This window comes from Frondihabitans sp. PAMC 28766 (genome assembly GCF_001577365.1).
Lineage (GTDB): Bacteria > Actinomycetota > Actinomycetes > Actinomycetales > Microbacteriaceae > Frondihabitans.
Genome location: NZ_CP014513.1, coordinates 3,908,028 through 4,021,759, shown reverse-complemented (window position 1 = coordinate 4,021,759; position 113,732 = coordinate 3,908,028). Strand labels below are relative to the sequence as shown.

Sequence of the window (113,732 nt, the reverse complement as noted above, 5' to 3'; positions counted from 1 at the left end):
CGGGCTGGCCGTAGTCGTGCGTGCGCCGTCGGAGCGCTGGGGAGAGGTGCCGGTGGTGGTCGTCGCACGCGACGGGCGCACCCAGGGCGGGATGCACGGTCCTGACGCCCTCGACCGCGTGCGGGTCGCCGTCGCCGAGACGGCCGGCCGCGCAGCCCGTCCCGACCGCCTGGTCGAGGTCGACGTCATCCCGCTCCTCCCGAGCGGCAAGCCCGACCGGGTCGCACTCACGCGACTCGTGCAGGGAGACCGGCTCTCGCCTTCTGGGTCAGGCCCGTAAGATTCCAGGGTGGCATCGAGCAGAACCAAGAGCAGGCAGAAGAGCAGCGGGCGCCCGGGCGGTCGACCTGGCGGTCGCCCCGGAGGTCGCCCTGGCGGTGCCCCCGCGCGCAAGGCGACCGCGGCCGACTGGATCAGCGGCGCCCGCCCCGCACCCTGACCCTCGCCATCGCCCCGGTGGTGCTCGGCAGCTCGGCGGCATCGACGATCAACCGGTTCGACTGGCCTCTCGCCGTGTTGTGCTTCGTCGTCGCCCTGTTCTTGCAGGTCGGGGTCAACTACGCGAACGACTACTCCGACGGAATCCGCGGCACCGACAAGTATCGCCTCGGGCCGCCCCGTCTCACCGGCGGCGGCGTCGCCAACCCCAAGCGTGTGCGCAACGTGGCCTTCGCATCGTTCGCGGTGGCCGCCGCCGCCGGCATCGCCGTGATCGTCATCACGCAGTTCTGGTGGATGTTCGCCATCGGCGCCGCGTGCGTCGTCGCCGCATGGTTCTACACCGGCGGCAAGCGCCCCTACGGCTACAACGCCATGGGCGAGATCTTCGTGTTCGTCTTCTTCGGGCTCGTCGCCACGGTCGGCACCTACTTCGTGCAGGCCCACCAGATCCGCGAGGTCGCGGTCGTCATGGCAATCATGATCGGGCTCTTCTCGTGCGCCGTGCTCATGGTCAACAACATCCGCGACATCGACCAGGATCGCCTCGCGGGCAAGCGGACACTCGCCGTCGTGCTCGGCCAGCGGGGCGCCCGCATCGTCTACGCGCTGTTCCTTGCGCTGCCCTATCTCCTGCTGGTCTACTTCGCCTGGCTGTACTTCGGCGCCGGATACGTCTACTTCACCGCGATCCTGACGGTGCCCGCGCTCATCATCGGTGTGACCGGCAAGACGCCGAAAGAGCTGATCCTCGCCCTCAAGCTGTCATCGTTCTCGGCGCTGCTCTTCTCGCTGGCGCTCGCCGCGGTGCTGTTCTTCCTCCTGTAGGTGAGCGCCGCTGCTGTGCCGCAGTCCCATGCAGAGGAGACGCGCGGCGCGTCGGCCGTTGGAAGGCTCTCAGCCGCCGGTTTCTCCTCCGGAGGGCACGCCTCGGAGCGGCACGGGAGCCGCTCGGAGGGCACGCCCTCGGAGCGGTACGGGAGCCGCGTGGGGCTAGTCGTCCTCGGCCGGGGGAGCGGCGCGGCGGGCAGTCGGGCGCGGAGCCTGCGCGGGCGTGCCGCCGTTCAGCACCGGGCCGCCGCTCGGCACCGGGCCGCCGCTCGGCACGGTGCCGACTGACGGTGCGGCGAGGCCGGTGCCGGCGATCGCTGGGCCGGCGATCGCTGGGCCGTCGAGCACGGAGTCCTCGAGGTCGGCGTCTTCGTCGCGCTCGGGGGCGGCGCGGCGACGCACGATGGATTCGGCGACCCCGCGACGAAGCCGTCCGAAGAAAATGTACGAGACGAGCAGGGCCAGCACGGCTGCGATCGCGGCCGAGAGGTAGACCGAGAGATGGGTGAGGCTCACGACCAGGAAGAGGACGACGAAGACGCCGAGCCGGGCGAGGGTGTACAGAATCGTGGCTTTCACAGCCGCAGTCTAAGCGAGCGGTCTCGGCACGGGATGGGTGCGCGGGGCGCACAGGATCCGCGCCTACGATGACTCCCATGGTCAAGGGCCTGTTCGTCGCCGTCGTCGCCGCAGTAGCGTTCTACATCTACTCGCTGGTCGACTGCCTCTTCGCCGACCGCAGTCGCTTCCGCGTGTTCGGCAAGGCCCTCTGGGTGACCGTGATCGTCGTGCTTCCGTTGATCGGCAGCGTGCTGTGGTTCACGCTCGGCCGCCGATACGGCTCCGGCGTGACGCGGGCCGGTCGCGGCGTGCGCGGGCCCGACGACGACCCCGACTTCCTGGGCACGACAAGCCGGCCCGTCTCGGCCGCCGACCGCGAGACCCTGGAGGAGCGCCTCCGAAAGCTCGAGCAGGAGTTCGCCGAGCACGACGACGACGGCCCCGCTGGCAAGATGAAGTAGTGCCTTCGACCGAACTTCCTCTTCCTTCCGGCAGCCCCGCCACCGACTTCGCCGTGGTCCTACTCGCCGAGCTCGAGCGGGCCGGTGTGCGCGACATCGTGCTGAGCCCCGGGTCGCGCTCGCAGGCTCTCGCGTTGGCGGCAGCCGAGTTCGAGCGGGCGGGGCGTCTGCGCCTGCATGTCCGGCTCGACGAGCGCTCGAGCGGGTTCCTCGCCCTCGGGCTGGCGGTCGAGCAGGGCCTGCCGGCCGCCGTCGTCACGACGTCGGGCACGGCAGTCGCGAACCTTCATCCGGCGGTGCTCGAGGCGCACCACTCGGGTGTGCCCATGATCCTGCTGACGGCCGATCGGCCGCCCGAGCTGCGTGGCATCGGCGCCAACCAGACCACCCATCAGTCGGCGCTCTTCGGCGAGTCGCTGCGGCTGCTGCGCGACGTCGACGCACCCGGCGACAGCAGGGTCGACGGCGCCGTCGTCCGCGAGCTCGTCCGCGAGGCCATGTCGGCGGCGCTCGGTCGCTCGTCGAGCCCCGACGAGCCCGCCACGCCCGGGCCCGTGCAGCTGAACATCGCCTTCCGCGAGCCCCTCTCGGCGAAGGCCACGAGCCTCCCGGCCCGTGCCGACGAGACCGAGGGCGCAGGATCCGGCGGCCCGGCCCCGTGGCATCCTGCCGCTTCGATGACGCCCCCGCTAGCCCTCGAGGTCGATGTCGACCCGGCCACCGTCGTGGTGGCGGGCCACGGCGCCGGGCCCGACGCCGAAGAGACTGCGCACCTGCTCGGGGCGCCCCTCGTCGCCGAGGTCTCGAGCGGTGCGAGGTTCGGCCGCAACCTCGCCCCCGCCTACCGCGAGCTGCTCGACGCGCCGGAGTTCGGCGGCCGGGTGCGGCGCGCGATCGTCTTCGGGCACCCGACGCTGACCCGGCAGGTGCCGGCGCTGCTGAAGCGGGCTGACGTCGAGGTGATCGTGGTGCGCGGCCCCGTGCCGGAGGCGTACGACCCGTCGCACGGCGCGACGGTGGTGGAGGCGGTGCAGGTCGAGGCGTCCGAGCGGTCGAGCGACCTTGCGCACCGCGAGTGGGTCGGCACGTGGGTGCAGACCGGCCGCGAACTGGTCGGCGACGACGACGAGGCCGCGCCCGATCTCGATGCGGCGACCAGCGATGATCCTGCCGTCCGGGCTGCGTTCTTGCGGGGCGAGGTCGACGTGATCCGCCGACCCGTCACTCGGCGCAGCCTCGTCGAGGCGCTCTGGCGCGCCACCTGGCCGCACGACCGGCTCGTGCTCGGGGCGTCGCGGCTGATCCGCGAGGCCGACGTGTTCGTGCCCGGCAAGAAGATCGCCGTGCACGCCAATCGCGGTCTGGCCGGCATCGACGGCACGATCGCGACGGCGACGGGCATCGGGCTGGCCAGCCAAGCGGGGGGCGTCGGCGGCGGCCGCCTCGGCTGGGCCGACGGGGCGCGCGGCGTGACTCGCGTGCTCGTGGGCGACCTGACCCTGCTGCACGACGCCGGCTCGCTGCTCTTCGGCGAGGGTGAGGCGAAACCCCGCATCCAGGTGATCGTGGGCAACGACGGCGGCGGCACCATCTTCGACGGCCTCGAGGTGGCTCAGGTCGCGCCGGCCGACGCCATGCGCCGCGTGCAGTCGACGCCGCAGCCGATCTCGTTCGAGCACCTGGCGGCGGCCTACGGCTGGGAGTACGTGCGGGCGGCGACTCGGGGCGAACTCGAGCAGGCGCTGGTCGGCTCGCCCGGACCGGTGCTCGTCGAGGTGCCGCTCGGCTGAGCGCTGCTGGCGTCGACGATTCAGGACTGGCGCCCGATCGGATGCCCTCAACGGCTCGAATCCGGCAATCCGCCTGAATAACCAACAGGTCTAGGGTCGAAGCCATGGCCAAGACGTGGAAGACCGAGCCCACCGAGCAGCTCCGAGTCGGCGAGGGGTTCCGGCTCGCCGACGTCGACCCGGCGTCGACCCCCGGATTCACGGGCGGCAAGCAGTACGGCGTGCAGTCGCTCGAGTCAGGCGCCGAGCAGCTGTCCGAGCTGCAGGAGAAGCTGTTCGCCGACTCCCGCGCGGGGGGCGGCACGAAGCGGGTGCTGCTGGTGTTGCAGGCGATGGACACCGCCGGCAAGGGCGGCATCGTGCGCCACGTCGTGGGCGCCGTCGACCCGCAGGGCATCGACCACTACGCGTTCAAGAAGCCGACCGAAGAGGAGCTCGCCCACGACTTTCTCTGGCGCATCCGCCGCGAGTTGCCGGGCGTCGGCATGATCGGCGTCTTCGACCGGTCGCACTACGAAGACGTGCTGGTCGCGAAGGTGCGCTCGCTGGTCTCGCCCGACGTGATCGAGCAGCGCTATGGCGAGATCGTCGCCTTCGAGGAGGAGCTGGCGGCGAGCGGCACCACCCTGGTCAAGGTGATGCTGCACATCTCGTTCGACGAGCAGAAGGCGCGCCTCGCCGACCGCCTGGCCCGCCCCGACAAGTTCTGGAAGTACAACCCCGGCGACATCGACGAGCGGAACCTCTGGGCCGACTACCAGGATGCCTACGAGGTCGCCTTGCAGCGCACCTCGACCGAGAGCGCGCCCTGGTTCGTGGTGCCGGCAGATCGCAAGTGGTATGCGCGGGTAGCCGTGCAGCGCCTCCTCACGAACGCTCTCCGCGGGCTCGATCTGGGCTGGCCCCCGGCCGACTTCGACGTCGCCGTCGAGAAGACACGCCTCGCCGCGAGCTAAACCCTCGCGAGCGGCGTCGGCGCAATGCCTAGGCATTGCGCCGACGCCGGCCACGAGGGTTTCAGCCCTGGTGTGCGTCAGCCGGCGGGCGACGCCCACGCCGGCCGCGACGGCAGCGGTCGCCCCGGCTCGTCGGGGATTCCGCGGCCGAGCGCGTCGACGATCGGCCTGAACTTCATCGTCGTCTCGGCGACTTCGGCCTCGGGCACCGACTCGCGCACGATTCCAGCCCCGGCGAAGGCGGTGACCGTCGCCGGGCCGCCGCCTTCGGGGTAGCTGACCTGGGCACACCGCAGTGCGATCGCCCACTCGCCGTCGCCGTCGGCTCCGACCCAGCCGACCGGGCCCGCATAGCGCCCGCGGTCGAACGGCTCCAGGCGCGCGATCGCGGCCAGGGCCTCGGTCGTCGGCGTGCCGGCCACGGCGGCGGTCGGGTGCAGCGTGTCGATGAGGTCGAGGGACGAGGCGCCGTCGGCCAACCGCCCCCGCACGTCGGTCGCCAGGTGCCAGACGTTCGGCAGCTTGAGGGTGAACGGCGTCTCGGCCGTCACGACGTGCGTCGCGTGCCGAGCGAAGGTCTGCAGCAGGCTCTGCAGCGCGAAGGCGTGCTCGTCGAGGTCTTTCGGCGAGGTGGCCAGCTCGGCGGCCGCGGCCGAGTCGCTCAGCGCATCGGTGCCTCGAGCCTTGCTGCCGGCCAGGACCCGGGCAGTCAGCTCACCTTTCTCGCTGCGGATCAGCGTCTCCGGGCTGGAGCCGATCAGGCCCTCGACGGCGAACGTGTAGGTGTCGGGGTAGCCGCTCGCCAGGTCGGCCGCCAGCACGCGCACGTCGGCCCCGAGAGGCAGCGTGCCCTCGAGAGTGCGGGCGAGCACGACCTTGCTCACCTCGCCGCGCTCGATCGCCTCGACCGCACCCGCCACGGCTGCCGCGTACTCGGCCGGCCCGAAGGCCCCGGGCGCCATCGGCACGTGGTACTCCGCCCCCAGCAGCACCGGGTCGACGCTCTCGGCGGCGACGTCGTCGACCGTGCCGATACGAGTGATCCAGTGCACCCCGTCCCGGTGGCCCAGCACGAGGCGGGGAACGATCAGCACGCTGGCCTCCTGCGACTCGGCGGCGAAGGCGAACGAGCCGAACGCGACCAATCCGGATCCTGCGACCGTGACCTCGTCGTCGACCTGCGCGGCCGCGGCGATCTCTCGCCAGGCGCGTGCTGCGTCGCTCATTCGCGTCTCGCCGCGGAACTCCAGTCGCAGGGCCGTCCCGACACCGGCGATGCCGTCGTTGCGTCGGACGAACGCCAGAGGCTGGCGCGGGTCGACGAGTGTCAGCAGTGGTGTGATGTCGTCGATACGGGTGGTCTTGACGGTCAGGCCGACGGGGCTCTCACCGGTTGCGAGGTCGTTCACCGCCTCATCGTAACGACGCAGGATGCGAGGTCGGCCTGCCGTTCCGTCCTCTCTCCCTGGGTGTTCGTCGTGCATCGCCCGAGCGGCCACTCCACTCGGGTGGGGTGCAGACCGAGCCGGTAGGATCACGGGGTGACCAAGGCCGATATGAACAAGCAGCCCCACGAGGTTGCCTCCATGTTCGATGGGGTGGCCGCGCACTACGACGTGACCAACGACATCCTGTCGGCCGGCAACGCCGTGCTCTGGCGCATCGCCACCGTCAAGGCGATCGGCGCCAAGCCCGGCGAGAAGGTGCTCGACATCGCCGCGGGCACGGGGACGTCGTCGGCCGCGATCGCGAAGAGCGGCGCCACGGTCACCGCCCTCGACTTCTCAGCCGGCATGGTCGAGGTCGGTCGTAAGCGCCAGCCCCACCTCGAATTCATCGTCGGCGACGCCGAAGACCTGCCGTTCGGCGCCGACGAGTTCGACGCCGTCACCATCTCGTTCGGCCTCCGCAACGTCAACAAGCCGAAGACGGCGCTCGCCGAGATGTACCGGGTGCTGAAGCCCGGCGGCCGTCTCGTCATCTGCGAGTTCTCGACGCCGCCGCTCGCGGGCCTCCGCATCGGCTACCAGGCCTACCTCAAGCACATCCTGCCCGGCATCGCGAAGGTCACCTCGAGCAACGGCCCGGCTTACTCCTACCTCGCCGAGTCGATCGAGAAGTGGCCCGAGCAGGAGATCCTCAGCCAGTGGATCCGAGGCGCCGGCTTCACGCGCGTCGCGCACCGCAACCTCACCGCGGGCATCGTCGCCCTGCACCGCGGCCACAAGCCCGCCACCTCGACCCGGCGCCCCTCGTCGGCTCCCGCCTGACCTTCGCCACCCGACCTGAGGTGATCCTGTGACCCCGAGCGCACCGACCGCACGTCGCGCGTCCTCCCTGACCTCGTCGCTGGGGCTTGCCGAGAAGCTGTTCTCGTCAGCCTCCGAGCGTCGATTCCTCCGTGACATCGACGCAGGGCTCGAGCGCGTCGAAGAGGGGCTCGTGCGCGAGATGGCCTTCGGCGACGACCTCGCCGACGTCACCAGCCGTTACCTCCTCGTCGCCGGAGGCAAGCGCACCCGGCCGACGCTCGCCCTGCTCGTCGCGCAACTCGGCGAGGGGTCGACCGACGCCGTCGTCTCGGCGGCGCAGGCCGTCGAGATCACCCACCTCGCCTCGCTCTACCATGACGACGTGATGGACGACGCCGTCGTTCGCCGCGGAGTGCCGAGCGCCCAGACCAAATGGGGCAACAACGTCGCGATCCTGACCGGCGATCTGCTCTTCGCTCGCGCCTCGACCATCGTCGCCGACCTCGGTGAAGAGGCCATACGGCTTCAGGCTCAGACGTTCGAGCGCCTCTGCCTCGGCCAGCTGCACGAGACCATCGGCCCCCGAGAGGGCGACGACCCGATCGACCACTATCTCGACGTGCTCTCCGACAAGACCGGCTCGCTCATCTCGATGGCGGCCAAGGTCGGCGTCATGTTCTCGGGTGCTCCTCGTGAGTACCTGGGCCCGGTCGCCTCGTTCGGCGAGAAGATCGGCGTGGCCTTCCAGCTCGTCGACGACGTCATCGACCTGTCACCGACGACCTCCGACACGGGCAAACGCGCCGGCACCGACCTGCTGGCCGGTGTCGAGACCCTGCCGCTCATGTACCTCCGCCAGGAGGCGCAGACCGACATCGACTCGGCGGCGCTGCTCAGCGAGATCGAGGCCACGGTCAAGGCAGCGCTCGCGGGTTCGCAGATGAGCGAGGCCGACCTGCAAGACACCGTCACGCAGCTGCGCGAGCACGACGTCACCCGCCGCACGCACGACGAGGCACGCCGCTGGGCGATGTCGGCCGTCGACGCGCTCGCGCCGCTGCCGGCCGGCCCGGTCAAGAAAGCGCTCACGCGCTTCGCCGACCGCGTCGTCGAACGCAAGGGCTGACGCCCGCTGCCTCACATCAGCCCGGCCTGCCGCGTGTCCGGCCGGCTCCGAACAACCCCCGGTCGCTTCGCGGCCACGATTCTGATCACACGAGTCCGATCACCACTCGGACCCCCGCACCGCAGGAGAGTGAATACCCCGTGACCACGTTGCGCCTGGCCATCGTCGGAGCCGGCCCCGCCGGCATCTACGCCGCCGACATCATCCTGAAGGCCGAACGCCAGTTCGGCGTCCAGATCGACCTGTTCGAGCAGCTGCCGGCGCCCTACGGCCTCGTACGCTACGGCGTCGCGCCCGACCACCCGCGCATCAAGGGCATCATCACCGCCCTCCGCGACGTGCTCGACCGCGGCGACATCCGCATCTTCGGCAACGTGCGCTATGGCGTCGACATCGGTCTCGACGACCTCAAGCAGCACTACAACGCCGTCATCTTCTCGACCGGCGCCATCCGCGACGCCGACCTCGACGTGCCCGGCATCGACCTGCCCGGCTCGTACGGCGCCGCCGACTTCGTCAGCTGGTTCGACGGGCACCCCGACGTGCCGCGCGACTGGCCTCTCGACGCGCAGTCGGTGGCCGTGGTCGGCGTCGGCAACGTGGCCCTCGACGTGTCCCGCATCCTCGCGAAACACGCCGACGACCTCCTGCCGACCGAGATCCCGGCGAACGTCTACGACGTGCTCAAGTCGTCGCCCGTCACCGACGTGCACGTCTTCGGGCGCCGCGGGCCCGCGCAGGTGAAGTTCTCGCCGCTCGAGCTGCGCGAGCTCGGCGAGCTGCGCGACGTCGACATGGTCGTCTACGACGAGGACTTCGACTACGACGAGGCGTCGCTCACCGCGATCAAGACCAACAAGCAGGTCTTCGTCATCGACAAGGTGCTGAACCAGTGGCGGGCCCGCTCTGTCGGCGAAGCCTCCCGTCGACTGCACCTGCACTTCTACGCGAAGCCCCTCGAGGTCGTCGCAGGAGCCGACGGCCGAGTGGCCGGGTTCCGGTACGAGCGCACCCGACCCGACGGTGCCGGCGGCGTCGAGGGCACCGGCGAGATCCGCACCGTCGACATCCAGGCGATGTACCGCGCCGTGGGCTACTTCGGATCGCCGCTCGACGGCATCCCGTTCGACGAGAAGCGCGGCGTCATCCCCAACCACGAGGGCCAGGTGCTCGACGACGACGATCAGATCGTGCCCGGCGTCTACGCCACCGGCTGGATCAAGCGCGGCCCCGTCGGCCTCATCGGCCACACCAAGAGCGACGCGATGGAGACCGTGCAGCACGTGCTGACCGACCAGGCGTCGTGGTGGGCCCCGGCGTCGTCCGACCCGGCCGACATCGTGTCGCTGCTCGAGTCGCGCGGTGTCGAGTACACCGATCTCGAGGGCTGGCACCGCCTCGACGAGCACGAGATCGCCCTCGGTGCGGACGCGCCGACCGAACGTGTCCGCGTCAAAGTCGTGCCGCGCGACGAGATGGTCGCCATCTCGCGGGCTGCCGAGAGCATCGCCGCAGACTGAGCTCGACTCGAAGCGAACGGATCCCGGCGTCTCTGGTGAGGCGCCGGGATCCTACTGTTTCTGATGGTTTTGACTAGCGGAAGTTGACGAACTGCAGCGACACGTCGAGGTCGGCGCCCTTGAGCAGAGCCATCGTGGCCTGGAGGTCGTCGCGGCTCTTCGACTGCACCCGCAGCTCGTCGCCCTGGATCTGGCTCTTGACACCCTTGGGGGCCTCGTCGCGAATCAGCTTGTTGATCTTCTTGGCGTGCTCTTGGTCGATGCCGTCTTTCATGGACACCTCGATGCGGTACTCCTTGCCGCTCGCGTACGGCTCGCCCGCGTCGATCGACTTGAGCGAGATGCCGCGCTTGATCAGCTTCGACTCGTACACGTCGAGCACGGCCTTCGCCCGCTCTTCGGTGTTCGCCTTGATCAGGATCGTGTCGCCGCTGGGGTCGATCGCGGCGCCGACGTTCTTGAAGTCGTAGCGCTGCTCGACCTCTTTGCGCGCCTGGTTGAGCGCGTTGTCGGCCTCCATCGTGTCGACCTTGCTGACCACGTCGAAAGAGCTGTCTGCCATGCCGCCAGCCTACCTGCCGCTCTGGCCCTCCGCCCTTCCTCTCAATTGCGAGGAGATCCTGCCCGAGTGCGTCCGCCTGCCCCGGAGAGTGGGGCCACTTCGACCTTTCTCCTCGATTTCAGACGTCAGATCATCCGCGACTGAGCGCGCACAGAAGTGTCTCGCGAACCTGCGCCCAGCCCGAGAAGACCTGGTGGTACGTGAATTCGAGCACCACGTAGCCGAGACGCACGATCTCGGCGATCCTGCGGCGGTCTTTCTCGTAGTCGTGTGGGGACGCGTGGTACTCGAAACTCACGCACTCGACGACGAGCCGGCCGGATACGAGGAAATCCACTCTGATCTCGTCGGTCAGCCATCTCTGGGCTTCGAACCGCAACCCGAGGTCGAGGAGACCCAGACGCATCGCCGACTCCGTTCCTGATTCGGCGGAGCCTTCGGCCACGTCGAGGAGTCGCGAGAGACGCGAGGGCACCTCGGCTCTCATGGCTTCCAGCTCGGTTTCATTCAGACCGTATTTTCGGATCGCCGAATCGAGGACGGCCAGGGCCGCGGGCTCGTCGACTCGACGGATGGTCTGCAGGATGCACGTTCGTGGCAGGACGACGTTGCGCTCACGAGCCGCATCGAGGCGATGTCCGTCATGGAGGAGGGCCACGTTCGTTCGATCCCGGTCGAGCCGGATCCCGGCATCGTCAGGATCGCGGAGTCCGTTGGCGTTGGGGCGGATGCTGACGTGCAACTTGCCCCCGGGCGGAACCCAGAGCCCATGATGCGCGGCGGCCGAACCCGCGGCTAAAACGCCGCCCACGCGGACGGCGCGCAGGATCTCGGGGTGCACCGTGGGGAGGGCATAGACGCCGTTGCGGACACGCAGGATGGACGCCGCCGCCCAATCAAGACGGATGTCGCGGTCGGTCGCACCCGCGGTGATGAATTCGCTGCGGCGTGCGATGCCGCCGTGGGCGCGAAGAGTCGAGAGGATCACCGTGTTCATCGGTCGAGACTCCCGCGTCGGCGGTTGTCGGGGCGACGTTTCGAGCGCAGCTGTGGACAGCTCAGGCGCGGTGTCCGGCTGTGGAGGACAGGAGGTCTGCGCCTCCAGGGTGAAAATCGAGGAGAAAGTACGGCGGAACACCGTTCAGGCCCGTGGTTGGCGAGCGCAGGCGAGGTTCTCCTCGCAATTGGGAGGAGGGGAGGGGAGGTGCGCGGGGCGGGGGAGGGGAGCGGAGACGCCGGGGCGCGCGTGGTCGAGCGAACCGCTGGGAGGCTGTATTGTTGACTGGCGCCTTCGGTTGGTGGAAACATCGGCAGAGCGCATCGGGCAAGTTACCCAAGCGGCCAAAGGGATCTGACTGTAAATCAGCCGGCGTAGCCTCCGGGGGTTCGAATCCCTCACTTGCCACCCGATCAGAAGAGCCCGCGACGAAGCGTCGCGGGGCTCTTCCGTCTGAGGAGCACGCATGCCGACACCCGCCGAACTGCTCGAGATCGCCCGCGAGATCGCCCAGGAGGCCGGGGCGCTCGCAGCCCGGCGCCGAGCCGAGGGCGTGGAGGTGGCGGCCAGCAAGTCGAGCCCCGTCGACATCGTCACGTTCGCCGATCGAGAGGTAGAGGCGCTGATCCGCGCGAGGCTGGCCGAGCGCCGGCCGGGCGACGGCTTCTACGGCGAGGAGAGCGGGGCGTCGGCGAGTACGAGCGGCCTGACGTGGGTCGTCGACCCGATCGATGGGACGGTCAATTTTCTGTACGGCCACCCGACGTACACGGTGAGCATCGCGGTGGTCGAGGGCGAGCCGGAGCCGCTGACCTGGCGGGCACTGGCATCCTGCGTCGTCAACCCGTCGACCGGGGAGGAGTTCACGGCGGCCCGCGGTCTCGGCGCCCAGCTGGACGGCCGCCCGATCGCGCCCTCGACGCCGGTCGACCTCTCGCAGAGCCTCCTGGCGACGGGCTTCTCGTACGACCCGGTCAGGCGTGCCGAGCAGGGAGCGCTGCTCGGGCCGCTGGTGTCGCAGGTGCGCGACATCCGGCGCATCGGAGCCGCCTCGCTCGACCTCTGCTACGTCGCGTGCGGGCGACTCGACGCCTACGTCGAGCGCGGCCTGCAGCCGTGGGATCACGCGGGCGGCGCCCTGATCGCCGAAGAGGCCGGCGCCGTCGTCCTCACCCCGGAAGGCGCCCCGCCCAGCCGCGCCCTGACCTTCGTCGCAGCCCCCTCGATCGCCGCCGAGCTCGGCGCCGCGATCACGGCGATCGGGTGGTGAGCGCAGGATCGTGAGCACCCCGGTTTTCCTGGCAATTGACAGAATATTTATATCACCTGGCGACGTCGCGCCTGATGTTCGGTAGAATCGACCTGTCGCCGAGCCCTTCGAGGACGATCTCAGGGTGGTGACCGACCGTGACCATCCGGCCCCTGACCCCCGAGGAATCCTCCCTGTGCTGTTGCGTGCTGAGTCGTTGACTGCTGCGACGCCGAGCGCTACGTGTGCGCCCGAGTGGCGTGTGTCGGGCGACCGTGCGGCCGTCGCTGCCGCAGCGGGCGCCGGTGTGCCTCGGTCGCGACGCGAAGCGTTGGCGCTGGAGCGCGCCGCGAGGGAGAGCGTCGCGAGGGAGAGCGCCGCGAGGGAGCGCGCCGCAGCGGCCCCGCCGGTCGAGACGCCTCTCACGCGCGACCGCCAGGCGCTGCGCGCCGCTCACCCTCGACCCCGCGGCAGTGCCGCCGCACGCGGCAGCGCCGCCGCACCTGGTAGCGCCGCCGCACCTGGCAGCGCCTTCCGCCGCCGCACGCGCGCAGGAACCCGCCTCGGCGTGCTCGGCGCGATGCTCTTCGTCGGCGCCACGGTCGTCGCGACGTCCACCCCGGCCAGCGCGTACTACGTCGACACCCCGGCGCACTCGGCGGCGAAGTTCGCGGCGGCCTCCGGTGCCGGTGTCACGGTCAGCCCGGCGCAGGGCTGGCGGGCGACTGCGGGCAGTGCGAGCGCCGCGACCGAGGTTCAGCTCCAGGCCGTCGGCCGCGACGGCTACAGCGTGAGTGTCGCACCCGCGCTGGGCGTCGCCGGTGCCGGCGGCACGTCGGGCGTCACCGCCTCGAGCGCGGCCGTGCAGTGGCCCTTCCCGGCTCCGGTGCCGATCTCGAGCGGCTTCGGGTCACGCTACGTCGCCAACTGCGGCTTCTGCTCGACCAACCACCAGGGCCTCGACTTCACTCCCGCCGCCGGCACACCCATCCACGTGGTGGCGGCGGGGGTCGTCTCGCGAGTCGACCAGGGCTCAGGCGCCCTCGGCTACAACGTGTGGGTCGACCACGTCATCGACGGTGCGCCGGTCACGACCGTCTACGCCCACATGACGGCAGGATCGATCGCGGTGCACCAGGGCCAACGCCTGAACCCCGGCGAAGTGCTGGGTGCCGTCGGCAGCACGGGCAACAGCACCGGGCCGCACATGCACTTCGAGGTGCACGTGGCGGGCGCTGCCGTCGACCCGCTGCCGTGGCTGAAAACCCACGCCGGCGCGGCCTGACCGGCGCCGCGCTGCCGAACCCGCGCCGCCTGACCGGCGACGCCTGCTTGGCGACGCCGCGCTGCGGCAAGCCGTCCGGCGGGAGACCCGCCGACGGCCAGTCGCCCGGCGCTCCTTGCCCGGCAGTTCTGCCCGCGCCCGCGCGAACGCGTGGTCGGACGCCGATCTAACGGCCTCGACGGTCGCCGTGCCCCGCAGTTCTCGACTTGCGCGCGCGAGCACGCGGTCACCGAGCGACCCGGCGTCCAGAGGCGCGTGCTCGGCTCAGCAGCGGCTGAGAGCAGCCGCCGACCGGCGACCCCAACCGGCACCGCCCGCCGCCGCCGACCAGAGCTGCTACACCCGCAGCCACACCGTCGCGTCGCCCGGCAGGGCCGGCCCGTCGAGGGGCACGGTCGAGAGCAGCTCGTCGGCGACCGGCAGCTCGACCGGCACACTGCCGGTGTTCGCGATGACGGTGACCTCGCCGTTGCGGAAGGCCACGACGTCGGCCCCGTAGCCGGGCAGCCATTCGACCGCCCCCGACCCAAGCGAGAACTCCGCCCGCGTCTGCAGCGCGAGCCGGTAGAGCTCGAGCGTCGACCCGGGCACGCCGACCTGCGCGTCGCGGGCGTACGTCACCCACGAGGACGGCTGCGGCAGCCACGACTCGCCCGTGGTGTTGAAACCGTACGCGGGCGAAGCGGCCTCCCACGGGATCGGAACCCGGCAGCCGTCGCGGCCGTAGCGCTCGCCGTCGGTGCGGAACCACGTCGGATCCTGCCGTGACTCGTCGGGGAGGTCGATGACCTCGGGCAGACCCAGCTCTTCGCCCTGGTAGAGGTAGGCCGAGCCGGGCAAAGCCATCATGACCGCGGTCGCGGCGCGGGCTCGAGCCAGGCCCACGAGACGGTCGGGCAGGCCGGGGCTCTTCGGCCCGATGCCGGCACCCTGCGGGTTCTCGGCGGTCAAGGCCAGGCGGGAGGCGTGGCGCACCACGTCGTGGTTCGACAGCACCCAGGTCGAGGGAGCGCCGACGCTCGAGAACACCTCGACGGAGGCGTCGACGATGCGCTTGATCGAGGTGGCCGACCAGCCGCTCTCGAGGTACGAGAAGTTGAAGGCCTGCTGCATCTCGTCGGGTCGCACCCAGTCGGCCAGCTTCGACAGCGGGTCGACCCACGCCTCGGCGACCAGGATGCGATCGCCCGGGTACGACGCGAGCACCTCGTGCCACGCGCGGTAGATCTCGTGCACGCCGTCCTGCGCCCAGAACGGCGGCGCCTCGGCGAGACCTCCGCCCATGCTGCCGGCGTGGGCGGGCGGCGTGTAGTCGGGCAGCCCCTCCTTCTTGATCAGGCCGTGCGCGACGTCGATGCGGAACCCGTCGACGCCGCGGTCGAGCCAGAAGCGCAGGATGTCGAGGAACTGCGCGCGCACCCACTCGTCGTCCCAGTTCAGGTCGGGCTGCGACGAGTCGAAGAGGTGCAGATACCACTGCCCCGGGGTGCCGTCGGCCTCGGTCACCCGCGTCCACGCGTCGCCGCCGAAGACCGACGGCCAGTTGTTCGGCGGCAGCTCGCCGTCGTCGCCGCGCCCGTCGCGGAACATGTAGTGGCCGCGCTCGACCGAGCCCGGGCCGGCCTCGAGGGCCGCCTGGAACCACGGGTGCACCGTCGACGTGTGGTTCGGCACGAGGTCGACGATGAGGCGGAGGCCGAGGTCGGTCGCCTCGCGCCGCAGGGCGTCGAAGTCGTCGAGGGTGCCGAAGAGCGGGTCGACATCGCAGTAGTCGGAGACGTCGTAGCCGGCGTCCTTCTGCGGCGACTTCGAGAACGGCGAAAGCCAGACGGCGTCCACTCCGAGGTCGGCGAGGGCGCCGAGACGCGAGGCGATGCCGGGCAGGTCGCCGATCCCGTCGCCGTCCGCATCGGCGAACGAGCGCGGGTAGACCTGGTAGATCACGGCGGTGCGCCACCACTCGTGGCCGAGACCGGTGGCGAGCGCCTCGGGTGAGACCTCGGTCGGTGCATCGGGCGAAAGGACGTCGGACGGCTCAGCGGTCTCGTCGAGGGACATGCCAGCCACGATACGACACGACGTCATGACAAGCGGCGACGCCGACGGAGGCGGCTCGGCCGATCCGTTAGGTTATGAGCAACCGATCCGATTGGCGGAGCCCTGAACCTTCTCGACGACCTCCTTCCCGGGGACGACGCACCGTTTCCGCTCGCCCTCGGCACGAACGTGTTCGGGTGGACGGTCGGTGCACCCACGGCCCTCGAGATCCTCGACGTCTTCGCGTCCTACGGCGGTCGGGTCATCGACACCGCCGACGTGTACTCGGCGTGGCTGCCGGGCAACTCCGGCGGCGAGTCGGAGGCCATCATCGGGCGGTGGCTGGTCAAGCCCGGCAACCGCGACCGCGTCGTCGTCAGCACGAAAGTGGGCCAGCACCCCGACGCGCCGGGGCTCACCGCCGAGAGCGTCCGCCGCGCGGTCGAGGCGTCTTTGAAGCGCCTCCGCACCGATCGCATCGACCTGCTCTTCGCCCACTACGACGACGACGAGACCCCGCTCGACGAGACGGTCGGCGTCTTCAGCGACCTCGTCGACGAGGGCAAGATCCGCTATCCCGCGGCCTCCAACTACACCGGCGCCCGCATGCGGCAGGCGCGCGCCATCGCCGACCGCGACGGCAAGCACCCGTTCGCCGCCGTCCAGCCGGCCTACAACCTCGTGCGCCGGCCGAGTACGAGAGCGACCTGGCCCCGATCGTCGACCACTACGACCTGGCCGTCCTGCCCCACTCGTCGCTCGCCAGCGGCTTCCTCACCGGCAAGTACCGCGACCTCGAGAACCAGCCCGATTCGCCGCGCGGCGGCCGGGCCCGCAGCTACTTGACACCGCAGAACATCGCGACCCTCGACGTGCTCGTCGAGATCGCCGAGCAGCACGGGGTCTCGCCGGGCGCTGTCGCGATCGCGTGGGTCGCGGGGCGGCCCGGCGTGATCGGGGCCCTCGCGAGCGCCCGATCGACGATCCAACTCGAGAGTCTGCTGTCGGCGATGGACGTGACCCTCTCGGCCGACGAGACCGGCCGGCTGACGGCGGCGTCGGATCCTGCGCCCGACGAGTCGCCCCGAGACGGCGACCGCGGCGTCGAGCGCGACTTCAGCGCCTGAGCCCGGCACCAGCGTCTCGGTCGTCTCCGTCGCGTCCGCCGCCGAGCAGCGTGACCCGGCGCGTCGTCGAGTCCCAGCGCCGCAGGGTCGTGAACTCACCGTCGTGCGGATCGGCGGCCGCCACGTCGACGGCGCGCCCGATCTCGTCGAGCGTCAGCCGGGAGGCCAGCGTCACGTGCGGCGTCCACTGCGCCGGCAGAGTGTTCGTCGATTCCGAGCCGTCGGGGTCGGGTGCGATCTCGTGCACCTGTTCATGAAGGCGCAGGATGCCACGGCTCGGCACGACGAGACGAGCCAGCACCAGCCCGCGGGGCCCGCGCCCGAAGACGACGAGCGATCCCAGCCAAACCGGCTCGGGCAGCGTCGCGGCCAGGCTCGCGAGTTCGTCGTCGGTGTCGGCTTCGATCACCGGACGCGCGGCGAGAGTGACGTGCGGCGCGTTCGTCTCTCCGGTGTGCCGCGCCTGGCTCGGCAGGCCCGCGTCGGCGAGCTCCTGCCAGGCCCGGCGGACGGCCGCGTCGGTCGCGGTGTCGAGGAGGAGCTCGATGCTGTGCACCTCTCGATCCTGCCCCGGCAGTGCAGTCTGCACTCGGAATAGTCGAAGGCCCGCGGTGTTGTCTCGAGAACGACCACTCGATCGCACTCCCGCGCGAACAACTCTGAGGAGCACTCCCATGGCAGACGCACCCCGCATCCCCCTCGGCACGACCGGCATCCAGGTCTTCCCCATCAACCTCGGCGGCAACGTCTTCGGCTGGACGGCCGACGAGCAGACCTCGTTTGACGTGCTCGACGCCTACTACGAGGCCGGCGGCAACTTCATCGACACGGCCGACTCCTACTCGGCCTGGGTGCCCGGCAACTCGGGCGGCGAGTCCGAGACGATCATCGGCAAGTGGATGAAGGCGCGCGGCAACCGCGACGACATGGTCATCGCCACGAAGGTCGGCTCGATGCCCGGGTTCGAGGGCACTTCGCGCGACAATGTCCGCGTCGCCGTCGACAACGCCCTCACGCGCCTCGACACCGACCACATCGACCTCTATTACGCACACAAGGACTTCACCGACCGCCCCGTCGAAGAGGCCGTCGAAGCCCTCAACGAGCAGGTCGAGTTAGGCAAGGTCAGGCAGATCGGCGCCTCGAACTTCTCGGGCCAGCGCCTCGAGCAGGCCCTGCGGTTCTCCGAATCCGAGAACCTCGCCAAGTACGCCGCCATCCAGAACCTCTACAGCCTCGTCGAGCGAGACGCCGTCGAGGGCAGTGAGGGCGGCCCGACGGTCGCCGAGGTCTCGCTCGCCGAGGGCGTCGCCGTGCTGCCGTACTACTCGCTCGCCAGCGGTTTCCTCACCGGCAAGTACCGCGACGGCGGCGCGGCGGTCGACAGCCAGCGCGCCGCGGGTGCGTCGGCCTACCTCAACGAGAAGGGCCGCAGGATCCTGGCCGAGCTCGACCGCATCGCCGCCGCGCACTCGACGTCGGTGACGGCCGTCTCGCTCGCGTGGCTGCTCGCGCAGCCCTCCGTCGCCACGCCGATCGCCAGTGCGCGCACCACGTCGCAGCTGCCCGACCTCCTGGCTGCGGCCACCCTGTCGCTCGAACCTTCCGAGGTCGAGGCGCTGAGCGCCGCGTCCTCGTCCGCCGTGGCCGCGTAGGACGCCGCGAGATCGCACTCGGGCCGCCTTCGGCGCGGTCCGGGCGGCCCGAGCGCGATCTCGCAACCCCGAGCCGGGCGGCGCGGCGACAGGTGTCCGAGGTGGCCCCGAAGTCCTGCTATTCTCGTCTGGTGCCATTCGCCGGGCGGAAAGTTCGCCCGGCTTCTCGGTGTCACGCCCCCTTAGCTCATTGGTAGAGCACTTCCTTGGTAAGGAAGAGGTAGTGGGTCCGATTCCCACAGGGGGCTCGTATTCAGTCACGTCACTGAAGAGAGCCCCTCTTCGATGTCGTGGTAGAAACGGATACGCGCGGCGGGGTAGCTCAGTTGGTTAGAGCACACGGCTCATAATCGTGGTGTCGCGGGTTCGAGTCCCGCCCTCGCTACAGACGGCAAGAGGCTCCACCTCCGGGTGGAGCCTCTTGCCGTTTGTGGTGCCGGCGGATCGGGAAGCCGCTGATGAGCGTCTCGGCGAACTGCTTGATGCTGAGGTCTCCCGCCACGAAGGTGAGTGCTGAGGTCGTCGGTCGTTCCGATCACTCGAACGGTGGCGACCATGTGCCGGGTCTACGAGTGAGGAAATTCTCCGTGTGCTTCGGGCTTCTTCAGTCTGATCACTCGTTGCTCGAGCATCATGGGAACCGACTCCTGTGTTCCGCGCCGTTGTGCCACAACTTTCTGCGCTTTCCACCTCGGCCCGATAGGGTGATCGAGAGCTATGGTCCAATCATTAATTCAGCAGACCGTAAGTGGCCACGTTTTACGATGTCAGTCTTTGTGCCGTTATCCATTCATGTGGAGAAATCGGCGTGAATTCCCGGAGGAACTTTCATGACGAGTGCAGTGGTAATCGACGCCATCCGGACACCTTCGGGTCGAGGCAAGCCCGGCGGTTCCCTCAGTGGAGTGCACCCCATCGACCTGCTGGCAGGAACCCTGTCCGCACTGGTTGAGCGAACGGGAATCGACCCGTCGCTGATAGATGACGTGATTGGGGGCTGCGTCTCCCAGGTCGGACAGCAGACCTACAACATCACGCGCACGGCCGTGCTCGGCGCGGGGTTTCCGGAGACGGTGCCGGCTACGACCGTCGACCGCCAATGCGGCTCCAGCCAACAGGCAGCAGCCTTTGCAGCGCAAGGGGTCATCTCCGGCGCCTACGACGTCGTGATCGCCTGCGGCGTGGAGTCCATGAGCCGGTTTCCTATCGGCTCCTCGACGTTGGGCGATGACATCTACGGGGATCGAGTCCGCGAACGCTATCCCGAGGGGCTTGTCGCTCAGGGGATCTCAGCGGAGCTCATCGCCAATCGTTGGAATCTGTCACGGACTCAAGTCGACGACTTCTCCGCGCTGTCTCATCAGCGTGCGGCGGCGGCGCAGGCGTCGGGTGCGTTCGACAACGAGATCGTCTCGGTGAACACACCGACGGCGCGGTCGTCGCCGTCGACCAGACAGTGCGGTCCACTACGACCACTGAGGGTCTGGCCGATCTTCCGTCAGCTTTCTGGACTGAGAAGCTGGCGGCGCGTTTCCCTGAGCTCCGGTGGCTTATCACGCCGGGTAACTCCTCGCCCCTGACGGACGGCGCCTCGGCGACTCTGATCATGAGCGAAGAGAAGGCCGCCGAACTGGGCCTGACGCCCCGTGCCCGATTCCACAGCTTCTCCGTCGTCGGCAGCGATCCGATGCTGATGCTGACCGGTGTCATCCCCGCGACGGCCAAAGTGCTCGCCCGATCAGGTCTCACTCTCGACGACATCGATCTCTTCGAGGTCAACGAGGCCTTCGCGCCGGTCCCCCTCGCGTGGCTGCACGAGACGGGGGCCGACAGTGCCAAGCTCAACCCTTCTGGCGGCGCCATCGCCCTCGGCCACCCTCTTGGCGCATCGGGCACAAAGCTCCTTGCCACAATGCTGAATCAGTTGGAGGCGTCGGGTGGTCGCTACGGGCTTCAGACGATGTGCGAGGGTGGCGGGCAGGCGAATGCCATGATCATCGAGCGGCTCTGAATGCCTTCTTCCATCGATATCGCGCTTCGTCGAGCCCCCTGCCGTTCGAGTTGCACGAGGGAGTGCCGACATGCTCGATCCAACCGGTGACGGGGCGCCCACTGTGCGCAGCTATCACGACTCGGGTGTGGTGATAGCCGGCGGCAGCGGAGGAGTGGGGCTGGCGGCCGCCCTCGGATTCATCGATGCCGGTGTGCGCAAGATCGTCCTGCTCGGGCGGAACGTCGAACGCGGCACCGCCGCACGCGACCTCGTCGGTGCGCGAGCCGAACGTGTCGAGGCGACGTTCGTCCCCGTCGAAGCGGATGACGTCGACGAGGTGTTCGCTGCGGTCGACAGTGCTCGTGACATTCTCGGCAGCATCGATGTTCTGGTGAGTTCGTTGACCGCGGCCTACACACCCGATCTGCTGCACAGGATCCCGCCGAAGGACATGGCTCGTATCCTCACGGCTCAGGCGCTGCCTCCGATGTACTTCACCCGAGCCGTGCTGCCCATCATGCGTGAACAGGGTGGCGGCAGCATCGTGAACATCGCTTCCGATGCTGCCAAGGTGCCCACACCGGGCGAATCCGTGCTGGGCGCGGCGATGTCGGCCATCGTGATGTTCTCGCGAACGGCGGCCATCGAGGGCAAGCGGGATGGAATCCGAGTGAACGTGCTCACGCCCTCCTTGATCGCCGGGACGGCCACGGCCGAGCGGGTCCTCTCGGATGGCTTCAGCAGGTCGCTGTTCGAGAAGGCCGCGAGGCAGGCGCACCTCGGAGTCGCCGAACCTATCGACATCGCCGAACTCGTCGTCTATCTCGGGGGGCCTGCCGCGGCCCGTCTGACCGGGCAGACCATCAGCGTCAACGGCGGCATATCGATCGCCTGACTCATGCGGCGCTGATACCGCCGTTGATGCTGATGGCCTGACCCGTGAGGCGTCGAGCAGCCGGGCTCGCGAGGAATACCGCGAGGTCACCGAGCTCGGAGGCGTGCGGCACGCCGAGCTTCGCCTGCTGGGCCGCGCTCGCGAAGAGCTTGGCGCTGAAGCCGTCATTCGTAATGCGTTCCGTCGATGCGGTGCCAAGGACGAGCGAGGGAGTCAGGATGTTCGCGCGGATCCCGTCGCGTTTCGCTTCGACTGCGACTGTGCGCGTGAACATGATGATCGCGGCCTTGCAGGCGCCGATGATCGTCTCGCCCGGCGTCGCCGTCTTGCCCGCGTCGGAGGCAACTGTGATGATGACGCCGTTCTGGCGCTTCGACATGTGCGGAAGGACCTCGCTCACCATCTGCATCGTCGGCAGCAGCATCTGGTGCAGGATCGGGCCGATGTCGGCGACGGGAATGTCGTGGAAGAGCTCGGGCCGGTTGTCGGCGACCGTCGAGACGACGAGCACGTCGATCCCGCCGAGGAGTCTCTCGGACTCGGCGGTGATACGTGCCACGTCATTGAGGTCTCGTGCGTCGCCGGCGATGAAGTGCACGGTCGCGCCCGTCTGCTCCAGGCGACTGCGCGCCGCTTCGCCGCGCTCGGGGTCGCGGGCGTTGATGACGAGCCGGCGCACACCCGCCTCTGCGAGCTTCTGGGCGCAGGCGAAGCCGATACCGGCCGACCCGCCGACGACGAGGACGCCGCTGTCGGCCAGCGTCTTGGGCTCGGGAAGAGAGGTGGCCTGCGTCATTGCGGGTTGCTCTTTCGAGGAGACCTTTGGGAGTGGAGTCTGGCGGGCCGGTCCCACACGGCGACCAGCGTGCGGATCGCGGTCACCAGCGCCAGGGGCTCATCGAGCATGAGGTGATGACCCGCGGCCGGGATCTCGACGACGGGGACGTCGCTGCCGAGACCGTCGCGGATGAGACGCTCGGCCGGCCCGGCGATCAGCCCGAATTCGCCGCGGAGGACGGCCGCGGGATAGACGAGAGGAGCGAGCGGAGGCGAATCGGTCAGCGAGCCGTCGAACACATGGGGGTCGAACTTCCAGGTCCAGCCGTCGGGTCGCTCGCGGATCGAGTGAGCTGCGATGTGGGCCATCACGTACGGAAGGGTCGGCTGCGCGGGCACGGGACGGAACCGCGACTCGGCGATCTCGCGAGTCGGGTACGCGCGGACCGCCGCGCTGCCCATGCGGCTGGCCACATGGCGATCCTGGTCTCCGAACTCGACGATCGAGGCGTCGACGATGATGACCCCGCCGAGGGGAGCAGACTTGCGACCGGCACCCCGCAGCGTGACGATCCCGCCGAGACTGTGGCCCGCGATGATCGGATCGGCGCCGACCTCGTCGAGGGCCGCGACGGCGAGGACCTCGTCGGCCCACGACTCGACGCCGTATTGCTCCCGACGCCCGCTGTCGCCGTGCCCGGAGAGGTCGAGGGCGACGACGCGGCGCCCGCGCGCGAGAAGGGGAGCGACGTGGTCCCACCATCGAGAGTTGGCGCCGCCCCCGTGGACGAGGACGATGGTGCGGCCAGGGCCCTCGCCCCACGACCGGCAGGCGATCGGAATGCCGTCGACCAGTGTCTCGAAGGTGCGCGGCTCGTGCGCGAGCGCCTCGCGGAACCACTCCGGTGTGTCGACGTCGGACTCCTGGGTCGTCACGAGCGGTCCTTCTCTCGGATGTGTTGATGAACGCTGACCTTTGACAGTCTGAGAAACAATGTTCCTCTTCTTGACAACTGTTCGTGGCTTCATAGTCTAGTGACACCGGCTTCCTCCGGCGAGAGACCCCGCCCAGCGACGACGATGGGAACGGCACGATGTCCGATTTGAACCCCGAGGCGTACGCCCTGCTGGCGTCCGCTGCGGCCGATCCGGTGACCTACGCCCAGGGCTGGAAGGCGCGCACGGGGCATCCGGTCGTGGGCAGCTTCCCGATGAACTTCCCCTCCGAGCTCACTCATGCGACCGGGGCGCTGCCCGTCGTGATTCAGGAGAGCCGCACTCCGATCACTGAGGGCCGCAGCCTTCTTCCGGAGTTCTATTGCGGCTACACGCGGAGCCTCGCCGACCAGGCGGCAGTCGGCGAACTCGACGTGTTCGACGCGTTCGTCCTCGCCGATCATTGCGTTCAGCTCCTCGGTGCCGTCGACGTGATCCGCTGGTCGATCCCTTCGAAGCCCGTGCACTTCGCCCAGTTCATCAGCTCGATGGACGACCCGTGGAGCGGGGCCCAGGTGCGCGACAAGATCGGCTCGCTCCGGGTCGAGGTCGAAGAGATCGTCGGCACGGTCGTGACGGCTGAGCGTCTTGCGAACAGCATCCGCCTCTTCAACGAGAACCGCAGGATCCTGCGCGAGTTCTACGACCTCCGCCGCCAGGGCGTCCTCCGGATCACCGCCTCCGAGATGCAGACCCTCGTCAAGTCGAGCATGGTCATGGACATCGAGGAGCACACCGCGATCCTGCTCCGGCTTCGAGACGGTCTCACGCCCGACGCTGCTGCACCCGACTCGCTCGTCCGGATCCATCTTTCGGGCCACTTCTGCGCTCCTCCCCGGCCCGAGCTGCTCGACGTCATCGAGGAGTGCGGCGTGCTCGTCGTGAACGACGACCTGTACCACGGGTTCCGCTACATCTCGACGGATGTGCCCGAAGACGTCGACCCCTTCGACGCGCTGGCCCTCTGGTACCTCGATCGCAACGTCAACGCTCCCTGCGGCACGCGGGTGCAGCGGAACGTCGACTGGGACAGCTACCTGGTGTCGAGCCTCGACGACAGCGCCGCCGACGGCGTCATCACGCTGATGTCGAAGTTCTGCGAACCGCTGATGCTCTACTACCCCGAACTGAAGAAGGCTCTCGACGGCCACGACATCCCCGTGCTGCTGATCGAGACCGAACACGAGGGGCTCGCCGAAGAGTCCGTCCGGACCCGCGTCGAGACCTTCGTCGAACGCATCCGCCGCAGCAAATCCACTGTCCCGAGCCTGGCCTAGGAAGGCACACCATGTCGTTGGACCTCGAACCCCCCACGCGTCAGCCGCTCGAGCTGCTCTCGACCCGCGACCGTACGCTCGCCGTGCCCGACAAGTCGAACCGACTCGCAACCACGAAGTCCGGCGGCAAGATGGTCGCCCAGTATTGGGAGAACATCTTCACTGCCAAGGAGCGCGGCAAGCACGTCGTCTGGTACAACGGCACGGCGCTGAATCCGATCTTCCAGGCCGCCGGCCTCGAGTGGTGCCACGGTGAGGCGTTTTCGGCCCGCCTCGCTGCGATGCACCTCGAGGGTCCGGCGCAGGCGGCAGGTGAGGAGTACGGCTACATCGGCGAGCTCTGCTCGTACGCGCGCACCCACCTCGGCTGCGCCGTCATGACGCAGAAGGGCATCACCGAGAAGCAGTCCGGCATCGTCGGCATGGTCGATCAGGACGAGCTTGCCGCCAAGCTCCCGTCACCGGACTTCTTCGTCAACGCCTACGCCGGATGCAGCACCGGCCAGCAGTGGGATGCCATGACCTATCGGGTCTTCGGCAAGGAGTTCCCGATTTTCAACGTGTCGCTGCCGATGATCTGGGGCAACAAGCCCGACGCGGGCTACCTGCGCGGCAAGGAGTGGGAGACCACCCCGAAATACGTCGAGGAGCAGCTGAAGAAGCTGATCGAGTTCATCGAGTACCAGACGAAGAAGCCGTTCGACTGGGACGCCCTGAGCGAGAACATGTACTACATCAAGCGCGCCTCCGAGCTGCGTCTCGAGGCGATGGCCCTGTGCGCCGCGGCACCGACGCCGGCGACCTACTGGGACTGGGTGGCGAGCATCGCGCCGATCAACTTCCTGCCGGCCAACCAGATGCTGGTCGACTACTTCCAGGCCGTGAAAGACGAGATCCAGCAGCGGATCATCGACAACGTCTCGGCCGTTGCGAACGAGCGCTACCGGGTCTACTTCGACGGGATCATGAACTGGAACAAGCTGGGCTGGCTCACCCGCAAGTTCGCCGAGTTCGACGTCGCCGTCGTCGCGGGCCGCTACACGCACGACTCGTTCTGGCAGGAACCCGACCTCATCGACGTCGACAACCCGCTGCTCGGCATGGCGCAGCACTACCTGATCTGCCCGATCAACCACGGCCTGAAGATCATGGAAGAGCTGCTGATCAAGCGCTGCGACGAATACGGCATCGACGGGATCGCGTTCCACTCGACCCGCACCTGCCGCGCCATGACCAACCCGCAGCACATCCTGGCCAAGACGGCCGAGCGCGACCGCGGCATCAAGTCGTTCTTCTTCGAGGGCGACGTCGCCGACGCCTCCTTCTATAAGGACGACCAGCTCGAGAGCGGCCTCGTCGCCATGCTCGAGACGATCGACATGCAGCGCGCCCGGGCGCTCGTCTGACGGCAGGCGCTCGGGTCGTAGGGTGAGCAGACGAAGGGAACCGCGATGAACTGGTACGTGATGGGCGTCGACCTCGGATCGACGACGGCGAAGGTCTCGATTGTCGACGCCTCGGGCACGATGGTCGGATCCAAGATCGTCCAGATGGGTGCCGTCAGCAAGGAGGCGGTCACCGTCGCGATGGCCGCCGCGCTCGACGAAGCCGGAATCACGCAGGACGACATCGTCCGGACCATCAGCACGGGCTACGGGCGCAAGCTCGTTCCGACCTCCGACAAGACATTCACCGAGATCACCTGCCATGCACGCGGCGCCGCGGCTCTGTTCCCCGGCGTCCGGCTAGTCATCGACATCGGCGGGCAGGACAGCAAGGCGATCGCCGTCGACGACGACGGCCTGGTCGACCGGTTCGCCATGAACGACCGCTGCGCCAGCGGTACCGGTCGATTCTTCGACGTGCTCGCCCGCGCCCTCGAGGTGCCGGTGAACGAGGTCGGCGCGCTCGCGCTGACCGGCGACAGCGACTTGGAGGTCAGCAGCATGTGCGCGACCTTCGCCGAGACCGAGGTCATCTCGCTCCTGGCTCAGGGCGCCGAGAGGACCGATATCGCCGCCTCGGTGCACAAGGCCGTGGCCTCCCGGACCCTGGGGCTCGTGGCCCAGGTCGGCAAGGCGTCTCCGGTGGTGATGACCGGCGGGGTCGCCAAGAATGAGGCGCTCGTCGCGTTCCTCTCCGACGCCCTGCGCCTGCCGATCGAGATGCTCGACGAGCCGCAGATAGCCGGCGCTTATGGCGCCGCGATCATCGCCCGCGAGGAGCACCTCGGCAACCTCAAGGCGGCCGAGTCCGACGTCGCTACCGAGCGCGACCTGGTCGCGGGGCTCGCGGTCGCCGCGCCGCACTGCCAGGACTGCGACGGCAACCTCGCCGGTCACTCGCACGGACCCGTCTCGCTGACGCTTCAGACCAAGCGACTCGTCGGGTGACGACGTCGGCACGGGTGACCGCGCCCGCACCGGCAGCGTCGCCCCCTCGGCGCGAGCGACAGGGGGGGCACGCCGATCTGGCGCGGGGGAGTGCGCGATCCGTGCTGCTGACGATCCTGGGCGAGCTGGTGTGGCCGACGGGTCGGTCGGCGAAGACGTCGTCGCTCCTCTACGTCATGAACGGACTCGGCATCGAGGAGAGCGCCGCTCGGCAGGCCATCGTGCGAGCCGCCGACTCCGGCTGGATCGAAGCGCACCGTCACGGGCGCGAGGTCAGCTGGTCGGTGACCCCTCATCTCTCCGCGATCTTCGAGGAGGGATCGCGGCGGCTCCTCTCGCTGAGCGACCCGTTCGTCGACTGGGACGGCAGCTGGCTGATCCTGTTCGTGACTGTGCCGCAGGCCCTCCGAACGAGCCGGAAGCGCCTCTATCGCGCCCTCGAGTGGGCCGGCTTCGGCAACCCCGCCGCTGCGGTCTGGATCACCCCGCACCGGGAACGCCGCGCGCAGGCGAGCGCTCTGATCGACAAGCTCGGGCTGGCGGAGTCCACCCTCGCCTTCACCGGGTCCACCGAGCCGCTCGGACTCTCCGAAGCCGACCTGGTAGCGAAGGGCTGGGACCTCGAAACTCTCGCGGACGACTACGCCGAGGTTGAGTCGCACTTTTCCCGGCCGCGATCCGGCGAGGTCGACGGCGTCCTGTTCGCCCATGTCCGGGCGCTCGACGAGATCCAGCGCTTCCCGTTCTCCGACCCTCAGTTGCCCGAGGCCCTTCTGCCCGGCTGGATCGGGCGCCGGGTGTCGCATCGATTGCAGTCCCTGCGTGAAGGCTGGGCCGAGGAGGTCGCCGACCGCTGGTCGGCGATCGACGAGCTCGCCGACTGAGGCCCGCGGTCGGCCGCGGGCCTCGGCCGATCACATTGGCGACGCCGACTTGTGAACCGCGACGGCGACGAGCTCTCCGGCGGCGATGAGATCGCGCAGGACGAACTTCTGGATCTTGCCAGACGGCGTCATCGGGAAGTCGTCGACAAAGTACCAGTGACTCGGCACCTTGTGCGCGGAGATTCTCTCCTTGCACCAGAGGCGGACGAGCTCGGGGTCCGGCGCGGGGCGCCCGTCACGGAGGCGGACTACCGCGCCCACGTGCTCGCCCCACTTGGGATCCGGGATCCCGATGATCGCGACCTCGGCGATGTCGGGGTGGTCGAACAGAAGGTCTTCGATCTCGCGCGGGTAGACGTTGATCCCGCCGCGGATGATCATGTCTTTGACGCGACTCGTGACCCGAAGGAACCCGCGCTGGTCCATGGTGCCGATGTCGCCCATGTGCAGCCAGCCGTCGCTGTCGATCGTCTCGGCGGTCGCCGCGGGCATCTCGTAGTACCCGAGCATGTTCTGGTAACCGCGGCAGCAGATCTCGCCCTGCTCGCCTATTCCCACGATCTCGCCGGTGTCGGGATGGACAAGCTTCACTTCGAGCTCGGGGAGCGGCTGACCTACTGTGCCGGCCTGGTCGGCCGCGCTGTCGGTGACCCGGGTCTGGCTGACGACTCCGTGCATCTCGGTCTGACCGAAGAGGATGCTGAACTGGCAGCCGAACTGTTCCATCACGCGGTGCACGAGCTGTTCGGCGACTGCCGCAGCCCCGGACATGAGCGTCTTGATCGACGACTTGTCGCGGCTCGCGAAGTCGGGGTGGTCGAGCGTCGCGATGAGCATTGTGGGCACCATGAGGGCGTGGGTGCCGTGGTACGTCTCGAAGAGTTCCAGGGTCAGGCCGGGGTCGAAGTTCGGCATCACGACGTAGGTGCCGTGCCAGGCGATCGTCGAGAGCTCCGTGACCGCTCCGCCACCGATGTGGTACATCGGCATGGCGTTGATGCAGATGTCGCCGTCGGTCATTCCGGCGCGTTCTCCGACGAACGCCGCTTCGTTCGCGATTCCCTTGTGGTGCAGGAGAGCACCCTTCGGGAACCCGGTCGTGCCGGAGGTGTACTGGATCTGGACGGGGTCGGTCGGCTTGACCGAGGGCATTGCCGTGGCCGGGTCGCCCGAAGCGACGAAGGCGTCCCACTCCGAGAATCGGATCAGCTCACGCAGGTGCGGCGCCTTCTGGCGCACTTCCGTGATGGTCGAGGTGAGATCGGCCCCCCGGTACGACTCGATGTGGAACATGCCGACTGCGCCCGACTGCGTCAGGACGTACTCCAATTCATGAGCGCGGTAGGCGGGGTTGATGGCGACGACGATCATCCCGGCCATGGCGATCGCCTGCTGCAGAATCACCCACTCCGCGCTGTTCGGAGCCCAGATCGCTATCCGGTCGCCCTGCTCGAAGCGGCTCAGGAGGGCCCTCGCCGCGTTCTCGGTCTCGGCGAGGAACTCCGCGTACGTCCAGTGACGACGGAGGGCAGGATCCGCCACGGCGTCCACGAGGGCGAGCCGTTCGGGGGCGGCCTCCGCAGCCTCGCGAAGAAGCTCGCCCAGGGTGATGTCGCGGACTCCGGAGCTGCCTTCAGCCGGCCAGAAAGACTGTCTTAGGGCATGAACGGACGTGGTCATCGACGCTCCTTCTTCGCAGGTCGAACGGAGTCGGGAACTCCTGACAGGAGAGTAGGCTGCATGGTCGAATAATTCAACCAATTAATCGCCCAACCCCCGAGAATCGGGGCGTCGGGATCTTCACCAACCTGTCATTCCCGCCGGATACACTCGGATCTGTCCAGCCAATCATTGGACCATTTACCGGGAGAGCGCCGATGCTTGACTTCTCACTCAGCGAAGAGCACGAGGATTTCCGCAAGGTCTTGAAGGAGTTCAGCGACAGAGAGCTCCTCCCGAACTACCTCGCGAACTCCGCGACCACCGAGTTCCCGTTCGCCACTCTCAAGAAGATGGGCGACCTCGGGGTCCTGGGCATCGGCTTCCCCGAGCGGTTCGGCGGCACCGGTGAAGACGACCCGGTGCTGCTCGGCCTCGCCACTGAGACGCTCGCCTATGGCGACGTCAACCTGGCGTCGGCGCCCATCCAGGTGGGCCTCGTCGGCGCCCAGCTGCTGCACGGATCGGACGAGGTCCAACAGGCCTACCTGCCCCGGGTGATCGCCGGCGAGATCAACCTCGCCATCGCGCTGACCGAACCCGGTTCAGGATCCGACGCGAGCGCGCTTCGCACGACGGCCACGAGGGTTCCCGGCGGCTGGCGCCTCAGCGGTGAGAAGACCGCGATCAGCTGGGCCCTGAGTGCGACCGCGGCGCTCGTCTACGCCCGAGAGCCCGGCTCGTCGCGCTCGAAGGGGGTCAGTTGCTTCCTCGTCGACCTGGCGTCGGAGGGCGTGTCGGTGCGGCACATGCGCGGCATGGGCTGCCTCGTGCTCGGATGGGGATCGATCAACCTCGACAGCGTGTTCGTGCCCGACTCGCACCTCGTCGGCGAAGAGGGGCGCGGCTTCCAGGTGGCGATGAACAAGTTCGACTTCAGTCGGGCCGCTCTCGGCCTCATGTGCCTCGGCGCTGCCCAGCAGAGCCTCGAGGAGGCCGCCGTCTACGCGACCCAGCGCGAGACCTTCGGCAAGCCGCTCTCGGAGTACCAGGGCGTGACGTTCCCGCTCGCCGAGCACGCGACCTACGTCGAGGGTGCTCGCTGGGTCTGCTACCGGGCGCTGTGGCTGCGAGGCGAGGGCAAGTCGCACACGTCTCTGGCATCGATGGGCAAGTGGTGGGGGCCGCTGGTCGCCAAAGAGGCCATCGAGGCGTCCATGAAGATCTTCGGAAACCTCGGGTACTCGGCCGAATTTCCGCTGCAGCAGCGATTCCGCGACGTCATGGCTTACCTCACCGCTGACGGAACGGCCGAGATCCAGAAGACGATCATCTCGAGAGAGATCATCGCGCGCGGCACCGTCTCGCTCTGACACCGGGTCGCTCCCGGGGTGCTCAGCCAGCGGTAGCGCGATCCGGACGACCCAGACGGGCTTCGACCGGGCGTCCCTCGGAGTCGGTCAGCGTGGAGAAGTAGCCCGCCTTCTTCTCGGGCCGCGGTTCGACGAAAAGGGCGCTCGCCTCCGCGAACCGGGTCTCGGGTTCCGCGGCCGTCGAGATCCAGCCCGTCACTGTCGTCTTGCGGCCGTCGATCTCGGTGACCCGGGCGTGCAGCACGAGTTCGACGTCGAGCGGCAGAGCGCGCCGGTAGGTCGAGTTGAGGTAGGCCGTCATGCCCCAGCCGCCACCGGTCATATTGGCCTGGCCCAGGATCTCATCGAACACGAGGGCGATGATGCCGCCGTGGAGGTGCCCGGGCGGGCCTTCGAAGCGACGGTCGAAAGTGGCCCTGGCCAGGATCCCGTCGCCCTCGGTTTCGAAGACCAGTGGAAGGGCCATGGGGTTCGCTGCGCCCGATACCGGGTTGAAGTACCGGATCCCGTGCTCGAGGTCGTCGATGGACGGGACGGTGTCGAGGGGGCGCAGGTCCGAGGCGAGCAGGCCCTCGATCCTCCGCGCCAGGGTGGTCGCCTCGACCAGTCGAGCGCTGTCGGCTTCCGTGGCGGAGGTCGCCACGAGGACTGCCCGGACGGCCGCGCTCAGGTCGAGGGCAGCATCCAGGCGGGAACCCTCGGTGCCATGGTCGGACGAAGTGGTCATGAGATCTCGTTCCTCTCTTTTCTCACAGTACAATGATTAGACCAATCAAGGTCCGTGGTCGCGTTCGAAGGAGAGCCGGGTGCACGCCGCCGTCCTCACGCGCTTCGGGTCGTCCGAGGTGCTCGAGAGCCGTGAGTTTCCGGATCCTGCACCACGTAGCGGCTGGACGACCGTGAGCCTCGAAGCGAGTGCCCTGAACTGGCACGACGTCTTGGTCAGGCAGGGGCGGTACGACTCGCCATTGCCGCACGTCATCGGTGCGGACGGCTGCGGAACGACGGTCGACGGGGGTGACGACGTGCTCATCCTGCCATCGCTCGGCTGGGGAGGGCGCGAGAGCGCTCCCGCCGAGGGGTGGGAGATCCTGGGGATCGCCGGCCGGGAACCTACGCCGAGTACGTCTCGGTACCGACCGAGTGCCTGTTCGCGCCGCCGGCCGGCTACAGCGCCGTCGAGACGGCGGCCCTGCCGCTCGTCGGCGTGACGACCTATCGCGGGCTCTTCGCGCGCGGGCGGCTGCAGGCCGGCGAGAACCTTCTCGTGCTCGGGGCCGGAGGAGGCGTGGCCACGATGGCCACCGCCCTGGCCACGGCGGCCGGTGCCAATGTATTCGTCACTTCGTCGGCGCCCGGAAAAGTGTCGCGCGCTCGCGAGAACGGCGCAGTCGACGGCGTCCTCCATACGGATGCCGACTGGCCGGAACAGGCCCGGCGGCTGACCCCGCGCGGTGAGGGCTTCGACGTCGTTCTCGACTCGGTCGGCGACTGGTCGAACTCGCTGAAGGCTCTTCGCCCGGGCGGCCGTCTCGTGGTCCTGGGAGCGTCGAAGGGGGCGAGTGCGACCATCGACGTCCGGCCGTTCTACTTCGGACAGTACGAACTCATCGGCACGACGATGGGCAGCCCTCGCGACCTTCGCGACCTCCTCGAGCTCATCGACTTCTTCGACGTCCCGCCGCCCGTCATCGACAGCGTCTTTCCGCTCGACTCGGCACGCGAGGCCCACGACCGCCTGGCTTCCGGCAGCGCCTACGGCAAGATCGTGCTCGCGAACCGATGATCGACACCTCGAGGAGTATCTGATGCCCAACACGCTCGTCCGCGCGAGTCGGCCGGAAGCCGGCGTCGCCTATGTGACCCTCGACAGTCCCGAGACCAGGAACGCCCTGAGCGACGAACTCCTCGATCAGCTTCTCGAGGCTCTCGAAGGCGTCCGCCGCGACGAGGGGATCCGCGTCGTCGTCCTGGCCTCGTCGCACGAGCGGATCTTCTCGGCGGGCGGCGACCTCAAGGCGTTCGGCGACGACCGGAGCGTCGTCGAGAAATACGCGGGTCTCGACCGCTTCCCCCGCCTCTTCACGCTGCTCGGCGATCTCGGCAAGCCCGTGATCTGCGCGGCCAACGGCGCCGTGCTCGCCGGTGCCTTCGGCATAGCCCTCGCCTGCGACCTCGTGATCGCGAAAGAGTCGGCCCGTTTCGGCTGCCCCGAGATCAACGTCGGGGTCTTCCCGTTCATGATCTCGGCTCTCATCTACCGGAACCTTCCACGGATGAAGGCGAACGAACTCATGATGATCGGACAGCCGGTCACCGCGTCCGAGGGGCGAGACCTCGGATTCGTCAACCGCGTCGTCGCCGACGACGACTTCGATCGGACGGTGCTCGAGTGGGCGGTCGCGATCGCGTCGAAGTCGCCGCTGCTCATGCGCCTCGGGAAGGATTCGCTGGCCGCGACGCGCGACCTGCCCCTGGGCGAGTCTCTGTCGACCCTGCAGGCGCAGCTCGCGCTGGCCTTCTCGACCGACGACATGCGCGAGGGCGCGCTGGCGTTCCGCGAGAAGCGCGAGCCCCTCTGGAAGGGGCGCTAGGCCGTTCGCACGCGAGCGCTCGCCGTCGCGACGGCTCGGCCATCGACGCTCGCCGTGACGTCGACCACGGCCTCGGCGCCTTCGATCCTCGTCACCTCGGCTTCGAGTCGGATGACGTCGCCCACGCCGACCGGACTCCGGAACCGCACCGAGAACTCTGCGACGTGCTCGACCCCGACCCAGTCGCTGAGGAGGCCGGCCGCGAGCGCGGCCTGGAGCTGGCCCATGGCGATCACGTCGGGGAAGCCCGACTCTCGGGCGACGGCGGCATCGTGGTGCAGTGAGTTGAAGTCGCCAGAGGCGCCGGCGAACCGAACGATGTCGGTGAGTGTCACGGGGCCGACTTCGCGCGCTGGCGGCGAGTCGCCGATGGCAAGGCGCGGCGCCGCTCTCACGATGCCCTCTCGATCAGGACCTCGCGGAACGTGACCGGGACCTCGCCGTCCTGGTCGGTGAATTCGGTTTCGAGGGTGACGAGGCGCATGGTGCCGCTGGCACCCTCCCGGGTTTCGTCGGAAAGCACCCGGCGCGTCGCCGTCAGCCTGTCGCCGGCCGCCAGCGGACGGCGGTAGGACCACGAGCAGGATCCGACGACGATGCGATGGATGTCCAGGCCGAGAGCCGCGACGAAGCCGCGCTGATCGCGGAGATGAGCGGTGACGGCGGTGTGGGTGAGGGTCGCGAGTGCGTCGGATCCCGGCCCCGTGTGGACCGTGTCTTCGGTGAAGGAGGCCCGTGCGAATTCGCGGATCTTGCCGCGCTCGACGTCGAACTCGACCTCGTCGACCGCGTCGCCGACTGAGAGATTCATCACGGTTGCCTCCTTTATGGTTGGACCAATAGTATTCTCAGACCCTAACTTGATCGGGGATTCACCATGGAACTCTCGGACTCGCCCGAAGAAGCGCGGTTCCGCGCCGACGCGCGCGCCTTTCTCGATGCAACGCTGCCGACGCTCGACTGGCCCGAGCCGGCCGACCTCGTCGACAAGGTCCCGTTCTGGAAAGCCTGGCAGAGGCTCCTGTTCGACGGCGGCTACGCGGGTCTCTCGTGGCCTTCCGAATTCGGCGGCCAGGGCACCGGAGCGAACATCCGAGCCATCTTCACCGAAGAGCTCGACCGCGCCGGCGCCCCCGAGCGTCTCAATACCATCGGCGAAGACTTCGGCGGCCCGACCATCATCGAGTACGGCACCGAGGCTCAGAAGGAGCGCTACCTCCGGCCGATTCTTACGGGCGACGAGATCTGGTGCCAGCTCTTCTCCGAACCAGAGGCAGGATCCGACCTCGCGTCGCTCCGCACCTCAGCGACCAAGGTCGATGGTGGCTGGCTCGTCAACGGCCAGAAGGTGTGGACCTCGCGCGCGCACATCGCCCAGAACGCGATCCTGCTGGCGCGCACCGGCACCGAGCCGCGGCACCGGGGCATCACGTTCTTCGTCCTGCCGATGGACACCGACGGCGTGACGGTGCGTCCGTTGGCTCACATGCTCGGCGAATCCGAGTTCAACGAGGTGTTCCTCGACGACGTGTTCATCCCCGAGGAGGGCGTCATCGGCGAGGTCGACGGCGGCTGGAAGGTGGCTATGTCGACGCTCGGCTTCGAACGGGTCGCAATCGCGACCGGTCGCGTCAACACGCGCAAGGCCGTCCGCGACATCATCGGGGTCGTCCGCGATTCGGCCGGGCCCGACGGAGCGCCCCTGGGTGCGGATCCAGTCGTCCGCCAGAAGGTCGCCGACCTCTACGGACGCTCGCTGGTCCACTACCTCATCGGCCAGCGGGTGGTCGCGCTCGCCACCGACGACGGCCCTCCCGGCGCCGTGACGTCGATCGGCAAGCTCTACTTCTGTCCGCTGGTCGAAGACCTAGCCGATTTCAGCCTGTCACTCGAGCCTCTCGGGGGCCAGCTCGCCCTGGATCCTGCCCTTCCCGAGCGGTCACGGTGGCTCCGCCTCGCCTACCAGGCCCGCGGGACTGCCATCGCCGGAGGGTCGACCTTCATCCAACGCAACATCATCGCCGAACGCATCCTCCAGATGCCGAGGAGTGCCAAATGACCGACTACGTCTGGAATCCGACCGACGAGTACATCGAGAACGCCAACGTCACGCGGCTCGGTCGCGCTCACGGGCATGCGACGCTCCCCGAGCTCCGGCAGCACTCGGTCGAAGACGTCGCGTGGTATTGGGACGTCGTCGTGAAAGACCTCGGAATCCCCTTCCGCACCCCGTACGACGCCGTTCTCGACCTCGGGGCCGGGATCGAGCACCCCGACTGGTTCGTCGGATCGACGTTCAACCTCGTCGACGCCTGCGTCGGCCGCTGGCTCGCCGATCCGGCCGATGCGTGCATGCCCGCCGTCATTCACGAGGCCGAAGACGGAACCGTCACCCGGCTCACGTACGCCGAGCTCGCCGACCAGGTCGAACGAGTGGCGGGTGGGCTCGCCTCGTACGGAATCCGTCGCGGGGACGCCGTCGCGCTCTTCTTGCCGATGACCGTCGAAGCGATCGTCTCGTGCTACGCCGTCGCGTCGCTCGGCGCCATCATCGTGCCGCTGTTCTCCGGCTTCGCCCCGGCCGCCATCGCGTCACGTCTTCAGGACGCCGAGGCCACCGCTGTGATCGTCGCCGACTCGACGGTGAGGCGGCGGAAGACGGTCGAGATGAAGCGCCTGCTCGACGAGGCGCTCGTGAGCTGCCCGTCGGTTGAGCTCGTCGTCGCCGTCGGCGGCCGCGTGACCGAGGCGTCGAGGCAGGACGACCGCCTGACCGTGCCCTGGTCGATGCTGGTGACCGCTTCCGACCGCAAGCTCCAGCCCGTCGACATGGCTCCGACCGACACGCTCCTCCTCGCCTATACCTCCGGCACCACGGGCAGGCCGAAGGGGGCGATCCACACGCACGCCGGGTTCGTCGTCAAGACGGCGAGCGAGGTGGCGTACTCGTTCGACGTCAACCGTGGCGACGTCTTCTGCTGGATCACGGACATGGGCTGGATCATGGGCCCGCTGTCGATCTTCGGCGCCCACGCCAACGGTGCGGCGGTGCTTCTCTACGAGGGTTCGCCCGACGTGCCCGACACGGATCGCCTCTGGCGCCTCGTCGAAGCGCACCGGGTGACGATGCTCGGAGTCTCGCCGACGCTCATCCGCACGCTCCGAGCGGCGGGGACGACGACATACGCGGGCTACGACCTGTCGAGCGTGCACGCGATCGGATCGACGGGAGAGCCCTGGGATCCGAGCGCCTACGACTGGCTGGCCGAGTCGGTGTTCCACGGCCGGGTGCCGATCATCAACTTCTCCGGCGGCACGGAGGTCGGTGGGTCGTTCCTCGCGCCGTACCCCGTCGAGTCCATCCGCAGCTGCTCGCTCGGGGGCCGTCGCTCGGGATGGACGTCGACGTGGTCGACGACGACGGCCACTCGCTCCGTGGACAGGTCGGCGAACTCGTCTGCCGGCAGCCGTGGCCCGCGATGACCCGCGGAGTCTGGCGCGACGAAGCGCGCTATCTCGCCGCCTACTGGACGCGGTTCCCCGGCCTGTGGCACCACGGTGACTTCGCGCTCGTCGAAGACGGCCAGTGGTTCGTCCTCGGGCGCTCGGACGACGTGATGAACGTCGCCGGCAAGAGGCTCGCGCCGGCCGAAGTGGAATCCATCCTCATCGCGCATCCGGCGGTGGCCGAGGCCGCCGTCGTCGGTGTTCCGGACTCGACCAAGGGCGAGGCCGTGTGGGCGTTCTGGGTGCCGCGGCGCGGCCACGCCGACGACGACGTCTCGGACGAGCTCAAAGCCCTCGTCGCCACCGAGCTCGGGAAGCCGTTCGCACCGTCGCTGGTGCGGATGGTCGAGCAGCTTCCGAAGACGAGGTCGGCCAAGATCATGCGTCGCGCCGTGCGCGCGGCGGCGCTCGGGACGGATCCTGGTGATCTGTCGGGTGCCGAGAACCCCGAGGCGATCGCTCAGATCCGCGAGCGCGTGGGGCTCACCTCGACGAAGTAGCGAGCGAGGAGGAGCGCAGCATCAGGGAACGTCGACCTCGGAGCGGCCACCCGATTTGAGCACCTCTTCGGCGTACGAGTAGACGTGACGCTTCATGCGGCGCAGGGCGGCGGCCGCGTCGCCCTCGCGGATCGCCTCGGTGATGGTCTCGTGGGCGTGGATCGCGTGCTTGCGCACCTCGACGTCGACGAACGTCTCGTCGAGGGTCGCCGCGAAGATCGCGCGTGACAGGGCCATCATCAGGCCCGACAGCAGTTCGTTGTGACTCGCGCGGGCGACGGCGACATGCCACTCGACGTTCGCCTCGAGGAAGGCCGTGAGGTCGTCGTCGGCATTGCGGAGCGCGACGTTGGCCGCCTCGATGTCGGTGAGGTCGCTTTCCGTGCGGTGGGCGGCGGCGAGCTCGGCGCAGTAGGGCTCGATGGCCTCGCGCGTCTCGAGCAGAGCGGCGAGTCGGATCTGACGACCGCGGATGAGGAGGTTGACGGTGCTCGCCATCGCTTCTTCGCCCGGCTGCTGGACGAACGCGCCCCCGGTTCGGCCCGACTTGATGCGGATCAGGCCCTGGACCTCGAGGATGCGGAGCGCCTCACGGACGGTCGTCCGGCTCATTCGCGTCTGGACGACGAGGTCTCGCTCGGGCGGAAGGCCCATCCCCTCGGCGAATTCACCGGTCAGGATACGCTCGCGCAGCTCGTTCGCCAGGACGTCGGACGCCTTGGGGACCTTCATCGGCGAGAGCTGGATCGAGGAACGATCGGGCACGCCGGGGGACTCCGGAGCAGGCATGGGACCTCCAAGTTTGTGGTCTAATGGTCTGACCGAAGCTATGGTCGTGGTTAAACCTGTTCTTCATAGACTACCCGGCCTCGAAAATGCGAAGGAGCAGCCATGCGGTGGGCACTCGATTCCGAGCAGAAGATGTTCGCCGACGCCCTGGCGGGGTGGCTGGACGACGCCGCGCCACCCGAGGCCGTGCGGACCTGGCTGGATTCGGCCGACCCGTCGTCGTTCGAAGCGCAGCTCGCGGAGGACGGCTGGCTCGCCATCGGCCTGGACGAAGACGCGGGCGGACAGGGCGGTGGTCTCCTCGAGCTCGCCCTCGTTGCCGAGCGTCTCGCCCGGCACGCGGCTCCCTCGAGCGCGTGGCTCGCCACGGTTCTCGCACTGCCGGCGCTCGCAGGATCCTCCGCCGCGGATTCCGTCCTCGACGAGAGCGCCTTCGCAGCCCTCGCGGTCGAATCGGACCGCTTCGTGGACGCTCCCGCGCGCTTCGCGAGATCTGAACCGGGTCTTCGCGGCCGCGTCGAGATCGCGCTGGGAGCCGACCGGGCTCGGTGGCTCGTCGTGCCGGTCTCGGGCGACGAGGGCGCCGAACTCTGGCTGGTCGACGCGGCGTCTCCCGGCGTCATCGTGACGCCGACAGCCCTCCTCGACCGCAGCCGGAGTGCCGCCGCCGTCGAACTTCTCGGAGCTGAGGGCGAGCGGCTCGACGTCGACGCCGACGCCGTGCTTCGAGCGGCCGCCCTGCGCGCCGCGGTCCTGGTGGCCGCGGACTCTCTCGGGGCGGCGACGCGGATGCGCGAGCTGGCCGTCGACTACAGCAAGCAGCGCACCCAGTACGGCCAGCTCATCGGAGCGTTCCAGGCGATGAAACACGCGGCCGCGACCATGCTCGTCGACGAGGAGGCCTCACGATCCATCGTCTTCTACTCCGCGGCGACGGTGGAGGCCGGCGACGAGGAGTCGCCCCTGCACGCCGCCGTCGCCAAGGCCCAGGTGACGGCCGCCGGTGTGCGCACGGCCGACTCATCCCTCGCCATGCACGGCGCCATCGGCTACACGTGGGAGCACGACCTCCAGCTGCTCTACAAGCGCGCGATGCTCGACGCCCCGCTCTTCGGAAACCCGGCCCTCTGGAACGAGCGCCTCGCCGGTTCTCTCGATCTCGAGCCGATTCCTGTCGCCGGAGTGGACCTAAATGGTCAGTCCATTGATATAGTCGAGCCAAAGAGCATCGCAGCCAAGCACTAGGAGGCCGGTCGTGGACTTCGACCTGATGGAAGATCAGCAGAGCATCAAGGACGCCGTCACCGAACTCGCTTCGCGGTTCAGTGACGAGTACTGGATGCAACACGACCTCGACCACGAGTTCCCGACCGAGTTCTACGAAGCCCTCGCAAGCGGAGGCTGGCTTGGGATCACGACGCCGGAGGAGTACGGCGGCGGCGGCATGGGCATCACCGAGGCCTCACTGATCCTGGAGGCCGTTTCGGCGTCGGGCGGCGGCATGAACGCGGCCAGCGCGATCCACCTCACCATCTTCGGCATGCACCCGGTGATCGTGCACGGCTCCGAGGAGCTGAAGAAGCGCAACCTCCCGCGAGTCGTCGACGGCTCCATGCACGTCTGCTTCGGAGTGACCGAGCCCGACGCCGGCCTCGACACGACCCGCATCACGACGTTCGCCCAGCGCGACGGCGACCACTACGTCGTCAACGGGCGCAAGGTCTGGATCTCGAAGGCGCAGGAGTCGGAGAAGATCCTGCTGCTCACCCGCACGACGAAGTTCGAGGACTCGAAGAAGAAGACCGATGGGTTGACCCTGTTCTTCACGGATCTCGATCGCAACAAGATCGACGTGCGCGGCATCAAGAAGATGGGCCGGAACGCGATCAGCTCGAACGAGCTCTTCATCGACGACCTTCACATTCCGGTCGAGGATCGCGTCGGTGAAGAGGGTCAGGGGTTCCGCTACATTCTCGACGGCCTGAACCCCGAGCGGATGCTCGTGGCATCGGAGGCCCTCGGGCTCGGCCGCGCCGCGATGCGCCGGGCCGTGAAGTACGGCAACGACCGCCACGTGTTCGGCCGACCGATCGGCATGAACCAGGGCATCCAGTTTCCGCTGGCGGACTCGATGATGAAGCTCGACGCCGCCGAGATGATGCTGCGCAAGGCCACCTGGCTCTACGACAACCATCGCGACTCCGCCCGCGAGGCGAACTCCGCCAAATACCTCTGCGCCGAAGCCGGCTTCGACGCCGCCGACCGCGCCCTCCAGGTGCACGGCGGCATGGGGTACTCCGAGGAGTACCACGTCGCGCGCTACTTCCGTGAGGCGCGCCTTCTGAAGATCGCGCCGCTCAGCCAGGAGATGGTGCTCAACTACATCGGGTCGCACGTGCTCGGCCTGCCGAGGAGCTACTGATGGCGAGCCTCACCGACCGCTCGGCCCTGATCACGGGAGCCGGAGGCGGCATCGGAGCCGCCGTGGCGACCGCGATGGCCGAAGCGGGGGCGTCCGTGCTCGTCACGGACATCGACGCCGAAGCCGCCGCGCGCGTCGCCTCGCTGATCCAGCACCGCGGCGGCCGGGCCGACAGCTTCGCGTTCGACGTGCGGGACGCCGAGGGGGCCGCAGCGGCGGCCGCGGCGGCCGCTGACCTCACTGGCGGTACCCTCTCGATCCTGGTCAACAACGCCGGGGCCATCGCGCCGGCGATGTTCTCGAAGATGGAGTCGGAGCAGTTCCGGCGCATCGTCGACATCCACCTCGGCGGCACCTTCACCGTCAGCCAGGCAGCACTGCCGTTCCTTCCGCACGACGGCACCGGCAGGATCATCAACGTGACGAGCGCCGCCGGCCTCGTCGGAACCATCGGCCAGGTCAACTACTCGGCCGCGAAGTCCGGCATCGTCGGCCTGACCAAGTCACTCGCCCGCGAGCTCGCCCGCAACCAGATCACGGTGAACGCGATCGCGCCGCTGGCCGCCACGGCCATGACGAAGAACATCCGCGAGAACGAGAAGCTCGCCGCCCTGACGCTCGCGCGGATCCCGCTCGGGCGCTGGGCTCAGCCCGACGAGATCGCGGAGACTTTCGTCTTCTTCGCCTCCGACGCCGCGTCGTACATCACCGGGCAGGTTCTGCCCGTCGACGGAGGGACGGTCATCTGATGGCACGCCATTACACCAACCCGTTCATCGAGAGCGGCCGCGAGGTGCTCATCGCCGAGGCGGTCAGGACACCGATCGGCCGGTCCAACCACGACAAGGGCTGGTACCGCGACGTCCATCCGAACGAGATCCTGGGCGCCTGCTATACCGAACTCGTCGCCAGGACAGGGATCGACCCCGGGCAGGTCGACGACCTCATCATCGGCTGCACGGCGCCGTTCGGCGAGCAGTCGCGAAACATCGGGCGGAACGCCTGGCTTCAGGTCGGCTACCCGGCCGAGGTGCCCGCGACGACCATCGACCGGCGCTGCGGCTCCGGGCAGACGGCCGCAGCCATGGGTGCAGCGTTCATCGCATCAGGGATGCACGATCTGGTGATCGCCGGCGGCGTGGAGCACATGGACCACGTGCCGATGAACTCGCCCGCCGAGATCTCGAAGCTGTACGGCGAACCGTGGCCCGCGGCTCTCCGCGACCGGTATGACTTCGTCAGCCAGGGCGAGAGCGCCGAGCTCATCGCCGAGCGCTGGGCGATCAGCCGCGAAGAGATGGACGAGTTCGCGGTGCGGTCGCACCGCCTTGCGACGGGAGCCATCGAGGCCGGTCGCTTCGACGCCGAAATGGTGCCGTTCGTCCTCGACGGACAGGAGCGCCACGGCGACCAGACCGTGCGACCGGGCACGAACCTCGAGACGCTGGCCGGTCTGAAAACCGTCTTCCGCAGTGAGAACGGCCGGGTCACGGCCGGAACGTCGTCTCCGCTGTCGGACGGCGCCGGAGCCCTGCTGCTCGCCTCGAGGGGCGCGATCGAGAGCCACGGCCTGAAGGCCCGCGCGCGGGTCCTGGACCAGACGACCGTCGGGGTCGACCCGATCATCATGCTGACCGGTCCGATCCCGGCCACCCGCAAACTCCTCGCCCGGAACGGCATGACCATCGACGACGTCGACCTCATCGAGATCAACGAGGCGTTCAGCTCCGTCGTGCTCGCCTGGGAGAAAGAGCTCCAGCCCGACATGGACCGGGTCAACGTCAACGGGGGCGCCATCGCGCTCGGCCACCCGGTCGGGGCGACCGGCGCGCGCCTCATCGCGACGATCCTCGCCGAGATGGAACGCCGCGATGTCGAGATCGGTCTCGTGACGATGTGCTGCGGCGGCGGCCTCGGCACCGCCACCCTGATCCAGCGGACCGAGTCATGATCGACCTGACGCGCTTCATCCGCCCCGGCGACGGCGTCTGGTGGAGTCAGACCAGCGCCGAACCGACGCCGCTCGTCCACGCGCTTCTCGACCAGGTGGCCAGGATCGGCTCCGTGCGCGCCTTCGTCGGGATGTCGTGGGACGAGCGCCTCAGCAGCGATCCGCCCGAAGAGCTCCAGGTGCTCTCGTACGGGGCCCTCGGGGCCTTGCGAAAGCTCAGCCGATCCGGACGCCTCGAAATCGTGCCGTGCAACTACTCCGGCCTGCCGACGATGTTCGCGCGCGGCGAGCTGCCGCACGACGTCGGCTTCGTCCAGGTCTCGCCTCCCGATGCCGACGGCTACTGCACGCTCGGCACCGGAGTCGACTACATCGCCGACGCCGTGGAGCACACGCCTGTCCTGATCGCCGAGATCAACCGCAGGATGCCCGCCACGCGCGGCAGCGTCCGGATTGCGCTCGATCGCTTCGCCGCGACCGTCGAGACCGACCGCCCGCTCCTCACCGTCCCGGCCGCGCGGGTGACCGACGTCGAGCGGACGATCGCCTCATTCGTGAGCGACCTCATCGACGACGGCGACACGCTGCAGATCGGCGTCGGAGCCCTTCCCGACGCGGTCCTCGAACAACTCGACGGGCGTGCCGACCTCGGCGTCCACTCGGGCATGATCACCGACGGCATCGTCCGCCTGATGCGCGCCGGAGTGATCACGGGCGCCCGCAAAGAGATCGACATGGGGCTCGTCGTCGCCGGCGCTGCGCTCGGAACCGGTGCCCTGTACGACAGCGTGTCCGACCTGCCGATCGAGTTCCGAGCGGCGAGCTACACGCACGATCCTGCCGTTCTCTCCCGCCTCCGTTCGCTTGTCGCCGTCAACTCGGCGATCGAGGTCGACCTCTCGGGCCAAGTCAACTCGGAGACCCGCGGCGGCGCGTACATCGGTGCCGTCGGCGGCCAGGCCGACTTCTCACGAGCCGCCAGTCTCTCCGGGTCGCTGTCCATCATCGCTCTCCGCGCCCGCTCGGGAGAGCGCTCGACGATCGTTGCGAGTCTCGCCGGCGGCCCGGTGTCGACGTCTCGAACGGACGTCGACGCGGTCGTGACGGAGTTCGGCGTCGCCCACCTCCGCGGACAGGGTTTCGCAGAGCGTGCGCGCCGACTCACGGCGATCGCCGCCCCCGAATTCCGTGCCGACCTCGACCGCGCGTCCGGCCTCGCCGCCGCGCTCAGCGCCTAGAAGAACAAGAAGAAGAGGAAGAAGAGGAAGGATTCATGAACAACCTCCGACCGAGTCGCGTCACGATCCGAGAAGTCGGGCCGCGCGATGGTTTTCAGAACGAACCCGAGACAGTGCCGACCGACGACAAGATCCGGCTCATCAACTCTCTTGGTCGCGCCGGCTTCAAGCGCATCGAGATCGCCAGCTTCGTGCGGCCCGACGTCATTCCGCAGCTGGCCGACGGCGTCGAGGTTCTCCGCCGCATCGACGTGCCGTCCGACGTGGCGAAGATGGTCCTGATCCCGAACAGCAAGGGCCTCGACAACGCGCTCGTCGTCCGTGACCTGTTCGACGAGGCGGCGATCTTCGTGAGCGCCTCCGAGACGCACAACAAGAAGAACGTGAACCGCACCGTCGCCGAGTCGATGGCCGACAACGAGGTGATGGCGCGCCGGATCACCTCCGAAGGGCTCACCTGCGCCGCCGTCATCGCGACGTCGTTCGGCTGCCCCTACGAAGGCCACGTCGAGCTGGGGCGCGTACTCGACCTCGCCGAGCGGTTCGCTGCGGCCGGGGCCACCGAGATCGGCTTCGGCGACACCACCGGCATGGCGAACCCGGCATACGTGTCGGACTTCTTCACGGCCGCTCTCGATCGCCTCAAGGGTGTCGAGGTCACCGCGCACTTCCACAACACGCGCGGGCAGGGGCTGGCCAACGCGTTCGCCGCTCTGGAGGTCGGCTGCGCGAGCTTCGAGTCCAGCTTCGGCGAACTGGGCGGCTGCCCGGTTCCAGCCGGCTCGACCGGCAACATCGCCACGGAAGACCTCGTCAGCATGTTCCACGAGATGGGCGTCGAAACAGGCCTCTCACTGGCCGGCGTGATCGAGTCGGCTCGAGAGGCGCAGGCGGTTCTCGGGCGAAAGCTGACCAGCCACTCGATCACGGCCGGACCGGTCGAATGGAACTCGACCCTCGTCTGATCCTGACCGACGAGAGATGATCACCCCTAGAGCAATGGAGCTTGACATGAGTAACAGAGTCGCATTCGTCACCGGCGGCGGATCCGGAATCGGCCAGGGAATCTGCGTGGCCCTCGGCGTCGCCGGCTTCCGCGTCGCCGTCGCCGATCTGAATGTCGAAGCCGCAACGGCTACGGCCCAGGGCATCACCGACGCCGGAGGGACGGCGATCCCCGTGAGCGCGAACGTCACCGACACCGCGTCGGTGAAGGCCGGCGTCGCGGCGGTCGAGGCGGAGTTCGGGCCCATCGAGATCGTCGTCAACTGTGCGGGCTGGGACGACTTCATGCCCTTCGTCGACACGACCGAGGAGTTCTGGGACCGCATCCTCGACCTCAACTTCAAGGGCGCCCTCCGGGTGACACACGCGATCGTGCCCGGGATGATGGAGCGGGGCTGGGGCAGGATCATCAACATCGGCTCGGATGCGGGTCGGGTGGGCTCGTCACTCGAGGCCGTGTACTCGGGCGCCAAGGGCGGCATCATCGCCTTCACGAAGACCCTCGCCCGCGAGGTCGCCAAGAGCGGGGTGACGGCCAACACCGTCTGCCCGGGGCCGACCGACACCCCGGCTCTGCGCAAATTCGCCGACAACTCGGGCGAGGACGCCGACAAGGTGCTCGCCGGGATGACCCGCGGCGTTCCGATGCGACGTCTGGCGCAGCCGTCGGACGTCGCCGCGGCCGTCGTCTTCTTCGCCGGGGATCAGACCGGCTACATCACCGGCCAGACGCTGTCCGTCAGCGGCGGCCTGACGATGGCCTAGGAGGAGTCGCCATGACCGACATCAAGAAGACGGTGGTCACCTGGGAGACCCTCCCCGGCGGCATCGTTCGAGTCGACCTCGGGCGCGCTCCGGCCAATGCCCTAGGCATTCCCCTGATCGAAGGCATCGAGCAGGCGTTCGACTCGGCCGACGCCCACGGCGACGTGAAGGTCATCTTGTTCGCGTCGACCGTGCCGGGATTCTTCGCCGCCGGAGCCGATATCAAGCTCATGGCATCGGTCGACGTGAGAGGTTTCGAGGAATACGGCGATGCCCTGCGGCACATGATCGAGCGCGTGGCGGCGTCGACCCGGATCACCGTCGCCGCAGTCGAGGGACTCGCCCTCGGCGGCGGCCTCGAACTCGCGGCGGCCTGCACCCTTCGGGTCGCCGGGGCCGACGCCGAGTTCGGGGTGCCCGAGGTCAAACTCGGGCTCATCCCCGGGGCTGCGGGAACCCAGCGGCTTCCGCGCCTCGTCGGCCGCGGGCACGCGCTCGACATGATCCTCACCGGGCGGCAGATAAAGGCGCCGGAGGCCCTCACCATGGGGCTCGTCGACCGGCTCGTGCCGGCCGGTCAGGCCCGGATGGAAGCGCTCGCCCTCGCGAGCCAGCTGCGTGAGTCGTCCTACCCCGCGCTCCTGGCCGCGCTCCGTTCCGTCGATGCCTCTGACACACTTCCGCTCGCCGACGGCATCGCCCTCGAGCGTCACGAGATCCGAGACCTCTTCGAGTCCGGCGAAGGGCGCGAGGGCATCGCCGCCTTCGTGCAAAAGCGCCGACCGGAGTTCTCGTGACCGACGACTTCGAGACACTCCAGGTGAAGTGGCGCGACGACGGCATCGTCGTGGCGACGCTGAACCGGCCGGACCGCCTCAACTCGATGACGGCCCTCATGTTCGACGAGTTCGAGCTTCTCGCGCGCAGGATCACGACGGACTTCTCCGTCCGCGTCCTGGTGCTCACGGGCGCCGGACGAGCGTTCTGCGGTGGCTACGACATCGACGCCGCCGGCGAGCTCGCGACCCTGTCGGCAATGGAGATGCTGAACCTGCAGGAGAGGGGGAGCCGGGGCCTCGTTGCGATCCGCAACCTCAGGATCCCGGTCATCGCCGCGGTCAACGGGGCCGCGGCCGGCGGAGGACTCTCGCTCGCTCTCGCCGCCGACATCCGGATCGCCTCCCCGACGGCTCGCTTCAACGCCGCCTTCGCCCGGATCGGGCTCTCGGCCGGCGACCTCGGTGCGTCGTGGCTCTTGCCGCGGCTCATCGGCCCGGCGTTCGCCGCCGAACTAGCGTTCACCGGGCGCTTCGTCGCGGCCGACGAGGCACTTCGACTGGGGCTCGTCAACTCGATCAGCGCGGAAGGCGGAGTCGTCGACGACGCTCTCGCCATGGCGACGACGATCTGCGGCAACTCGCCGTCGGGAGTCCGGCTCTCCAAGACGGCTCTTCGGCTCAACCAGGAGATCGACTCGTACGCGGCCGCGATGGAACTCGAGAATCGCGGCCAGACGCTCCTCACACGCACCGCCGACATGCCCGAAGCGTTGGCCGCCTTCCGGGAGAAACGCCCCCCGCACTTCACCGGATCCTGACTTCGCCTGGCCGACAAACACGAGAAAGAGGAATCACCATGGACGACTTCACAGACGTCACCTACGAGGTCGACAACGGTCTCGCCTGGATCACGATCAACCGACCCGAAAGGTACAACTCGTTCCGCGCGCGCACCGTCGACGAACTCATCCTGAGTTTCAAGAAAGCCTGGGCGAGCGACGACGTCGGCGTCATCGCTCTCACCGGAGCAGGTGAGAAGGCCTTCTGCACCGGCGGCGACCAGAAGCAGCGCGCCGAGACCGGCGACTACGGGCCCTCCGAGTCAGGCCTCGTCGAGGTCGAGTCTCTGCACCGAGTCATCCGCGACGCCCCGAAGCCCGTCATCGCGGCCGTCAACGGCTTCGCCATCGGCGGCGGTCACGTGCTGCACATGCTGTGCGACCTGACCATCGCCTCAGACAACGCGATCTTCGGCCAGAACGGTCCGCGCGTCGGATCTTTCGACGCCGGCTTCGGGACCGGCTACATGGCCCGGATAATCGGCGAGAAGCGGGCGCGCGAGATCTGGTTCCTCTGCCGGCAGTACTCGGCCGTCCAGGCCGAGGCGTGGGGGCTCATCAACAAGGTCGTGCCGCTCGACCAGCTGCACGCCGAGGTGCGCCAGTGGGCGGACGAGATCCTGAACCTGTCGCCCACGTCGCTCAAGGTGCTCAAGCAGTCGTTCAACACCGACACCGAGCACTTCGCGGGCATCGGGCAGATGGCGTATTCGAGCCTCCGACTCTTCGGCGACTCGCCGGAGGCGAAGGAGGGCATCACCGCGTTCAACGAGAAGCGGAAGCCCGACTTCGCTCCGTACCGGGGCAACTGACGTGGCGAAGTCGATCTTCGCGCCGGACGTGCTCGAGGGCAAACGGGTGCTCATCACCGGGGGCGGCACCGGACTGGGGCGCGGGGTGGCTAGTCACCTCGTCGCCCACGGGGCCGAGGTCCATCTCTGGGGCCGACGCTTGTCCGTGCTCGAAGAGGCGGCGGAAGAAGCGTCCGGCGGTCGGTCGGGACGCGTATTCGTCGACAGCGTAGACGTCCGACAGGGCGATTCGGTCGACGCTGCGATGTCGCGCATCTGGGACGAACACGGGCCTCTGACGAGCGTGATCAACAATGCCGCCGGTAACTTCATCGCTCCGACAGCCTCACTGAGCACGCGCGCGTTCGAAGCCGTGAGCTCGACGGTGATGAACGGCTCGTTCAACACCACCCACGCCGCGGGAAGGCGCTGGATCGCCGAGGGGCTCCCGGGCTCGGTCCTCTCGACCCTCACGACCTGGGTCTGGACGGGCTCGGCGTTCGTCGTGCCCTCGGCCATGGCCAAGGCCGCGGTCCACGCGATGACGATGTCGCTCGCCGTGGAATGGGCCCGCTACGGGATCCGCCTGAACGCCCTGGCACCAGGCCCGATTCCGACCGACTACGCCTGGGAGATGCTCAACCCGACCGACTCGAGCGCTGTCGGCGCCACCCAGCCCGACCAGATCCCGATGGGCCGGGTCGGCACGATCGAGGAGCTCGCGGCGCTGACGATCTTCCTGCTCTCGGACGCCTGCGACTACCTCACCGGCGAGACCATCGCCATGGACGGGGGCCAGCGCCTCGCGGGGCCCGGTACCTTCGCCGCTCTCACGAAAGTCACCGACCAGGAGTGGATCGACATCCGCGAGACCAGCAAAGCGGCCTCCGCCGCCAGCAAAGCGCAGCGGACCGCTGGCTGATGGACGCCGACTCGACGAAGTCCGACCGACGAGTCGTCGTTCTCGGCGGCACAGCCGGAGTCGGCTGGGAGACGGCGCGGCACTTCGCTCGGTCCGGGGCGCACGTGATCCTGCTCGGGCGAGATTCGGAGCGCGGTGACGCGGCCGTGCGCCGCTTGACGGACGACCTGCCGGGGGCGGACGTGTCGTACGTACGAGTCGACGCGGCGGATCCGGACCAGGCCGTCGCCTGTGAGGCGGACTGCCGGGCGCGGCTCGGTGCCATCGACGTGCTCGTGACCACGACCGGCCCGAGCCAGCCGCCACGGCTCCTTCACGACATCACGATCCACCAGGTGGCGCCCCGGATCGAGGAGATCATCCTGCCGCCGCTGCATCTGATCCACGCTGTGCTCGCCGACATGCGGGCTCGAAATGACGGATGCATCGTCGTGGTGGCCTCGGATGCGGCGAAGGTTCCGACTCCCGGGGAGACTCTGATCGGTGCCGCGATGGCCGCCCTCGTCCTGTTCTGCAAGGCGACCGCTCTCGAAGTGAAGCGCGAGCGAATCCGGATCAACGTGCTCACGCCGTCCCTGATTGCGAACACGCCGGGATCGGCTCTCATCGACGGCGACCCGTTCAGCGCCAAGATGTTCGTGAAGGCGGCCTCCCTCGCACATCTCGGGGTCGTCGAAGCCGAGGATCTCGCCACAATGGCTGTCTTCCTCGCGAGTCCGGCCGCTCGGCGGATGACAGGCCAAGCCATCAGTATCAATGGAGGGATTTCCGTTGCGTGACTACAAGACGATCCAACTCGACGTCGAGAGAGGAATCGCGAGACTGACGCTCGCGCGACCCGACGCGGGGAACGCCATGAACGCCGACTTCTTCGAGGAGTTCGGGCACGCGGCGAACCACCTGGCAGTCCTCGGCGGCGAGATCAGGGCGGTCCTGCTCCGGTCCACCGGTAAGTTCTTCAGCGTCGGAGGAGACGTCAGCGTCTTCACGAAGGACCTCGATCAGGCGCCGGCCGCCGTGCTCGACGGCACCTCCACGATGCACCCCGGGCTGGCACGCCTTCGCCGGATGGATGCACCTCTCGTGGCCGCAGTGCAGGGCACCGCCATGGGCGGCGCTGTCGCGGTCCTGTCGAACTTCGACCTCGTGATCAGCGCCCGGTCGGCCAAGTTCGGCGCGGCCTACCCACGACTCGGCTTCAGCATGGACCTCGGTGCGTCGTTCGGCCTGGCATCGCGCATGGGAGTCTCTCGGGCCAGGCGGTTCTTGCTCCTCGCCGAGATGCTCGGCGCCGACGCGGCGCTTCAGGCCGGGCTCGTCGACGAAGTGGTCGACGACGACCGCCTCGCCGACCGCGCGGAAGAGCTCGTGACGCAGCTCGGCGCAGGCCCGACGCGTGCCTACGGCGAGATCCGTCGCCTTCTGGGCCGCGCGCTCAGCCAGCCCTTCGAAGCGTCGCTCGAAGACGAGGCCCAGGCCCTCGCGATGCTGGCCGGCACGCAGGATGCCCGCGAAGGTCTCACGGCCTTCACCGAGAAGCGCGCGCCGAAGTTCGAGGGCAAGTAGTCAGCAGTCGCTCTTCCAGTCGTCGAGCACGTCCGATGTCGGCCGAATCGTCGTCGTCGGGGGAGTGCGCAGAGACCCGGCCGTTCGGCTGAAGCGGGGTGCCGGAGAGGGCTGAGGAGTTCCCGCGAACTCCACGATCGTTCCGCGCGCGACGATCTGCTCGTCGAGGCGAGCTTCTTCGAGAGTGAGAACGGGGCTCAGGCACGCCTCCGTGCCCTGAGACGCAGCGACCCAGTCGTCTCGGGTACGACGCGCGATCACATCGGCGAAGAGCCGCCGGAGAACGGGCCAGGACTCCCTGTCGTCCTGCGGCGCCAGATCCGCCGCCGCGAGACCCAGGACTCTGAGCAGTGCAGCGTAGAACGCCGGCTCCAGGGCCGCCACCGCCACGAAGCGTCCGTCGAGAGTCGTGTAGGTGTTGTAGAACGGGGCGCCGCCGTCGACGAGGTTGTCCTCCCGCTCGGTGGTCCACGCGCCGGTCCCTCGATAGCCGTGAAACGCAGTCGCGAGCAGGGCCGAGCCGTCCAGGATCGAGGCATCGACCACCTGGCCTCGCCCGGAGCGCGTCCGTTCCATCAGGGCTGCGAGCACACCGAATGCCGCAAGCATCCCACCGCCTCCGAAGTCGCCGACCAGAGCGAGGGGAATCGCGGGAGGCTCGTTCTTCTTTCCGAGGAGGGAGAGCGTTCCCGAGACGGCCAAGTAGTCGAGATCGTGACCCACGCGGGTCGCCGCCGGGCCGCTCTGGCCCCACCCCGTGATCCTGACGTATACGAGCAGGGGATTGCTCTCGACCGCCACGTCGGGGCCGAGACCGAGGCGCTCCATGACGCCGGGGCGGAAACCCTCGAGGACCACGTCGGCGATCCGCATCAGGTCGAGCGCCCGCGCGTGATCACCGGGATCCTTGAGGTCGAGGGCGATCGACGTCCGGTTTCGGTGGAGCAGTTCTTCGCTGGCGTCTCCGGCCGGGGTGATGGGCGCTGCTCGGTTCGGTCGCTCGACGCGCACGACATCCGCGCCGTGATCGGCGAGCATCATTCCGCAGAAGGGACCGGGGCCGGTGGAGCCGAACTCGAGGACCCGAATTCCCTCGAGGGCTCCGGCCGACACCGTCAGCCCTCGGCCACGGCCGACGCGGCCACGAACTCGGCGACCAGCTGCCTCTTCATCACTTTGCCGCTCGCAGTGATGGGCAGCGCCTCCACGAACTTCACCTGCTTCGGCACCTTGTAGCCGGCGATGCGCTCGCGGCAGTGGAGCATGACCTCGGCCTCGGAGACGGACGAGCCCGCCTTCGGAACGATGAAGGCGACGATCCGCTCGCCCCACTTCTCGTCGGGCACGCCCACGACCGCGCACATCTGCACGCCCTCGAGAGTGACGAGGGCGTTCTCGACCTCCGTCGAGTAGACGTTCTCACCTCCCGAGACGATCATGTCTTTGACCCGGTCGACGATGTAGAGGTAGCCGTTCGCATCCCGATAACCGGCGTCGCCCGAGTGGTACCAGCCGCCCTCGAGCGCTTCGGCGGTCTGCTCGGGCTTGTTGTAGTACCCGGTGGTGATCGAGGGCGTCCGGATCCAGAACTCGCCGACGACACCGTCAGGCGCGTCGGCGCCGTCGAAGCCGACGACTCGGAACTCCACCAGGGGCAGCGGGCTGCCGCACGACTTCAGGAGGGTTTCGTCACCGGAGCGGTGGTCAGACGGTCGCAGGAACGTCACACCGGCCGCGGTCTCGGTGCCGCCGTAGAACTGCAGGAAGTCGCAGCCCATCTCTGTGATGGCCCGCTTCAAGAGGAACGGGCTGATGGACGATCCCGCGTAGACGACGAGTCGCACCGACGAATAGTCGGCGTGTGCGGCATCCGGGTGGTCGAGCAGCATCTGGATCACGGTGGGCACGATCGGCACGAGGGTGGGGCGGTCGCGAGCGATCAGGGTGATGAGGGTGCCCGGATCCGGCATCGGGTAAACGGCGATGGCGGCCCCGTTGTAGATCGCCTGGAGGGAAAGACCCACGCCCATGGCGTGGAAGAGGGGCATGACCGTGAGCATGATGTCGCTCGCGTCGTAGTCGAAGGAGGGCTCGAGGTGTTCGCAGAGCCGTAAGAAGAGGTACCCCTGGTGCGACATCTTGACGCCCTTCGGAGTGCCGGTCGTCCCCGAGGTGTACATGAGAACGGACGTCGACCAGGGATCGACGTCGATGGCCGGGTCGTCCGTGGACGAGTCGGCCAGGAGTGCGTCGAGCTCGGACGAGCCCGGGGCTTGGGAGTCGTAGACGAGCTGACGGCACGTGATGCCGCTCAGCGAGACGATCGCGGCGGCGACATCGGCGAATTCGCGATCGATCAAAAGGAGTTCCGGCGTCGAGTCGCGCAAGACTTCGGCGAGCTCGGGTGCAGCCAGCCGCCAGTTCAGAGTCAGAAGGGCGGTGTCCGCCTTGTTGGCGCCAAACAAGAACTCGAAGAAGCGAGTCGAGTTCTTGCCGAGATAGCCGACCCGGGCCTGTGAGGAGAGGCCCAGCCCGCGGATCAGATTCGCCACGGCATTCGAGCGCCGGTCCAGTTCGGCGAACGAGATCGGTCCGTTCGCATCGATCAGCGCAGGGGCGTGGGGAGTCGTCCGGCCGAAATGACGGGGAATGTCGCCGATCGTCTTGATCTCCGAATAAAGCCACATGCCAATCTCCTTTGATTGTCACGACGAGGCGTCGTCAGGAGAAGTATATTATGATTGGACCAATCCGTCGAGGGTGACGGATGGAAATGGACGGGCATGTCGACTCTCGGTTTCACCATCAGCGAAGACCAGGAACAGTTCGCGCGCAGCGCCCGCGATTTCGGCGTGCGGCGTCTGGCACCGTTCTACAAACAGCGCGAGCGCGAGGGGGCCTTCGATCGCGACACGCTTCTCGAAATGGGAGAGATGGGCTTCTTCGGAGTCGAACTCCCGGAGGAGTTCGGGGGCCTCGGCTTGGACGCCGTGACCGCGGGGCTCGTCCTCGAGGCGCTGTCGGAATCCGACTTCAATATCGGTCAGCTCTACGTGACGATGTCGCTCGCCGGGACGATTCTCGCGAAGTATTGCGACCCCGAGATCGCAGCGCCGTGGCTCGAGGGGCTCGTGCGCGGCGAGTACCTGCCTGGCATCGGCCTGACCGAACCCCAGGCAGGGTCCGACGCGGGCAAGCTTGCGATGCGGGCTGTCCGCGACGGCGACTCGTACGTCCTCAGCGGCGAGAAGAACTCGGTCACGTTCGCGAAACAAGCGTCCTTCGCCCTCGTCTGGGCGAGAACCGGCACAGTCGAGAGTCGCGCCCGCGGAATCAGCGCGTTCCTGGTGCCGCTCGATCTCCCCGGGATCACGGCGACGGAGTGGGAGGACATCGGCGGACGTGCCGCCGGCCGAGGCACGCTCTACTTCGACGACGTGCGTGTGCCCGCGTCCCACCTCATCGGCGAAGAGGGTCGGGGCTTCGCCCAGGTGATGCAGGGCTTCGACTACAGCCGCGCCCTGATCGGGATCCAATGTCTGGCGGTTGCGAGGATCTCTCTGGCTGAGACCTGGGTCGCCGCCGCAGCCCGCGAGAGCTTCGGGAAGCCGCTGACGTCGCACCAGGGGGTCGCATTCCCCCTGGCCGAGGCCGAGACCCTCGTTCACGCGTGCCGGCTGATGTGTCTCGAAACGCTCTGGCTGAAAGACAACGGACTCCCGCACACGACCGAGGCTGCCATGTGCAAGTGGTGGGCTCCGAAGCTGGCCTTCGACGTCGTGCAGACCTGCTTGCTGACCAACGGCCACGGTGGCTACTCGAGCGAGCTTCCCTACGAACAGCGACTCCGCGACGTCCTCGGCCTGCAGATCGGAGACGGCATGGCTCAGATCATGAAGATGGTCATCGCTCGTGCCTACGCCGGCCGAGAAACCGCCTGACCCACCCGAATCGAAGGAACGCCATGAGCAAAGTCCTGTATGAGAAGCGCGATCAGATCGTCTACATCACGCTCAACCGCCCCGAGGTGCACAATGCCATCGACCGCGAGACCGACGACCTCCTGTTCGAGGCCTGGACGGCCTTCCGCGACGACGACGATGCCCGTGTCGCCATTCTGACCGGATCCGGCGAGAAGTCGTTCTGCGCCGGTGCCGACCTCAAGTCGCACATCGATCCGTGGATCAACGCCGGGCCTGGTCTCGGCCGAAGCGTTCTCGCTCGCGGTTTCGCCGGGGGCATCACGCGGGGTCTGACGATCAACAAGCCGATCATCGCCGCCTTGAACGGCTGGGTGATCGGGGGCGGCATCGAGCTGTCGCTGGCGTGCGACATCCGCGTGGCCTCGGACACGGTGCAGTTCGGCTTCTTCCACATGCGTCGGGGAATGCACTTCGCCGACGGGGGCATCGTGCGCCTGGTCAACACCTGCGGCGTGGGCATCGCGATGGAGCTCGAGCTGATGGGGGAGCCGATCGACGTCCAGCGGGCCAAAGAGATCCACCTCGTGAACCGCGTCGTCGCCCCGGAGGATCTGATGGCGACGGCGGAGGACATCGCGCGGAAGATCATCCGGAACCCCCGGGTCGCCGTCGAGTCGGCCAAGGAGACGATCCTGACGGTCGTGGGCCGTCCGCTCGAGGACCAGTTGCGGCTCGAGGCCCTCTACGGCTACTCGACGATGGGGGATCCCGAGATCGCCGAGAAGCGGTCGGAATTCTTGGAGCGTCGAGACGCGGACCGCGCCACCTCGTAGTCGGAGCATCTGCGCCCGTCGTGCGTCACGCTGTGCCCTCGGCGGCGCGCTGCGCGGCGTCGAGGAACGCGGTGACGAGCGCAGGATCCGAGTAGTAGTCGTCGCCCCCTCCCGTGGCAGCCCTTCGACGCCCGTACTCATACAGCACAGCCAGTTTCCAGAGGGCGAGGGTCGTGTACCAGGGCAGGTGGGTGAGGTCTGCACCGGTGCGGGCCTCATAGCGGTCGGTGAGTTCCTGTCGCGTCGGATATCCCTCCTCCAGGAGAGCGACGCCGAGTTCCTCCGTCGGGGTCAGCGGTTCGCCGGCGACGGGGACGGACGCGAGGAAGTAACCGAGGTCGAAGAGCGGATCGCCGATGGTCGTGAGCTCCCAGTCGAGCACGCCGACGACACGGCCTCGCCCTTCAGGGGCCAGAACCACGTTCCCCAGTCGGAAGTCGTTGTGCACGATCGATGCGCCGGACTCGACGGGAACGGTGGCGGCGAGCCACGCTTCGATTCGACGGAACTCGGGCGGCAGCAGATCATCGGCGTCCGCGATCAGTCGCCGCATCCTGCGGAAGTGGCGTTCGTTGAACCCTTCGGGCCGACCGGCCCTCGAAAGTCCCCGGCTTCGCCAATCGACCGAGTGGAGTTCGGCGAGCGTGTCGACCAGGCTTTCACCGATCTCCAGGCGACGAGAGGGCGTGTCGAGCGGCGCCGGCGTGCGAGTCGTGACGACAGGCCCGTCGACGACGCTCATGACGTAGAACGGAAAGTCGATCACCTCGCCGGTCTGGGCGGTCGCGAGGAGAGTCGGCACCGGCACGCTCGTGCCCTCGAGGGCGCCGAGGAAAAGGGCTTCGCGGAGAACGTCGTGCGCACCTTTGGGAAGCGGAGGCGGCGGGGGACGCCGGACGATCATCCGTCGCTCCCCGTCCGAGACGAGGTAGGTCAGATTCGAGTGACCGTCACCGATCGCTTTCGTGGTGATCGAGCCGTCGACCAAACCCTTCTGCTGAAGAAAGTCCGTCAAAGCGCTGCGTGTCGAATTCGTCCACTCCCATGCCGTGGGCCCCGGCGGCTTCGTCTCCTGCACCGATCAGTTCTCGTCGAGGGTCAGGACGACCTTGATCGCGGTTCCGTCGTGCTGCGCCTTCATGCCTTCGTTGATCTGGTCGAACGGCAGCTTCGTGATGAGCTTGTCGAAGGGGAACCGGCCCTCCTGGTAGAGGCTCATGAGCTGCGGGATGAACTCGTCCGGCACGCTGTCGCCCTCGACGATCCCCTTGACCGTCAGGCCCAGAAGAAGCGCGGGGATGAGGGGGAGCGACATCGATGCCGTCGGATCCGCCGGGATGGCCACCAGGCCAAGCACCCCCTGATTGCCGAGGGCGTTGAGCACTGCCGCGATCACCGCGGGGATCCGGGTCGTGTCGAAGCCGTACTGGGCGCCGTCCGGGACGATTGCCCGGATCTGTTCGTCGACCGGGCCGGCGGCGGGATCGATGACGTGGGTCGCTCCGAGCGTCAGGGCCAGTTCGCGACGCGCAGCCACGGGTTCCACGAGGATGATCGTGCTGCAGCCCTGGACAACGGCCCCGAGCACTCCGGACAGCCCGACCGAGCCTCCTCCGGCCACGACCACGGCCGAGCCTTTCGCCGCCTTCAGGCTTCGCATGATGGCGCCCGCACCCGTCTGGATGCCGCAGCCCAGGGGGCCGGCGAGTTCGAGGGGGAAGTCGTCGGGTACCTTGACGACGTTGCGCTCTTTCGTGATCGCATGCGTTCCGAAGGTCGACTGACCGAAGAAACTGCTTCCGACCGGTCCTTCGCTGTTGGACGTGGTGGACGAGCCGTCGGGCCGTGTGCCGGCGTAGTTGAGGGCCATGAACTGGTGGCAGTACGCGGGTTCGCCCGACACGCAGGCCGGACAGGTGCCGCAACTGGCGAATGAGATCGCGACTCGGTCGCCGGGAACCACTTTGGTGATGTCGGATCCGACTTCGGCGACGATGCCGCTGCCCTCGTGTCCGAGGACACCCGGCATCGGAAACGGCAAGGCGCCGGCGATGGTCGCGATATCGGTGTGGCAGAGGCCGACCGCCGTGATCTTGACCAGGATCTCGTCGGCCCGAGGGGTCTCGAGATCCACCTTCTCGAGGGCGACGTCGCCACCGACTTCCCGGATGACGGCTGCTGTGATTTCCATGAGCTTCTCCCTCAGATCAAGCATCGCGCATCGTTGCGCGACGGATCTCATCCTGCAGGGAAATTCTCTGAAGTCAATGGTTGGACCAAATGTTATCTGTCAGACCTTGTGAATGGTCGACCAAAGATTCACACTGAGCAGGATCCACAAAGGCGTTGATCAACCAGGTGCAGCGCGCGTGGAGAGAGAGAATCGACAGGTCTACATGTCCATGCAAACGATCCACACTCCTCTGACGGCCGAACCCGTCGGCCGCGAAGAGCTCGAGCGAATCCTCGCCCTTCAGCGAGCCGCTTACCTCGAGGAGGGTATCGCGACGGCTGCCGTCCGTCGCAGCCGAATCGACCGGCTGAATCTCGCCGTCCTCGAATACGCCGACGAACTGGCGGAGGCGCTGACCGAGGACTACGGCCAGCGTCCGATCACCCTGACGAAGGCGTTCGACGTGCTCGGCTGGGTCGGCGACGCTGCTGACGTCTACGGCAACCTCGAGGAATGGATGAAGCCGACTGTCCTGGAAGGGGCTTTCATCCAGCAGAAACCGCTCGGCGTCGTCGGCGTGATCGGCGCGTGGAACTTCCCGATGAACCTCACCGTCGAGCCGGCGATGGCGGTTCTCGCCGCCGGAAACCGCGTGATGATCAAGTTCCCCGACTTCCACGTCCGCACGGGCCAGGTCTTCAAGAAGGCCGTCGCCGAATTTCTCGCCGAGGACGAAGTGGCGGTGATCCTCGGCGACCTGGAGACGGCGCGGCAGTTCTCCGACCTCCAACTCGACAAGATCATCTTCACGGGCTCCCCGTCGATCGGGAAGCAGGTGGCCGTGGCGGCGGCGCGCAATCTCGTGCCCGTCGCCCTCGAGCTCGGCGGTAAGAATCCCGTCGTCGTGGCCCGTGACGCCGACATCGCTCTCGCCGCGAAGCGAATTGCCGGCACGAGGCTCATGAACGGCGGTCAGGTGTGCCTGTGCCCGGACTACGTCTTCGTGCCCCGCGAGATCGCGGACGACTTCGTCAACCGGGTCATCGTCGAGATGAACACGTTCTTCCCCGACTACGCCAACCACCCCGGCGTCGTGTCGATCGTCAACGACCGCAACTTCGACCGTGTCGTCGGTCTGATCGACGACGCAGTGAGCAAGGGCGCCCGCAAGATCGTCGCCGTCAACGACTCCGAGGCCGGGCTCCTGCCCTCGAAGGAGACTCGTCGAATCGCTCCGACCGTTCTGCTCGATGTTCCGAGCGACGCGACGATCTCGAGCGAGGAGGTCTTCGGGCCTGTGCTCTCCGTCTACCTCTACGACGACATGGACGAAGTCATCCGCTACATCAACACCCGGCCCTCTCCCCTCGCCGCTTACTACTACGGCGAGGACAGCGACGAGTTCAAGCGTTTCCTCGAGTTCACGACGAGCGGTGGTGTGTGCCGGAACGACGGCATCATGCACGCCGTCGTCGTGGGCGCGAACTTCGGTGGAGTCGGGAACTCGGGAAGCGGCGCGTACCACGGCAAGCCCGGCTTCGACGAGTTCACCCACCGTCGCACCGTCGCCACGGGTGATCCGAACGTGGGTCTCACCGACGGGCTCGTCGGCGGCGTCCTCGCCTCGCCGGAGATGGTCGAAGCGATGAATCAGGGAGTCGCCGGTCTCATCACCATGATCAGGGGTCGGCTCGACGCCTGATCGACAGCACGCGAGACAGGGGCGGTGGAGGCCGCGGGGTCGATCTGTTGGATTCCGCGGCCCAGTCCAGCTGCGACTAGCTGCCCGTCACCTCGTTGCCCGTTCCGGTCAAGATGGCCGGGCCGGAGGCGCGGTGGAACCCGTTGAACGGCTCCGAGGCGCGGTTCTGCTCGAGTTTCCACCACCCCTCGCGGGCGTTGGGTGCGCCTCCGTCGACGCGGATAGTGGATCCGGTGATGAAGCTCGCTGCGGGGGAGAGCAGGAAGACGATCGCGGCGGAGACCTCCGACTCGGTGCCGAAGCGCTGCAGCGGAATGCCGGTGACGACCTGCTGCTGAATGAAAGCGGTGTGCTCGTCGTCGTAGGTGTCGAGGCCGGAGGAGGCGATCGCTCCCGGCGCGACCGCGTTCAGTCGCACGCCTGCAGCAGCCCACTCGGTCGCGGCCGACTCGGTGAGCGTCAGCATGCCTCCCCGCGAGGCCGCGGAGTGCGCGAAGCCCGGCCAGCCGTTCGAGATGTCGGCGATCATGTTGACGATGGAGCCGCCGTTCGCCTTCATCCAGCGGTTGTAGACCTCGCGCATCACGATGAAGCCGCCGGTGAGATTGCTTCGCACCACGGCCTCGAAGCCCTTGGTCGTGATCGTGTCGAGGTTCGCCTTGTACTGCCCGCCGGCGTTGTTGACCAGGCCGTCGATGCGGCCGTGACGCTCGAGGATCGCGTCGATCACGCGGACGACCCCGTCTTCGTCGCGGATGTCGGTCGAGTGGATCGAGGCGCGACCGCCGTCCTCCTCGACCTCCGAGAGGACCGCTTCGAGCTTGGCCTGCTTGCGGCCCACGATCGCGACCTCGGCGCCGAGCGAGGTCAGTTCGTGGACGACGCAGCGACCGATGCCGCTGCCGCCGCCCGTCACGACGATCGTCTGCCCCGCGAAGAGGCCGGGTGCGAAAACGGAACGGTAGCTCATGGGTGGTCTCCTTGGTTCGTCGTCAGTGACGGAACGTAGAGGTACGAGGCGCTGCGCGAGTGCGCGAATTCGACGATGCCGATGCCCCGGCGGCCGTCCCACTCGAGAAGCGAGAGCCGGTCGGTCAGGGCCGTGTCGACGGTGCGAGGGGTGACGGAGCCGTCCAGCGGATAGACGTCGTACTCCTCGTGGTCGAGGCCCCTGGGCTTGCCGTGCTGGCCGCCGTAGCCGGCACCGGCCATGTAGCCGCCGCGCGCGGAGGCGTCGATGGCGACGTCGTACTCCACGCCGCTCCGGGTCGTGACCAGGATCCGGCCGCCGACGAGGTCGAGGCCGTCGTCGAAGCGGAGGTCGTGCGTCACTGCGGTGACGCCGTCGAGGCTGCCGTCCGTGGCCATGACGGCCCCTTCGAGCAGGAGGCGCGATCCGTCGCGGCCTTCGACGAGGAGGAAGCCGATCGATCGGTCGTCGAACTGCCCCTGGAACCAGACGTGCAGGCCTTGGCCGCCGGCCATGGTGCGCACCCCGCGGGAACGGTCGCGCTGTCCGTACCAGCCGTCGACCGTGATCCTGCGCCCGTCGAGCCTCAGCACACCTTCGTAGGTGCCCGACTGGAACAGGTGGTCGAAGGTCGACGACGGCGCGTCGCCGTTCTCGACGGTGACGCTGCCGGTCCACGCCGGGGTCCGGGCCGTCCAGACGACGTCACCCTCGAGGCCCGTAGGGTTTGGGGCGAGGGTCAGCCGCCAGCGCGTCATCGGCTCGTCGAGCGTCCAGCTGAGGGGCCCCACGGTCGTGCCGTCGGTGGAGTCGAGCTCGGTTGAGAAGCGGAAGTTCTTCTGCTCGCCGGCGTCGCTGACGACCAGGAAGCCGTCGACGGTGTTCGCGCCGGGGTAGACGCCCGCCCCCAGGATGATCGAGGGAGAGGTGCTGTCGGTCGGGTGCAGGTTGAACATGAGCCGGTCGAAGAAGCGCTCGGGAAGCCCTGTCGTGCCGGGCTCGACGAGGGCGTCGTTGAAGGCATCAGGTGCTTTCGTCACCCTTATACACTAGACCATTGAATTGGACTGACCATTGATTTAGACTCTGGCCAGCGGGGTCGCCGTTGATCCCCCGACGAAAGAGTTCTGCCATGTCGATGACGACAGCTCAGGCAACAACCGTCGAACAGCGCTATAGCCCCGCGCAACTTCAGGACGTCCGCGCGCACGGGTACTGGGATGAGACCAGTCTCGCCCACTACATCGATCTGGCGGCCGCCGCCGACCCGAGTCGCGTCGCCGTCACCGACGGCTACGGCACGCTGACGCGGTCAGAGCTGCGAGCCCAGGCCTATCGCTTCGCGCTGTCGCTCCGACACCTCGGAGTCGTCAAGGGCGACCGCGTGCAGGTCCAGCTGCCGAACTGGAACGAGTTCGTCGTCATCTGGATCGCCCTGGCCCGAATCGGCGCCGTCCTCGTGCCGACGATGCCGGTCTACCGGGACGACGAGGTGAAATTCGTCCTCGACGACTCGGGCGCGAAGATCTCGATCGTCTCCGAGCGCTTCCGCCACTTCGACTATGTCGAGATGATGGCGCCGATCAAGGCGGCGACTCCCGCACTCGAGCACGTGATCGTCGTGCGCGGCACCTCACCCGTGGGCGACAACCTCTCGTTCGAAGACCTGTCGGCCGGCGACGGCGTTCCGACCGACGACGAACTCGGGCCGGTGCCGAGCGCCGACGACCTTCACCTGATCGTGTACACGTCCGGCACCGAGTCGCGCCCCAAGGGCTGCCAGCACACCTTCGGCACGCTGTCGTACACGGCGAAGTGCCTCAACGACTACGTCTTCGTCCTCACGCAAGACGACGTCATGTTCATGCCGACGCCGATCACGCACGCCACCGGGATCACTGCCGGGCTCGTCACCTCGATGATGGTCGGCGCCTCTGTGCACCTCTTCGACGTCTGGGAGGCCGACGAGGGACTCCGCCGGATCGCTGCGTACCGGACGACGGTCAGCATCGCCGCGACGCCGTTCCTGCAGATGGCGCTGGCCGCCCTGAAGAAGGATCCGAGCCACGACATCTCCAGCATGCGCGTGTGGGCGTCGGCCGGTGCCCCGATTCCGGAGGTCCTCCTGCGCGAATGGAACCGACTGCTTCCCGGCTGCGCCGCCCGGCCCGTCTACGGCAGCAGCGAGGTGATGGTCTGCACCGCCGTCCGCGAGGGCGACCCCGAGGAGAAGGTCGTGGCCTCCGACGGTCGAAGCTTCGACGGCATCGTCCTGCAGATCCGCGACCAGTCCGGCACCGAAGTGGCCACCGGAGAGGAGGGCGAGATCACGTACACGAGCCCCGGTCTCTTCCTCGGCTACTGGAACAACCCCGAGCGCACAGCCGCGACGATCGGCCCGGACGGTTTTGCGCACTCGGGTGATCTCGGCCGCGTCGACTCCGAGGGGTACCTCCGCGTCACGGGCAGGATCAAAGACCTCATCATCCGCGGCGGCCTCAACATCTCGGCGCGCGAGGTCGAGGAGAATGCGGCAACGCACCCCGACGTCGCCAATGTGGCCGCCGTCAGCATCCCCGACGACCGCCTCGGTGAGAAGGTGTGCGCGTTCATCGTCGCCGCGGGGGAGCATCAGCTGAGCGTCCATGAACTCGGCGACTACCTGCACTTCGAGCGCCACATCGCGCCGCAGAAGTGGCCCGAGAAGATCATCTACGTCGACGAACTGCCGTCCACCGCCACGGGCAAGATCAAGAAGTTCGAGCTGAGGCAGCGTGCGCTGGCACTCCTCCTCGAAGAGTCGGCTGTTCACGAGTCGCACGTCGTCGGTTAATACGCGTGAGCGACGATTGACGCCATGCGTATTCTCTTCGTCCGACACGGTCAGACGACGGCCAACGTGCTGGGGCTACTCGTCCGAGCCGAGCATCGTGCTCCACATGCTCGACGGCACGCGGAAGACCGAGGACGACAACTCGCCTCAGAGGCGGACCGCCTCCCTCGCCGGTGAACGGACCGCGGCGATTGCTCGAGTCACGGAGTTGCTCGAAGGAACCGAACTGCACGGGCCGTTCCAGGCCGCGGCGTCGGCCGCGCCCGTCGCTCTTCCCGCACGGGAGGCATCGAAGGTGCAGTGCACTCGAATCGTCAATGAGGCCCGGTTGGTGATGCGAGAACTGGAACGCGTTTCGTCTCGGGTGGCGCCCTCGAGCGGTGGGACGACATCCTTCTGCCGATGGACGTGGAACTCGACGACTTCCTGTCGAATCCCGCTTCGACTTCGTGAGCGGGGACGCGAGCGGGGCCATTCCGAAGGCCGAAGTCGGCGAAACGCTTCAGGGGATCGGTGTCTCACCGGGCGTCCACACCGGTCTGGTCGAGGTGGTCAAGTCCATCGAAGACGATGTCGACATCGAGCCGGGAGACGTGCTGGTCGCACTGACCGCGGATTGGTCGTGGGGCGCGCTGTTCCTCAGCGCGGGAGCCGTCATCGGTCAGACAGGAGCGGCGGTCTCCCACGCGGGGATCGTGACAGTGGACGCGGTGCCCGGGCAATAGCCTCCGAGAGCTGCGACGTTCGCTAACCTGAAGGGCACCAGGCGAGAGGACGACCCCGTGGCGCGCTCGACCAGACCCCTGCCGCTCGATCCCATCGCGGAGGCGCGACGGCAGTGGAACTCGCACGGCTGGACGAGCGCGGCCGACGGGATGGCCGCCGTCACGTCGATCATGCGGGCTCAGCAGCTCATGCTGGCTCGGGTCGAAGCGGTGCTCAAACCATACGGGCTGTCGTTCGCGCGCTACGAGATGCTCACGCTGCTCAGCTTCACCCGAGACGGCGTCCTGCCGATGGCCAGTGCCACGGCGAGACTTCAGGTCCATCCGACGAGTGTCACGAACACGGTCGACCGGCTGGAGAAAGACGCCCTCGTCACCCGGTCGGCGCATCCCAGCGACGGCCGAGCGGCGCTCCTGACGCTGACCGACGCGGGTCGTGCCCTCGTCGCCCGAGCCTCGTCCGACCTCAACGCCGTCGTGTTCGAGGTGCCGGGGCTCGAGCGGGACGATCTCGCCCAGTTGGTGCGGATCCTGGGGAAGTTCCGGCGTGATGCCGGCGACTTCGACATCCCGGACGCTCCCGCCGAACCCCTCTGAGCCGTGCAGCCCCTAGCGGTGGGTGAAGAGCGGCTTCCGCTTCTCGACGAACGCGGTCATTCCCTCGGTCTGGTCGTCCAGGGCGAACAGCGCCTGGAACGTCCGGCGCTCGAACGCGATCCCCTCGCTGAGGCCGCTCTCGAAAGCCCGGTTCACGGCCTCCTTGGCGGCCATGGTGACCGGCAGCGACTTGGCGGCGATCTCGTCGGCGATGCCGAGAGCGGTCTCGACGAGTTCGTCGAGCGGAACGACGCGCGACACGAGGCCCGCCTGTTCCGCCTCGACGGCGGTGATGGAGCGACCCGTGAGGATCAGGTCCATCGCCTTGGCCTTGCCGATCGCGCGCGTGAGGCGCTGGGTTCCGCCGATCCCGGGGATCACACCGAGGGTGATCTCCGGCTGCCCGAATCTCGCGGAGTCCGCAGCCACGATGAAGTCGCACATCATCGCGAGCTCGCAGCCTCCGCCGAGCGCGTAGCCGGCGACGGCGGCGATGATCGGGGTGCGGAGGGTCGGGATTCTGCTCCAGGCTCCGAACAGGTCGGAGAGATAGACGTCCTGATACGACAGCGTCGCCATCTCGGTGATGTCGGCGCCGGCGGCGAACGCCTTAGCCGATCCCGTGACGACGATCGCGCCGATCCCCGGGTCGCCGTCGAACGCCGCAGCCGCTTCGACGACCTCGCCCATGAGCGCCGAGTTCAGCGCGTTGAGCGCTTTCGGCCTGTTCAGCGTGATGAGGCCGACGCGCCCTCGGGTCTCGACGAGGATCGTCTCGAACTCGGTCATGCCGCGCTCCGAGCCCGGATCTCGGTGATGATGGCCGAGAAGTCGAGCCCGGCTCCGCCGCTCTCGGCGAACCGCGAGTAGATGAGGCCCGCCATGGTTCCGAGCTCGGCGTCGACGCCGGTCGACTGAAGGGCCGCCGCAGCGAGCCCGAGGTCTTTCGCCATGAGCGCGGTCGAGAACCCGGGCGCGAAGTCGCGGTTGGCCGGGCTCGCGGGCACCGGGCCGGGAACGGGGCAGTTGGTGGTCAACGCCCAGCACTGGCCGGACGCGTTCGAGGCGACCTCGAAGAGCGCCTCGTCTGTCAGGCCCAGGCTCTCGCCCAGCACGAATGCCTCGCTGACGGCGATCATCGAGACGGCGAGCAGCATGTTGTTGCAGACCTTGGCGGCTTGGCCGGCGCCGGGCTTGCCGCAGTGCACGACCCGACCGCCGACGACGGTGAGCACCGGCTTCGCCGACTCGAAGTCGGCCGCGGCTCCGCCGACCATCATCGCGAGCGTACCGGCCGTGGCTCCGACGACGCCTCCGGAGACGGGCGAGTCGACGTTGCGGTGGCCGGCCTCGGCGGCGAGCCGGTGCGCCTCGATCGCGTCGTCCACCGCGATCGTCGAGCAGTCGATGAACAGCGTGTCGGGCTTCGCCGCCGCGAGCACGCCGGGCGCGCCCTCGGTGCCCGTGTAGACGTCGTGCACCTGCTTGCCGTTCTGCAGCATGGTGATGACGACGTCGGCCTGGGCTGCGGCGTCGGCCGCGGTGGCGGAGATCGTGATGCCGGCGGCGGCGGCAGCGTCGCGGGCGCCTTCGAAGACGTCGAAGCCGGTCACGTCATAACCGGCGGCCGCGAGATTGACGGCCATCGGGCGGCCCATGTTGCCGAGGCCGATGAATGCTACAGAGGTGCTCATCGTCGTACCTTTCGTTCGAGATCGAGTTCGCCGTCGCCCAGGGGGGCGAAGAGCTCGCGGATGTGGTTGTCGTCGACCTCGCCGAGCGTCGTCGGATTCCAGTGGGGGGTGCGGTCTTTGTCGATGACCTGCGCGCGAATCCCCTCGGCGAGGTCGGGTTCGGCGAGGAATCTCAGGGAGACGCGGAAGTCCTGCTCGAAGACGTCCTCGAGCGAGGAGGCTTTCGCGGCGCGCCTGACCGCATGCAGCGCGGCTTTCAACGCCGTCGGCGATTTGGCACGGATGGCGTCGTGGGCGTCGTGGGCGGCATCCTCGGTGCGGGCCGCCAGTCGATCGAGGATCGCGCCGACGTCGTCGCCCGCGTAGGCCGCGTCGATCCAGGGCCGGGCCGCGGGGAGTACGCCGGGTGGCGGGGCAGTGGCGGAGGCCGCGACGGCCGTGGCCGGATCCTGCGTCGCGAGGGACGTGATGAAGTCGGCGATACTGCCGCTCGCGATGAAGTGATCGGCGAGACCTGTGAGGATCGCGTCGGCACCGCCGATCGTCGAACCGGTGAGGGCCAGGTGCGCGCCGATCTCGCCGGGCGCGCGCGCGAGCAGGTAGTTGCCGCCGACGTCGGGCACGAAACCGATGCTGGTCTCGGGCATTCCGAGTTTCGAGGTCTCGGTCACGATCCGGATGCTGCCGTGGGCCGACACCCCGATGCCGCCGCCGAGCACGACGCCGGTCTGGATCGCGACGTACGGCTTCGGATAGCCCGCGATCAGGGCGTCGAGCGCGTACTCCTCGCGCCAGAACGTCTCGCTCTCCGGGCCGCCTTCGCGGGCGTCGCGGTAGATGCCGACGATGTCGCCGCCCGCGCAGAGCCCCGCTCGCCGGCGCCGGTGAGCAGCACGGTCGAGACGTCGTCATCGTCAGCCCACTCGTCGAGGGTCTGGCGCAGGATCCGCACCATGTCGAGATTCAGAGCGTTGAGGGCGCGCGGGCGGTTCAGCTCCAGGTGGCCGAGGCGCCCCCGCCTCGAGACGAGGACGGGCGGTTCGGACGCGGCGTCGGTCATCGGACGAAGCTCCGTCCGACGATCATGCTCATGATCTCGTTGGTGCCCTCGAGGATCTGTTGCACGCGAAGGTCGCGGACGACCTTCTCGATGCCGTAGTCGGCGAGGTAGCCGTAGCCGCCGTGCAGCTGGAGCGCCTCGTTGGCGACCCGGAAGGCGGCGTCGGTGACGAACTTCTTCGTTCCCGCGCAGAGCTCCACCTTGTTGGGGGCGTCGTTCTCGAGTGCGTCGGCGGCCTTGGCGAGGAGGCTCCGGGCGGCCTGGAGGTCGATCTCCATGTCGGCGAGCCGAAACTGCAGGGCTTGGTTCTTGATCAGTGGGTGCCCGAAGGCGTTCCGCTCGTTGAGGTAGGTGACCGCCTGGTCGAGCGCCCACTGGGCCCCGCCGAGTGAGCAGGCCGCCATGTTCAGGCGGCCGCCGTTCAGGCCCATCATCGCGATCCGGAAGCCGGAGCCCTCGTCCCCGAGGGCGTTCGTGGTGGGCACACGGACGTCGTCGAAGATGACCTGCCGAGTGGGCTGCGCGTTCCAGCCCATCTTCTTCTCGTTCGGACCGAAGCTCAGGCCGGGCGTTCCGGCGGGGACGACGATGGCGGTGATGCCGGAAGCGCCGGGCTTCCCGGTGCGCGCCATCACGATGTAGATCGCGGAGGTGCCCGCGCCGGAGATGAACTGCTTCGTACCGTTCACCACGTACTCGTCGCCGTCGCGGCGAGCCGACGTCGTGATCGCGGCCGCGTCGGATCCTGCACCCGGTTCTGTGAGGCAGTAGCTGCCCAGGTCGGTCATCGCGGCGAGCCCCGGGACCCACTTGTGGCGCTGTTCGTCGTCGCCGAACGTGTCGATCATCCAGACGACCATGTTGTGGATCGAGATGTACGCGGCGATGGTGGTGTCGCCCTTGGCGAGCTCCTCGAAGATGAGGGCGGCGTCGATGCGGGTCAGCCCCGATCCGCCGACCTCTTCGGCGGCGTAGATGCCGCCGAGGCCCATCCCGCCGGCTGCTTGGAGCACGTCGACGGGGAAGTGCTTGGTCTGGTCCCACTCGACGGCGTGCGGTGCCAGTTCTTGCGTCGCGAAGTCGCGGACGGCTTCGACGAGCGCCTCCTGCTCGTCGGTCGGTGCGTAGGTCGACGTCATCATCAGCCCATCAGCGGCATCACGAAGCTGGCGCCCTCTTTGAGGCCGGAGGGCCAGCGCTGCGTCACGGTCTTCGTCTTGGTGTAGAAGCGGAACGAGTCGGGGCCGTGCTGATTGAGGTCGCCGAAGCCCGAGCTCTTCCAGCCGCCGAAGGTGTGGTAGCCGATCGGGACGGGGATCGGCACGTTGACGCCGACCATGCCGGTGTTGACCCGCTCGGTGAAGTCGCGGGCCGTGTCGCCGTCGCGGGTGAAGATGGCGACGCCGTTGCCGTATTTGTGCTCGCTCGGAAGGCGGAGGGCCTCCTCGTAGTCGGCGGCTCGGGTGATGATCAGGACAGGGCCGAAGATCTCCTCCTGGTAGAGCTCCATGTCGGTGGTGACGTGGTCGAAGAGGGTCGGGCCGAGGAAGAAGCCGTTCTCGTAGCCCGGCACCACGTGGCCGCGGCCGTCGGCGAGCAGCTCGGCGCCGTCGTCGACGCCCTTCTGGATCGCCGCGGTCACCCGCTCGACGGCCGCTCGGCTCACGAGCGGCCCGTAGTCGGCCTTCGGGTCGAGCGAATTGCCGATCGTCAGCTGGTTCACCCGCTCGGTGAGTTTCGCCGCGAGGGCGTCGGCTGTCGCTTCGCCCACCGGGACGGCGACGGAGATGGCCATGCATCGCTCGCCGGCCGACCCGTAGCCGGCGCCGATCAGAGCGTCGGCGACCTGGTCGAGGTCGGCGTCCGGCATCACGATCATGTGGTTCTTCGCGCCACCGAAGCACTGCGCACGTTTGCCGTTCTTGGCGGCGGTCTCGTAGATGTACTGGGCGATCGGCGTGGAGCCGACGAAACCGATTGCCATCACGCGGTCGTCGTTGAGAAGGGCGTCGACGCCCTCTTTGTCGCTGTTGACGACGTTCAGGATCCCGGCCGGAAGACCCGCCTCGAGGAACAGCTCTGCGAGCCGCAGGGGAACGGAGGGATCACGCTCGGACGGCTTCAGGATGAACGCGTTGCCGGCAGCGATCGCCGGCCCCATCTTCCAGAGCGGGATCATCGCGGGGAAGTTGAAGGGCGTGATCCCGGCGACGACGCCAAGCGGCTGCCGCATCGAGTAGACGTCGACTCCGGTCCCGACGCTTGAGCTGTACTCGCCCTTGAGCAGGTGCGGAGCGCCGATCGCGAATTCGATGACCTCGACACCGCGTTGGATGTCGCCCTTCGCGTCTTCGACGGTCTTGCCGTGCTCCGACGACAACGTCCGGGCGAGTTCGTCGACGTTGTCGCGGACGAGTTCGAGGAACCGCATGAGCACGCGGGCCCGCCGCTGCGGGTTCGTCTTCGCCCAGCCGATCTGCGCCGCGGCCGCGTTGTCGATCACGGCGGTCATCTCGGCGAGATTCGCCAGAGGCACGCGCGCCTGCACCTCGCCGGTGTTCGGGTCGTAGACGTCGCCAAACCGCCCGGAGGTCCCTTCGACGTGCTTGCCGCCGACGAAATGGGTCAGATCGCGAACCTTCGAGGAGATCATTTCTTGAGTCATGACGAGCACCCTTCCGTGCGCCCGGCGGGTCGAGCCGATGCGCGATCGAACATAGTAGGAAGTCCTAGTAATTGCTAGGGACTAGTTGTATCTTGGCCTGACTGGTTAACTTTGGTCAAACCATTTACAGTTAGACCAATCATAAGGAGGTCGGACGCGTGAAGATCATCGTTCTTGTCAAACAGGTTCCTGACACGTGGGGTGAGCGGAAGCTCGACCTCGCGACAGGGCAGCTCGACCGCGGTGCGACCGATGCCGTCGTCGACGAGATCGACGAGCGTGCCCTCGAAGTGGCCTTGACCTACCAGGACGCCCACGACGCCGAAGTCGTGGTTCTGTCGATGGGCCCCGCCGCAGCGAAAGACACGCTCCGCAAGTCGCTCGCCATGGGAGCGGACTCCGCGCTCCACGTGCTCGACGATGGCCTGTCCGGGGCGGACACCACGACCACGGCAGCTGTTCTCGCCGCCGCGATCACGAAGGCCGGCTTCGATCTCGTCATCGCCGGCAACGAGGCGACCGACGGGCGCGGCGGGGTCGTCCCGGCCATGGTGGCCGAGCGCCTCGGAGTGCCCGCTCTGACGTTCATGAACTCCGTCGAGATCACCGAGTCGTCGGTGAGCGGCGAGCGGGGCAACGAATACGGCACCATGACCGTCCACGCTGCCCTGCCGGCCGTCATCTCGATCACCGAAGGGCTGCCCGAAGCGCGCTTTCCGAATTTCAAGGGCATCATGAAGGCGAAGAAGAAGCCTCTCGAAGTCTGGACTCTCGCCGACCTGGCAGACGCCCAGTCAGCTCCGCTCTCGGTCGTCCTCGCGACGGCGGAGCGCCCCGGCCGCACGGCCGGCACCAAAATCGTCGACGAGGGCAACGCGGGCGTCGAGCTCGCCGAGTTCCTCGCCGCCGGCCGACTGATCTGATCGAAGGAGATCACCCATGTCGAACGTCCTGACATTCATCGAGGTCTCCGCCGCGGGCGAGATCCGCAATACGGCTCCCATGCTGCTCGCCGTGGCCAAGAAGCTCGGAACTCCCGTGGCCGTCGTCGCGGTGGAACCAGGGTCCGGCGCGGCCCTCGGTGAAGAACTCGGCCGTTATGGCGCAGAGCAGGTCTTCATCGGAGAGTCCGACGACGTCAAGACGGTGCTGCACACCCCACAGGTCGAAGCGCTCGCGGCTGCGGCCGTGGCGCTCGAGCCGAGCGCGATCGTGCTCGCCCACTCCATCGACGGTCGCGAGATCGGGGCGCGCCTGGCCGTGAGGCTCGGAGCCGGAATCCTCGTCGACGTCGTCGACGTGGAAGGCGACGGCGGCGACATCAGCGCCACGCACTCCGTCTTCGGCGGCGCGTACACGGTGCAGGCGAAGGTCGACCAGGGGCCGACCATCGTCACCGTGCGCCAGGGAGCCCTCGACGATCGCGCCGAGCCTGTCGAGGCGACCGTGACAACCCAGTCGCTCGAGCCGTCTTCCCGTGCGGCCGTCGTCATCGATGAGGTGCACGACGTCGTCGTCGCCTCCGACCGCCCTGAGCTCCGCGGCGCGACGAAGGTCGTCTCGGGCGGCCGCGGTCTGCAGTCGCAAGAGAAGTTCGTGCTCGTCGAGCAGCTCGCCGACGCCCTGGGCGCTGCGGTCGGCGCCTCGAGGGCGGCAGTCGACGCCGGGTTCGTGCCGCAGACGTCGCAGGTGGGTCAGACCGGCATCACAGTATCGCCGCAGCTCTACATCGCGCTCGGGATCTCGGGCGCCATCCAGCACCGGGCCGGCATGCAGACGGCCAAAACCATCGTCGCGATCAACAAAGACGAGTCGGCGCCGATCTTCGACATCGCCGACTTCGGCATCGTCGGCGACGTCTTCACGGTCGTGCCGCAGCTGATCGAGGCGATCGGCCAGCGGACGCACTGATGGCGGACACCACGACGAGGCTCGGCAACTTCCAGCAGAGCCGCTGGTTCAAGCTGGTCTGGATCGTCCCCGGGATACTGGTCGGCCTGGCACTGATCGTCATCGCCGCGCGCGTCATCCGCGACACGTCAGCCGGCCAGGCGTTCCTCTCCTCCTATCCCGGGCACACGACCCTGCCGGCGTTCGCGCCTGTGGGGTTCCCGGGCTGGTTGGCGTGGCAGCACGGGCTGAACGTGTTCTTCATGCTCTTCATCATCCGATCGGGCTGGCAGGTGCGGACCACCCAGCGGCCCACCGCCTTCTGGACGCGCAACAACAAGGGCCTTGTGAAGACCAAGGGCCAGCCGGTCAGGATCAGCCTGAACCTCTGGCTGCACATCACGACCGACACCCTCTGGGTGCTCAACGGCATCGTCTTCTACGTGCTCGTCTTCACGACCGGCCAGTGGACGAGGATCATCCCGACCACGTGGGGCATCTTCCCCAACGCGGTGTCGGCGGGGCTGCAGTACGCGTCGCTGAATTGGCCGACTGAGAGCGGCTGGTCGAATTACAACGCGCTGCAGACGATCAGCTATTTCATCATCGTGTTCCTCGCGGCACCGGTGGCGATCGTGACCGGCATCAGGATGGCGCCCGGGTTCGCGGCGAAATTCAAGCGGTTCGACAAAGTGTTCCCGCTGCCCGTGGCCAGGCGGGTGCACTACCCGACGATGATCGTCTTCGTCGTGTTCATCGTGATCCATGTGACCCTGGTGCTCGCGACCGGCGCACTCAACAACCTCAACCACATGTATGCGGTCAACAACGGCGGCTCGTGGGGAGGCTTCGCAGTGTTCGCGGGGTCGCTGATCGTCATGGCGGCTGCGTGGATCGCCGCGTCGCCGCTCGTGCTCCGGGCGATCGCCGGCACCATGGGGCGGGTCGGGCGCTGATGAGAACAGGAAGCCGTTCTGAACCGGCTCGATCGAGAGTGGTCTAGCGGGATCCCTCTCGTAGACCTCTTCTCTGGGACGGCCCCTCAGCACGCCGGCCGTCGTGTCGATCGGCATCGCCGGCTTCCAGCGACCTAGCGGCTGATCACCGACACCCTCGGCGAAGAGTCCGCGCCGGCGGGGGCCGGCAATGTAGTCGCGCGCCATTTCGTCGATTTCATCGAGTCTTCGCTCCTGACTGGCCCCGTCGAGGGCAAGGCAAGGGTGGGCTAGACACCGGTCAACAGTGCTCGGGTACCCCGATCGGGCGTGCGCGCAGGGGCGAGAGCTAGCATGACGCATGGTCGTGATCCGCTCCATCGAGACGGCGCTGCCGCCGACGGTCATCGCGCAGCAGCAGTTCCGCGACCTTCTCGCGTCGCAGCCCGCCTACGGCCGGCTGGGCAAGCGCCTCGTGACCGCCGCCTTCGACGCTTCGGCCATCGAGACCCGCCACGTCGTGCTCGAAGAGTTCGCGGTGGGGGCGACCACGCCGGATCCTGCGTTCTTCGACGCCACGACCGGCCTGGTGCAAGATCCCGGCACCAAGACCCGCAACGACGCCTACGTCGCGCAGTCCAAGCCGCTGCTCGTCGACGCGGCGCGTCGCGCCCTCGAAAGTGCCCCTGGCCTCACCGCGGCCGACGTCACCCACGTCGTGACCGTCTCGTGCACGGGGTTCTTCGCCCCCGGCCCCGACTACGTGCTGGTGCGCGAGCTCGGTCTCGCGCCGTCGACGCAGCGCTTCCATCTCGGCTTCATGGGCTGCTACGGCGCCTTCCCGGCGCTGCGCATGGCCGACCAGTTCTGTCGGGCCGACCCGACCGCCGTCGTGCTCGTCGTCAGCGTCGAGCTCTGCTCGCTGCACCTCCACGTCGACGACGACCCCGACTCGATCGTCGCCGCGTCGGTCTTCGCCGACGGCGCCGCCGCCGCGATCGTCACCGCCGACGACGCCGAGCGTGCGTCGGCCGCCGCAGAGGCGGCCCCGGCTGCCGCAACGGCCCTCGGTCTCGAGCCAACCCGCAGCCTCGAGTCGGCCTGCCCTGTCCTCCGCCTCGACGCCTTCGAGACGATCGTCGTGCCCGAGGGCGAGGCCGAGATGGCGTGGACGATCGGCGACCGAGGCTTCGACATGACGCTGTCGAGCTACGTGCCGCGCATCGTCGAGCAGAACGTCGGCTCGGCTCTCGCGCCGCTCCTCGACGGAGCCCCGGCCGTCGAGGTCGAGCGGTGGGCGATCCACCCGGGCGGGCGCAGCATCCTCGACCGCGTGCAGACGGCGCTGGGGCTCTCCGACGAGCAGCTCGAGGCGTCGCGCGGTGTCCTGCGTGACTACGGCAACATGTCGAGTGCGACGGTGCTGTTCGTGCTGAAGCGCCTGCTCGACGAAGCCGCCGCGGTCGAGGGCGCCGCACCCGAGGGCGTCGGAGCGGTCGCGTTCGGCCCGGGTCTCACCGTCGAGAGCGCGCTCATGACGCTGATCCCGGCCCCGTCGCATCCTGCGCCCGCCGACGAGCTGGTGGAGGACCGCGAGCCTGAACGTGAGACCGCCCGCGCATGATCGATCTGTCGCAGCGCGAGACCGCGGCTCTCGAGCTGATGGACGACCCCGCCTGCGATCCGGACGCCCTCCGCCGCACGTACCAGCACTTCGCGCTCGTGAACCGGCTCGTGTCGGGCTGGCGCTCGACCTATGTGCGCCGGCTGCGCCCCCTGATCCGGCAGCGCGAGCGCGAGACCGGCCGCCCCGCCACCCTCCTCGACGTCGGCTGCGGTGGGGGAGACGTGGCGAGGTCTCTCGCGTCCTGGGCCCGCCGCGACGGCCTGCGCCTGAAGGTGACGGGCGTCGACCCGGATGCCAGGGCTCACGACTTCGCGATGTCGCAGCCCCCGGTGCCGTGCCTGACCTTCGAGCGGACGGCGAGTCGCGATCTCGTTGCCGCGGGGCGCGTCTTCGACCTCGTCATCTCGAACCACGTGGTGCATCATCTCGACACCGAGGCCCTCGAGGGGCTGCTGCACGACAGCGAGAGGCTGGCCGTGGGGCTCGTGGTCCACGGTGACATCGCGCGAGGCCGGGTGGCCTACGGCGCCTACCGGGTGGCCACGACGGGGACCTTCCGCGGCTCGTTCATCCACGACGACGGGCTGCTCTCCATCCGTCGCAGCTATCGCCCGGCCGAGCTGCAGGCCGTCGTGCCCGCCGGCTGGAGGGTGGAGCGTCAGGGCCCCTTCCGCGTGCTGCTGACGTTCGAGCCTGCGCGCCGGCACGAACCGGCGCGAGAGGCCCGCCGTGCGTGACGTCGTCGTGATCGGCGGAGGCCCGGTCGGAGCCTTCCTCGCAGCCCTCCTGGCCGAGCGCGGCCTCGACGTGACCGTGTGGGAGAAGCGCCGCACCACGCCGCCATCGTCACGCGCGATCGGCGTCCACCCGCCCGCCCTCGAGTCGTTCACCCGCATCGACATCGCCGAGCAGGTGGTCGAGCGGGCCGTTGAGATCCGACGCGGGATCGCACGCACCGGCGGTCGTACGCTGGGCTCCGTCTCGTTCGCGCGCGTCTCCGACCGCTTCCCGTTCGTCGCGTCGCTGCCGCAGTTCGTGACCCAGGCCCTCGTCGAGGGGCGCCTCGAGGCTCTCGCGCCCGGCGCCCTGCAGAAGGGTGTCGAGTTGCTCGCCCTCGACGACGTGCAGCCCGACCGGGTGCGGTTGCACGGGCGAGTCGACGGGGTCGACGTCTTCGAGGTGGCGCGCTTCGTGGTCGGAGCGGACGGCCCTCGCAGCGCCGTTCGACACCTGCTCGGCATCACTGCGTCACTGCAGGCCTACGACGCGCCGTTCGTGATGGGTGACTTCCGCGACGACACCGGCGACGGCGACGACGCCGTCGTGCACCTCGAGTCGGCGGGAGTCGTCGAGTCGTTCCCGTTGCCGGCGGGGCGGCGGCGCTTCGTGATCCGTACCGAGCAGGCGATGGCCCGCCCGACGCCCGAGACCGTGGCGGCCCTGATCGGGCAGCGGATCGGCATCACCCCCGACGCCGCGACCGGCACCGGCGTGAGCGCCTTCGCCACGAGGCGCCGCATGGCCGAGCGGCTCGTCCGCGGCCGCGTCGTGCTGATCGGCGACGCCGCCCACGAGATCAGCCCGATCGGCGGCCAGGGCATGAACCTGGGCTGGCTCGACGCCGACGCGCTCGCCCCCCTGCTCGTCGCCGGCATCGAGCGTGACCGCGTCGACACTGCGGCCCTCGAGACGTTCGAGGCCGACCGCCTGAAGGCTGCGTGGCGTGCCGCCCGGCAGGCCGAGGCGAACATGTCGATGGGTCGGCCGAGCTCGGGCCTCAAGAAGGCCGCGCGCGACTTCGGCTTCGGCCTCGCGCTGGCGAGCCCTGCCAAGCATCTCCTCGCCCGCACCTATGCGATGAGCCGCGGCTGAGGCCTCGGCCCGGCAGCCCAGAGGTCGCGAGCGCTCAGACCGCGAGCGCTCAGACCGCGAGCGCTCAGCCCGCGAGCGCTCAGCCCGCGAGTCGCGTCCCGCTCAGCACGAGTTCGACCGCGATCACGAGCGACGCCAGGATCACGAGACGGAAGAGCATGCGATCGGGCGGCCGGGTGAGCACGAGCCGCGAACCGACCGCGGCGATCGCCAGGGCGACCACGAGACCGGCGACCGAGGCCACGGTCACCGAGCTGCCGGGATCCTGCACCAGAGGCCCCACGAGGACGAGGATCGCAGCGACGATGAGGGCTCCGAACGCGACGAGGCCGGAGGTGCGCGCACCGAGCCGGTGGGGGAGCCCGCGTACTCCGGTCGCGTTGTCGTCGGCGAGGTCGGGCAGCACGTTCGTGAAGTGGATCGAGACGCCGAACACCGCGCCGACAGCCGTCGCCCACGGTGCGGCCACGACGCCGTGCACACCGGCGAACGTCACCACGTCGGGCAGCAGCCCGAAGCTCACGACGAAAGGCGCAACCGACAGCGCGGTGCGCTTGAGACCGAGGTTGTACGCCCACCCCGAGGCGACCAGCACGAAGTGGCAGATCGCGGCGGCGCGCCCCAGCGAGATCGACACGGCCATGCCGATCACGAACGCCGACACCGCCGCCCGCGCGACGAGACGGCGTGAGACGCGGCCTGCGGCCACGGGCTTGTCGAGCCGGCCGCTCGCCCGATCGCGCCCGGCGTCGATCCAGTCGTTCGACCAGCCGATCGAGAGCTGACCGAGCAGGATCGCGATGGCGATCACGACGCACCGCGCGGGCTCGTAGCCGAGCGAGACGGCGAGCAACGCCGACAACACGGTCACGGCCAGGGTGGGCCCCGGATGCGACGAGAGTGCGAGATCCCTCGCCCGGGTGAGCATCGCATCAGCTTAGGTGCAGGAACGGCCCCCGCCGAGTCTCCCGGCGAGGGCCGCCCTTCTTGCAACCGGACGACGTCGCACCCGTGGGCTCCTTGAGGGAGAGCCCGTGGCGGATCAGAACCCGGGTTTGATCTGCGTCGCCGTCAGAACGGCTGCTCACGTCGAGTTACCATCCCAGACGCGAGCGCGATACTACGCCGCTGAATCGGCCCTGAACAGGGGTGTTGTCCACAGAGCGCTGGACGGACAGGAGGGCTCGGCCCCGACGCCATAGACTTTCGGGCGTGCCAGTGAACCCCGACCTCGTGGGGCGGTCCTTTCCGCCCGTCAGCCCCTACCTCGTCGGCCGCGAGAAGATCCGCGAATTCGCGCGAGCCACGCGGTCCGAGAGCCCGCTCTCGCTCGACCCGGAGGCCGCCCGCGCGGCCGGGTTCGGTGACGTCGTCGCCCCGCCGACCTTCGCCATCGTCGTGCAAGAGCAGACGCTCGAGCAGCTGCTGCACGAGCCCGACGCCGGCATCGACTTCGCGCGCGTCGTCCACGGCGACCAGCGCTTCACGTATTCGCGCCCCATCGTCGCCGGCGACGAGCTGACGGCCACGCTGAACGTCGCAAGCGTCAAGACGCTCGGCGGCCACTCGATGGTCACGGCCGAGTCGGTCATGGTCGACGAGGCCGGCGAGCACGTCGTCACCGCGATCTCCACCCTCGTCGTGCGAGGCGACGAATGAGCGCGGCCACCCTCGAGGTCGGCGCCGTCGTCGCCGAGAAGACCCTCGTGCTCACCCGTGACTCGCTCGTGCGCTACGCCGGGGCGTCCGGCGACTTCAACGCGATCCACTACCGCGACGACATCGCGCAGTCGGTCGGCCTGCCCGGGGTGCTGGCCCACGGCATGCTGACCATGGGCGTCGCCGTGCAGCCGGTCGTCGACTGGCTCGCGTCCGACGAGGCACCGGGCGCCGGCGGCTGGGTGAGCGACTACCAGGTCCGCTTCACCCGACCCGTGCCGGTCGATGCGACCACCGGCGCCGAGCTGTCGATCGTTGCGAAGCTCGGCCAGCTCGACACCGAGGCCCGCACGGCGCGTGTCGACCTCACCGTCACGTTCGACGGCCAGACCGTGCTCGGCAAGGCCCAGGTGCGAGTGGCCTGGGCGTGACCACCACCCCGCTTGCCGAGCTCACCACGATGCAGGTGGGTGGGTCGCCCGACCGCCTGATCACGGCGACCACGGGCGACGAGCTGCTCGCTGCGGCGCGCGGGGCGTTCGCCTCCGACGAGCCGTGGTTCGTGCTCGGCGGCGGGTCGAACCTCGTGGCGAGCGACGAGGGCTTCGAGGGCACCGTGATCCGGGTGGCCACGCGAGGCGTCGAGGTCCTGTCGCAGGATGCCCAGAGGGTGCGGCTTCGTGTCGCGGCCGGAGAGCCCTGGGACGCCCTCGTCGCATTCGCCGTCGAGCACGGCTGGTCGGGCATCGAGGCGCTGAGCGGAATCCCCGGCTCGACCGGCGCTGCCCCGGTGCAGAACATCGGCGCCTACGGCCAGGAGGTCGCGTCGAGCCTCGTCGGGGTCGACTTCCTCGATGCCGACACCGGCGAGTTCGTGCGCGTGCCGGCCGCGAATCTGAGCCTCGGCTACCGCACCAGCGTCTTCAAGGCGAGCACTCACGATCCGGCCGCCTCGGGCGTGCCCGCCCGGTCGGGCGTGATCGTGGCCGTCGAGCTCGAGCTCGGCGACACCTCGGGTGAATCGGCGCCGGTCGCCTACGCGCAGCTCGCCGCAGCCCTGGGCGTCGAGCTCGGCGCACGGGTGCCGCTTGCGGACGCGCGCCGACGTGTGCTCGAGCTGCGCGCCTCGAAGGGCATGGTGCTCGATCCTGCCGATCGCGACACGTATTCGAGCGGCTCGTTCTTCACGAACCCGATCGTGCCGCCTTCAGCGCTCGAGGGCGTGCCCGCCGACGCACCGCGCTGGCAGACGGCGCCGGAGGCAGCGGACGTCGCGGTGCCCCTCGGCTCACCGCCTGCACCGCCCCCGGCGTACGAGCCCGCCGACGTCAAGCTCAGCGCCGCGTGGCTGATCGAGCGCGCCGGCATCGCGCGCGGCTTCCACCTGCCGGGCTCGGGTGCGGCCATCTCATCGAAGCACACGCTCGCGATCACGAACCGCGGCGGCGCGACTGCGGCCGACGTGGCCGAGCTCGCGCGCTACGTGCAGAGCCGTGTGGCCGCGGAGTTCGGCGTGGTCCTCCGCCCCGAGCCCATCCTGCTCGGCGTCTCCCTCTGACGCTGAAACCCCCGCCGGCGGCGCACGCTGACGCTGAAACCCCCGCCGGCGGCGCACGCGCAATGCCTAGGCATTGCGCGCACGCCGGCCCCGAGGGTTTAGCGGAACAGCTTCTGGAGGCGGTGCACTCCCTCGAGCAGGTCGTCGTCGCCGAGCGCGTACGAGAGGCGCAGGTAGCCGCTGGGGCCGAAGGCCTCGCCGGGCACCGTGGCCACCTCGGCCTGGTCGAGAATCAGGTCGGCGAGCTCGAGCGACGTGGTCGGCGTGACGCCGCCCCACTCGCGGCCGAGCAGGCCGGTCACGTCGGGGTAGACGTAGAACGCGCCCTCGGGCGTCGGCGTCGTGACACCGTCGATCTTGTTGAGCTCGGCGACGATCGTCTTGCGGCGCTCGTCGAAGGCCTGGCGCATCGTCTCGACCGATGCCTGCGACCCGGTGAGGGCGGCCAGGGCCGCTCGCTGCGAGATGTTCGACACGTTCGACGACAGGTGCGACTGCAGGTTCGAGGCCGCCTTGGTGACGTCGGCGGGCGCGATCATCCAGCCCACGCGCCATCCCGTCATCGCGTAGGTCTTGGCCACGCCGTTCACCAGGATCGCCGTGTCGGCGAGCCCCGGCACCGCCTGTGTGATCGAGACGGCCTTCACGCCGTCGTAGACGAGGTTCTGGTAGATCTCGTCGGTGATCACCCAGATGCCGTGCTCGAGCGCCCACGCGCCGATGGCCCGCGTCTGCTCTTCGGAGTACACGGCGCCGGTCGGGTTGGAGGGGAGACGAAGAGCAGCACCTTCGTGCGCTCGGTGCGAGCCGCCTCGAGCTGCTCGACGGTGACCAGATAGCCCTGGTCGGCCCCGGCGAACACGTCGACGGGCACACCGCCGGCCAGCTTGACCGCCTCGGGATACGTCGTCCAGTACGGGGTCGGCAGGATCACCTCGTCGCCCTCGTCGACGATCGCGGCGAACGACTGGTAAACGGCCTGCTTGCCGCCGTTCGTGACGATCACCTGGCTCGCCGTGACCGGCGTGCCGCTGTCGCGCAGCGTCTTCTCGGCGATGGCCTGGCGGAGGTCGGGGAGGCCCGCGGCCGGCGTGTAGCGGTGGTTCTTGGGGTCGCGGGCTGCGACGACGGCGGCCTCGACGATGTGCTCGGGGGTGGCGAAGTTCGGCTCGCCGGCCGCATAGCTGATGATGTGCTTGCCCTCGGCCTGCAGGGCCTTGGCCTTGGCATCGACCTTCAGGGTCGCGGACTCGGCGATGGCGGCGATCCGCGAGGAGAGGCGCTGGTGGGTCTGGGCTGCAGTGGGGGCCGGGCTGTTCACGGCAACGAGCCTACCGAAGAGGCCCCCCTAACACGACAGGCCGGTTGGGCCTAACTGGACTTGCTCAGGGCCGGTCACCTACACTTGTCTGCGGTGGTGGAATCCACCAGGTCTTTCCATGTCCGTGCAGGGTGCGGTCGAAGTGGTCTGTGAATGGTTCCGCATCCAAAGGGCGGTGGCTCAATTGGTAGAGCAGCGGTCTCCAAAACCGCAGGTTGCAGGTTCAAGTCCTGTCCGCCCTGCAGCCCGTGTTCGCACGCAGTGTGCGAACTGGACCTGCGCCAATCAGGCGCAGAAGCTCGGAAGGTAACCCCAGTGGCGAGAAAAGACGTAGACGTTCCCAGCGAGGACGTCGTTGCGATCGCGAGGGCCGACGGCGCCGTGCGTCGTGGTCGCTTCGCGCGCATCGCGCTGTTCATCCGCCAGGTCATCAACGAGCTGAAGAAGGTCGTCACACCGACCCGCAAAGAGCTGTTCGGCTTCACAGGGGTCGTGCTCGTCTTCGTCGTCATCATGATGGCTCTGGTCTTCGGCCTCGACACGCTCTTCGGGTTCGTCGTGCAGTACGTCTTCGGAAACGGCGTCAACGCCTCGTAGTTCCGATCCCGGCCCACGGCCGTCCGCACCGGCCGCTGATCAGCCCCGCGGTCACGGCATCGCCCGACAGCCCGCCCCCATTCCAACGGAAGAAGAACCCTTGCCCAAGAACGAGCGCGACGACATCGACCTCGCCACCGCTGCCGAGCAGTCCTCCGAGGTCGAAGAGGCCCAGGAGGGCGCGACGCAGACCGCCGACGAGGAGTCGGTCGAGCCCGCCGAGCAGGAGGCGCTCGAGATCGACACCACCGACGCCGTGGGCACCGACGCACCGACCAACCTCGACGAGCTGCTCGACAGCCTCGACGAGGCGAAGGACGAGCAGGCCGATGCCGTCGTCGAGGACGCGCTCGAGATCGACAGCGTCGACGAGGCCGAGGCCGCCGTCGAGGCGACCATCGACGAGGCCGACGAGGAGGCTGTCGACGGCGAGGCTGTCGACGGCGAGGCCGAAGAGGCCGAGGTCGACCCCTACGAGGCCTTCCGCTACGAGCTGCGCGGCAAGCCCGGCAAGTGGTACGTCATCCACTCGTACGCGGGCTTCGAGCGCCGCGTGAAGCAGAACATCGAGAACCGCATGGTGTCGCTCACCATGGAGGACTACATCTACCAGGTGGAAGTCCCGATGGAAGACGTCGTCGAGATCAAGAACGGCCAGCGCAAGCTCGTCACCCGCGTCCGCATCCCCGGATACGTGCTCGTCCGCATCGACCTCAACGAAGACTCCTGGTCGGTCGTCCGTCACACTCCCGGTGTCACCGGCTTCGTGGGCAACGCCCACAACCCGACACCGCTGCGCTTCGAAGAGGCCTTCAACATGCTGAAGAGCCTCGTGCAGGTGCAGGAGGCGGCACCCGCCGCCAAGGGCTCGGCGAAGGGCGGCAAGGCGGCCCAGCGAGTCATCCCGGCCGAGGTCGACTTCGAGATCGGCGAGACCATCACCATCAAGGAGGGCTCGTTCGCGGGTCTTCCCGGGACGATCAGCGAGATCAAGCCCGAATCGGGTAAGCTCACGGTGCTCGTTTCGCTGTTCGAACGCGAGACGCCGGTCGAGCTCAGTTTCGACCAGGTCACCAAGCTCTAGCGCCCGTTTGCAGCCGGTGTCCACCCGGTCTGCACCAAAGTTTTTACATACCACCGGTTTTCGGGTCCGCTCGTAACCGGGAGAGCGTGCGGCAACCGCCGTGAGTTCGAACCCCACAAGAAGGAAACAGAAATGGCACCGAAAAAGAAGGTCACAGGTCTGATCAAGCTTCAGATCAACGCCGGCGCCGCGAACCCCGCTCCGCCCATCGGCCCGGCCCTGGGTCAGCACGGCGTGAACATCATGGAGTTCTGCAAGGCGTACAACGCGGCGACCGAGTCGCAGCGCGGCAACGTCGTCCCCGTCGAGATCACCGTCTACGAAGACCGTTCGTTCACGTTCATCCTGAAGACGCCCCCGGCCGCCGAGCTCATCAAGAAGGCCGCCGGCCTCGCCAAGGGGTCCCCGACGCCGCACACCGTCAAGGTGGGCAAGCTGACGCAGGAGCAGGTCCGCGAGATCGCCACGACCAAGCAGGCCGACCTCAACGCCAACGACATCGACGCCGCGGCGAAGATCATCGCCGGCACCGCCCGTTCGATGGGCATCACCGTCGACGCGTAGTCCTTCCCGACTACCGCACGACACTCACAGACATCCAGTGGGAGAGCCGGCCAGGCTCGTAACCACGCTCTCGAAATCAGGAGATTTCACATGGCTCAGAAGTCCAAGGCGTACCGCGCCGCTGCCGAGAAGATCGAGGCAGGCAAGTTCTACACTCCGAGCGAGGCCGTCGCCGTCGCCCGCGAGACCGGCTCCAAGAAGTTCGACTCGACCGTCGAGGTCGCGCTGAAGCTCGGCGTCGACCCCCGCAAGGCCGACCAGATGGTGCGTGGCACGGTCATCCTGCCTCACGGAACCGGCAAGACCGCCCGCGTCATCGTCTTCGCGACGGGTGCTGCGGCCGAGGCCGCCCTCGCCGCCGGTGCCGACGAGGTCGGTGGCGACGAGCTCATCGAGAAGGTCGCGGGCGGCTACACGTCGTTCGACTCCGCCGTCTCGACCCCCGAGCTCATGGGCAAGGTCGGTCGTCTCGGCAAGGTCCTCGGGCCCCGCGGCCTCATGCCGAACCCCAAGACCGGCACCGTCACCCCGAACGTCGCTCAGGCTGTGAACGACATCAAGGGCGGCAAGATCGAGTTCCGCGTCGACAAGCACTCCAACGTGCACTTCGTCGTCGGCAAGGCGGGTTTCTCGTTCGAACAGCTCAACGAGAACATCGACGCCGCTCTCGAAGAGGTCGTGCGTCTCAAGCCGTCCTCGTCGAAGGGCCGCTACATCACCAAGGGCACCGTTTCGACTACGTTCGGCCCGGGCATCCCCCTCGACATCAACGCCCTGTAACAACACCGCTCGGCGCTACACGAAGGCCCGCACCTCCCCGGAGGTGCGGGCCTTCCGCCGTCCCCCCCGCCCCCTCCTCCTCCGTTCTACCTATAGGTAGCGCCCTCGCGACAGGAAGTTTCTGCCCGGGAAAGCCGCACCGATAGGTAGAACGGGGGAGGGAGGGGCTACTCGTCGGTGATCTTGAGCACCAGCTTGCCCCGCGTGTGGCCCTTCGCGAGCAGGCGGTGCGCGTCGGCCACGTCCTCGAGGTCGTAGACGTCGTCCACGTACACGGCAACGTCGCCGGAGTCGAGAAGGCGCGCGATGATCGCCAGGCAAGTGGCGTCGGGGGCCACCTCGTAACCCGTCAGGCGCGCCCCGACCGAGTCGCAGAGATCCTGCAGCCCGGGCACCTCGCAGGTCGGCACGTGCACCAGGAGGCCGCCCAGGCGCAGGACGCGCACGCTGCGAAGCGCGACCTCGTCGTCGTCGACCAGGTCGATGACGACGTCGACACCGACGGTCGCCTCTTCGAAGAGACTCTGCGTGTAGTCGATGACCTCGGAGGCGCCGAGCTCGGTGAGCCAGTCGGCGTTCCGCGACGACCCGGTGGCGATGACGTGGGCGCCGAAGTACGCGGCGAACTGCACCACGAAGTGCCCGACCCCGCCGGCGCCCGCGTGCACCAGGATGCGCTGGCCCTCGTGGGCCTTGGCGACGTCGACGACGAGGCCCCAGGCGGTGAGAGCCGCGAGGGGTACGGCTGCCGCCTCGACGTGCGAGAGCGACTTGGGTTTGCGCGTCACCGACAGCAGGGGCACGCTGACGTACTCGGCGTAGGTGCCGGCCGACCGCGGCACGGACGCTACTCCGTAGACCTCGGTGCCGGGTTTCAGCGGGAACGCCGCGTAGGGGCTCTCGACCACGGTGCCACTGAAGTCGCACCCGAGCACTGCGGGCAGCTCGGGGCTGCCGCACGATCCGACCCGTCCCGCTCGCGCATCGACGTCGAACGGGTTCACGCCGGCGGCGGCCACGCGGATCAGGATCTCCGACCCCCGCCTCCGTGGCGTCGGGATCTTTGCGGGTGTGAGAACGTCCGGTCCACCGTTCTGGGTGATCACCATGGCTCGCATGGTCGGGGTCATGGTCGGCCTCTCGGTCGTGGTCGTCATCGTCGAAGGCCTTCCATCGTTCGGGACTGCGACCGCTGATCCGTGATCGGCCGCGCTCTCAGTAAACGGGGGCCGTGAGTCGGATGTGTTTCGGGAGTGTCAAGGCTGTCGAAACTATCGGTACGCTGACGATCGTGAGATATCTCTTCGCCGGTCTCCGGCTCGCCGTCGCCGTCCTCATCATCGTGGCCGTGGTCGGCCAGCTGATGCGGAGCGTGCTGGCCCCCTCGTTCTTCTTCTTCAACTTCTTCGGCTTCTTCACGATCCAGAGCAATCTGCTGATCGCGGGCACGTTCGCGCTGACCGCCGCCGTGAGTCTGACCGCCATGGCATCGCCGCCGTGGCTCGTCGTCGCTCGAGGTGCGACCGTCACCTACATGGCGACGACCGGCATCGTCTACAACCTGATCCTCGCCAATCAGCCGCTCGGCGACTTCAACGTGGCGTGGTCGAACGACATCCTGCACCGCGTCGTGCCGATCATCGCGATCGTCGAGTGGGTGCTGCTGGGCGACCACGCGGCGATCCCGTGGCGTCGCCTCTGGTTCTTCCTGATCTACCCGATCGTCTGGCTCATCGCGACCCTGGCGCGCGGGCAGAGCTTCGTGCCGTATCCGTTCTTGAACACGGTGACGATCGGCTGGGGTGCCGTGCTGCTCTACTGCCTCGTGATCGCGGTCTTCGTCGCCGCCATGAGCGCGCTCGTCATCTGGCTGAGCCGCCTGCATCTCGTCGACCCGCTGCACCTGCCCGTCGACCCGCGCGAGGTCGCGCGACGAAAGTCGAGCCAGGCGACCGTCTGAGAGGCGAGCGCGCCCTCGCAGGCGACCGACTAAGAGGCGAGCGCGTCGAGCACCTGGTCGGCGAGGAAGATCAGCTGCTGGATCTGGTCGTCGTCGCGCTCGACCCACCGGCAGAGCGGCTCGGCGGCCACGGGCACGAAGTCGACGTGCTGCTCCCAGACGACGAGCGTGCGCTCGGCGCCGAGCACGTACTGCTGCCACCACACCTGCCGTAGGTACGAGCGGGGGATGCCGCGCCACACCTTCGACGTGGTCTTGATCTCGGCGAGCACGACGGTGCCGTCGGCGAGTTCGCCCACCCCGTCGGGCGTCGCGAGGTGCAGCTTCTGGCCTCGGGCGTGGAAGAGCTTCGTGCTGGGCTCGATCGAGTGGTGCGTCTTCACCCACGCGGCGATGTCGGGCTCGCGGGCCCGGCCGTGGTCGGTGTAGGCGTTGCCCGAGAAGCTCGAGCCGTAGCGCTTCTCGAGCACGATCGCCTGCACGGCGGCGGCGCTCGAGAGCCGGGCGACATCGGTGGCCGTGATTCCGCGGCTGCGGGCTCGCAGCCACGCGACGCGGTCCGTCGAGTCGGCCAGGATCCGGTCGGTGTGACGAGCAGAGGGCGACGGCTCGTCCCACAGGGAGAGAGTCGGCTGCACGAGGGTCACCCGACCATTGTCGCTCAGTCGGGTGGCTCAGACGACTGCGGCGGCCAGCGAGTCGAGGCTCTCGGGCGAGAGCGCGTGATGGATCGCCAGCATGCTGGCCCCCAGGATCGCGGCGCGATCGGCTGCCCGAGACTGCACGATTGTCAGGTGCTCGGTCGCCAGCGGCATCGAGCGGGAGTAGACGACCTCGCGGACGCCTGCGAGCAGGTGCTCGCCGGCCTCCGACATCGAGCCGCCGATCGCGATGACCGAGGGGTTGATGAGGTTGACGCAGGTGGTGAGCACCTCGCCGATGTCGCGCCCGGCCTGCCGGACGGCTCGCACGGCGTCGAGGTCTCCGCGCCGGACGAGCTCGACCACGTCGGATCCTGAGGTCGCATCGATGCCGTCGGCGCGGAGGGCCGCGGCGATGGCGGGCCCGGAGGCGACGGCCTCGAGGCAGCCCGTGTTGCCGCAGCGGCACTGGATACCCTGCCCGCGCGCCACCGGAATGTGGCCGATGTCGCCGGCGATGCCCTGGGCGCCGCGCTGCAGACGGCCGCCCGAGATGATCCCCGAGCCGATGCCGGTCGCGACCTTGAGGAAGAAGAGGTGGTCGACGTCGGGCCAGGAGTGCGTGCGTTCGCCGAGGGCCATGATGTTGACGTCGTTGTCGACGTAGACGGGCACGTCGATGTGCTGCTGCACCCAGCCGGGCACGTCGAAGTCGTCCCAGCCGGGCATGATCGGCGGGTTCACGGGGCGGCCGGTCGAGAACTCGACCGGGCCGGGCAGCCCGATGCCGGCGGCGATGAGGTCGTTCCGGTCGCGGCCGAGGACTGTGAGCAGGGCGTCGACCTGCTCGACCATCCAGGTCAGCACCACCTCGGGCCCCTGGTCGATGTCGAGGCGCTCTTGATGGCTGACGAGCTCGTCTCCCAGGAGGTCTGTCAGGGCGACGTGGGCGTGGCTGGCGCCGAGGTCGGCGGCGACGACGATGCGCGACGACGGCAGCAGGGCGATCCGCGACGGCGGTCGGCCGCCGGTGGAGACGGCGTCGGCGACGGGACCGATCAGGCCGAGGTCGGCGAGAGAGTCGAGCCGGAGGCCGATCGTCGAGCGGGCGAGGCCCGTCATCGTGGCGAGCTCGGCACGAGTGCGCGGAGCGCCGTCGCGGAGCAACTGGAACAGGTCGCCTGCTCCGGTGATGCCGAGGGCAGACGTGCGCGCGGCGTCGGACATGAGGAGAGTAAAGCACAGCTTCGGGTGCCGCGTGAGCAAAGATGTCGAAAGTCAGACACCTTTTGCTTGACGCTCGACAGAAGTGCCCCTAAGGTGAGAGCCGGTCGAGGGCGATCCCGCACGACCGCTTGTCTGACCGTCTTGCAACAGAGAAAGTTTCTATGACCTAGTGGAAAGTTGCTGGCCTCCGAAAGAATCGCCACAATGCGGTAACGATGCGAGAATCACCCTCCAGGTGACGTTGACTTGCCTCGATCCACGGGCGAGGATGATGCCAGAAAGTGGTTTTCAGAGCAGATCCGCGTATTCTCATCGCGACGATGGTTCGAAAGTTTTTATTCAACGAAGAGTAAAAAGCCGGGCAGTGCTGCCCGGCGGAAGGACACTGACCATGCCAAACAACATCACGGGATCGGCTTTCAGCCGTCGCGCCTTTCTCGGCGGCGCGGTCGGCGCCGGCGCCGTCGCGTTCCTGGCGGCCTGCTCCTCCAGCGGCGGATCGGGCTCCAGCTCGAAGTCGCTGAAGTTCTGGAACATGCCCTGGGGCAACACCACGTTCAACACCCTCGACAAGACCATCACCACCGGCTACAAGCCGACCGGCAGCCTGCCCTCGGCCACCTACCAGGTCATCCAGTGGGCGAACTTCACCCAGACCTTCTCGTCGGCCATCGCGTCGAACACCGGCCCGGCCGTCTCGTCCGGCGGTGGCACGCAGGCCTTCCAGTTCGCCGCGCAGAACAAGATCGCCTACGCCGACGACCTGCTCGACAGCTGGAAGAAGAACGGCATCTACGACGACTTCCTGCCGGGCCTCATCGACACGATGAAGACGGACAAGGGCTACGCCGCCATCCCTTACAACCTCGACATGCGCGTCTCGTGGTACTCGAAGTCGCTGCTCGCGAAGGCCGGCGTCCAGCCGCCCACCGACTGGCAGAGCTACCTCGACGTCTGCGCGGCCCTCAAGAAGATCGGCGTCTACGGCTGGGGTCAGGGCTCCGGCTCGGGCAACTTCACCGGCAGCCACATCATGGTCAGCTTCATGATCAACAACGGCGGCGGCCTCTTCGACGAGAACCAGAAGGCCAACTGCGTCACCTCGGCCAATATCGAGGCGATCGACTTCATGCTCGAGCTCGTCTCGAAGGGCTACACCGACCCGGCCTCGGCGACCTACACGTCGGCGAACGTCCAGGCCCAGTGGAAGGCCGAGAAGTTCGGCTTCGGCTGGGACGGCGCCGCCCTCGACCAGAACGTCGGCGGCACCAAGGCGGCCGACCTCTTCGTAGGCGACCCGCTGACCGGCCCGTCGGGCAAGAAGGGCGCGCTCTTCTTCCCCAACAACATCATGATGTACAAGAACACCCCCAGCCAGAAGGGCTCGGAGGCGTTCCTCACGTACTACTACAAGAACATGTCGCCGCTGTGGACGAAGAACACCGGCGTGGGCCTGCCCGTGCTGAAGTCCATCGCCGACACGGCCGGCTTCAAGGCCAACAAGAACGCCGTCAAGGTCATCAGCGACTGGCAGCCCATCTCGAAGACCTGGGCCGCCCCCGGTGGCTCGGCACTGTTCGAGGGCGTCACCGCCGTCGACGGCACGCCGGCCATGACCACCTTCACTCAGTCGATCCTCGGCGGCAAGGTCACGGCCAAAGACGCCCTGACCACCCTCCAGAACGCCATCAAGGCGTCCTGACCGCAGGATGCGACGTGGCCGGCACAGATTCGCCTGTCACGGTATTTAGCCCTCACGAAGGAGTGATGAATGTCGGCCAACAGCGTCGCTGAAAACCTGAGGCGTGCTCGGCGCGGAGTCGGTGTATCCGGCTCCGGGTCGGGCGCGCCCCGCCCCACGCCGGCGAAGCGCAAGTCGCGGCGTCTCGGGCCCCGCACCTGGACGCTTCTCGCGTTCGCCCTCCCGTCGTTGATCCTGCTGCTTCTGATCAATCTCTACCCGGTCATCTACGCGTTCATCCAGTCGCTGCACAACGGCACCCTGCTCGACTCGGGCGCCTTCGTCGGGCTGCAGAACTACACCAACATCCTCGGCGAGCCGGCCTTCTGGGCGGCGGCGCGGTTCACCCTGATCTTCACGGTGGTGGGCGTCTTCGGGTCGTGGATCGTGGGTCTGCTGCTGTCGTTGCTGCTGCGCACGCACATCCCGGCGAACAATCTGTTCAAGGTGCTCCTGCTCCTGCCGTGGATCGTGCCGGTCGTCGTCTCCGCGACGAGCTGGAACTGGCTGGTCGCGACCCCGCAGTCGCCGCTGCCGATCATCGCGGCGCACCTGGGCCTCGGCAACGTGCTCTTCCTCGCCGACCCGCTGCTCGCTCAGGTCGTGGTGTGCATCTTCAAGGTGTGGATCTCGTTCCCGTTCATGATGATGATGATGTCGTCGGCGCTGGCGTCGGTGGACACCAACGTCTACGAGGCCGCGAAGGTCGATGGATCCAGTGGGTTCAAGACGTTCCGGTACATCACGATGCCGATGATCTCGCGCACCACGTTCGTCTCGTGGATCCTGATGACGATCTTCTGCGTGAACGATTTCCCGACCATCTTCCTTCTGACCGGCGGCGGCCCGGTCAACTCGACCCAGTCGCTGGTCGTCCTGGCGTACCTCACGGTGTTCCAGAACTTCCAGACCGGCCCCGGCATCGCGATCGCGTTCTTGATGACGCTGGTGCTGGTGATCATCTCGGTGGTGCTGTACCGCCAGATCCGAAAGGTGAACATCGAATGAGCACCCTCAGCGTCCGGCGCGCTCGCGTCAAAGACCAGGCGAAAGGCAGCGTCACGGTGCCCCGCCGCCGCTCCCAGTCCGATCAGGCCAAGCGAGGCGGCTGGTGGCGGTTCGCCCTCATCGTCATCATCACGGCCGTCGTGCTCGTACCGATCATCGCCGTGGTGGGCCTGTCGTTCCAACCCGGGCTCGGGTCGACTGCGACCGGGTTCACGGTGCAGAACTACGCCGACATCTTCTCGCAGACGGCCGTGCTGACCTGGCTGAAGAACAGCCTCACCGTCACCGTCGTCACCGTGGTGATCGCGGTCGCCGTCGCGGCCCCGGCCGGGTACGTGCTCTCGCGGGCCCGGAACCGGCTGGTGTCGGGTTACTCGCTGGTGCTGTTCGTCGTGCAGTCTCTGCCCGTGGTCTCGGCGGTCATCCCGCTGTTCATCCTGTTCTCGAAGTTCGGCCTGGTCGACAACCTCGTCGGCGTCACGATCATCTACGTCGGGTCGACGATGTCGGTCGCGATCTGGATGATGGCGGCGTACTACGACTCGATCCCGATCGCGCTCGAAGAGGCGGCGTGGATGGATGGCGCCTCGCTGTTCGGCTCGTTCACCCGCATCGTGCTGCGCAACTCGCTGCCGGGCATCCTGTCGACCGCGATCTTCTCGTTCCTGCTCGCCTGGAACGACTACCTGATCGCGCTCGTCTTCCTCCGCTCCGACCCGAACTACACCCTCCCCGTGGGCCTCGAGACGTTCTTCCAGCAGAACGCGACGAACTGGGGTCTCGTCATGGCGGTCGCCGTCGTGATGATGCTGCCCCCGATCATCCTGTTCTCGTTCTTGAACCGGTACTTCTCGGTCGGCGGGATCGGCGGCTCGCTCGCGGGCCGGTAGACGGCACCACACAGAACAAGGCTTTATTTGACGTGCGGCCGTCGACCGGCATCCGGTCGACGGCCGCCCCGTGACACCTCTTGCAGAGAACTGGGCTCCAACGCATGACAGACACCAACGAATTCCTTCACCGTCGCGCCCTCGTGGTGAGGGGCGGGTGGGACGGCCACCAGCCCGTCGAGGCCACGAACCTCTTCGTCCCCTTCCTCGAAGCGAATTTCGGCGAGGTGCGAGTCGAAGACTCCACCGCCGTCTACGCCGACACGGACTACCTCGACGGCGTCGACCTGATCGTGCAGTCGGTCACGATGTCGACGATCGAGAAGGAGGAGTTCGCGGGTCTGCAGGATGCCGTGATCAAGGGCACCGGGTTCGGCGGCTGGCACGGCGGCATCGCCGACTCCTTCCGCAACAACTCCGACTACCTGCACATGGTGGGCGGCCAGTTCGCCACGCACCCGGGCAATGCGCCCGACCAGCGCATCGGCGAGCAGTCGGACAACTACGTGCCCTACACGGTGAATCTGACGGCCGCGGCCGCCGATCACCCGATCACGCAGGGGCTGACGGACTTCGACCTCGTCAGCGAGCAGTACTGGGTGCTTCACGACGATTACAACGATGTGCTCGCGACCACGACCCAGAAGGTGCGCCCCTGGGATCCCTTCCACCGCGAGGTGACGAGCCCTGCGATCTGGACCCGCCAGTGGGGCGAGGGCCGCATCTTCGTCACGACCCCCGGCCACCACGTCGACATCCTCGAGAACGACGACGTCCGCACCATCATCGAAAGGGGTCTCCTGTGGGCAGCCCGCTGACCGTCGGCATCATCGGGGTCGGCAAGATCTCCGAGCAGTACTTCGCGAGCCTGCCGCAGCTGCCCGGGCTGAAGCTCGTCGCCGTGGCCGACATCGACGCCGCTCGCACGAAGCAGGTCGCCGACGAGCAGGATGTGCGCGCCCTCACCGTCGACGAGCTGCTCGCCGACGACTCGATCGACTCGGTGATCAACCTCACGATCCCGGCGGCGCACGTCGAGGTCGGCATGAAGGCCCTCGCCGCCGGCAAGCACGTCTTCGCCGAGAAGCCGCTCGGGTTGGACCCCGAAGAGGCACTCCCCATGCTCGACCTCGCGGCCGAGAAGGGCCTGCGGGTCGGCAGCGCCCCCGACACGGTGCTGGGCACCGGAATTCAGACAGCGCGCCAGGTGCTCGACGCGGGTCTCATCGGCGACCCGGTCGCGGCGCAGGTGCACTGGTCGGCCCCTGGCCACGAGCGCTGGCACCCGTCGCCGCTCTTCTACTACCAGCCCGGCGGCGGCCCCCTGTTCGACATGGCGCCCTACTACCTGACGAGCCTCGTCACGCTCTTCGGCCCGATCACGAGAGTCTCCGGGCTCGCCACCCGGTCGACTCGTGAACGCCACGTGTGGACCGGGCCGCTCGAGGGCACGCCGATCCCCGTCGACATCGACACGCATGTCTCCGCCCTCATCGAGCACGCCTCCGGTGTGACGACGACCCTCACCGTCAGCTTCGAGGTGTGGGCGACGAGGTCGCCGCTGTTCGAGGTCTACGGCACGAAAGGCACCCTCGCGGTGCCCGACCCCAACCGGTTCTCTGACGCGGTCGAGGTCTCCACCATCGACGAGCCCGAGTTCCACGAGGTGCCGGTGTCCGCTGGCTACGAGGATGCAGGCCGCGGCTACGGCCTGGCCGACATGGCCCGGGCGATCGAGACCGACCGCCCGCACCGGGCCTCCGGGCAGCTCGCCTACCACGTGCTCGAGGCGATGGACGCGATCCTGCGCTCGAGCGCCGAGAAGCGCATCGTCGACCTCGAGTCGACCGTCGACCGCCCGGAGCCCGTCCCGTTCGAGGCGACGCCGGACTCCTGGTAGCGCCGCGGGCGTTCGACGACACATGAGGGGGAGGGCAAGTACGATGACCACCGTGCACACCACCGCGCAGGAGGACGCCGAGAGCGCCGCCCGCGCGACACTCTCCGAAGTCGCCGAGACCGCCGGGGTCTCGATCTCGACCGTCTCGAAAGTGCTCAACGGCCGCAGCGGAGTCTCGCTCGACACGAGGCAGAAGGTGTCGGGGATCCTGCGGGACCGCCAGTACAACCGGCGCAACTCGACCACGCCCTCGGCGCCGCTGCTCGAGCTGGTCTGCCACGCGCTCGACAGCCCGTGGATGGTCGAGGTGGTCATCGGCGTCGAACGCATCGCGCGGGAGAGCGGCCTGAGTCTCGTCGTCACGGGCATGAAGGATCGCACGCGGCCCGCCGACAGCTGGATCGAAGGGGTGCTGCAGCGGCAGCCGGCCGGCGTGATCCTGGTGATCTCCGACATCCCCGAGGTCAACCAGCACCAGCTGCGGAGCCACGGCATCCCGTTCGTGATGGTCGACCCCGAGGGCGACCCGGCCTCGGACGTGCCCTCGATCGGCTCGGCCAACTGGATGGGCGGGTTCATGGCCACCCGCCACCTGATCGAGCTCGGCCATCGCGAGATCGCCTTCCTGCCGGGGCCGGAGTTCTTCATGGCGGCCACCGCTCGCCTCTCGGGCTATCGCGCGGCTCTCGCCGGCGCGGGCGTCCCGAACACCCCGGCTTCGTGGCGCCCTACGGCGAGTTCGACGTGGCGACCGGATACCGGCAGTCGCTGGCGCTGCTCGGCCGCGCCGACAGGCCGACCGCGATCTTCGCCGCGAGCGACATGCAGGCCATGGGCGTCTACGAGGCCGCCCGGTCGATCGACGTGAGCATCCCCGACGACGTGTCGGTGGTCGGCTACGACGACCTGCAGGTGACCCGCTGGGCCGGGCCGCCGCTCACCACGGTGCGGCAGCCACTCACCGAGATGGCCGAAGAGGCGACGCGGCTCGTGCTGCGCCTCCGCGATGAGCCCCAGCTGAAGTCCACGCGTCTGGAGCTCGCCACCAGCCTCATCGTGCGGGGCAGTACCGGGGCGCCACGCGTGACGAGAGGCGCCTGATGGCCCGCACCCTCCTGCCCGGCCAGACCTGTCGCATCCTGCTCGTCGACCCTGCGTCAGGGCGCAGCGAGGTCGTGTTCGAGAACGCCACCACGCTCGTCGAGGCTCCGAACTGGAGCCCCGACGGCCGCTGGCTCGTCGTCAACGGCGACGGTGGGCTGTGGCGGCTGCCGGTCGAGGGGGTGAGCGCAGGATCCAGGGTGCTCACCCCGGTCGAGATGCGCGGAGTCGCCGAGATCAACAACGACCACGTCATCGCTCCTGACGGCAGCGTCGTCTTCGTCAGCGCCCGTGACGGCCACCTCTACGAGGTGCCGTTCGACGGCGGCGAAGGCCGACGCGTGACGCAGGATCACCCGGAGGGCCGCGGCTATAAGAACTACCTGCACGGTGTCTCGCCCGACGGCTCGACCCTCTCGGTGATCGTCGGCGCTCGGCCCGACGCGGTCGCAGGGCCCGAGTCGTGGCAGACGAACGTCGCCCTCGTCTCGGTCGCCGACGGCACGACGACCTTCCTCACCGACGACGAGCACGCGGACGACGGGGCCGAGTTCTCGCCCGGCGGCGAGTGGATCTGGTTCACCACCGAGCGCTTCACGACGGCCCCCGGCCACTCGCAGCTCGCGCGGATGCGGGTCGACGGCTCGGAGCTCTCGCAGGTCACGGCGACCGACACCGTCGACTGGTTTCCGCACCCCTCGCCCGACGACACGATGCTGCTCTCGCTCGCCTTCGAGGCGGGCACCGAAGGCCACCCCGAGAACCGTGACGTCGTGCTCAGGATCCTGAAACTGACCGACGGTGCCCCGACGCGTCGACGTCGCGCGAGCTGCTCATGCTCTTCGGCGGCCAGGGCACGATCAACGTGAACGGCTGGTCGCCCGACAGCACCCGGTTCGCGTGCGTCGACTACCCCCAGGGCTGAAGGCTCGAAGGGCGGCGGCTCAGCCCTCGGTGACCTTGCCGCCCTTGAGGCGGAGGCGCCGCTCGGCTCGGCGCGCCACCGACGAGTCGTGCGTGACGACGACGAAGGTGAGGCCGCGGTCGCGCCACTGCGCCTCGAGCAGGTCCATGATCTCGTCGCGGGTCTGCTCGTCGAGCGCCCCGGTCGGCTCGTCGGCCAGTAGCACCTGCGGCTCTTTGACCAGAGCGCGCGCGATTGCGACGCGCTGCTGCTGACCGCCCGAGAGCTCGGCCGGCAGGTGGTCGCCGCGATCGGCGAGCCCGACCGACTCGAGGGCCGCGAGCGAGCGCTGGCGCTGCTCGTCGCGCGGGTGCGACGAGTGGGCGAACGCCGTCTCGACGTTCTCGGCCGCCGTCAACGTCGGGATCAGGTTGAAGCTCTGAAACACGAAGCCGATCTCGGTGGCGCGGATGTCGGCGAGCTTCGAGTCGGGAAGCTCCGAGACCCGCTTGTCACCGAGCACGACGCTGCCTGAGCTGGGCTTGTCGAGCGCGCCGAGCATCTGCAGCAGCGTCGACTTGCCGCCGCCGGTCGGGCCCTGGATCGCGACCATCTGGCCAGTCGGGATCTCGAGGCTCACCTTGCTGAGCGCGGTGACGGTTCGCTTCTTCTGGACGTACGTCTTGGTGACGTCGGTGAGGGTGTACATGGGTGTCCTTTGTCGGTCTCTCGAAAGCGGGGTCAGGCGACGCTGCGGAGCGCCTCGGCGGGGCGCAGGCGCGACGCGCGCCAGCCGCCGATGGCCCCGGCGAGCAGGCCGCCGACGATGGCCAGCACCACGGCGATCACGATGATCTCGATCGCGATGGGGGCATGGAGGGTGACGGCGGTGGTGGCCTTGGCCGCGGCCTGGCCGAACCGCGCGGCACCGCCTGCGACGCCCTCGCCGCCCGTCGTGCCACCCGTGCCACCGGCGGCAGCACCGCCGAAGCCGCCGCCGGCTGCCCCGCCTGCGGCACCGGCTCCTCGGCCGAACGCGGTCGTCGTCGTCGCGCCACCCGACAGCGTCGGCCCGATGATGTTGATCACCAGCACGCCGATCAGGCCGATGGCCACGCCGGCCACAGCACCGATGAGGCCCTGCACGAACGACTCGCCCGCGACTTGACGCACGATGCGACCGTTCGACCAGCCGATCGCCTTCAGAGTGCCGAACTCGCGGGTGCGACGCGTGACACCCGAGACGGTGAACAGGATCGCGATGAGGAAGGCCGCGGCGAGCACCAGGATCGACAGCCAGGTGCCGAGGCTCGACACCAGACTCGACGCCGTCGAGAGCGAGCCGGAGACGCTGGACGCGAGGTCGGCCTCGGTCGAGACGGTCGCCTTGGGCAGCGCCTTCTCGAGGCTGGTCTTGAGTGACGACACGTTGTTCGACGAGTCGGCGGTCACGTAGATGTTGGAGATCTTGCCGGTGAGGCTCGAGACCTTCTGGGCGGTGTCGAGCGGCATGTAGACGTTCGAGGCCGTGGTCGACGACGAATCGGTCGATCCGACGAGGCCGATGATCGTGAAGGTGGAGCTGCCGATCTTCGTGGTCTTGCCGACCGTCAGGCTGTTCGTCTTGGCGTACGACTTGTCGAGCACGACGACGTCCTTGCCGGCATCGGACGCTTTGAAGGTGCGGCCGCTGGTCAGCGAGACGCTCGAGATCGGGCCGACCGCGTCGGCCGTCACATCGACGCCCTCGATGGTGGTCGAGTTGAAGCTGAAGTCGCCTCCGCCGAAGCCGCCGCCCGTCACGCCGCCCGCGCCCCCGCCGGCAGCGGTGCCCGAGCCGCGCTGGAAGGTGCCTGTTCCCGATCCTGTGCCCGTTCCCGATCCTGTGCCCGTCGCGGCCCGCTGCTTGAGCGTGCCCGAGAAGTCGGTCTCCTGCAGCGACAACGTGGCCGCCGCCGCCTTGACGCCCGCGGTCTTCGTGACCGTGGCGAGGTCGGTGGAGGCGAAGGTCGTCGTGCCCCGAGCCACCGAGACGCGGCTCTGGTCGAGGTTCGTGGAGGTGCCGGTGCCGGCGCTGCCGCTGGAGGTGCCACCGCCCGAGCCGAACGAGAAGGACGGTCGTCCTCCGGTCGCCGACGGTGTCGCCGTCTCGCTGATGGTCACGTCGGTGCCCACGCCGTAGACCGACTGCAGCACGGTCGACTGCGCGGCCTTCACGCCGCCGGCGACGGAGTTGACGATGATGACGAGTGCGATGGCCAGGGCCAGGCCCGTCGCGATGATGGCGGTCTGCTTGCGCCGGTTGCTGAGCTCCCGGAACAGGTAGGTCCAGAACATGGGTCTCCTCGTGATGTCGCGCGTCGGGCGCGCGTGGTGCGTGCTGTGCTCGAAAGGTAGGGAGGGCCGCTATCACGGAACTATCGCGAACTTGTCAATCGCCTATGAGGTAAAGCCTGGGCAGGCTCATCAGGTCGTCACAGTGGGCTCATAGGATTCAGCAGATACTTGGAAAGGTGACCACTTCAGCCCCCATCACCGCACCCGCCGCCCCGCGTCTCACTCGCGCCGACGGCTCGCCTCTCCGCGTCCTCGTCGTCGACGACGAGAACAGCCTCACCGACCTGCTCTCGATGGCGCTCCGCTACGAGGGGTGGGAGGTCAAGGCGGCTCCCGACGGCCAGACTGCCCTGTCGCTCGCCCGCGACTTCAAGCCCGACGCCATCGTGCTCGACGTGATGCTGCCCGACATCGACGGGCTGCAGGTGCTCGGTCGCCTCCGCAGCGGCGGCGACGACACCCCGATCCTCTTCCTCACCGCGAAAGACGCCGTCGAGGATCGCGTGACGGGCCTCACCGCGGGCGGCGACGACTACGTCACCAAGCCCTTCAGCCTCGAAGAGGTCGTCGCACGCCTCCGCGGCCTCATCCGCCGCTCGGCCGCCATGGTCTCCGAGCACGGAGACTCGCGCATCGTCGTGGGCGACCTCGTTCTCGACGAAGAGAGCTACGAGGTGTCGCGCGCGGGCCGCGAGATCGAGCTGACCGCCACCGAGTTCGAGCTGCTGCGCTTCCTCATGCGGAACCCCCGCCGCGTCCTCTCGAAGGCGCAGATCCTCGACCGCGTCTGGAGTTACGACTTCGGCGGCAAGTCGAGCGTCGTCGAGATCTACATCTCGTACCTCCGCAAGAAGATCGACGCCGGCGAAGAGCCCATGATCCACACCGTCCGCGGCGTCGGATACGTGATCAAGCCCATCGCGTCGTGAGCACCAGCCCGGCAGCCTCCGCCAGGCGGTGGGCGACGCGCTTCCGGGGCCCGATGACGCTGCGGCGGCGGCTCGTGCTGAGCATCGTCGCCATCTCGGCCCTCTTGGCCATCCTCATCGGCGCGATCAGCGTGATCGTGCTGCAGAAAGTCCTCGAGCAGCAGCTGGAGAACCAGCTCACATCCGCCGTGGCCCGTGCGTCCGGTCAAGACGGCCGCGAGGGCTTCGGCGGCGGCGCGGGTACCGGCGCAACCCCGACAGGCCCCAGTCAAGCGCCGGGAACCATCACGGCCTATTTCTCCGGCACGTCGTCCTCGAGTTCGAGCGACGTGCTCGGTGCCGCCACGGTGCTTGACTCCGGTCACCTCGGGACTGTGGCGTCGAGCGTCGAAAAACAGCTCGCTGTCGTGCCGGTCAGTGCTGCCAGCCGGAAGGTCAATCTCACCGCCAACTTCGGCAGCTATCTCGTCCGGTCGGTACCGGTCGGCGTTCGAATGAGCGATGGCAGCGTCACGGCTGCTCGCGTGACCGTCGCTCTTCCTCGAGACAGCGTCACAGGACCCGTGTCAAAGCTGATCGCCAGCATCGCGATCATCGCCGCGGTCGGCATCGCCGTCTCCATTTTCTTCGCGATGCTGACGGTCAAGTACGCCCTCGGCCCGCTGCAGCGCATGGCCGAGACCGCGGCGCGCGTCGCCGAGATGCCCCTCGACCGCGGTGAGGTCGCCCTCGACGCCCGCGTGCCCGAAGAGGACACCGACGTCCGCACCGAAGTCGGCCGGGTCGGCGCCGCCATGAACCGCATGCTCGGTCACGTCTCGCATGCGCTCACGGCCCGCCAGCTCTCCGAGAACAAGGTGCGGCAGTTCGTCGCCGACGCCTCGCACGAGCTGCGCACGCCGCTCGCCTCGGTGCGCGGCTACGCCGAGCTCACCCGCCGCATGGGCAAGGATCTGCCCGAAGACGTCGTCTACGCGATGGGCAGGATCGAGTCCGAATCCGTGCGCATGACCTCGCTCGTCGAAGAGCTCCTCTTGCTCGCCCGCCTCGACGAGGGCACCGACCTCGTGCTGAAAGAGGTCGACATGACGCGCATCGTGCTCGACGCCGTGCACGACACTCACGTCGCTGACACCGGCCACCGCTACGAGGTGACCGTGCCGGAAGAGCCGATCCAGCTGCAGGGTGACCCCATGCGCCTGCACCAGGTCGTCGCCAACCTGCTCGGCAACGCCCGCACGCACACCCCGGAGGGCACCGAGGTCTGGGTCACGCTCGAGCGGGACGACGAGGCGGGGCAGGCGGTCGTGACGATCGCCGACAACGGGCCCGGCATCGATCCTGCCGTCATGCCCGTGCTGTTCGAACGGTTCGCGCGCGGCGACAGCTCTCGCTCGCGCAAGGCCGGGTCGACCGGACTGGGCCTGGCGATCGTGCAGGCGGTGGTGCACTCGCACGGCGGCACCGTCACGGCGAGTGCCGGAGACCCCGGCGCCGTCTTCACCGTGCGCCTGCCGTTGATGCGCGTGCTGCCGCAGGGCGCCCCCGTGCCCCTGCCGGCCCCCGAGCCCGCCCGCTCGTAGCGCGCCCGCACCTGCCCGCTGCCCGCTGCCCCTTGCCCGGCGCCGAAAGGGCGCAGACGCACCAGATGCCGCGCATCCCGCTGCGTTTGCGCCCTCTCGGCGCCGGGCCCAGGGCCGAGTGCGTGGATTCCGGCCCCGAGGAGGAAGTCGCCCGCGGCGATGCCCTCCCCTCCGTTCTACCTATAGGTGCGGCGCCCCCGACAGGAAACTTCTGTGAGGGAGCGCCGCACCTATAGGTAGAACGGGAGGAGGGAGGCAGGTAGGACGGGAGGAGGGAGGCAGGTAGGACGGGAGGGGAGGGAGAGTTGCGGGCGACGGGGCGGGTCGCCTACACTGAACGAAGCCCAAGACCGCTGGTTGCTGGCGTGTGTGTGCAAACGCAGATGACAGCCGAAGGTTCTCTCACGAGAGAAGTCCCGCGCAGGTGTGTACAGCAAGACAGCAATGTCGAGGCTCTGCGCTCCCGCGCAGAGCCTTTTTTCGTGTGACGACCGGATCCGAAAGGATCACGAGGGGCTACCAGCACTCACACGTTAGGAGCGACATGGCGAACAAGGAAGCTTCGGTCGCCGAGCTCACGGAATCCTTCCGTAGCTCGACCGCCGTCCTGCTCACCGAGTACCGCGGCCTCTCCGTGGCACAGCTGAAGACGCTGCGCACCGGAATCCGCGAGGATGCCACCTACGCCGTCGTGAAGAACACGCTCACCAAGATCGCGGCGAACGCTGCGGGTATCTCGTCGTTCGACGAGGAGCTCGTCGGCCCGTCGGCGATCGCTTTCGTCCACGGCGACCCCGTCGCCGTGGCCAAGAGTCTGCGTGAATTCTCGAAGGCCAACCCCGAGCTCGTCGTGAAGGGCGGTTACTTCGACGGTAACCCCCTGACCGCAGCCGAGGTCAACCAGCTCGCCGATCTCGAGTCGCGGGAGGTGCTGCTGGGCAAACTGGCCGGCGCCTTCAAGGCCTCGCTGTTCGGTGCGGCCTACCTCTTCAACGCTCCGCTCTCTCAGGCCGTTCGCACGGTCGAGGCGCTGCGTCAGAAGCAGGAGGACGCGGCCTAAACAGCCGATCCGGTTGCAGCAGTACTCGCAACAAGCAGCACCATCCCCACTTTTTAGCTACACAACAAGGAGAAAATCATGGCAAAGCTCAGCCAGGACGAACTGATCGACGCTTTCAAGGAGCTCACGCTCATCGAGCTCTCGGACTTCGTCAAGAAGTTCGAAGAGGTCTTCGAGGTCACCGCTGCGGCCCCGTCGCCGCCGCCGGTGCCGCCGGCCCCGCCGCCCCGGTCGAAGAGGTCGAGGAGAAGGACTCGTTCGACGTCGTCCTCGAGGCCGCCGGTGACAAGAAGATCCAGGTCATCAAAGAGGTCCGCGCGCTCACGAGCCTCGGTCTCGGCGAGGCCAAGGCCGTCGTCGACGGCGCCCCCTCGACCGTTCTCGAGGGCGCCAACAAGGAGACCGCCGAGAAGGCCAAGGCTGCTCTCGAGGCCGCCGGCGCGACGATCACCCTCAAGTAGCATCGCCCGAAGGGCGAGCAATAGGCACAGGGCGACGCCCTGAGCAAGTTGCATGACAGATCAACCCCGGGCGGGAACGTCCGGGGTTGAACTGTTTCCAGGCCTTGTGTTGTCTAAGCACTCTCGGTCAGGCCCAACGACACAGCCCGCGCAATCGCCTCGCGCCGATTCGTCGCCGACAGCTTGCGGTAGATGCTGCGCACGTGGCTCTTCACGGTGTTGACCGAGATGAACAGCTCGGCGCCGATCTGGCTGAGAGTCGCCCCCGTCGCGAGATGCCGGACGATGACGATCTCGCGTTCGCTCAGCGGGTCGGCCAGCGGTTGCGCGTCGTCGTGCCCGGCCCCGTGCAGGCGGTCGATCAGCGCGGCGACGATCGGCGGCTGTACGCGGTCGGCGGCGCGCGAGAGCAGGCGGTCGAGCACCTCCTCGGGCAGGGCCCGGAAGGGCCATGACGTGTCGTGCGTCGCCGCCATCAAGAGGCTGCGGTCGAAGGCGATGCTGGCCGCCACCGTCTGCCCGAGGTCGTGGTGCGCGGCCGCCGCGAGGGCGTGGATCTGCGCCATGGCGCGCGTCGAGTGCAGGTCGCCGAGCGTGAGGCACTCGCCGAGGGCGTCGAGGGCCGCCTGCGGGTCGCCGACCGTGAAGTACGACAGCGCGATGACCCGTGCCGGGCAGGTCGCGTGGCGCTGTCCCGGGGTCAGATCGTCGAGCGAGTGCCGCGACGTCTCGACCTCGCCGAGCCGCCGGAGGGCTTCGGCTCGCAGGATGCGACAGGCCGCGTCGAGCGCCAGGCTCCCGCTGTAGCGGGCGAGACGCCGCGTCACCCGCCCGAGCAGGTCGAGGGCTTCGATGGAGGCGCCGTGCAGGTGCTGGGACAGCGCCTCGGCGAATAGGGAGTGGGCTTCCCAGTCGCTGCCCCGACTCGAGATCCTGAGGTCGCGAAGCTGCGTGTCGACGTCGGCGGTCGAGGTGTCGCGCTCGATCAGCAGGTGGAACCGGGTCAGGTGCGCGAGCGCGGCGAATGCCGACCGACCGAGATCGGTACCCTCGGCGTGCTGGAGTGCGAGGTCGGCCTGACGTTCGGCTTCGGCGAAGTCGCCGAGCTGGAAGGACAGATAGGCGAGGCCGGCGTGGCACTCGACCGTCTCGGCGGTCGACAGGTGCTCGTCGGCGAGGCCTTCGGCGAGTGACAGGGCGAACAGGCTCTCGTCGTAGGCGCCCAGGTGGATGCGCACGAGGCCGAGCTGCAGCGAGAACGACGCGCTGAGGTCGATTCGCCGACTGATCTCGAGCGAAGGGTCTTTCTCGAGCATGGTGCGGGCCAGCTCGAGGTTGTCGCGGGCGACCAGCATCTCGCCGAGCGTGCGCTGCGTCGCTGCGAGGTGGACCAGGTAGCCGGCGCGCACGTCGAGCGGCGAGTCGGGGTCGGCGTCGATGCTCTTCCTGACCGCGCGGAACCAGGGGAGGGCCGCGCTCGCGCTCGTCGAGCCGATCGACCGGTGGCTGGCCGCGAGGGCGAGCAGGATACGGGGTCTCGCGCTCCATTCGGCCTCGGGAACGCTGCGCACGGCCTCACGCAGCCGCGCCCCCTGGAGCGGGGCGATCTGCGGCCATATGCTCTCGATCGTGTCGAGCAGCGAGCGGTTGTCGACTTGGAGGGCCGTCGATGTCGATGGGTCGACAGTCGTATCGTTTCGGGAATTCACGGGTTACCTCTGCCGCATCGGGTAGTTCCCCGGTCGGGACGGGGAATGCGGCGTTCGGGCTGGGCACCGAATGTGGATCGATCGGTGGGCGGATGCCCCCGGGAAGACGTGGTGCGTCAGAGTCTTCCCGGCTTCGGTGCCGCTGCCCATCACACATCATAAACTGAGATTTCGTCTGCCCAAGGGGTTTTCCGAAGTCGACCAGAACTGGGGGCATCCGAAGGCCTACAGTGTCCGCATGAGCATGCGGGGTGGTGGTGGCGGTCGCGGGGGCCGTGTTTCAGGGGCCGACGCCTCCGCGCAGAAGGCGGCGAACGCAGAGGCGCCCAAGATCCCCGACCTGATCAAGCGCATCCGCTCGCTCTTCGCGCCGCACGGGCGGGCCCTGATCGTGACCATCGTCCTGGTGCTCGTGGGCGCTGCGATCAGCGTGGTGCCGCCGCTCCTCACCCAGCAGGCGTTCGACAAGGGGCTCTTCCCGAAGGGCGGCCCGAACCTCCCGGTGCTGTTCCGCCTGGTGGGCACGATGGTGGGCCTCTGGATCCTGTCGGCCGGAATCGGCGTGTGGCAGACGTATCTGACGGCAACTGTCGGCAACAAGGTCATGGGCGCCCTGCGTATCCGGCTGTTCGGGCACCTGCAGCGCATGGAGCTGGCGTTCTTCACCCGCACCAAGACCGGGGTCATCCAGTCGCGCCTCCAGAACGACGTCGGCGGCGTGGCCAACGTGCTCAGCAACACGATCCAGAGCGTCCTCGGCAACACCGTCACCGTGATCGCGGCCTTCGTCGCGATGCTGCTGCTGAGCTGGCAGATGACGATCGTCGCCGTCGTGCTGCTGCCCGTGCTCGTGATAGCCCAGCGCAAGGTCGGCCAGGTCAGGGCTCGGATCGCGACGGCCACGCAGGAGTCGCTGTCGGACATGACGGCCATCACACAGGAGACCCTGAGCGTGTCGGGCATCCTGCTCGCGAAGAGCTTCAACCAGCAGCGCACGGAGATCGAGCGCTACGCATCCGAGAACCGCACCCAGATCGGCCTGCAGGTGCGCCAGCAGATGAGCGGCCAGTGGTTCTTCGCCACGGTGCAGATCTTCCTGTCCATCATCCCGGCCGTCATCTACGTCGTCGCGGCCTACCTGATCCAGGATGGTGTGACCGTCACGGCCGGCACGATCGTCGCGTTCACGACGGTGCAGGCCCGTCTCACCTTCCCGCTCATGGCTCTGCTGCGCGTCGCCCTCGACATCCAGACCTCGGGAGCCCTCTTCGCGCGCATCTTCGAGTACCTCGATCTGCACCCCGCCATCAGCGACCCGCACGCCCCGAAGCACCTGAAGCGGCAGGATCTGGGGCGCGTCGAATTCGACGACGTCTCGTTCGCCTACCCCGACGCCGAGCCGGGGGCCAAGACCCTCGACGGGCTCTCGTTCGACATCGAGCCCGGACAGTTCGCCGCGTTCGTCGGGCCGTCCGGTGCCGGCAAGACGACGGTCTCGTATCTGATCCCGCGCTTCTACGAGGTCTCGGGCGGGGCGGTGCGCTTCGCCTCGGTCGATGTGCGCGACCTCGACCAGGAGGAGCTGGTCGGCAGCATCGGAATCGTCAGCCAGGAGACCTATCTCTTCCACGCCACGATCGGCGACAACCTGCGCTACGCGAGGCCGGGTGCCACCCTCGGACAGCTCGAGACGGCGGCCCGGCAGGCCAACATCCACGACACGATCATGTCGTTCCCCGACGGGTACGACACGGTGGTGGGCGAGCGCGGCTACCGGCTGTCGGGCGGCGAGAAGCAGCGGATCGCGATCGCGCGCGTGCTGCTCAAAGATCCTGCCGTCCTCGTGCTCGACGAGGCGACCAGCGCCCTCGACTCGGTGTCGGAGCGTATCGTCCAGGCGGCCCTCGACACGGCGGCACGCGGTCGCACCACCATCGCGATCGCCCACCGCCTGTCGACGGTACGCGGCGCCGACGTGATCTTCGTGGTGAAGGCCGGGCGCATCGTCGAGCGCGGCACCCACGACGAGCTGCTCGAGGTCGGCGGGGTCTACGCCGAGCTTTACGACCAGCAGGTGAGTGTTCCCGGCTGACTCCGGGGCGCGGCCCGCTCCCCACGTACCCCGGCTAGTCCGCCTTTCAGCCCTGGTGCCGCTGTGACCCCTGTGCTTATTGTTCTCTTGGAACGGTGAGTTCTGCTCACCCGAGACGTTCTTCAGGGGAGTCATGAGCCAGGATCCGCCCGTCGCCAGCCCTGTTCCGCGCCGCCGATTCCGATGGGGCGCCTTCATCGGCCGAGGCTCGCTGGACATCCAGTCGAAGCTGCTCATCATGCTGCTCGCCGTCAGCGTCCTCGCCACGATCGTCGTCGGGGCGATCGGCTACGTCAACGGCCGCAACTCGCTCGAGGACGCCGCCTTCCAGCAGGTGACGAACCTGCGCGAGTCGCGGTCGAGCGAACTGCAGCGAACCGTCGCCGAGATCCAGCAGGACGTCATCCTCGACAGCCGCAACCAGAGCGCGATCCAGGCGACCGCGGCCTTCACGAAAGGCTTCGACGCCCTTCAGGGCACCCCGGTCACGGCCACCGAGAAGTCGGACATCTCGTCGTTCTACGCCGACGACTTCGCGCCCGCGCTCGAGAAGAAGAGCGGCGAGACGACCGACCCGAGCCTTTTCGAGCCGACCACCAACCCCGAGGCGTACCTGCAGACGCACTACACGGTGCCCTACAAGCTCGACTACGACAAGGCGCTCGCGGTCGACGACGCCGGCGACGGCAGCGCCTGGTCGGCGGCGCACGCGAAGTATCACGACTACTTCCGTGAGCTGGTCAAGCAGGCCGGCTACGAAGACGTCCTGCTGCTCGACACCAAGGGCAACGTCGTCTACTCGGCCTATTCGGGCGTCGATCTCGGCACGAACGTGCTGAACGGCCCCTACTCGAAGTCGAACCTGACGACGGCCTACAACGAGTCGCTGCGCTCGAACTCGGTCGACTCGGCGTTCACCACCGACTTCGCGCGGTACCAGCCGTCGCTCGACGACCCGACGGCGTGGATCGCATCGCCCGTGGGCTCGGGGTCGAACGTCGAGGGCGTCCTGGCGATCCAGGTGCCGACTCAGACGATCAACTCGGTCATGACCGGCAACCAGGCCTGGAAGTCGGACGGCCTCGGCGACACCGGAGAGGCCTACCTCGCCGGGCCCGACAAGACGATGCGCTCTGACTCGCGCGAGCTGCTGCAAGACCCCAAGCAGTTCGAGAAGGATGCCGTGGCGGCCGGCACCCCGGTGGCGACTGCCGAGGCGGAGGTGACTGCCAAGAGCAGCATCCTTCTGCAACCGGTGAACACGACCGCCGTGACGAAAGGCCTCCAGGGCAAGAGCGGCACCGCCGTCGACACCGACTATCTCGGCCATCAGGCGCTCGTGGCCTATGCCCCTCTGACGCTCAACGGGCTGAACTACGTGATCGTGGCGAAGGTCAATGCGTCGGAGGCGTTCGCGCCGGTGGACGCGTTCACGCGCAACCTCTTCCTCTCGATGGCGGCCATCATCGTGATCGTGACGCTGCTGTCTCTGATCCTGGCCCAGGTGTTCGTCAGACCCGTGCGCAAGCTGCAGACCGCGGTCAACCGCGTCAGTGCCGGCGAGATCGGCGTCGAAGTGCAGACGAAGACGGGCGACGAGTTCGGCGACCTCGGCGCCTCGTTCAACGACATGAGCCGCAGCCTCAAGCTGAAACAGGATCTGCTCGACGAGCAGAAGGCCGAGAACGACCGGCTGCTGCTCACGTTGATGCCGGCGGAGGTGGCCAAGCGCTACAAGGAGGGCGAGGAGACGATCGCCGAGGACCACGTCGACGTCTCGGTGTCGTATGCCGACGTGGTGGGCTTCGAGGAGTTCAGCCGCACCAAGAAGTCGGGCGACGCGCTCCTCCTGCTCAACGGCCTGTGGAAGTCGTTCGACGAGGCGGCCGACCGGCTCGGCGTCGAGAAGGTGCGGTCGACGCAGCGCGGCTACCTCGCCAGCTGCGGGCTGACCGTGCCGCGCGTCGACAACGCCCGGCGCATCGTCGACTTCACGCTTGAGCAGCAGCAGATCATCGAGCGCTTCAACGGCGTCAACGGCACGAAGCTCTCGCTGCGGGCCGGCCTCGACACCGGCACAGTGACGAGCGGCCTGATCGGGCGCACCAGCCTCGTCTACGACATGTGGGGCGATGCGGTGAGTCTCGCCTACCGCGTGCAGGGTACCGGTGCTGTGCCGGGCATCTACGCCACGCAGCGGGTGGTCGACAAGCTCGGCGACACGGTCGAGTCCTCCGACGAGGGCACCGTCGAGACGCAGTCGGGGCCGCAGCGGGTCTACCGGATCGGCGGGGAGTCGAACCGTGGTTAATGTCTGGCAGCTGCCCTGGTTCTGGCCGGCCATCGCCGTCGTGATCGGCCTGCCGATCGTGCTGATCATCCTCACCGAGCTCGGTTCGAACCTCGATCGGCGCGGCAACCCCGGGGCGAAGCTCGTGCGGCTCGCCCGCAACTTCGTGATTCCGAGCGCCGCTGTCGCGCTCCTGCTCGGCGAGGTGACGAAGGCCGTCGGCTCGGTCGACTTCACCTGGACGAAGCTGCTGACGACGCTGTTCGGGTTCCTCGTGATCCTGTTCATCCTGAACAGCTTCAACCTGGCGCTGTTCACGAACGCCGAAGAGGGGTCGTGGCGCGAGCGCCTGCCGTCGATCTTCATCGACATCGCTCGCATCGTGCTGATCGTGATCGGTCTCGCGATCCTGTTCAAGCTCGTCTGGAACACCGATGTAGCAGGCCTCTTCACCGCCCTCGGCGTGACCTCGATCGTGCTGGGCCTGGCTCTGCAGGGGGCCATCGGCAGCGTCGTGTCGGGCCTCCTGCTGCTGTTCGAGCAGCCCTTCCGTCTCGGCGACTACCTCGACGCCGGCGGAACGCGCGGCCGGGTCATCGAGGTCAACTGGCGGGCCGTGCACATCGACACCGGCAACGGCGTGCAGATCATCCCGAACGCGTCGCTGGCCGGGTCGTCGTTCACCAACCTCAGCCGCGGCGATCGCGGCTTCACCGTCTCGACGAAGGTCACCTTCACCACCGACGACCCGCCGGCCGAGGTCGTCGCGTTGCTCGAGCGTCTGGCGCTCGGGCTGCCGACGATCTTTCCCCACACGACGCCGGTCGCCGTGCCGCTCGGCGGCGCCGACTACGAGCTGTCGTTCGTGGTGCGCGGCCCCGGCGCAGAGGGCGAGGCGCTCGCGATCTTCCGCTCGCGCGTCTGGTACGCCGCCCGGCGTGCCGGTCTCGGTCTCGACGGCGACACCACTGACGCCTTCGTCACGCCCGAGCGCATCAGCGCGTCGGTGCGCGAGGTGGCCCCGCTGCTGCACCTCGCCGGCGACGACGCGGCAGCCCTCGAGCCCGTCGTGCGCCTCGAGCGCTACGCCGCGGGCGAGGTCGTGTTCGACGCGGGCACCGTGCCGACGGCGATCCTGTTCGTGCTCAACGGGTCGGCCAGCCTCACGATCCCACTCTCCGACGGTGGGCTGCTGCCGGTCAGCCGGATCGACGCGGGCGACTACCTCGGCCAGACCGCCCTCACCCGCGAAGTGCTGCTCACGACGGCGATCGCCGTCACCGAGCTCGCCGTGCTGCGGGTGCCCGCCGAGACTCTCGACGAGCTGGTGCGAGCGAGGCCGCGCCTGGCCCGCGAGTTCGGCGAGGTGATCGAGCGGCGCCGCCGGCAGGTGCGCACGACTCTGCAGGATCAACCGGGACTCGCGCCGGCCGCGCCCGGCCTGGCCCGCCCCTGACCGATTCGACGCCGGCCGCTTCGACGCCGGCCGCTTCGACGCTGACCGCTTCGATGCCGGCCGATTCGCCGCCGGGCGGGCGCCGCATCCCCTCCATGTCACACTCCCAGGCCCGTCGATAGACTCGGGGGCGTGAAGTTCGCCAAGACAGTCATCGACCTCGTCGGCAACACTCCGCTCGTCCAGCTGAACAGCGTGACCGAGGGCATCACCGCCACGGTCCTCGCCAAGGTGGAGTACCTGAATCCTGGTGGCTCGTCCAAAGACCGCATCGCCACGCGGATCATCGACGCCGCCGAGCGTGACGGCCTCTTGAAGCCCGGAGGCACGATCGTCGAGCCGACCAGCGGCAACACCGGCGTCGGCCTGGCGCTCGTCGCCCAGCAGCGAGGCTACCGCTGCGTCTTCGTGCTGCCCGACAAGGTCGGCGAAGACAAGCGCAACGTGCTCACCGCGTACGGCGCCGAGATCGTCGTCACGCCGACCGCCGTCGCCCCCGACAGCCCCGAGTCGTACTACAGCGTCTCCGACCGTCTCGTCGCCGAGATCCCGGGAGCGTTCAAGCCCAACCAGTACGAGAACCCCAATGGGCCTCTCAGTCACTACGAGACCACCGGCCCCGAGATCTGGCGCGACACCGACGGCCGTGTCACGCACTTCGTGGCCGGCGTCGGCACCGGCGGCACCATCAGCGGCACGGGGCGCTACCTCAAGGAGGTGTCGGAGGGTGGCGTGCAGATCGTCGGCGCCGACCCCGAGGGCAGCGTCTACTCCGGCGGCACGGGTCGCCCCTACCTCGTCGAGGGCGTCGGCGAAGATTTCTGGCCGGGCGCCTACGACGGCAGCGTCGTCGACAGGATCATCGCGGTGTCCGACGCGAGGTCGTTCGACATCACGCGGCGGCTGGCCCGCGAAGAGGGCCTCCTGGTCGGCGGCTCGAGCGGCATGGCCGTCGCCGCGGCCCTCGACGTCGCCCGCGAGCTCGGCCCCGACGACGTCGTCGTCGTGCTGCTGCCCGACTCGGGTCGCGGCTACCTCGGCAAGATCTTCAACGACCGCTGGATGCGCTCGTACGGCTTCAGCGAGATCGCCGACGAACGCACGGTCAGCGACCTCATCGCCTCCAAGAGCGGCGAGCTGCCGGATCTCGTGCACGCGCACCCCTCCGACACCGTGCGCGACGTCGTGCAGATCATGTCGACCTACGGCGTCTCGCAGATGCCGGTGCTCTCGGCCGAGCCGCCCGTCGTCATCGGCGAAGTCGTCGGGGCCGTCGAAGAGAAGGCGCTGCTCGAGCAGGTCTTCTCCGGCCAGGCGCAGATGACCGACTCGATCGGCAAGTTCATCGGGGCGCCGCTCGCCCTCATCGGCCTCAACGAGTCGGTGGCCCAGGCCCGCCGTGCTCTCGAGAAGAGCGACGCGCTGCTGGTCACGAGCGACGGCAAACCCGCTGCGGTCGTGACGCGTCACGACCTGCTCGCGTTCCTGTCCGAATAAACGCGCTGTGCCGGTGGTTCGGCTGACCGAGCCGCGTTCGCGCCATCCACCCTTCACTCTTCACTCTTCACACCCGAGGACTCCTTCGTGACCCACTCCTTCGAGACCCGCGCCATCCACGACGGTCAGGCGTTCGACCCGACCACCGGCGCCGTCGTCCCGCCGATCTACCAGACCTCGACGTTCGTGCAGGACGGCATCGGCGGCTTCCGCTCGGGCTACGAGTACGGCCGCTCGGCGAACCCGACCCGCGACTCGCTGCAGACGGTGCTCGCCAGCCTCGAGGGCGGCGCCCGCGCGTTCAGCTTCGCGTCGGGGCTGGCCGCGGAGGACGCGCTCCTGCGGGCCGTCCTGACGCCAGGATCCCGCGTGGTGATGGGCAACGACGTCTATGGCGGCACGCATCGCCTCGTCAACCGCGTGTGGAAGCCCTGGGGAGTCGCGCTCGAGACGGTCGACATGAGCGACCTCGACGCCGTCCGCACCGTGGTCGGCGCATCCGACACCACCGTCCTCTGGGTCGAGACGCCGTCGAACCCGCTGATGAAGATCAGCGACATCGCCGCGCTCGCCGAGATCGGGCACGCCGCCGGCGCACTCGTCGTCGTCGACAACACCTTCGCCTCGCCCTACGTGCAGCAGCCGTTGGCGCTGGGCGCCGACGTGGTCGTGCACTCGACGACAAAGTACCTGGGTGGGCACTCCGACACTCTCGGCGGCGCCGTCGTCGTGCAGGATGCCTCGTTGGCCGACAAGGTCGAGTTCATCCAGTTCGGCGTCGGGGCCGTGTCGGCGCCGATGGAGGCCTGGCTGACCATCCGCGGTATCAAGACCCTCGGGGTGCGCGTCGACCGCCACTCGACGAACGCGCAGGCGGTCGCCGAGGCGATCGTCGGGCATCCTGCCGTCGCCCAGGTCTTCTACCCGGGCCTCGAAGGCCACCCCGGGCACGAGCTCGCCTCGCGGCAGATGAAGCGCTTCGGCGGCATGCTCTCGGTCGGGCTGGCGGGCGGTGCGGCTGCCGCGCGGCAGTTCGCCGAGGCGACCGAGCTCTTCCAGCTGGCGGAGTCGCTCGGCGGCGTCGAGTCGCTGATCGGCTACCCGACCGCGATGACGCACGCCTCCGTGATCGGCACCGAGCTGGAGGTGCCCGACAACATCGTGCGCCTGTCGGTCGGAATCGAGTCGGAGGCGGATCTCGTCGCCGACGTGCTGCAGGCGCTCGGGCGCGTCGCCGCGGTCTAGACCCCAGCCGCCGGCGTGGACCCTCGGCGGCGGGCTCGACCCTCGCCGCCGGCGTCTGCGCAATGCCTAGGCATTGCGCGGCCGCCGCTCGCGAGGGTGCAGCAGCGGGAGGAGCCGGTACGGTCGAGGGGTGACGAGCGATTGGCGGGACGACCGGGTGAGTGCCGCGCTGCACGGTGAGAATCCGACGGTGCTGCGGCGGCTCGACGCGAGCTTCGCGGTGATCGGCGACGTGCAGTTCCTGCCGGGATACAGCGTCGCGATCAGCGACACCGTCGGGGTCGATCGGCTGAGCGACCTCTCGCGGGCCGAGCGGCTGCGCTTCCTCGGCGACATGGAGCGCCTCGGGGCGGCCGTCGAAAGCGTCTGCGCCGAGTTCGACCCCGCGTTCGTGCGGGTGAACCTCGAGATCCTGGGCAATGCCGATGCGTTTCTGCACGCTCACGTGTGGCCGCGCTACGAGTGGGAGGGGGATCTCGTGAAGCGGCCCGTGTGGCTGCACCCCGTGGCTTCCTGGAGCGCACCAGCGACGGCGCTCGGCCCGCAGCACGACGCCCTGCGGGCGGCGCTCTCGGCCCAGCTCGACGCCTCGTCCTAGAGGTCGGGTTGGGGCCTCGGCAACCCTCCGCGGACCACCTCGTCGGTCGACTCGCCACATTCTGAACGATGGCGGCCTGGTGAACCGTGGCGTTCTAATGTAGAATATTAGTCTTGACCCTGTTCTCGACGAAAGCTGACCGATGCCCGCGGTTCACGACGCCCCTCCGACCCGCGCCTCTGGGCGACGTTCGCAGAAGAAGCGGCGTGCCGTGCGTCGCATCCTGATTGCGGTCGTCGTGCTGGTCGCTCTCGTCGGGTCCGCCGTCGGCGCCGGGGCCCTCATGGTCTACGAGACGGTCGGTAAGAACATCACGACGCTGCCCGATGGGAAGGTCTTCCCGAAAGACGAGGTGCGCCCGCCCGCGGCGTCGACCGGGGCCGAGAACATCCTGCTGCTCGGGTCGGACTCGCGGCAGAGCGAGGGGCAGCACGACCTCGCGGCTGCGGGCGGCCAGCGATCCGACGTGATGATGCTCGTGCACGTGCACGTGCCCGCCGACCGGTCCGATATCTCAGTGACGTCGATCATGCGTGACACCTGGGTGCCCGTTCCCGGCCACGGCGACGCCAAGATCAATGCGGCACTCGCGTGGGGCGGCGTGCCGCTCGTGGTGCAGACCGTGGAGGGGCTGCTCGCGCAGCGGATCGACCACGTGGCCATCATCGACTTCGAAGGCATCAAGGGCATGACGACTGCGCTGGGCGGCGTCTACGCCGACAACTCGGTGCCGTTCACCAGCGGCGGGCACTTCTACGCGCAGGGGCCCATCAAGCTTGAGGGCGACGAGGCCCTCCGCTACGTGCGGGAGCGCCACGCGTTCGCGACGTCCGACTATCAGCGCGTCACGAACCAGCAGTCGCTGCTGCGCGGCATCCTGACCAAGGCCATCAGCCGCGACGTGCTGGGCGACCCGAAGCAATTGCTCGACTTCGCGAGCGAGACGTCGAAGTTCTTGACCGTCGACTCCGGCCTCACCCTGATTGAGGCGGGGTCGCTCGCCTACAGTCTGCGGGGAATCGACGCGTCTGACATGAGCTTCTTCACCATGCCGACGGCAGGCACCGGTTCGTCGCCCGACGGGCAGTCGATCGTCAAGCTCGACCCGGCCGCCATGGATTCGTTCCGAAAGGCTGTCGCCAGCGACACCGTGCCCGAATTCGAGAAGCAGCACGCCCCCGCCCGGTAGTCGGCACAACGAGCCGGAGGCGGCCAGGCCGCGAGCGAGAGGGATGCCGCCTGGTCGCTGTCGAGCGGGAGCCCGCTGGGCATGCGCTCG

The 113,732-nt window shown here is 68.3% G+C and carries 104 protein-coding genes, 4 tRNA genes and 5 pseudogenes (1 of these 113 only partly in view); 81 read left to right on the top strand and 32 right to left on the bottom strand.

The features are described from left to right. Nucleotides 1-280 carry the end of an AMP-binding protein gene (locus AX769_RS19200; RefSeq protein ID WP_082763947.1) on the top strand. It extends 926 nt beyond the left edge of the window, so 280 of the gene's 1,206 nt are visible here — the last part of the coding sequence; the start codon falls outside the window, past its left edge; it ends in the stop codon at nt 278-280. Between the two features lie 176 nt (nt 281-456). Further along, on the top strand, nt 457-1,266 hold the full coding sequence (locus AX769_RS19195; protein WP_239451857.1) for a 1,4-dihydroxy-2-naphthoate polyprenyltransferase: 810 nt from the start codon (nt 457-459) through the stop codon (nt 1,264-1,266). 165 nt (nt 1,267-1,431) lie between these two features. Here AX769_RS19195 and AX769_RS23290 read toward each other — a convergent pair whose 3' ends face one another. Beyond that, the gene (locus AX769_RS23290) at nt 1,432-1,848 is read right to left on the bottom strand and encodes a DUF4229 domain-containing protein (protein WP_082763946.1); all 417 of its coding nucleotides are present in this window, start codon (nt 1,846-1,848) and stop codon (nt 1,432-1,434) included. 77 nt (nt 1,849-1,925) lie between these two features. Between AX769_RS23290 and AX769_RS19185 the strand changes: the two genes are divergently transcribed. The 3 genes from AX769_RS19185 to AX769_RS19175 all read left to right on the top strand — a co-directional run bounded on the left by AX769_RS19185 (nt 1,926) and on the right by AX769_RS19175 (nt 5,037). After that, nucleotides 1,926-2,291 carry a PLD nuclease N-terminal domain-containing protein gene (locus AX769_RS19185; RefSeq protein ID WP_066282346.1) on the top strand — a complete coding sequence of 122 codons (366 nt, stop codon included), beginning with the start codon at nt 1,926-1,928 and terminating at the stop codon, nt 2,289-2,291. Further along, complete coding sequence (menD, locus tag AX769_RS19180; RefSeq protein ID WP_066282344.1) at nt 2,291-4,081, top strand: 2-succinyl-5-enolpyruvyl-6-hydroxy-3-cyclohexene-1-carboxylic-acid synthase; 1,791 nt, start codon at nt 2,291-2,293, stop codon at nt 4,079-4,081. The genes AX769_RS19185 and menD overlap by 1 nt, the downstream gene beginning before the upstream one ends. 104 nt (nt 4,082-4,185) lie before the next feature. Then, nucleotides 4,186-5,037: a PPK2 family polyphosphate kinase gene (locus AX769_RS19175; RefSeq protein WP_066282343.1), complete on the top strand. Its 852-nt coding sequence runs from the start codon at nt 4,186-4,188 to the stop codon at nt 5,035-5,037. 77 nt (nt 5,038-5,114) lie between these two features. Here AX769_RS19175 and AX769_RS19170 read toward each other — a convergent pair whose 3' ends face one another. Next, on the bottom strand, nt 5,115-6,446 hold the full coding sequence (locus AX769_RS19170; RefSeq protein ID WP_239451856.1) for an isochorismate synthase MenF: 1,332 nt from the start codon (nt 6,444-6,446) through the stop codon (nt 5,115-5,117). Between the two features lie 132 nt (nt 6,447-6,578). On the opposite strand from AX769_RS19170, the gene ubiE reads away from it, so the two are divergent. From ubiE to AX769_RS19155, 3 genes are all read left to right on the top strand, one after another. Next, nucleotides 6,579-7,307: a bifunctional demethylmenaquinone methyltransferase/2-methoxy-6-polyprenyl-1,4-benzoquinol methylase UbiE gene (gene ubiE, locus AX769_RS19165; RefSeq protein ID WP_066282341.1), complete on the top strand. Its 729-nt coding sequence runs from the start codon at nt 6,579-6,581 to the stop codon at nt 7,305-7,307. Nucleotides 7,308-7,335: 28 nt separating this feature from the next. Next, nucleotides 7,336-8,415, top strand: coding sequence for a polyprenyl synthetase family protein (locus AX769_RS19160; RefSeq protein ID WP_066282339.1), 1,080 nt, complete (start codon nt 7,336-7,338; stop codon nt 8,413-8,415). A gap of 140 nt (nt 8,416-8,555) precedes the next feature. Further along, nucleotides 8,556-9,935 (top strand): FAD-dependent oxidoreductase, encoded by a 1,380-nt coding sequence (locus AX769_RS19155; protein WP_066282337.1) that lies wholly within the window; start codon nt 8,556-8,558, stop codon nt 9,933-9,935. A gap of 73 nt (nt 9,936-10,008) precedes the next feature. On the opposite strand, the gene AX769_RS19150 is transcribed toward AX769_RS19155, so the two are convergent. Further along, nucleotides 10,009-10,497, bottom strand: coding sequence for a YajQ family cyclic di-GMP-binding protein (locus AX769_RS19150; RefSeq protein ID WP_066282335.1), 489 nt, complete (start codon nt 10,495-10,497; stop codon nt 10,009-10,011). A gap of 130 nt (nt 10,498-10,627) precedes the next feature. Then, nucleotides 10,628-11,494, bottom strand: coding sequence for an endonuclease domain-containing protein (locus AX769_RS19145; protein ID WP_066282331.1), 867 nt, complete (start codon nt 11,492-11,494; stop codon nt 10,628-10,630). Between the two features lie 326 nt (nt 11,495-11,820). On the opposite strand from AX769_RS19145, the gene AX769_RS19140 reads away from it, so the two are divergent. The 3 genes from AX769_RS19140 to AX769_RS19130 all read left to right on the top strand — a co-directional run bounded on the left by AX769_RS19140 (nt 11,821) and on the right by AX769_RS19130 (nt 14,028). Continuing rightward, nucleotides 11,821-11,902 (top strand) — tRNA-Tyr (locus AX769_RS19140). Nucleotides 11,903-11,960: 58 nt separating this feature from the next. Then, on the top strand, nt 11,961-12,764 hold the full coding sequence (locus AX769_RS19135; RefSeq protein WP_066282328.1) for an inositol monophosphatase family protein: 804 nt from the start codon (nt 11,961-11,963) through the stop codon (nt 12,762-12,764). Between the two features lie 175 nt (nt 12,765-12,939). After that, the gene (locus AX769_RS19130; protein WP_162269023.1) at nt 12,940-14,028 is read left to right on the top strand and encodes a M23 family metallopeptidase; all 1,089 of its coding nucleotides are present in this window, start codon (nt 12,940-12,942) and stop codon (nt 14,026-14,028) included. Nucleotides 14,029-14,364: 336 nt separating this feature from the next. Here the strand turns inward: AX769_RS19130 and AX769_RS19125 are convergent, their stop codons facing one another. Beyond that, entirely contained in the window at nt 14,365-16,086 is a 1,722-nt protein-coding gene (locus AX769_RS19125) for a glycoside hydrolase family 13 protein (protein ID WP_066282323.1), read from the bottom strand. Between the two features lie 168 nt (nt 16,087-16,254). Here AX769_RS19125 and AX769_RS26125 point away from each other — a divergent pair, with 168 nt between their 5' ends. Together AX769_RS26125 and AX769_RS26120 are read left to right on the top strand one after the other, a co-directional pair. Continuing rightward, nucleotides 16,255-16,911: an aldo/keto reductase gene (locus tag AX769_RS26125; protein ID WP_369824043.1), complete on the top strand. Its 657-nt coding sequence runs from the start codon at nt 16,255-16,257 to the stop codon at nt 16,909-16,911. Beyond that, nucleotides 16,800-17,192 carry an aldo/keto reductase gene (locus AX769_RS26120; RefSeq protein ID WP_369824108.1) on the top strand — a complete coding sequence of 131 codons (393 nt, stop codon included), beginning with the start codon at nt 16,800-16,802 and terminating at the stop codon, nt 17,190-17,192. The genes AX769_RS26125 and AX769_RS26120 overlap by 112 nt, the downstream gene beginning before the upstream one ends. Here AX769_RS26120 and AX769_RS19115 read toward each other — a convergent pair. Continuing rightward, complete coding sequence (locus AX769_RS19115) at nt 17,182-17,781, bottom strand: 2'-5' RNA ligase family protein (protein ID WP_066282321.1); 600 nt, start codon at nt 17,779-17,781, stop codon at nt 17,182-17,184. The genes AX769_RS26120 and AX769_RS19115 overlap by 11 nt on opposite strands. Before the next feature lie 85 nt (nt 17,782-17,866). Between AX769_RS19115 and AX769_RS19110 the strand changes: the two genes are divergently transcribed. The 5 genes and pseudogenes from AX769_RS19110 (at nt 17,867) to AX769_RS19090 (ending at nt 21,735) form a co-directional block, all read left to right on the top strand. Then, nucleotides 17,867-18,847, top strand: a complete 981-nt coding sequence (locus AX769_RS19110; protein WP_066282319.1) for an aldo/keto reductase — start codon at nt 17,867-17,869, stop codon at nt 18,845-18,847. Between the two features lie 176 nt (nt 18,848-19,023). Next, a tRNA-Thr gene (locus AX769_RS19105) sits at nt 19,024-19,095 on the top strand. Between the two features lie 63 nt (nt 19,096-19,158). Next, nucleotides 19,159-19,232: transfer RNA gene (locus AX769_RS19100), tRNA-Met, on the top strand. Nucleotides 19,233-19,677: 445 nt separating this feature from the next. Next, nucleotides 19,678-20,858 (top strand): annotated as a pseudogene (locus tag AX769_RS19095) (acetyl-CoA C-acyltransferase). Between the two features lie 70 nt (nt 20,859-20,928). Then, nucleotides 20,929-21,735 carry an SDR family NAD(P)-dependent oxidoreductase gene (locus AX769_RS19090; protein WP_066282317.1) on the top strand — a complete coding sequence of 269 codons (807 nt, stop codon included), beginning with the start codon at nt 20,929-20,931 and terminating at the stop codon, nt 21,733-21,735. 1 nt (nt 21,736) lies between these two features. On the opposite strand, the gene AX769_RS19085 is transcribed toward AX769_RS19090, so the two are convergent. Further along, nucleotides 21,737-22,531 (bottom strand): SDR family NAD(P)-dependent oxidoreductase, encoded by a 795-nt coding sequence (locus AX769_RS19085; RefSeq protein WP_066282316.1) that lies wholly within the window; start codon nt 22,529-22,531, stop codon nt 21,737-21,739. Next, nucleotides 22,528-23,448 (bottom strand): alpha/beta fold hydrolase, encoded by a 921-nt coding sequence (locus tag AX769_RS19080; RefSeq protein WP_066282314.1) that lies wholly within the window; start codon nt 23,446-23,448, stop codon nt 22,528-22,530. Before AX769_RS19080 ends, AX769_RS19085 begins: the two co-directional genes overlap by 4 nt. Before the next feature lie 158 nt (nt 23,449-23,606). Here AX769_RS19080 and AX769_RS19075 point away from each other — a divergent pair, with 158 nt between their 5' ends. From AX769_RS19075 to AX769_RS19060, 4 genes are all read left to right on the top strand, one after another. After that, on the top strand, nt 23,607-24,785 hold the full coding sequence (locus AX769_RS19075) for a 2-hydroxyacyl-CoA dehydratase subunit D (RefSeq protein ID WP_066282312.1): 1,179 nt from the start codon (nt 23,607-23,609) through the stop codon (nt 24,783-24,785). 11 nt (nt 24,786-24,796) lie between these two features. Continuing rightward, a complete protein-coding gene (locus tag AX769_RS19070) occupies nt 24,797-26,191 on the top strand; it encodes a 2-hydroxyacyl-CoA dehydratase subunit D (RefSeq protein ID WP_082763941.1) in 1,395 nt (464 codons plus the stop codon). A 45-nt stretch (nt 26,192-26,236) separates the two neighbouring features. Beyond that, entirely contained in the window at nt 26,237-27,178 is a 942-nt protein-coding gene (locus AX769_RS19065; RefSeq protein WP_066282311.1) for an acyl-CoA dehydratase activase, read from the top strand. A 101-nt stretch (nt 27,179-27,279) separates the two neighbouring features. Continuing rightward, nucleotides 27,280-28,062, top strand: coding sequence for a PaaX family transcriptional regulator C-terminal domain-containing protein (locus AX769_RS19060; RefSeq protein ID WP_066282310.1), 783 nt, complete (start codon nt 27,280-27,282; stop codon nt 28,060-28,062). Between the two features lie 30 nt (nt 28,063-28,092). Here the strand turns inward: AX769_RS19060 and AX769_RS19055 are convergent, their stop codons facing one another. Beyond that, entirely contained in the window at nt 28,093-29,742 is a 1,650-nt protein-coding gene (locus tag AX769_RS19055; RefSeq protein WP_066282309.1) for an AMP-binding protein, read from the bottom strand. A 197-nt stretch (nt 29,743-29,939) separates the two neighbouring features. Between AX769_RS19055 and AX769_RS19050 the strand changes: the two genes are divergently transcribed. Continuing rightward, entirely contained in the window at nt 29,940-31,094 is a 1,155-nt protein-coding gene (locus AX769_RS19050) for an acyl-CoA dehydrogenase family protein (RefSeq protein ID WP_066282308.1), read from the top strand. A 22-nt stretch (nt 31,095-31,116) separates the two neighbouring features. Here AX769_RS19050 and AX769_RS19045 read toward each other — a convergent pair whose 3' ends face one another. Further along, nucleotides 31,117-31,821: a PaaI family thioesterase gene (locus AX769_RS19045; protein ID WP_066282307.1), complete on the bottom strand. Its 705-nt coding sequence runs from the start codon at nt 31,819-31,821 to the stop codon at nt 31,117-31,119. Between the two features lie 354 nt (nt 31,822-32,175). Between AX769_RS19045 and AX769_RS19040 the strand changes: the two genes are divergently transcribed. Both AX769_RS19040 and AX769_RS19035 read left to right on the top strand, forming a co-directional pair. Continuing rightward, the gene (locus AX769_RS19040; protein WP_204249243.1) at nt 32,176-32,880 is read left to right on the top strand and encodes a zinc-binding dehydrogenase; all 705 of its coding nucleotides are present in this window, start codon (nt 32,176-32,178) and stop codon (nt 32,878-32,880) included. A gap of 22 nt (nt 32,881-32,902) precedes the next feature. Beyond that, nucleotides 32,903-33,688, top strand: coding sequence for an enoyl-CoA hydratase/isomerase family protein (locus tag AX769_RS19035; RefSeq protein ID WP_066282305.1), 786 nt, complete (start codon nt 32,903-32,905; stop codon nt 33,686-33,688). Here AX769_RS19035 and AX769_RS19030 read toward each other — a convergent pair. Both AX769_RS19030 and AX769_RS19025 read right to left on the bottom strand, forming a co-directional pair. Continuing rightward, nucleotides 33,685-34,023: a MaoC/PaaZ C-terminal domain-containing protein gene (locus tag AX769_RS19030; protein ID WP_204249242.1), complete on the bottom strand. Its 339-nt coding sequence runs from the start codon at nt 34,021-34,023 to the stop codon at nt 33,685-33,687. The two genes, AX769_RS19035 and AX769_RS19030, sit on opposite strands and share 4 nt — an antisense overlap. A gap of 56 nt (nt 34,024-34,079) precedes the next feature. After that, nucleotides 34,080-34,499, bottom strand: coding sequence for a MaoC family dehydratase N-terminal domain-containing protein (locus AX769_RS19025; protein ID WP_066282302.1), 420 nt, complete (start codon nt 34,497-34,499; stop codon nt 34,080-34,082). Nucleotides 34,500-34,565: 66 nt separating this feature from the next. Between AX769_RS19025 and AX769_RS19020 the strand changes: the two genes are divergently transcribed. From AX769_RS19020 to AX769_RS24805, 3 genes are read left to right on the top strand one after another with little or no spacing between them, the layout of a single operon-like run. After that, complete coding sequence (locus AX769_RS19020; protein WP_066282301.1) at nt 34,566-35,747, top strand: acyl-CoA dehydrogenase family protein; 1,182 nt, start codon at nt 34,566-34,568, stop codon at nt 35,745-35,747. After that, nucleotides 35,744-37,171 (top strand): AMP-binding protein, encoded by a 1,428-nt coding sequence (locus AX769_RS19015; RefSeq protein ID WP_204249240.1) that lies wholly within the window; start codon nt 35,744-35,746, stop codon nt 37,169-37,171. The genes AX769_RS19020 and AX769_RS19015 overlap by 4 nt, the downstream gene beginning before the upstream one ends. Then, nucleotides 37,096-37,695, top strand: a complete 600-nt coding sequence (locus tag AX769_RS24805; RefSeq protein ID WP_204249239.1) for an AMP-binding protein — start codon at nt 37,096-37,098, stop codon at nt 37,693-37,695. Before AX769_RS19015 ends, AX769_RS24805 begins: the two co-directional genes overlap by 76 nt. Nucleotides 37,696-37,716: 21 nt before the next feature. On the opposite strand, the gene AX769_RS19010 is transcribed toward AX769_RS24805, so the two are convergent. Beyond that, nucleotides 37,717-38,484, bottom strand: a complete 768-nt coding sequence (locus AX769_RS19010) for a FadR/GntR family transcriptional regulator (RefSeq protein ID WP_066282300.1) — start codon at nt 38,482-38,484, stop codon at nt 37,717-37,719. A 102-nt stretch (nt 38,485-38,586) separates the two neighbouring features. Here AX769_RS19010 and AX769_RS19005 point away from each other — a divergent pair, with 102 nt between their 5' ends. The 13 genes from AX769_RS19005 to AX769_RS18945 are packed head-to-tail and all read left to right on the top strand — an operon-like array spanning nt 38,587 to nt 50,762. Next, a complete protein-coding gene (locus AX769_RS19005; protein WP_082763939.1) occupies nt 38,587-39,729 on the top strand; it encodes an acyl-CoA dehydrogenase family protein in 1,143 nt (380 codons plus the stop codon). A gap of 10 nt (nt 39,730-39,739) precedes the next feature. Continuing rightward, nucleotides 39,740-40,906, top strand: coding sequence for an acyl-CoA dehydrogenase family protein (locus AX769_RS19000; RefSeq protein WP_066282298.1), 1,167 nt, complete (start codon nt 39,740-39,742; stop codon nt 40,904-40,906). Then, a complete protein-coding gene (locus AX769_RS18995) occupies nt 40,906-41,655 on the top strand; it encodes an SDR family NAD(P)-dependent oxidoreductase (protein ID WP_066282296.1) in 750 nt (249 codons plus the stop codon). The genes AX769_RS19000 and AX769_RS18995 overlap by 1 nt, the downstream gene beginning before the upstream one ends. Then, on the top strand, nt 41,655-42,857 hold the full coding sequence (locus tag AX769_RS18990) for a thiolase family protein (RefSeq protein WP_066282295.1): 1,203 nt from the start codon (nt 41,655-41,657) through the stop codon (nt 42,855-42,857). Before AX769_RS18995 ends, AX769_RS18990 begins: the two co-directional genes overlap by 1 nt. Then, nucleotides 42,854-44,095: an acetyl-CoA hydrolase/transferase family protein gene (locus tag AX769_RS18985; RefSeq protein WP_066282293.1), complete on the top strand. Its 1,242-nt coding sequence runs from the start codon at nt 42,854-42,856 to the stop codon at nt 44,093-44,095. The genes AX769_RS18990 and AX769_RS18985 overlap by 4 nt, the downstream gene beginning before the upstream one ends. A 35-nt stretch (nt 44,096-44,130) precedes the next feature. After that, a complete protein-coding gene (locus AX769_RS18980) occupies nt 44,131-45,060 on the top strand; it encodes a hydroxymethylglutaryl-CoA lyase (RefSeq protein WP_066282291.1) in 930 nt (309 codons plus the stop codon). Between the two features lie 46 nt (nt 45,061-45,106). Continuing rightward, nucleotides 45,107-45,865: an SDR family NAD(P)-dependent oxidoreductase gene (locus tag AX769_RS18975; RefSeq protein WP_066284029.1), complete on the top strand. Its 759-nt coding sequence runs from the start codon at nt 45,107-45,109 to the stop codon at nt 45,863-45,865. An 11-nt stretch (nt 45,866-45,876) separates the two neighbouring features. After that, nucleotides 45,877-46,662 (top strand): enoyl-CoA hydratase/isomerase family protein, encoded by a 786-nt coding sequence (locus AX769_RS18970; RefSeq protein WP_066282289.1) that lies wholly within the window; start codon nt 45,877-45,879, stop codon nt 46,660-46,662. Then, a complete protein-coding gene (locus AX769_RS18965) occupies nt 46,659-47,462 on the top strand; it encodes an enoyl-CoA hydratase/isomerase family protein (RefSeq protein WP_066282288.1) in 804 nt (267 codons plus the stop codon). Before AX769_RS18970 ends, AX769_RS18965 begins: the two co-directional genes overlap by 4 nt. Before the next feature lie 38 nt (nt 47,463-47,500). Then, a complete protein-coding gene (locus tag AX769_RS18960; protein ID WP_066282286.1) occupies nt 47,501-48,295 on the top strand; it encodes an enoyl-CoA hydratase-related protein in 795 nt (264 codons plus the stop codon). Between the two features lies 1 nt (nt 48,296). Next, a complete protein-coding gene (locus AX769_RS18955) occupies nt 48,297-49,196 on the top strand; it encodes an SDR family oxidoreductase (protein ID WP_066282285.1) in 900 nt (299 codons plus the stop codon). Next, nucleotides 49,196-49,975, top strand: a complete 780-nt coding sequence (locus tag AX769_RS18950; protein WP_066282284.1) for an SDR family NAD(P)-dependent oxidoreductase — start codon at nt 49,196-49,198, stop codon at nt 49,973-49,975. Before AX769_RS18955 ends, AX769_RS18950 begins: the two co-directional genes overlap by 1 nt. Continuing rightward, a complete protein-coding gene (locus tag AX769_RS18945; protein WP_066282283.1) occupies nt 49,968-50,762 on the top strand; it encodes an enoyl-CoA hydratase/isomerase family protein in 795 nt (264 codons plus the stop codon). The genes AX769_RS18950 and AX769_RS18945 overlap by 8 nt, the downstream gene beginning before the upstream one ends. Here the strand turns inward: AX769_RS18945 and AX769_RS18940 are convergent, their stop codons facing one another. After that, a complete protein-coding gene (locus tag AX769_RS18940; protein ID WP_239451855.1) occupies nt 50,763-51,803 on the bottom strand; it encodes a CaiB/BaiF CoA-transferase family protein in 1,041 nt (346 codons plus the stop codon). It lies immediately after the preceding gene. A 74-nt stretch (nt 51,804-51,877) separates the two neighbouring features. Beyond that, on the bottom strand, nt 51,878-53,449 hold the full coding sequence (locus AX769_RS18935) for a long-chain-fatty-acid--CoA ligase (RefSeq protein ID WP_066282279.1): 1,572 nt from the start codon (nt 53,447-53,449) through the stop codon (nt 51,878-51,880). A 96-nt stretch (nt 53,450-53,545) separates the two neighbouring features. Here AX769_RS18935 and AX769_RS18930 point away from each other — a divergent pair, with 96 nt between their 5' ends. Together AX769_RS18930 and AX769_RS18925 are read left to right on the top strand one after the other, a co-directional pair. Beyond that, nucleotides 53,546-54,703, top strand: coding sequence for an acyl-CoA dehydrogenase family protein (locus AX769_RS18930; RefSeq protein ID WP_066282277.1), 1,158 nt, complete (start codon nt 53,546-53,548; stop codon nt 54,701-54,703). Nucleotides 54,704-54,726: 23 nt separating this feature from the next. After that, complete coding sequence (locus AX769_RS18925; protein WP_082763937.1) at nt 54,727-55,518, top strand: enoyl-CoA hydratase/isomerase family protein; 792 nt, start codon at nt 54,727-54,729, stop codon at nt 55,516-55,518. Nucleotides 55,519-55,543: 25 nt separating this feature from the next. Here AX769_RS18925 and AX769_RS18920 read toward each other — a convergent pair whose 3' ends face one another. Both AX769_RS18920 and AX769_RS18915 read right to left on the bottom strand, forming a co-directional pair. Next, entirely contained in the window at nt 55,544-56,533 is a 990-nt protein-coding gene (locus AX769_RS18920; protein WP_204249237.1) for a phosphotransferase family protein, read from the bottom strand. Between the two features lie 66 nt (nt 56,534-56,599). Continuing rightward, the gene (locus AX769_RS18915; RefSeq protein ID WP_066282273.1) at nt 56,600-57,709 is read right to left on the bottom strand and encodes an NAD(P)-dependent alcohol dehydrogenase; all 1,110 of its coding nucleotides are present in this window, start codon (nt 57,707-57,709) and stop codon (nt 56,600-56,602) included. 205 nt (nt 57,710-57,914) lie between these two features. Between AX769_RS18915 and AX769_RS18910 the strand changes: the two genes are divergently transcribed. After that, nucleotides 57,915-59,393: an aldehyde dehydrogenase family protein gene (locus AX769_RS18910; protein ID WP_066282271.1), complete on the top strand. Its 1,479-nt coding sequence runs from the start codon at nt 57,915-57,917 to the stop codon at nt 59,391-59,393. Nucleotides 59,394-59,469: 76 nt separating this feature from the next. Here AX769_RS18910 and AX769_RS18905 read toward each other — a convergent pair whose 3' ends face one another. Together AX769_RS18905 and AX769_RS18900 are read right to left on the bottom strand one after the other, a co-directional pair. Continuing rightward, nucleotides 59,470-60,363, bottom strand: coding sequence for an SDR family oxidoreductase (locus tag AX769_RS18905; RefSeq protein ID WP_066282270.1), 894 nt, complete (start codon nt 60,361-60,363; stop codon nt 59,470-59,472). After that, nucleotides 60,360-61,403: a hypothetical protein gene (locus tag AX769_RS18900; protein ID WP_066282268.1), complete on the bottom strand. Its 1,044-nt coding sequence runs from the start codon at nt 61,401-61,403 to the stop codon at nt 60,360-60,362. The genes AX769_RS18905 and AX769_RS18900 overlap by 4 nt, the downstream gene beginning before the upstream one ends. Before the next feature lie 92 nt (nt 61,404-61,495). On the opposite strand from AX769_RS18900, the gene AX769_RS18895 reads away from it, so the two are divergent. From AX769_RS18895 to AX769_RS18885, 3 genes are all read left to right on the top strand, one after another. Then, on the top strand, nt 61,496-63,196 hold the full coding sequence (locus tag AX769_RS18895) for an AMP-binding protein (RefSeq protein ID WP_066282267.1): 1,701 nt from the start codon (nt 61,496-61,498) through the stop codon (nt 63,194-63,196). 449 nt (nt 63,197-63,645) lie between these two features. Next, nucleotides 63,646-63,921: a hypothetical protein gene (locus AX769_RS18890; RefSeq protein ID WP_066282266.1), complete on the top strand. Its 276-nt coding sequence runs from the start codon at nt 63,646-63,648 to the stop codon at nt 63,919-63,921. 57 nt (nt 63,922-63,978) lie between these two features. Then, the gene (locus AX769_RS18885; protein WP_066282265.1) at nt 63,979-64,518 is read left to right on the top strand and encodes a MarR family winged helix-turn-helix transcriptional regulator; all 540 of its coding nucleotides are present in this window, start codon (nt 63,979-63,981) and stop codon (nt 64,516-64,518) included. A 12-nt stretch (nt 64,519-64,530) separates the two neighbouring features. On the opposite strand, the gene AX769_RS18880 is transcribed toward AX769_RS18885, so the two are convergent. From AX769_RS18880 to AX769_RS18860, 5 genes and pseudogenes are all read right to left on the bottom strand, one after another. Continuing rightward, entirely contained in the window at nt 64,531-65,307 is a 777-nt protein-coding gene (locus AX769_RS18880; protein ID WP_066282264.1) for an enoyl-CoA hydratase, read from the bottom strand. Then, nucleotides 65,304-66,212, bottom strand: a complete 909-nt coding sequence (gene mmsB / locus AX769_RS18875; RefSeq protein ID WP_066282262.1) for a 3-hydroxyisobutyrate dehydrogenase — start codon at nt 66,210-66,212, stop codon at nt 65,304-65,306. The genes AX769_RS18880 and mmsB overlap by 4 nt, the downstream gene beginning before the upstream one ends. Continuing rightward, nucleotides 66,209-67,167 (bottom strand): annotated as a pseudogene (locus AX769_RS18870) (3-hydroxyisobutyryl-CoA hydrolase). The gene mmsB and the pseudogene AX769_RS18870 overlap by 4 nt, the downstream one beginning before the upstream one ends. A 101-nt stretch (nt 67,168-67,268) precedes the next feature. Then, nucleotides 67,269-68,411, bottom strand: a complete 1,143-nt coding sequence (locus AX769_RS18865; RefSeq protein WP_066282260.1) for an acyl-CoA dehydrogenase family protein — start codon at nt 68,409-68,411, stop codon at nt 67,269-67,271. A 2-nt stretch (nt 68,412-68,413) separates the two neighbouring features. Further along, nucleotides 68,414-69,937 (bottom strand): CoA-acylating methylmalonate-semialdehyde dehydrogenase, encoded by a 1,524-nt coding sequence (locus AX769_RS18860; RefSeq protein WP_239451854.1) that lies wholly within the window; start codon nt 69,935-69,937, stop codon nt 68,414-68,416. A 158-nt stretch (nt 69,938-70,095) separates the two neighbouring features. Here AX769_RS18860 and AX769_RS18855 point away from each other — a divergent pair, with 158 nt between their 5' ends. The 6 genes from AX769_RS18855 to AX769_RS18830 all read left to right on the top strand — a co-directional run bounded on the left by AX769_RS18855 (nt 70,096) and on the right by AX769_RS18830 (nt 76,261). After that, nucleotides 70,096-70,860 (top strand): electron transfer flavoprotein subunit beta/FixA family protein, encoded by a 765-nt coding sequence (locus AX769_RS18855; protein WP_066282256.1) that lies wholly within the window; start codon nt 70,096-70,098, stop codon nt 70,858-70,860. Nucleotides 70,861-70,876: 16 nt separating this feature from the next. Further along, nucleotides 70,877-71,848, top strand: coding sequence for an electron transfer flavoprotein subunit alpha/FixB family protein (locus AX769_RS18850; protein WP_066282253.1), 972 nt, complete (start codon nt 70,877-70,879; stop codon nt 71,846-71,848). Next, nucleotides 71,848-72,783: a cytochrome b/b6 domain-containing protein gene (locus tag AX769_RS18845; protein ID WP_066282252.1), complete on the top strand. Its 936-nt coding sequence runs from the start codon at nt 71,848-71,850 to the stop codon at nt 72,781-72,783. The genes AX769_RS18850 and AX769_RS18845 overlap by 1 nt, the downstream gene beginning before the upstream one ends. Nucleotides 72,784-73,123: 340 nt before the next feature. After that, a complete protein-coding gene (locus AX769_RS18840; RefSeq protein WP_066282249.1) occupies nt 73,124-74,386 on the top strand; it encodes a type III polyketide synthase in 1,263 nt (420 codons plus the stop codon). Then, a complete protein-coding gene (locus AX769_RS18835; RefSeq protein WP_066282247.1) occupies nt 74,383-75,126 on the top strand; it encodes a class I SAM-dependent methyltransferase in 744 nt (247 codons plus the stop codon). Before AX769_RS18840 ends, AX769_RS18835 begins: the two co-directional genes overlap by 4 nt. Further along, a complete protein-coding gene (locus tag AX769_RS18830; protein WP_066282246.1) occupies nt 75,119-76,261 on the top strand; it encodes an NAD(P)/FAD-dependent oxidoreductase in 1,143 nt (380 codons plus the stop codon). Before AX769_RS18835 ends, AX769_RS18830 begins: the two co-directional genes overlap by 8 nt. Before the next feature lie 79 nt (nt 76,262-76,340). Here the strand turns inward: AX769_RS18830 and AX769_RS18825 are convergent, their stop codons facing one another. Next, on the bottom strand, nt 76,341-77,189 hold the full coding sequence (locus tag AX769_RS18825; RefSeq protein WP_066282244.1) for a UbiA family prenyltransferase: 849 nt from the start codon (nt 77,187-77,189) through the stop codon (nt 76,341-76,343). A gap of 284 nt (nt 77,190-77,473) precedes the next feature. Between AX769_RS18825 and AX769_RS18820 the strand changes: the two genes are divergently transcribed. Genes AX769_RS18820 through AX769_RS18810 form a run of 3 tightly spaced genes read left to right on the top strand, consistent with a single transcriptional unit; the run spans nt 77,474 to nt 79,478 of the window. Continuing rightward, complete coding sequence (locus tag AX769_RS18820; RefSeq protein ID WP_066282243.1) at nt 77,474-77,920, top strand: MaoC family dehydratase N-terminal domain-containing protein; 447 nt, start codon at nt 77,474-77,476, stop codon at nt 77,918-77,920. Continuing rightward, on the top strand, nt 77,917-78,351 hold the full coding sequence (locus AX769_RS18815) for a MaoC/PaaZ C-terminal domain-containing protein (RefSeq protein ID WP_066282241.1): 435 nt from the start codon (nt 77,917-77,919) through the stop codon (nt 78,349-78,351). Before AX769_RS18820 ends, AX769_RS18815 begins: the two co-directional genes overlap by 4 nt. Further along, nucleotides 78,348-79,478 (top strand): UDP-N-acetylmuramate dehydrogenase, encoded by a 1,131-nt coding sequence (locus tag AX769_RS18810; protein WP_082763936.1) that lies wholly within the window; start codon nt 78,348-78,350, stop codon nt 79,476-79,478. The genes AX769_RS18815 and AX769_RS18810 overlap by 4 nt, the downstream gene beginning before the upstream one ends. Before the next feature lie 98 nt (nt 79,479-79,576). Here the strand turns inward: AX769_RS18810 and AX769_RS18805 are convergent. Then, nucleotides 79,577-80,799: pseudogene (locus tag AX769_RS18805) on the bottom strand (pyridoxal phosphate-dependent aminotransferase). A gap of 169 nt (nt 80,800-80,968) precedes the next feature. Between AX769_RS18805 and AX769_RS18800 the strand changes: the two are divergent. The 5 genes from AX769_RS18800 (at nt 80,969) to rplA (ending at nt 83,824) form a co-directional block, all read left to right on the top strand. Next, nucleotides 80,969-81,041 (top strand) — tRNA-Trp (locus AX769_RS18800). A gap of 73 nt (nt 81,042-81,114) precedes the next feature. Beyond that, a complete protein-coding gene (gene secE, locus AX769_RS18795) occupies nt 81,115-81,396 on the top strand; it encodes a preprotein translocase subunit SecE (RefSeq protein WP_066282240.1) in 282 nt (93 codons plus the stop codon). A gap of 100 nt (nt 81,397-81,496) precedes the next feature. After that, nucleotides 81,497-82,480 (top strand): transcription termination/antitermination protein NusG, encoded by a 984-nt coding sequence (gene nusG, locus AX769_RS18790; RefSeq protein ID WP_066282238.1) that lies wholly within the window; start codon nt 81,497-81,499, stop codon nt 82,478-82,480. 132 nt (nt 82,481-82,612) lie between these two features. Beyond that, nucleotides 82,613-83,044 (top strand): 50S ribosomal protein L11, encoded by a 432-nt coding sequence (gene rplK, locus AX769_RS18785; protein WP_066282237.1) that lies wholly within the window; start codon nt 82,613-82,615, stop codon nt 83,042-83,044. 90 nt (nt 83,045-83,134) lie between these two features. Beyond that, nucleotides 83,135-83,824 carry a 50S ribosomal protein L1 gene (gene rplA, locus AX769_RS18780; RefSeq protein ID WP_066282236.1) on the top strand — a complete coding sequence of 230 codons (690 nt, stop codon included), beginning with the start codon at nt 83,135-83,137 and terminating at the stop codon, nt 83,822-83,824. Between the two features lie 167 nt (nt 83,825-83,991). On the opposite strand, the gene AX769_RS18775 is transcribed toward rplA, so the two are convergent. Continuing rightward, complete coding sequence (locus tag AX769_RS18775) at nt 83,992-84,981, bottom strand: NADP-dependent oxidoreductase (protein ID WP_239451853.1); 990 nt, start codon at nt 84,979-84,981, stop codon at nt 83,992-83,994. 134 nt (nt 84,982-85,115) lie between these two features. Between AX769_RS18775 and AX769_RS18770 the strand changes: the two genes are divergently transcribed. After that, nucleotides 85,116-85,784 (top strand): Pr6Pr family membrane protein, encoded by a 669-nt coding sequence (locus AX769_RS18770; protein WP_066282233.1) that lies wholly within the window; start codon nt 85,116-85,118, stop codon nt 85,782-85,784. 29 nt (nt 85,785-85,813) lie between these two features. Here AX769_RS18770 and AX769_RS18765 read toward each other — a convergent pair whose 3' ends face one another. Together AX769_RS18765 and AX769_RS18760 are read right to left on the bottom strand one after the other, a co-directional pair. Next, nucleotides 85,814-86,422, bottom strand: a complete 609-nt coding sequence (locus AX769_RS18765; protein WP_066284022.1) for a YqaJ viral recombinase family protein — start codon at nt 86,420-86,422, stop codon at nt 85,814-85,816. Between the two features lie 36 nt (nt 86,423-86,458). Beyond that, a complete protein-coding gene (locus tag AX769_RS18760; protein ID WP_066282232.1) occupies nt 86,459-87,652 on the bottom strand; it encodes an ROK family transcriptional regulator in 1,194 nt (397 codons plus the stop codon). Nucleotides 87,653-88,043: 391 nt separating this feature from the next. Here AX769_RS18760 and AX769_RS18755 point away from each other — a divergent pair, with 391 nt between their 5' ends. The 8 genes and pseudogenes from AX769_RS18755 (at nt 88,044) to AX769_RS18725 (ending at nt 95,161) form a co-directional block, all read left to right on the top strand. Further along, nucleotides 88,044-89,354, top strand: a complete 1,311-nt coding sequence (locus tag AX769_RS18755; RefSeq protein WP_066284015.1) for an ABC transporter substrate-binding protein — start codon at nt 88,044-88,046, stop codon at nt 89,352-89,354. Nucleotides 89,355-89,423: 69 nt separating this feature from the next. Next, nucleotides 89,424-90,401: a carbohydrate ABC transporter permease gene (locus AX769_RS18750; protein ID WP_066282230.1), complete on the top strand. Its 978-nt coding sequence runs from the start codon at nt 89,424-89,426 to the stop codon at nt 90,399-90,401. Continuing rightward, nucleotides 90,398-91,291, top strand: a complete 894-nt coding sequence (locus AX769_RS18745; RefSeq protein WP_082763935.1) for a carbohydrate ABC transporter permease — start codon at nt 90,398-90,400, stop codon at nt 91,289-91,291. Before AX769_RS18750 ends, AX769_RS18745 begins: the two co-directional genes overlap by 4 nt. 104 nt (nt 91,292-91,395) lie before the next feature. Beyond that, nucleotides 91,396-92,109, top strand: coding sequence for a ThuA domain-containing protein (locus tag AX769_RS18740; protein WP_066282229.1), 714 nt, complete (start codon nt 91,396-91,398; stop codon nt 92,107-92,109). Then, nucleotides 92,094-93,191 carry a Gfo/Idh/MocA family protein gene (locus AX769_RS18735; RefSeq protein WP_066282228.1) on the top strand — a complete coding sequence of 366 codons (1,098 nt, stop codon included), beginning with the start codon at nt 92,094-92,096 and terminating at the stop codon, nt 93,189-93,191. Before AX769_RS18740 ends, AX769_RS18735 begins: the two co-directional genes overlap by 16 nt. Nucleotides 93,192-93,213: 22 nt before the next feature. Further along, nucleotides 93,214-93,837: pseudogene (locus AX769_RS18730) on the top strand (LacI family DNA-binding transcriptional regulator); the annotation flags it as partial. A 74-nt stretch (nt 93,838-93,911) separates the two neighbouring features. Next, nucleotides 93,912-94,292 carry a LacI family DNA-binding transcriptional regulator gene (locus tag AX769_RS25480; RefSeq protein ID WP_369824042.1) on the top strand — a complete coding sequence of 127 codons (381 nt, stop codon included), beginning with the start codon at nt 93,912-93,914 and terminating at the stop codon, nt 94,290-94,292. Continuing rightward, nucleotides 94,292-95,161, top strand: coding sequence for a biopolymer transporter Tol (locus AX769_RS18725; protein ID WP_239451851.1), 870 nt, complete (start codon nt 94,292-94,294; stop codon nt 95,159-95,161). The genes AX769_RS25480 and AX769_RS18725 overlap by 1 nt, the downstream gene beginning before the upstream one ends. Nucleotides 95,162-95,236: 75 nt before the next feature. Here the strand turns inward: AX769_RS18725 and AX769_RS18720 are convergent, their stop codons facing one another. Beyond that, nucleotides 95,237-95,905 carry an ABC transporter ATP-binding protein gene (locus AX769_RS18720; protein WP_066282227.1) on the bottom strand — a complete coding sequence of 223 codons (669 nt, stop codon included), beginning with the start codon at nt 95,903-95,905 and terminating at the stop codon, nt 95,237-95,239. A 32-nt stretch (nt 95,906-95,937) separates the two neighbouring features. Further along, nucleotides 95,938-97,533 carry an ABC transporter permease gene (locus AX769_RS18715; protein WP_066282226.1) on the bottom strand — a complete coding sequence of 532 codons (1,596 nt, stop codon included), beginning with the start codon at nt 97,531-97,533 and terminating at the stop codon, nt 95,938-95,940. A gap of 164 nt (nt 97,534-97,697) precedes the next feature. Here AX769_RS18715 and AX769_RS18710 point away from each other — a divergent pair, with 164 nt between their 5' ends. From AX769_RS18710 to rplL, 4 genes and pseudogenes are all read left to right on the top strand, one after another. Continuing rightward, nucleotides 97,698-98,462: a response regulator transcription factor gene (locus tag AX769_RS18710; protein ID WP_157887830.1), complete on the top strand. Its 765-nt coding sequence runs from the start codon at nt 97,698-97,700 to the stop codon at nt 98,460-98,462. Continuing rightward, the gene (locus AX769_RS18705; RefSeq protein WP_204249236.1) at nt 98,459-100,045 is read left to right on the top strand and encodes a cell wall metabolism sensor histidine kinase WalK; all 1,587 of its coding nucleotides are present in this window, start codon (nt 98,459-98,461) and stop codon (nt 100,043-100,045) included. The genes AX769_RS18710 and AX769_RS18705 overlap by 4 nt, the downstream gene beginning before the upstream one ends. A gap of 544 nt (nt 100,046-100,589) precedes the next feature. Then, nucleotides 100,590-101,105, top strand: coding sequence for a 50S ribosomal protein L10 (gene rplJ / locus AX769_RS18700; RefSeq protein WP_066282221.1), 516 nt, complete (start codon nt 100,590-100,592; stop codon nt 101,103-101,105). Nucleotides 101,106-101,183: 78 nt separating this feature from the next. After that, nucleotides 101,184-101,566 (top strand): annotated as a pseudogene (rplL, locus tag AX769_RS23285) (50S ribosomal protein L7/L12). Between the two features lie 113 nt (nt 101,567-101,679). On the opposite strand, the gene AX769_RS25475 reads toward rplL, so the two are convergent. Beyond that, nucleotides 101,680-103,275, bottom strand: a complete 1,596-nt coding sequence (locus AX769_RS25475; RefSeq protein WP_066282218.1) for a LuxR C-terminal-related transcriptional regulator — start codon at nt 103,273-103,275, stop codon at nt 101,680-101,682. A gap of 238 nt (nt 103,276-103,513) precedes the next feature. On the opposite strand from AX769_RS25475, the gene AX769_RS18685 reads away from it, so the two are divergent. From AX769_RS18685 to AX769_RS18655, 7 genes are all read left to right on the top strand, one after another. After that, complete coding sequence (locus tag AX769_RS18685) at nt 103,514-105,367, top strand: ABC transporter ATP-binding protein (RefSeq protein WP_066282216.1); 1,854 nt, start codon at nt 103,514-103,516, stop codon at nt 105,365-105,367. A gap of 133 nt (nt 105,368-105,500) precedes the next feature. Further along, a complete protein-coding gene (locus AX769_RS18680) occupies nt 105,501-107,678 on the top strand; it encodes an adenylate/guanylate cyclase domain-containing protein (RefSeq protein ID WP_066282215.1) in 2,178 nt (725 codons plus the stop codon). Then, entirely contained in the window at nt 107,671-109,113 is a 1,443-nt protein-coding gene (locus tag AX769_RS18675) for a mechanosensitive ion channel family protein (protein ID WP_066282214.1), read from the top strand. The genes AX769_RS18680 and AX769_RS18675 overlap by 8 nt, the downstream gene beginning before the upstream one ends. Nucleotides 109,114-109,245: 132 nt before the next feature. Further along, a complete protein-coding gene (locus AX769_RS18670; protein ID WP_066282212.1) occupies nt 109,246-110,610 on the top strand; it encodes a cystathionine beta-synthase in 1,365 nt (454 codons plus the stop codon). Between the two features lie 87 nt (nt 110,611-110,697). After that, a complete protein-coding gene (locus AX769_RS18665; RefSeq protein WP_066282210.1) occupies nt 110,698-111,855 on the top strand; it encodes a cystathionine gamma-synthase in 1,158 nt (385 codons plus the stop codon). Between the two features lie 130 nt (nt 111,856-111,985). Continuing rightward, entirely contained in the window at nt 111,986-112,453 is a 468-nt protein-coding gene (locus tag AX769_RS18660; RefSeq protein ID WP_066282207.1) for an HIT family protein, read from the top strand. A 142-nt stretch (nt 112,454-112,595) separates the two neighbouring features. Next, nucleotides 112,596-113,642 (top strand): LCP family protein, encoded by a 1,047-nt coding sequence (locus AX769_RS18655; RefSeq protein WP_066282205.1) that lies wholly within the window; start codon nt 112,596-112,598, stop codon nt 113,640-113,642. Nucleotides 113,643-113,732 lie beyond the last annotated feature (90 nt).

What these genes read in the sequence shown, in the direction of transcription:
- AX769_RS19135 (WP_066282328.1), top strand. Translation starts at nt 11,961, where the DNA reads ATGCCGACACCCGCCGAACTGCTCGAGATCGCCCGCGAGATCGCCCAG.
- AX769_RS19045 (WP_066282307.1), bottom strand. Translation starts at nt 31,821, where the DNA reads ATGACCACTTCGTCCGACCATGGCACCGAGGGTTCCCGCCTGGATGCT.
- AX769_RS18655 (WP_066282205.1), top strand. Translation starts at nt 112,596, where the DNA reads ATGCCCGCGGTTCACGACGCCCCTCCGACCCGCGCCTCTGGGCGACGT.
- AX769_RS18845 (WP_066282252.1), top strand. Translation starts at nt 71,848, where the DNA reads ATGGCGGACACCACGACGAGGCTCGGCAACTTCCAGCAGAGCCGCTGG.
- AX769_RS18740 (WP_066282229.1), top strand. Translation starts at nt 91,396, where the DNA reads ATGACAGACACCAACGAATTCCTTCACCGTCGCGCCCTCGTGGTGAGG.
- AX769_RS18680 (WP_066282215.1), top strand. Translation starts at nt 105,501, where the DNA reads ATGAGCCAGGATCCGCCCGTCGCCAGCCCTGTTCCGCGCCGCCGATTC.
- AX769_RS18720 (WP_066282227.1), bottom strand. Translation starts at nt 95,905, where the DNA reads ATGTACACCCTCACCGACGTCACCAAGACGTACGTCCAGAAGAAGCGA.
- AX769_RS19005 (WP_082763939.1), top strand. Translation starts at nt 38,587, where the DNA reads ATGCGGTGGGCACTCGATTCCGAGCAGAAGATGTTCGCCGACGCCCTG.
- rplJ (WP_066282221.1), top strand. Translation starts at nt 100,590, where the DNA reads ATGGCGAACAAGGAAGCTTCGGTCGCCGAGCTCACGGAATCCTTCCGT.
- AX769_RS18995 (WP_066282296.1), top strand. Translation starts at nt 40,906, where the DNA reads ATGGCGAGCCTCACCGACCGCTCGGCCCTGATCACGGGAGCCGGAGGC.
- rplA (WP_066282236.1), top strand. Translation starts at nt 83,135, where the DNA reads ATGGCTCAGAAGTCCAAGGCGTACCGCGCCGCTGCCGAGAAGATCGAG.
- AX769_RS19145 (WP_066282331.1), bottom strand. Translation starts at nt 11,494, where the DNA reads ATGAACACGGTGATCCTCTCGACTCTTCGCGCCCACGGCGGCATCGCA.
- AX769_RS18715 (WP_066282226.1), bottom strand. Translation starts at nt 97,533, where the DNA reads ATGTTCTGGACCTACCTGTTCCGGGAGCTCAGCAACCGGCGCAAGCAG.
- AX769_RS18775 (WP_239451853.1), bottom strand. Translation starts at nt 84,981, where the DNA reads ATGACGACCACGACCGAGAGGCCGACCATGACCCCGACCATGCGAGCC.
- AX769_RS18980 (WP_066282291.1), top strand. Translation starts at nt 44,131, where the DNA reads ATGAACAACCTCCGACCGAGTCGCGTCACGATCCGAGAAGTCGGGCCG.
- AX769_RS18860 (WP_239451854.1), bottom strand. Translation starts at nt 69,937, where the DNA reads ATGACTCAAGAAATGATCTCCTCGAAGGTTCGCGATCTGACCCATTTC.
- AX769_RS19185 (WP_066282346.1), top strand. Translation starts at nt 1,926, where the DNA reads ATGGTCAAGGGCCTGTTCGTCGCCGTCGTCGCCGCAGTAGCGTTCTAC.
- AX769_RS19010 (WP_066282300.1), bottom strand. Translation starts at nt 38,484, where the DNA reads ATGCCTGCTCCGGAGTCCCCCGGCGTGCCCGATCGTTCCTCGATCCAG.
- AX769_RS18880 (WP_066282264.1), bottom strand. Translation starts at nt 65,307, where the DNA reads ATGACCGAGTTCGAGACGATCCTCGTCGAGACCCGAGGGCGCGTCGGC.
- AX769_RS18850 (WP_066282253.1), top strand. Translation starts at nt 70,877, where the DNA reads ATGTCGAACGTCCTGACATTCATCGAGGTCTCCGCCGCGGGCGAGATC.
- AX769_RS18905 (WP_066282270.1), bottom strand. Translation starts at nt 60,363, where the DNA reads ATGAGCTACCGTTCCGTTTTCGCACCCGGCCTCTTCGCGGGGCAGACG.
- AX769_RS18950 (WP_066282284.1), top strand. Translation starts at nt 49,196, where the DNA reads ATGGACGCCGACTCGACGAAGTCCGACCGACGAGTCGTCGTTCTCGGC.
- AX769_RS18975 (WP_066284029.1), top strand. Translation starts at nt 45,107, where the DNA reads ATGAGTAACAGAGTCGCATTCGTCACCGGCGGCGGATCCGGAATCGGC.
- AX769_RS18895 (WP_066282267.1), top strand. Translation starts at nt 61,496, where the DNA reads ATGTCGATGACGACAGCTCAGGCAACAACCGTCGAACAGCGCTATAGC.
- AX769_RS19125 (WP_066282323.1), bottom strand. Translation starts at nt 16,086, where the DNA reads ATGTCCCTCGACGAGACCGCTGAGCCGTCCGACGTCCTTTCGCCCGAT.
- AX769_RS18835 (WP_066282247.1), top strand. Translation starts at nt 74,383, where the DNA reads ATGATCGATCTGTCGCAGCGCGAGACCGCGGCTCTCGAGCTGATGGAC.
- AX769_RS19070 (WP_082763941.1), top strand. Translation starts at nt 24,797, where the DNA reads ATGTCGTTGGACCTCGAACCCCCCACGCGTCAGCCGCTCGAGCTGCTC.
- AX769_RS19035 (WP_066282305.1), top strand. Translation starts at nt 32,903, where the DNA reads ATGCCCAACACGCTCGTCCGCGCGAGTCGGCCGGAAGCCGGCGTCGCC.
- AX769_RS19110 (WP_066282319.1), top strand. Translation starts at nt 17,867, where the DNA reads ATGGCAGACGCACCCCGCATCCCCCTCGGCACGACCGGCATCCAGGTC.
- AX769_RS19025 (WP_066282302.1), bottom strand. Translation starts at nt 34,499, where the DNA reads ATGAATCTCTCAGTCGGCGACGCGGTCGACGAGGTCGAGTTCGACGTC.
- AX769_RS18935 (WP_066282279.1), bottom strand. Translation starts at nt 53,449, where the DNA reads ATGTGGCTTTATTCGGAGATCAAGACGATCGGCGACATTCCCCGTCAT.
- rplK (WP_066282237.1), top strand. Translation starts at nt 82,613, where the DNA reads ATGGCACCGAAAAAGAAGGTCACAGGTCTGATCAAGCTTCAGATCAAC.
- AX769_RS18865 (WP_066282260.1), bottom strand. Translation starts at nt 68,411, where the DNA reads ATGACGTCGACCTACGCACCGACCGACGAGCAGGAGGCGCTCGTCGAA.
- AX769_RS19090 (WP_066282317.1), top strand. Translation starts at nt 20,929, where the DNA reads ATGCTCGATCCAACCGGTGACGGGGCGCCCACTGTGCGCAGCTATCAC.
- AX769_RS18685 (WP_066282216.1), top strand. Translation starts at nt 103,514, where the DNA reads ATGAGCATGCGGGGTGGTGGTGGCGGTCGCGGGGGCCGTGTTTCAGGG.
- AX769_RS19065 (WP_066282311.1), top strand. Translation starts at nt 26,237, where the DNA reads ATGAACTGGTACGTGATGGGCGTCGACCTCGGATCGACGACGGCGAAG.
- AX769_RS18925 (WP_082763937.1), top strand. Translation starts at nt 54,727, where the DNA reads ATGAGCAAAGTCCTGTATGAGAAGCGCGATCAGATCGTCTACATCACG.
- AX769_RS18990 (WP_066282295.1), top strand. Translation starts at nt 41,655, where the DNA reads ATGGCACGCCATTACACCAACCCGTTCATCGAGAGCGGCCGCGAGGTG.
- AX769_RS18930 (WP_066282277.1), top strand. Translation starts at nt 53,546, where the DNA reads ATGTCGACTCTCGGTTTCACCATCAGCGAAGACCAGGAACAGTTCGCG.
- AX769_RS19085 (WP_066282316.1), bottom strand. Translation starts at nt 22,531, where the DNA reads ATGACGCAGGCCACCTCTCTTCCCGAGCCCAAGACGCTGGCCGACAGC.
- AX769_RS18725 (WP_239451851.1), top strand. Translation starts at nt 94,292, where the DNA reads ATGGCCCGCACCCTCCTGCCCGGCCAGACCTGTCGCATCCTGCTCGTC.
- AX769_RS18985 (WP_066282293.1), top strand. Translation starts at nt 42,854, where the DNA reads ATGATCGACCTGACGCGCTTCATCCGCCCCGGCGACGGCGTCTGGTGG.
- AX769_RS18760 (WP_066282232.1), bottom strand. Translation starts at nt 87,652, where the DNA reads ATGTCCGACGCCGCGCGCACGTCTGCCCTCGGCATCACCGGAGCAGGC.
- AX769_RS19175 (WP_066282343.1), top strand. Translation starts at nt 4,186, where the DNA reads ATGGCCAAGACGTGGAAGACCGAGCCCACCGAGCAGCTCCGAGTCGGC.
- AX769_RS18745 (WP_082763935.1), top strand. Translation starts at nt 90,398, where the DNA reads ATGAGCACCCTCAGCGTCCGGCGCGCTCGCGTCAAAGACCAGGCGAAA.
- AX769_RS19020 (WP_066282301.1), top strand. Translation starts at nt 34,566, where the DNA reads ATGGAACTCTCGGACTCGCCCGAAGAAGCGCGGTTCCGCGCCGACGCG.
- AX769_RS19055 (WP_066282309.1), bottom strand. Translation starts at nt 29,742, where the DNA reads ATGACCACGTCCGTTCATGCCCTAAGACAGTCTTTCTGGCCGGCTGAA.
- AX769_RS19050 (WP_066282308.1), top strand. Translation starts at nt 29,940, where the DNA reads ATGCTTGACTTCTCACTCAGCGAAGAGCACGAGGATTTCCGCAAGGTC.
- AX769_RS18960 (WP_066282286.1), top strand. Translation starts at nt 47,501, where the DNA reads ATGGACGACTTCACAGACGTCACCTACGAGGTCGACAACGGTCTCGCC.
- AX769_RS18970 (WP_066282289.1), top strand. Translation starts at nt 45,877, where the DNA reads ATGACCGACATCAAGAAGACGGTGGTCACCTGGGAGACCCTCCCCGGC.
- AX769_RS18840 (WP_066282249.1), top strand. Translation starts at nt 73,124, where the DNA reads ATGGTCGTGATCCGCTCCATCGAGACGGCGCTGCCGCCGACGGTCATC.
- AX769_RS18825 (WP_066282244.1), bottom strand. Translation starts at nt 77,189, where the DNA reads ATGCTCACCCGGGCGAGGGATCTCGCACTCTCGTCGCATCCGGGGCCC.
- AX769_RS18815 (WP_066282241.1), top strand. Translation starts at nt 77,917, where the DNA reads ATGAGCGCGGCCACCCTCGAGGTCGGCGCCGTCGTCGCCGAGAAGACC.
- AX769_RS18915 (WP_066282273.1), bottom strand. Translation starts at nt 57,709, where the DNA reads ATGGAAATCACAGCAGCCGTCATCCGGGAAGTCGGTGGCGACGTCGCC.
- AX769_RS18940 (WP_239451855.1), bottom strand. Translation starts at nt 51,803, where the DNA reads ATGATGCTCGCCGATCACGGCGCGGATGTCGTGCGCGTCGAGCGACCG.
- AX769_RS18910 (WP_066282271.1), top strand. Translation starts at nt 57,915, where the DNA reads ATGTCCATGCAAACGATCCACACTCCTCTGACGGCCGAACCCGTCGGC.
- AX769_RS18750 (WP_066282230.1), top strand. Translation starts at nt 89,424, where the DNA reads ATGTCGGCCAACAGCGTCGCTGAAAACCTGAGGCGTGCTCGGCGCGGA.
- AX769_RS19150 (WP_066282335.1), bottom strand. Translation starts at nt 10,497, where the DNA reads ATGGCAGACAGCTCTTTCGACGTGGTCAGCAAGGTCGACACGATGGAG.
- AX769_RS18755 (WP_066284015.1), top strand. Translation starts at nt 88,044, where the DNA reads ATGCCAAACAACATCACGGGATCGGCTTTCAGCCGTCGCGCCTTTCTC.
- AX769_RS19015 (WP_204249240.1), top strand. Translation starts at nt 35,744, where the DNA reads ATGACCGACTACGTCTGGAATCCGACCGACGAGTACATCGAGAACGCC.
- mmsB (WP_066282262.1), bottom strand. Translation starts at nt 66,212, where the DNA reads ATGAGCACCTCTGTAGCATTCATCGGCCTCGGCAACATGGGCCGCCCG.
- AX769_RS19075 (WP_066282312.1), top strand. Translation starts at nt 23,607, where the DNA reads ATGTCCGATTTGAACCCCGAGGCGTACGCCCTGCTGGCGTCCGCTGCG.